General features: G+C 42.5%; 96 protein-coding genes, 2 tRNA genes and 3 pseudogenes. 9 read left to right on the top strand and 92 right to left on the bottom strand.

The window, feature by feature from the left end:
• Nucleotides 1-223 precede the first annotated feature (223 nt).
• The 25 genes from cas6 to ROSEINA2194_RS19095 form a co-directional block, all read right to left on the bottom strand.
• A complete protein-coding gene (gene cas6 / locus ROSEINA2194_RS19215) occupies nt 224-946 on the bottom strand; it encodes a CRISPR-associated endoribonuclease Cas6 (RefSeq protein ID WP_007890582.1) in 723 nt (240 codons plus the stop codon).
• Complete coding sequence (locus ROSEINA2194_RS19210) at nt 947-2,920, bottom strand: TIGR03986 family type III CRISPR-associated RAMP protein (RefSeq protein WP_007890581.1); 1,974 nt, start codon at nt 2,918-2,920, stop codon at nt 947-949.
• Nucleotides 2,917-3,267 (bottom strand): hypothetical protein, encoded by a 351-nt coding sequence (locus tag ROSEINA2194_RS19205; RefSeq protein WP_007890580.1) that lies wholly within the window; start codon nt 3,265-3,267, stop codon nt 2,917-2,919. Before ROSEINA2194_RS19205 ends, ROSEINA2194_RS19210 begins: the two co-directional genes overlap by 4 nt.
• Nucleotides 3,264-4,565, bottom strand: a complete 1,302-nt coding sequence (locus ROSEINA2194_RS19200) for an RAMP superfamily CRISPR-associated protein (RefSeq protein ID WP_007890579.1) — start codon at nt 4,563-4,565, stop codon at nt 3,264-3,266. Before ROSEINA2194_RS19200 ends, ROSEINA2194_RS19205 begins: the two co-directional genes overlap by 4 nt.
• Nucleotides 4,565-6,652, bottom strand: a complete 2,088-nt coding sequence (locus ROSEINA2194_RS19195; RefSeq protein ID WP_007890578.1) for an RAMP superfamily CRISPR-associated protein — start codon at nt 6,650-6,652, stop codon at nt 4,565-4,567. Before ROSEINA2194_RS19195 ends, ROSEINA2194_RS19200 begins: the two co-directional genes overlap by 1 nt.
• Entirely contained in the window at nt 6,642-8,153 is a 1,512-nt protein-coding gene (locus ROSEINA2194_RS19190; RefSeq protein ID WP_007890577.1) for a hypothetical protein, read from the bottom strand. Before ROSEINA2194_RS19190 ends, ROSEINA2194_RS19195 begins: the two co-directional genes overlap by 11 nt.
• Nucleotides 8,154-8,163: 10 nt before the next feature.
• Nucleotides 8,164-8,526: a hypothetical protein gene (locus ROSEINA2194_RS19185; protein ID WP_007890576.1), complete on the bottom strand. Its 363-nt coding sequence runs from the start codon at nt 8,524-8,526 to the stop codon at nt 8,164-8,166.
• Complete coding sequence (locus tag ROSEINA2194_RS19180) at nt 8,519-9,976, bottom strand: TM1812 family CRISPR-associated protein (protein WP_007890575.1); 1,458 nt, start codon at nt 9,974-9,976, stop codon at nt 8,519-8,521. Before ROSEINA2194_RS19180 ends, ROSEINA2194_RS19185 begins: the two co-directional genes overlap by 8 nt.
• Nucleotides 9,977-10,187: 211 nt before the next feature.
• Nucleotides 10,188-11,507, bottom strand: a complete 1,320-nt coding sequence (locus ROSEINA2194_RS19175) for a HAMP domain-containing sensor histidine kinase (protein ID WP_007890574.1) — start codon at nt 11,505-11,507, stop codon at nt 10,188-10,190.
• A gap of 51 nt (nt 11,508-11,558) precedes the next feature.
• On the bottom strand, nt 11,559-12,230 hold the full coding sequence (locus ROSEINA2194_RS19170; RefSeq protein WP_044929002.1) for a response regulator transcription factor: 672 nt from the start codon (nt 12,228-12,230) through the stop codon (nt 11,559-11,561).
• 130 nt (nt 12,231-12,360) lie between these two features.
• Complete coding sequence (locus ROSEINA2194_RS19165; protein ID WP_044928949.1) at nt 12,361-14,121, bottom strand: Na/Pi cotransporter family protein; 1,761 nt, start codon at nt 14,119-14,121, stop codon at nt 12,361-12,363.
• Between the two features lie 171 nt (nt 14,122-14,292).
• On the bottom strand, nt 14,293-14,949 hold the full coding sequence (gene phoU, locus ROSEINA2194_RS19160; RefSeq protein WP_007890571.1) for a phosphate signaling complex protein PhoU: 657 nt from the start codon (nt 14,947-14,949) through the stop codon (nt 14,293-14,295).
• 24 nt (nt 14,950-14,973) lie between these two features.
• Nucleotides 14,974-15,726: a phosphate ABC transporter ATP-binding protein PstB gene (gene pstB, locus ROSEINA2194_RS19155; RefSeq protein WP_007890570.1), complete on the bottom strand. Its 753-nt coding sequence runs from the start codon at nt 15,724-15,726 to the stop codon at nt 14,974-14,976.
• 89 nt (nt 15,727-15,815) lie between these two features.
• The gene (gene pstA, locus ROSEINA2194_RS19150) at nt 15,816-16,697 is read right to left on the bottom strand and encodes a phosphate ABC transporter permease PstA (RefSeq protein ID WP_007890569.1); all 882 of its coding nucleotides are present in this window, start codon (nt 16,695-16,697) and stop codon (nt 15,816-15,818) included.
• Nucleotides 16,698-16,704: 7 nt separating this feature from the next.
• Nucleotides 16,705-17,562 carry a phosphate ABC transporter permease subunit PstC gene (pstC, locus tag ROSEINA2194_RS19145; RefSeq protein WP_007890568.1) on the bottom strand — a complete coding sequence of 286 codons (858 nt, stop codon included), beginning with the start codon at nt 17,560-17,562 and terminating at the stop codon, nt 16,705-16,707.
• A gap of 194 nt (nt 17,563-17,756) precedes the next feature.
• Entirely contained in the window at nt 17,757-18,725 is a 969-nt protein-coding gene (locus tag ROSEINA2194_RS19140) for a substrate-binding domain-containing protein (protein WP_007890566.1), read from the bottom strand.
• Between the two features lie 102 nt (nt 18,726-18,827).
• The gene (locus ROSEINA2194_RS19135) at nt 18,828-20,114 is read right to left on the bottom strand and encodes an MFS transporter (protein ID WP_007890565.1); all 1,287 of its coding nucleotides are present in this window, start codon (nt 20,112-20,114) and stop codon (nt 18,828-18,830) included.
• Nucleotides 20,068-21,129, bottom strand: a complete 1,062-nt coding sequence (locus tag ROSEINA2194_RS19130; protein WP_007890564.1) for an alpha/beta hydrolase — start codon at nt 21,127-21,129, stop codon at nt 20,068-20,070. Before ROSEINA2194_RS19130 ends, ROSEINA2194_RS19135 begins: the two co-directional genes overlap by 47 nt.
• Before the next feature lie 17 nt (nt 21,130-21,146).
• The gene (locus ROSEINA2194_RS19125) at nt 21,147-21,935 is read right to left on the bottom strand and encodes a glycerophosphodiester phosphodiesterase (protein ID WP_007890563.1); all 789 of its coding nucleotides are present in this window, start codon (nt 21,933-21,935) and stop codon (nt 21,147-21,149) included.
• An 80-nt stretch (nt 21,936-22,015) separates the two neighbouring features.
• The gene (locus ROSEINA2194_RS19120) at nt 22,016-22,597 is read right to left on the bottom strand and encodes a GTP pyrophosphokinase (protein ID WP_227970512.1); all 582 of its coding nucleotides are present in this window, start codon (nt 22,595-22,597) and stop codon (nt 22,016-22,018) included.
• 122 nt (nt 22,598-22,719) lie between these two features.
• Complete coding sequence (locus ROSEINA2194_RS19115) at nt 22,720-25,116, bottom strand: glycoside hydrolase family 3 C-terminal domain-containing protein (protein ID WP_007890561.1); 2,397 nt, start codon at nt 25,114-25,116, stop codon at nt 22,720-22,722.
• Nucleotides 25,117-25,330: 214 nt separating this feature from the next.
• Nucleotides 25,331-26,575 (bottom strand): HipA domain-containing protein, encoded by a 1,245-nt coding sequence (locus ROSEINA2194_RS19110; RefSeq protein ID WP_007890560.1) that lies wholly within the window; start codon nt 26,573-26,575, stop codon nt 25,331-25,333.
• Between the two features lie 202 nt (nt 26,576-26,777).
• Complete coding sequence (locus ROSEINA2194_RS19105) at nt 26,778-27,965, bottom strand: amidohydrolase (RefSeq protein WP_007890559.1); 1,188 nt, start codon at nt 27,963-27,965, stop codon at nt 26,778-26,780.
• A 166-nt stretch (nt 27,966-28,131) separates the two neighbouring features.
• Nucleotides 28,132-29,094 (bottom strand): ABC transporter ATP-binding protein, encoded by a 963-nt coding sequence (locus ROSEINA2194_RS19100; protein ID WP_007890557.1) that lies wholly within the window; start codon nt 29,092-29,094, stop codon nt 28,132-28,134.
• Nucleotides 29,095-29,105: 11 nt separating this feature from the next.
• Nucleotides 29,106-30,056: an ABC transporter ATP-binding protein gene (locus ROSEINA2194_RS19095; RefSeq protein ID WP_227970511.1), complete on the bottom strand. Its 951-nt coding sequence runs from the start codon at nt 30,054-30,056 to the stop codon at nt 29,106-29,108.
• 38 nt (nt 30,057-30,094) lie between these two features.
• Between ROSEINA2194_RS19095 and ROSEINA2194_RS19090 the strand changes: the two genes are divergently transcribed.
• Entirely contained in the window at nt 30,095-30,613 is a 519-nt protein-coding gene (locus ROSEINA2194_RS19090; RefSeq protein ID WP_007890555.1) for an amidohydrolase family protein, read from the top strand.
• 7 nt (nt 30,614-30,620) lie between these two features.
• On the opposite strand, the pseudogene ptsP reads toward ROSEINA2194_RS19090, so the two are convergent.
• From ptsP to ROSEINA2194_RS19035, 11 genes and pseudogenes are all read right to left on the bottom strand, one after another.
• Nucleotides 30,621-32,239, bottom strand: a pseudogene (gene ptsP / locus ROSEINA2194_RS23725) (phosphoenolpyruvate--protein phosphotransferase).
• A gap of 75 nt (nt 32,240-32,314) precedes the next feature.
• Nucleotides 32,315-32,572, bottom strand: a complete 258-nt coding sequence (locus ROSEINA2194_RS19080) for an HPr family phosphocarrier protein (RefSeq protein ID WP_007890552.1) — start codon at nt 32,570-32,572, stop codon at nt 32,315-32,317.
• Nucleotides 32,569-34,503 carry a PTS fructose transporter subunit IIABC gene (locus ROSEINA2194_RS19075; protein ID WP_007890551.1) on the bottom strand — a complete coding sequence of 645 codons (1,935 nt, stop codon included), beginning with the start codon at nt 34,501-34,503 and terminating at the stop codon, nt 32,569-32,571. The genes ROSEINA2194_RS19080 and ROSEINA2194_RS19075 overlap by 4 nt, the downstream gene beginning before the upstream one ends.
• An 18-nt stretch (nt 34,504-34,521) precedes the next feature.
• Nucleotides 34,522-35,448 (bottom strand): 1-phosphofructokinase, encoded by a 927-nt coding sequence (gene pfkB / locus ROSEINA2194_RS19070; protein ID WP_007890550.1) that lies wholly within the window; start codon nt 35,446-35,448, stop codon nt 34,522-34,524.
• 19 nt (nt 35,449-35,467) lie between these two features.
• Complete coding sequence (locus ROSEINA2194_RS19065; protein WP_007890549.1) at nt 35,468-36,217, bottom strand: DeoR/GlpR family DNA-binding transcription regulator; 750 nt, start codon at nt 36,215-36,217, stop codon at nt 35,468-35,470.
• A gap of 246 nt (nt 36,218-36,463) precedes the next feature.
• Entirely contained in the window at nt 36,464-37,114 is a 651-nt protein-coding gene (locus tag ROSEINA2194_RS19060) for a histidine phosphatase family protein (protein ID WP_007890548.1), read from the bottom strand.
• On the bottom strand, nt 37,083-37,631 hold the full coding sequence (locus ROSEINA2194_RS19055; protein WP_007890547.1) for a GNAT family N-acetyltransferase: 549 nt from the start codon (nt 37,629-37,631) through the stop codon (nt 37,083-37,085). Before ROSEINA2194_RS19055 ends, ROSEINA2194_RS19060 begins: the two co-directional genes overlap by 32 nt.
• Nucleotides 37,632-37,992: 361 nt before the next feature.
• Nucleotides 37,993-38,544, bottom strand: a complete 552-nt coding sequence (locus ROSEINA2194_RS19050; protein ID WP_044928939.1) for an MATE family efflux transporter — start codon at nt 38,542-38,544, stop codon at nt 37,993-37,995.
• Nucleotides 38,545-38,549: 5 nt separating this feature from the next.
• Entirely contained in the window at nt 38,550-38,795 is a 246-nt protein-coding gene (locus ROSEINA2194_RS19045; RefSeq protein ID WP_007890545.1) for an MATE family efflux transporter, read from the bottom strand.
• 172 nt (nt 38,796-38,967) lie between these two features.
• Entirely contained in the window at nt 38,968-39,450 is a 483-nt protein-coding gene (locus tag ROSEINA2194_RS19040) for a hypothetical protein (RefSeq protein WP_007890544.1), read from the bottom strand.
• A 4-nt stretch (nt 39,451-39,454) separates the two neighbouring features.
• A complete protein-coding gene (locus tag ROSEINA2194_RS19035; protein ID WP_007890543.1) occupies nt 39,455-39,664 on the bottom strand; it encodes a helix-turn-helix transcriptional regulator in 210 nt (69 codons plus the stop codon).
• Between the two features lie 320 nt (nt 39,665-39,984).
• On the opposite strand from ROSEINA2194_RS19035, the gene ROSEINA2194_RS19030 reads away from it, so the two are divergent.
• Nucleotides 39,985-40,839, top strand: a complete 855-nt coding sequence (locus ROSEINA2194_RS19030; RefSeq protein ID WP_044928935.1) for a YitT family protein — start codon at nt 39,985-39,987, stop codon at nt 40,837-40,839.
• A gap of 34 nt (nt 40,840-40,873) precedes the next feature.
• Here the strand turns inward: ROSEINA2194_RS19030 and ROSEINA2194_RS19025 are convergent, their stop codons facing one another.
• The 16 genes and pseudogenes from ROSEINA2194_RS19025 to ROSEINA2194_RS18950 form a co-directional block, all read right to left on the bottom strand.
• Nucleotides 40,874-42,226, bottom strand: a complete 1,353-nt coding sequence (locus tag ROSEINA2194_RS19025) for an ATP-binding protein (protein ID WP_021922101.1) — start codon at nt 42,224-42,226, stop codon at nt 40,874-40,876.
• A 276-nt stretch (nt 42,227-42,502) separates the two neighbouring features.
• On the bottom strand, nt 42,503-43,075 hold the full coding sequence (locus tag ROSEINA2194_RS19020; RefSeq protein WP_007890540.1) for a cytidylate kinase-like family protein: 573 nt from the start codon (nt 43,073-43,075) through the stop codon (nt 42,503-42,505).
• A gap of 112 nt (nt 43,076-43,187) precedes the next feature.
• The gene (gene atpC, locus ROSEINA2194_RS19015) at nt 43,188-43,598 is read right to left on the bottom strand and encodes an ATP synthase F1 subunit epsilon (protein ID WP_007890539.1); all 411 of its coding nucleotides are present in this window, start codon (nt 43,596-43,598) and stop codon (nt 43,188-43,190) included.
• A 14-nt stretch (nt 43,599-43,612) separates the two neighbouring features.
• Nucleotides 43,613-45,004, bottom strand: coding sequence for a F0F1 ATP synthase subunit beta (gene atpD, locus ROSEINA2194_RS19010; RefSeq protein WP_007890538.1), 1,392 nt, complete (start codon nt 45,002-45,004; stop codon nt 43,613-43,615).
• A 119-nt stretch (nt 45,005-45,123) separates the two neighbouring features.
• Nucleotides 45,124-45,984, bottom strand: coding sequence for an ATP synthase F1 subunit gamma (gene atpG / locus ROSEINA2194_RS19005; RefSeq protein ID WP_007890537.1), 861 nt, complete (start codon nt 45,982-45,984; stop codon nt 45,124-45,126).
• Between the two features lie 19 nt (nt 45,985-46,003).
• Nucleotides 46,004-47,512, bottom strand: a complete 1,509-nt coding sequence (atpA, locus tag ROSEINA2194_RS19000) for a F0F1 ATP synthase subunit alpha (RefSeq protein ID WP_007890536.1) — start codon at nt 47,510-47,512, stop codon at nt 46,004-46,006.
• Nucleotides 47,509-48,075, bottom strand: a complete 567-nt coding sequence (atpH, locus tag ROSEINA2194_RS18995; protein WP_007890535.1) for an ATP synthase F1 subunit delta — start codon at nt 48,073-48,075, stop codon at nt 47,509-47,511. The genes atpA and atpH overlap by 4 nt, the downstream gene beginning before the upstream one ends.
• Nucleotides 48,063-48,578 (bottom strand): F0F1 ATP synthase subunit B, encoded by a 516-nt coding sequence (gene atpF / locus ROSEINA2194_RS18990; RefSeq protein ID WP_007890534.1) that lies wholly within the window; start codon nt 48,576-48,578, stop codon nt 48,063-48,065. The genes atpH and atpF overlap by 13 nt, the downstream gene beginning before the upstream one ends.
• A 53-nt stretch (nt 48,579-48,631) precedes the next feature.
• Nucleotides 48,632-48,886, bottom strand: coding sequence for an ATP synthase F0 subunit C (gene atpE, locus ROSEINA2194_RS18985; RefSeq protein WP_007890533.1), 255 nt, complete (start codon nt 48,884-48,886; stop codon nt 48,632-48,634).
• 16 nt (nt 48,887-48,902) lie between these two features.
• Nucleotides 48,903-49,622 (bottom strand): F0F1 ATP synthase subunit A, encoded by a 720-nt coding sequence (atpB, locus tag ROSEINA2194_RS18980; protein WP_007890532.1) that lies wholly within the window; start codon nt 49,620-49,622, stop codon nt 48,903-48,905.
• 43 nt (nt 49,623-49,665) lie between these two features.
• The gene (locus ROSEINA2194_RS18975; RefSeq protein WP_007890531.1) at nt 49,666-50,091 is read right to left on the bottom strand and encodes a hypothetical protein; all 426 of its coding nucleotides are present in this window, start codon (nt 50,089-50,091) and stop codon (nt 49,666-49,668) included.
• 1 nt (nt 50,092) lies between these two features.
• Nucleotides 50,093-50,326 (bottom strand): AtpZ/AtpI family protein, encoded by a 234-nt coding sequence (locus tag ROSEINA2194_RS18970; protein WP_007890530.1) that lies wholly within the window; start codon nt 50,324-50,326, stop codon nt 50,093-50,095.
• A gap of 41 nt (nt 50,327-50,367) precedes the next feature.
• A complete protein-coding gene (locus ROSEINA2194_RS18965) occupies nt 50,368-50,853 on the bottom strand; it encodes a deoxycytidylate deaminase (RefSeq protein ID WP_007890529.1) in 486 nt (161 codons plus the stop codon).
• 36 nt (nt 50,854-50,889) lie between these two features.
• Nucleotides 50,890-51,518 (bottom strand): annotated as a pseudogene (gene upp / locus ROSEINA2194_RS18960) (uracil phosphoribosyltransferase).
• Between the two features lie 5 nt (nt 51,519-51,523).
• Nucleotides 51,524-51,982, bottom strand: a complete 459-nt coding sequence (locus ROSEINA2194_RS18955; protein WP_021922112.1) for an arsenate reductase/protein-tyrosine-phosphatase family protein — start codon at nt 51,980-51,982, stop codon at nt 51,524-51,526.
• 40 nt (nt 51,983-52,022) lie between these two features.
• Nucleotides 52,023-53,075 carry an L-threonylcarbamoyladenylate synthase gene (locus tag ROSEINA2194_RS18950; protein WP_044928928.1) on the bottom strand — a complete coding sequence of 351 codons (1,053 nt, stop codon included), beginning with the start codon at nt 53,073-53,075 and terminating at the stop codon, nt 52,023-52,025.
• Nucleotides 53,076-53,285: 210 nt separating this feature from the next.
• On the opposite strand from ROSEINA2194_RS18950, the gene ROSEINA2194_RS18945 reads away from it, so the two are divergent.
• Together ROSEINA2194_RS18945 and fdxA are read left to right on the top strand one after the other, a co-directional pair.
• Nucleotides 53,286-54,323: an aldose epimerase family protein gene (locus tag ROSEINA2194_RS18945; protein WP_007890524.1), complete on the top strand. Its 1,038-nt coding sequence runs from the start codon at nt 53,286-53,288 to the stop codon at nt 54,321-54,323.
• 233 nt (nt 54,324-54,556) lie between these two features.
• A complete protein-coding gene (gene fdxA / locus ROSEINA2194_RS20755) occupies nt 54,557-54,727 on the top strand; it encodes a 4Fe-4S ferredoxin (RefSeq protein WP_021922115.1) in 171 nt (56 codons plus the stop codon).
• A 38-nt stretch (nt 54,728-54,765) separates the two neighbouring features.
• On the opposite strand, the gene ROSEINA2194_RS18940 is transcribed toward fdxA, so the two are convergent.
• The 16 genes and pseudogenes from ROSEINA2194_RS18940 to ROSEINA2194_RS18865 all read right to left on the bottom strand — a co-directional run bounded on the left by ROSEINA2194_RS18940 (nt 54,766) and on the right by ROSEINA2194_RS18865 (nt 69,971).
• Nucleotides 54,766-55,383 (bottom strand): MerR family transcriptional regulator, encoded by a 618-nt coding sequence (locus ROSEINA2194_RS18940; protein WP_007890523.1) that lies wholly within the window; start codon nt 55,381-55,383, stop codon nt 54,766-54,768.
• A 164-nt stretch (nt 55,384-55,547) separates the two neighbouring features.
• On the bottom strand, nt 55,548-56,885 hold the full coding sequence (dnaB, locus tag ROSEINA2194_RS18935) for a replicative DNA helicase (RefSeq protein WP_007890522.1): 1,338 nt from the start codon (nt 56,883-56,885) through the stop codon (nt 55,548-55,550).
• 10 nt (nt 56,886-56,895) lie between these two features.
• On the bottom strand, nt 56,896-57,342 hold the full coding sequence (gene rplI / locus ROSEINA2194_RS18930) for a 50S ribosomal protein L9 (RefSeq protein ID WP_007890521.1): 447 nt from the start codon (nt 57,340-57,342) through the stop codon (nt 56,896-56,898).
• Complete coding sequence (locus ROSEINA2194_RS18925) at nt 57,339-59,393, bottom strand: DHH family phosphoesterase (protein WP_007890520.1); 2,055 nt, start codon at nt 59,391-59,393, stop codon at nt 57,339-57,341. The genes rplI and ROSEINA2194_RS18925 overlap by 4 nt, the downstream gene beginning before the upstream one ends.
• 91 nt (nt 59,394-59,484) lie before the next feature.
• Entirely contained in the window at nt 59,485-60,192 is a 708-nt protein-coding gene (locus ROSEINA2194_RS18920) for a hypothetical protein (RefSeq protein ID WP_007890519.1), read from the bottom strand.
• A gap of 120 nt (nt 60,193-60,312) precedes the next feature.
• Nucleotides 60,313-61,686 carry an MATE family efflux transporter gene (locus ROSEINA2194_RS18915; RefSeq protein ID WP_044928925.1) on the bottom strand — a complete coding sequence of 458 codons (1,374 nt, stop codon included), beginning with the start codon at nt 61,684-61,686 and terminating at the stop codon, nt 60,313-60,315.
• Nucleotides 61,687-61,845: 159 nt separating this feature from the next.
• Nucleotides 61,846-62,110, bottom strand: a pseudogene (gene rpsR / locus ROSEINA2194_RS18910) (30S ribosomal protein S18).
• A 21-nt stretch (nt 62,111-62,131) separates the two neighbouring features.
• Complete coding sequence (locus ROSEINA2194_RS18905; protein WP_007890516.1) at nt 62,132-62,569, bottom strand: single-stranded DNA-binding protein; 438 nt, start codon at nt 62,567-62,569, stop codon at nt 62,132-62,134.
• A gap of 52 nt (nt 62,570-62,621) precedes the next feature.
• The gene (rpsF, locus tag ROSEINA2194_RS18900) at nt 62,622-62,912 is read right to left on the bottom strand and encodes a 30S ribosomal protein S6 (protein WP_007890515.1); all 291 of its coding nucleotides are present in this window, start codon (nt 62,910-62,912) and stop codon (nt 62,622-62,624) included.
• Nucleotides 62,913-63,014: 102 nt separating this feature from the next.
• Complete coding sequence (locus tag ROSEINA2194_RS18895; protein ID WP_021923643.1) at nt 63,015-63,206, bottom strand: DUF951 domain-containing protein; 192 nt, start codon at nt 63,204-63,206, stop codon at nt 63,015-63,017.
• A 121-nt stretch (nt 63,207-63,327) separates the two neighbouring features.
• Nucleotides 63,328-64,050 (bottom strand): NAD-dependent protein deacylase, encoded by a 723-nt coding sequence (locus ROSEINA2194_RS18890; protein ID WP_044928923.1) that lies wholly within the window; start codon nt 64,048-64,050, stop codon nt 63,328-63,330.
• Between the two features lie 166 nt (nt 64,051-64,216).
• Nucleotides 64,217-64,290: transfer RNA gene (locus ROSEINA2194_RS18885), tRNA-Met, on the bottom strand.
• A gap of 129 nt (nt 64,291-64,419) precedes the next feature.
• Complete coding sequence (locus tag ROSEINA2194_RS18880) at nt 64,420-64,944, bottom strand: spore maturation protein (RefSeq protein ID WP_007890512.1); 525 nt, start codon at nt 64,942-64,944, stop codon at nt 64,420-64,422.
• Nucleotides 64,945-65,041: 97 nt separating this feature from the next.
• Complete coding sequence (locus ROSEINA2194_RS18875; RefSeq protein WP_007890511.1) at nt 65,042-66,691, bottom strand: two-component system response regulator; 1,650 nt, start codon at nt 66,689-66,691, stop codon at nt 65,042-65,044.
• Between the two features lie 60 nt (nt 66,692-66,751).
• On the bottom strand, nt 66,752-67,405 hold the full coding sequence (locus tag ROSEINA2194_RS18870) for a hypothetical protein (protein WP_007890510.1): 654 nt from the start codon (nt 67,403-67,405) through the stop codon (nt 66,752-66,754).
• A 64-nt stretch (nt 67,406-67,469) separates the two neighbouring features.
• Nucleotides 67,470-69,971, bottom strand: coding sequence for a DUF5704 domain-containing protein (locus tag ROSEINA2194_RS18865; RefSeq protein WP_172727178.1), 2,502 nt, complete (start codon nt 69,969-69,971; stop codon nt 67,470-67,472).
• Between the two features lie 269 nt (nt 69,972-70,240).
• On the opposite strand from ROSEINA2194_RS18865, the gene ROSEINA2194_RS18860 reads away from it, so the two are divergent.
• Nucleotides 70,241-72,046 (top strand): DUF885 domain-containing protein, encoded by a 1,806-nt coding sequence (locus ROSEINA2194_RS18860; RefSeq protein WP_227970508.1) that lies wholly within the window; start codon nt 70,241-70,243, stop codon nt 72,044-72,046.
• Nucleotides 72,047-72,760: 714 nt separating this feature from the next.
• Here the strand turns inward: ROSEINA2194_RS18860 and ROSEINA2194_RS18855 are convergent.
• From ROSEINA2194_RS18855 to ROSEINA2194_RS18800, 12 genes are all read right to left on the bottom strand, one after another.
• A complete protein-coding gene (locus ROSEINA2194_RS18855; protein WP_007890506.1) occupies nt 72,761-73,315 on the bottom strand; it encodes a hypothetical protein in 555 nt (184 codons plus the stop codon).
• Entirely contained in the window at nt 73,312-74,493 is a 1,182-nt protein-coding gene (locus ROSEINA2194_RS18850; protein ID WP_007890505.1) for a M56 family metallopeptidase, read from the bottom strand. Before ROSEINA2194_RS18850 ends, ROSEINA2194_RS18855 begins: the two co-directional genes overlap by 4 nt.
• Nucleotides 74,494-74,495: 2 nt before the next feature.
• Complete coding sequence (locus tag ROSEINA2194_RS18845) at nt 74,496-74,861, bottom strand: BlaI/MecI/CopY family transcriptional regulator (RefSeq protein WP_007890504.1); 366 nt, start codon at nt 74,859-74,861, stop codon at nt 74,496-74,498.
• A gap of 161 nt (nt 74,862-75,022) precedes the next feature.
• A complete protein-coding gene (locus ROSEINA2194_RS18840; protein WP_007890503.1) occupies nt 75,023-76,270 on the bottom strand; it encodes a CapA family protein in 1,248 nt (415 codons plus the stop codon).
• Between the two features lie 9 nt (nt 76,271-76,279).
• A complete protein-coding gene (gene rsmI, locus ROSEINA2194_RS18835) occupies nt 76,280-77,122 on the bottom strand; it encodes a 16S rRNA (cytidine(1402)-2'-O)-methyltransferase (RefSeq protein ID WP_007890502.1) in 843 nt (280 codons plus the stop codon).
• A gap of 47 nt (nt 77,123-77,169) precedes the next feature.
• Complete coding sequence (locus tag ROSEINA2194_RS18830; protein WP_007890501.1) at nt 77,170-77,922, bottom strand: prolipoprotein diacylglyceryl transferase; 753 nt, start codon at nt 77,920-77,922, stop codon at nt 77,170-77,172.
• A gap of 307 nt (nt 77,923-78,229) precedes the next feature.
• A complete protein-coding gene (locus tag ROSEINA2194_RS18825) occupies nt 78,230-78,973 on the bottom strand; it encodes a tRNA1(Val) (adenine(37)-N6)-methyltransferase (protein WP_007890500.1) in 744 nt (247 codons plus the stop codon).
• Entirely contained in the window at nt 78,960-79,868 is a 909-nt protein-coding gene (locus ROSEINA2194_RS18820; RefSeq protein WP_007890499.1) for a PSP1 domain-containing protein, read from the bottom strand. The genes ROSEINA2194_RS18825 and ROSEINA2194_RS18820 overlap by 14 nt, the downstream gene beginning before the upstream one ends.
• Nucleotide 79,869: 1 nt before the next feature.
• Nucleotides 79,870-80,859 (bottom strand): DNA polymerase III subunit, encoded by a 990-nt coding sequence (locus ROSEINA2194_RS18815; RefSeq protein WP_007890498.1) that lies wholly within the window; start codon nt 80,857-80,859, stop codon nt 79,870-79,872.
• Between the two features lie 11 nt (nt 80,860-80,870).
• Nucleotides 80,871-81,311 carry a YaaR family protein gene (locus tag ROSEINA2194_RS18810; protein ID WP_007890497.1) on the bottom strand — a complete coding sequence of 147 codons (441 nt, stop codon included), beginning with the start codon at nt 81,309-81,311 and terminating at the stop codon, nt 80,871-80,873.
• 18 nt (nt 81,312-81,329) lie between these two features.
• Nucleotides 81,330-81,917 (bottom strand): nucleoside/nucleotide kinase family protein, encoded by a 588-nt coding sequence (locus tag ROSEINA2194_RS18805; RefSeq protein ID WP_044928992.1) that lies wholly within the window; start codon nt 81,915-81,917, stop codon nt 81,330-81,332.
• A 31-nt stretch (nt 81,918-81,948) separates the two neighbouring features.
• Complete coding sequence (locus ROSEINA2194_RS18800) at nt 81,949-83,406, bottom strand: aminotransferase class I/II-fold pyridoxal phosphate-dependent enzyme (protein ID WP_044928990.1); 1,458 nt, start codon at nt 83,404-83,406, stop codon at nt 81,949-81,951.
• 202 nt (nt 83,407-83,608) lie between these two features.
• On the opposite strand from ROSEINA2194_RS18800, the gene ROSEINA2194_RS20750 reads away from it, so the two are divergent.
• On the top strand, nt 83,609-84,889 hold the full coding sequence (locus tag ROSEINA2194_RS20750) for an NTP transferase domain-containing protein (protein ID WP_007890494.1): 1,281 nt from the start codon (nt 83,609-83,611) through the stop codon (nt 84,887-84,889).
• 713 nt (nt 84,890-85,602) lie between these two features.
• Here ROSEINA2194_RS20750 and ROSEINA2194_RS18785 read toward each other — a convergent pair.
• Both ROSEINA2194_RS18785 and ROSEINA2194_RS18780 read right to left on the bottom strand, forming a co-directional pair.
• The gene (locus tag ROSEINA2194_RS18785) at nt 85,603-86,232 is read right to left on the bottom strand and encodes a type IV toxin-antitoxin system AbiEi family antitoxin domain-containing protein (protein ID WP_007890492.1); all 630 of its coding nucleotides are present in this window, start codon (nt 86,230-86,232) and stop codon (nt 85,603-85,605) included.
• A gap of 3 nt (nt 86,233-86,235) precedes the next feature.
• Nucleotides 86,236-87,621 (bottom strand): D-alanyl-D-alanine carboxypeptidase family protein, encoded by a 1,386-nt coding sequence (locus ROSEINA2194_RS18780; RefSeq protein WP_007890491.1) that lies wholly within the window; start codon nt 87,619-87,621, stop codon nt 86,236-86,238.
• A gap of 241 nt (nt 87,622-87,862) precedes the next feature.
• Here ROSEINA2194_RS18780 and trmB point away from each other — a divergent pair, with 241 nt between their 5' ends.
• Nucleotides 87,863-88,501: a tRNA (guanosine(46)-N7)-methyltransferase TrmB gene (gene trmB / locus ROSEINA2194_RS18775; RefSeq protein WP_007890489.1), complete on the top strand. Its 639-nt coding sequence runs from the start codon at nt 87,863-87,865 to the stop codon at nt 88,499-88,501.
• Between the two features lie 51 nt (nt 88,502-88,552).
• On the opposite strand, the gene ROSEINA2194_RS18770 is transcribed toward trmB, so the two are convergent.
• The gene (locus ROSEINA2194_RS18770) at nt 88,553-88,999 is read right to left on the bottom strand and encodes an Hsp20/alpha crystallin family protein (protein WP_007890488.1); all 447 of its coding nucleotides are present in this window, start codon (nt 88,997-88,999) and stop codon (nt 88,553-88,555) included.
• A gap of 289 nt (nt 89,000-89,288) precedes the next feature.
• Nucleotides 89,289-89,361 (bottom strand) — tRNA-Lys (locus ROSEINA2194_RS18765).
• Between the two features lie 168 nt (nt 89,362-89,529).
• Here ROSEINA2194_RS18765 and pepT point away from each other — a divergent pair.
• Nucleotides 89,530-90,747, top strand: coding sequence for a peptidase T (pepT, locus tag ROSEINA2194_RS18760; protein WP_007890487.1), 1,218 nt, complete (start codon nt 89,530-89,532; stop codon nt 90,745-90,747).
• A 119-nt stretch (nt 90,748-90,866) separates the two neighbouring features.
• On the opposite strand, the gene ROSEINA2194_RS18755 is transcribed toward pepT, so the two are convergent.
• A complete protein-coding gene (locus ROSEINA2194_RS18755) occupies nt 90,867-92,132 on the bottom strand; it encodes a hypothetical protein (protein ID WP_172727177.1) in 1,266 nt (421 codons plus the stop codon).
• Between the two features lie 289 nt (nt 92,133-92,421).
• On the opposite strand from ROSEINA2194_RS18755, the gene ROSEINA2194_RS18750 reads away from it, so the two are divergent.
• Complete coding sequence (locus tag ROSEINA2194_RS18750) at nt 92,422-93,882, top strand: tetratricopeptide repeat-containing diguanylate cyclase (protein ID WP_049888009.1); 1,461 nt, start codon at nt 92,422-92,424, stop codon at nt 93,880-93,882.
• A gap of 36 nt (nt 93,883-93,918) precedes the next feature.
• Here ROSEINA2194_RS18750 and ROSEINA2194_RS18745 read toward each other — a convergent pair whose 3' ends face one another.
• The 7 genes from ROSEINA2194_RS18745 to ROSEINA2194_RS18715 form a co-directional block, all read right to left on the bottom strand.
• On the bottom strand, nt 93,919-95,028 hold the full coding sequence (locus ROSEINA2194_RS18745) for a M20/M25/M40 family metallo-hydrolase (protein ID WP_007890484.1): 1,110 nt from the start codon (nt 95,026-95,028) through the stop codon (nt 93,919-93,921).
• Nucleotides 95,029-95,227: 199 nt separating this feature from the next.
• On the bottom strand, nt 95,228-95,983 hold the full coding sequence (locus ROSEINA2194_RS18740) for an amino acid ABC transporter ATP-binding protein (protein ID WP_007890483.1): 756 nt from the start codon (nt 95,981-95,983) through the stop codon (nt 95,228-95,230).
• Between the two features lie 2 nt (nt 95,984-95,985).
• Nucleotides 95,986-96,729, bottom strand: coding sequence for an amino acid ABC transporter permease (locus ROSEINA2194_RS18735; protein WP_007890482.1), 744 nt, complete (start codon nt 96,727-96,729; stop codon nt 95,986-95,988).
• 52 nt (nt 96,730-96,781) lie between these two features.
• Nucleotides 96,782-97,213 carry a GNAT family N-acetyltransferase gene (locus tag ROSEINA2194_RS18730; protein ID WP_007890481.1) on the bottom strand — a complete coding sequence of 144 codons (432 nt, stop codon included), beginning with the start codon at nt 97,211-97,213 and terminating at the stop codon, nt 96,782-96,784.
• Between the two features lie 21 nt (nt 97,214-97,234).
• Nucleotides 97,235-98,293, bottom strand: a complete 1,059-nt coding sequence (locus ROSEINA2194_RS18725; protein ID WP_007890480.1) for a glutathione S-transferase C-terminal domain-containing protein — start codon at nt 98,291-98,293, stop codon at nt 97,235-97,237.
• 14 nt (nt 98,294-98,307) lie between these two features.
• A complete protein-coding gene (locus ROSEINA2194_RS18720) occupies nt 98,308-99,339 on the bottom strand; it encodes a glutathione S-transferase C-terminal domain-containing protein (protein ID WP_007890479.1) in 1,032 nt (343 codons plus the stop codon).
• 27 nt (nt 99,340-99,366) lie between these two features.
• Nucleotides 99,367-100,284 carry a transporter substrate-binding domain-containing protein gene (locus tag ROSEINA2194_RS18715; RefSeq protein WP_007890478.1) on the bottom strand — a complete coding sequence of 306 codons (918 nt, stop codon included), beginning with the start codon at nt 100,282-100,284 and terminating at the stop codon, nt 99,367-99,369.
• Between the last annotated feature and the right edge of the window lie 128 nt (nt 100,285-100,412).

Below are 100,412 nucleotides of genomic sequence, written 5' to 3'. Positions count from 1 at the left end.
AAAAAAGTCCGTCGACCTATTTTTGTGGTTTTTCTTGAAACCCCTTATAAACTCATCATTTCTGACGTTTTTCAGAATTTCTTTGTTTCTCGCGCAGACATCGACGGACTTTTTTACTTGATTTCTTCCATTTACAGTCCTTTTCAACAGTTTTTTCTTTGTTTTATCCTCTGGAATCCGCATAAATACGGCATTTGAGGTCGACGGACTTTTTAGAAATTTTTTACAAAAGTTCAAACATTCCGAACCCCTGTGCATTTTTTGCACCAAGTCCTGTCTGATACAGAAAATCCAGATATTTTCGCTGACCGGAAAGATCATACTTTCCAAACCATGCTGTAATATAACTTCCCTGATATTTTGTAACAAATTTTCTGCAATTTTCATTTTCTACTTTTGAAATCCGAATCGGCGAACACGGGGCTATTCCAAAGTATGCCTGATATTTCCGGTAAAAATTACTATTTACAGCGTCAAAAAATGCTTCTTCCTGAGGATTATAATAGTATGTATTATTCGTAAATTCATCTGTTGAATAGACTGTTAACGGCGATTTCATCTGAACGACTATATGGTTCTCCTCAATCGTATAATCATATATCTCCATATAAATGTCTCTGTAAGTAGTCTTACCAAATGCAATTCCATTTCGGTAAAAACTGTCTACCAATAAATTTATAAGCAATGGCTCCGGACTTCGGATCTCCAAGGAAACCTCTGTATCAAATATGAATTTCCGATCTGCCATTTTATAATGTCCCTGCAATTGACCAAACTGAAACATTTTATATTGGCGTTTTCCGCTTGTGTAGCCGGATTGATGCAAAAATTCTGCATAATCCGGCATAACAGAAAGTGCCCTGTAAATAATTGACTGCACAATGTGATTATAATTCATGGGAAGCACAAGCGGTTCTTCTAATTGTATATTTAAAACCAGCTGCATTTATTTGTTCCCCTTAAATTTTCCACTATTCTTTTTGTATGGATCATGATTACCATTGTATTTATTATAATTTCCCTTTTTATTCGTGTTTTCCTGTTTCTGATAATAAGGTAATGAAAAATCTTCATCAAGAATCGACGGAAGCTGCTGCTTAATTCTCATTGCATTTCTTCTATTAACCATTCTGCCAACATCATGATTATTCACAAACCACTCATACCCATTTTCTATAGGTTTATTCTTCAGATTTGCCGTTTTCGGATAACTGATCTCAACATCTATCGGTACTGTCTCAAGACCTGCAATTTTGTAAAATTCTTTCTTTGCATCTTTGCTAAAGCCAACCTCTTCATATCTGACTGCGTCATATGTATTTTCTTTCACTTTATAGAGTAATTCATCATCCTGACAAGTCACGCAGCGCTCCTGCACCTTATCTACCTTACAGGCAACACTTCCATAGCCCAGTGGTTTTGCGCCGCCAAGTTTTAAACCAAGCTGCTCTGATCCACTATTTAAGATCCAAAGTAATTGCTGCAGCTGTCGTTCTGATATTGCTTCAAAAAAGAGCTTTCCACTGAATGTAATGCCTTCTTTTACCGGGCGGATTGTTTTATTCAGCTTGTCCGGTTCTATCTTTTTATTCAGATCTACCTTTCTATGATGCCAGTAATATTTTCGCCCACGCAGATTTGCCTGTTTCAATTTTACGCTACCATTTACAACATAGTAATCATATGTCCAGAAATCCGCTCTATCCGGCTTATCAAGATAAAAATCAACATTTCCAAGTTTTGGTTCTCCGAGTGCCTCTAACGTTACTTTATCGGCAGCATAATATTTCTGTGCATCCAGCTTGTCCTTTGCGTACAAATCCGAAAAACGTATCTTCGAACTCATCGCTGTCGTATTATCGGCTCCAATATAACCAAACAGATCACATGCAGGACAATACTCTTTCACACACGGAGTAAATTTTCCTGCATAGGAAGATAATTTTTCATTTGACACTTCCTTTGTAAATACTGCCGGAGATAAATAAAAAACCTGTTTACTTGTATTGACCGGGCGTGAACAATTTACCGGGAAATAACCTTCTTCCTGTTTATTCAGAAACTTATTCAGATCATCCCGATATTCCACGTATGCCTTTTGATTTTTTTGATCTAATGCCGGCTGTGACAGATAAGATTCTATCACCGGGTCTATCTTACGTTTTATAATATCTTTTGTAAGTGAAATTGTTTCTTGTACTCTTTGATTTAGGTTATTCCTATTTTTATCCTTTTCATCCCCAAATGGATTACCAGGCTTATAGGCAAAAATATGGTAATGTGCTTTTTTTACACCCATTCCCCACTTGAGCAGATACCCTTTTTTCTCTCCATTCTGACTGTTGTCAAATGAATAGCTATCGATAACTGCAAATCCTCTTTGTGTTCTATCCGGCATTTTGAAATACACTGTTGTCCCATTTGCCTTTTTCTCAAAGCCTTTTGGGAAATATTCCTTGTTTTCTCTGCTTCCTATACGATAAGACTCTGCTGCACACAGTTCCATTGTTCCATCTTTTTTTCTGTGTATCAGCGCCGGTCTGAATTGTTCTGCGGTTCGCTTTACCGGATATTTTTCACCATTCAACACGCCCATACAGGAATCCGTAAGTGTCTCATACACATTTCTAACAACACCACGTATCTCACTTCCCGGAATAACCGGTTCATGATACATCCCTTCGTAATGCTTTGCCGGATCAAGTTCCTCATAAGAAAAGAAATCATACGACTTGTGTTCTGCCTTCTGATCGGATTCCCGAAATGCATGGTCAAAACTCGAATTTGGAATAAACAGTGGTGTTTTTGTCGTAACAGAATATTCGATCACGCCTGTATGTTTATCCGTGTCCGTATAAGCTTTTGCTTTATTTTGAGGAAATTTTATAAAATTATAAGGATTAACAAAACCATTCATCATCCCACCACCTCTCTCAAGCGATAATTATTTATGATAAGCTGATCGTCTTCGTTATATGTTAAATAATTAACAATTTCTACATAACAAGTTGACTCTCTTTTCGTCCGCACCTTCTCTACATAAACATCATCATAACTGGCAGTCTCATCGCTTATTATATTTTCAACCATACCCTTTCTTGTCCGAACCACTCTGTATTCTATATCCTGATCAAACAGATGAAGTTCCAACAGCTTCTCCTCTGATATAGCCTCTGTCAGTTCATCTCTGCAATATGGTTCAAAAATCATTTTATCGATATATGTTGCATACATTAAACCCTTTTCCGGTGCTTTTGTCAGATTCATGCCTTTTTCCCTCCGCTTACTCTCATGTTCTTCAAGCTTTCCTGAATCATCTGGTTTTCCAGTCCTTCCTGTCCGTCGATCAGAATTGCACCGTTGTTCTCAAACAAACCACGCCCGATCGCTGTCTGACCTCCTACTGCCAGAAATCCGTTCTGAAGATCTTTTAATGCCAAAAGCAGTATTCCAAGAATCCATTTTTCATCTTCTGGCATAACGCCTTTACGAATAGCAAGCCGAAGTACCAGTTCACCATCCACGTATGTTTTTTCTTTGTACAAAGCACCATCTTTTACCGCCGATTCAAAACGGCTTACTCCGGTACGCATCATGGTCAGTGATCTTGCACCCTTAATCTCCGCTTCACTGATGATAATATTGGATGCGCAGGCTTTTACACCGTCCACGTAACCAAATGAAATGTCTATAATTTTTTGAACATTATATGGAAGCTCTGTTCCGTTCTCTGCTAATCGTTCCAGAATTTCCTTGATACGGTGTCTGATCGCTCCTGCAAAACTGCTTCCCGGAATGACTGGTTTTCCATGATCCATAAGCTGCACAAAATCCGGTTCATTTTTCTTTGCTGCATATTGACGGATACTGATACCACCTTTCATTTTGAGCGGTACTTCAATATGAACCATCTTTGCTTTCTCTGACACTTTTGCAAGCCATACATCCAGTTCATTCTCTGTATTTTTGTCGGTTTCTCTGTCATACGCCTGACAATATTCCAGATAATTCTCACTTGTGTAAGTCTTACAATTCACAAATGTCAGTCTGCACTCTCCAAAACCTCGTGTTTTCTTACATCCAAGCCGTATCTCACCTTTCTGGATACCCCGAAAAATGGACGCTATTTCTGAATCCATTTTTTGTTCATCGTCCTGTTCCCTCACAGTGAGTTCCATAAAGAATTGTCCCTTTGCACCTGCCTCTATGATCTCTATCTCGTATTTACTTCCTGTAATAGCTGTTTTTCCATCATTTAATGCAACTCCATCTCTTACACTTGTAAACTCATACTTTCTAAAATTCAGATCTGAAACAAAAAGGGAACTCATTTTTCCGTCACCATGTGCACCGGTATATCCCATCAGGCATGACTCATGTTTCTCTTTTTGCAGATAGGCTCTCATTGCACCAGCCAGGGAACTTCCTGCAACAAATGGTCTTCCCGTACCATCTCTCAAGACATCGGAATCTGTCCATTCATCTTCTCCTGATGATACACTAAGTGGAGAAATCAGCTTAAGCTGTATATAGAATACTTTTCGCTTTATCATTCGATTTGTCATCACTGCTCCCCCTTTCCCATTTTGGTCAGATACTTTAATTCTGTGATACAGTTGCGGTAAGCCATTCTGTAACATTCATTTTCATTCCACCGAAGTTCGAATCCGACATCATATTTTTCTTCCAACTGCCTGCATATCTGCTCCGTCAATGTTTTCGGATTAACAGCCTTCACAATGCTCCTGCACAGCTCTCTTTTTTTCGTATCTTCAATACCCTCTATCTCTGCGATGAGATTCTCGTAATTTTTCTCTGCCTTAACCATGACTCTTAACTTGGACACTGCTGCATTTAAAACATCTGCATTTTTTGTTAGTGTTTTTCCTGATTCTGTGAGTTTAGTACGGATCCTGTCATTCATCTGACGTTCAAATTCCGCGTTTAATAACTGATTGATAATATCCGAAATCAATTCTTTCTGCTGATGCTCTCCACTGTGAAGTTCTGGTTTGTACACCACTACCTGCTTTTCTTCCGGTTTATCTACCTCGATTTCTCCGTAACCTTCTGCAACACGCTCTCCTATAAATGTATGCTCCAATTGTCCTGCGTCAAATCCTGTTTCTGAATAAAGAAGAACGACGCTTCCTTTTTCGATTCCCTGAATTATTGGCTTTCGCTGCTTCCATGTTACATTGTAACCGCCGATTGTTGTATATTGCAGGAATGGATTTCTGATCTCCAAGTCTGTAATGTCCAACATTTCTTCCAAATATTTCTTTAACGTATCTGTTCCTGCTTCCGCCATTCCATATTCGTTATAAAGAATTGTATCTGAAACAAACGTAAGCACTGCCTCTTTTATCCGTTTTTCCTTCTCCTCCACCTTTTGCACAGAATCTATCTGGAAATCAACTGCCCCAAATTCGCTGCTTCTTCCATACCCCATCCGGATATCACCCAGTTTTTTGACTGCCTCTAAAATACGTTCTGCATTCTGTCTGTTTGCATAGATATATCCACCAAATGTCTGCCCTGCACTGATACTGCATAGTTGATAGAAACTGGAGCCATCCTCTGCATTTCCGGTTGCATGACCGATTGACTTATCCTGTGGTCTTTGATGATGATAACTGATCTGTGTGTCTACCGCTGCAACACGATTTTTTTTATCCAGATAATCAATTCCAGCCGGCGCCATCTGCCGGTCTTGCACATCCGGACCGTAAAGCATATCTTCTAACATCAGCTCGCCTTTTTCATTGTATGGCTGATCTTTCTCCTTCTGTAACGAGATTCTTCCCGGAATGCATCGCTCTCCATCCATGCAGATATAGGCATTTGTCACAATGACATCTTCTTTTGACATCATCTCCTGATAACTGGCACTTCCAAGTGCTCCTGCGATCAATCCAAGAACTTTATTTCCTGCAATATAATCTTTTGTTTCTGCCTGATTTCCCTGTTCTGATTTACATATCACAGGCGATTTCAGATAAATTGTATAATGAAGCTGATTCTGCTCTTTCAATGCTTCTTTTTTGACAAAGACATGCTCTTTTTCAATATTCTCCCTACTGTCCAGTGCAATGAGTTCCATATTTACAAGTCCAAGTCCTCTGGTTCTCGATACTCCGATATGCTTCACAATCGAAACTGCATTTTCAAGCAGCTTCTGAAATTCTGGTTTTATCAGACTACATTCTGCTTCAAACACAATCCCCTTTTTTACCACCCGGATCGTACGAAGTGAATTTTTGTCTGCCACCCCTGTTTCATAATCAATAGCAGTCTGTGTACGCGTATATGTATACTGTTCTAACACATTCTGCTGGCTCACCAGTTCCGTTCCCTGAAATTTATTTAGATCTGAAACAATATTGTTATATCCCTCTATATAAGCATTTGAAAGACAAAATGCACTTTTTTGACTCCCGCTCTGTCCAAACATCTGCCCGAATTGTGTCTCTGTTACAAGACCTAATTCCTGCATTTCAAGCGCAGCTTCCCGTATACAGCCTTTTAATCTCTTAGCAGGAATATATGGCAATCCATATTCATCATAGACAACATCAAGATCTATGAGACTATTATGTGTCTCCCCCGAAGCTGTACATAAATCACTTAACAGTTTTATTTTAATTTTCATGCTCTTTTCCCTCTCCAATGTATAAATCCATCATTTCAAGTACATCGTACCAGACTGCATATTCCTCTTTTTCAAACTGCGTATATCCTCTGGATTTTAAGAACGTCACTGTCTCCTGCCTGCTATTTTCTCCCTTGGAAATTGCATTTCTCAAAAGTTTTGCTTTATTTCTTGGAAGGCTCTGAAATACTTCGGACCATTCTGTAAACTTTTCAACACTGAATTCTCTATTCCTGATATTAAGTTCTGCCCGATCTTCTCTTAGCGGCACATAATAAGGTCTTGCAAGAAAGAGCTGTCCATTCACTGCATAGTGTTTTTCCCGATAGGCTTCCAAATGCGCCGCACTGATATTGGTACAAAACTGAAAGTCAAAAAAGTTTCCTATTTTTCCTTTGCCGGTGTTTTCCTCCACTTTTCCTCGATGAGACTCCTCTTTTGCTCTTGTCTTGGCACTTACACAACAAGCTTCTGCCACCTTGTAAGCATCCGAGAATGGAAAATGACTGTTAAAAAATGCAATCCCTCCACATGCACTATAGTCTTTCTCATCCCCAATATGCTCTAAAAAATATCTGACTGCCGGTACTGCTAATTTTGCATTGCACACAAAGGTAATATCGTCCCCGGCAACAATAATTTCTCTGTATAATTTCTTACCGTCAGCCATCTTCACTTGCGGAGTTAATTCATCCATATACTTTGCCATCTTATCAAAATTATTGCGGAAAGTATCTGCGATTTCTTTGGAAATATTGCGCATTGCAGGAACCGCATTTTCATAACCATTTATTTTCTGCATGATATGTCTGATACTGTCTCCCATACTGTTTCCATCAATATGGCATACCGCCAGCGTTGAATTATCTCCCTTTTCTGTCACCATATTATCAAATACTTTTTCACTTTCCTGTTTTGGGAACGCATTTCGTTTTAATACTGCTTCTGTACAAAAATATTTTCCTTTTTCTACTTTTGTAATTGGATAACCGGTGATTGGATCTGCCTCCATAAATGGCATTGCTCCTATTGGCTGCGACGATGGCATATTTGCTTTTACACGTCTCATTTCTTTATTGATCGCTTCATAATCAAAATTATAGGAGTCTGTTTTTTCCACCACTGCAACTGCCAGATTCAGGGAATAAGTCTGCTCCATAATGTATTTTGCAAGAAAACGATTTACTTTTTCACATTCAGCTCCATTTCGGAATAATACATAGGCATTGCCACCACCAATAAACAGAACCTGCATCTGTATTTCTCTGTTTTCCAAAAATGCATGTTCATTATCATTTTCCCAGTCTGTCATGTAGTTTTCTTTCACTGCTTCCGCTATCTGTTTACTGACATAAGTATTCAGACCATCCATGATCACATTCGCAACGATTACAGATGCCCCGATAATCTCTTTTGCTGCATTGCTTTTAAAGATATAACTCTGTATCCCCCTGACATCATACATTGCCAGTACTGCCTTTTCCTGTAGTTCTGGTTTCATAAAGTCCTCCTCATTTGCTGAATTTTCTAAACTTTTTAAAATAAAAATAGGATTCTTTCCTGTTTCCGTTTTCCTTCACAACACGTTCACTGCACGCCGCTACTACTGTCACATCCTGTTCCAGTAAAGTGTTTATAATTTGAAATGCCAGCGTAAATTCCCCCTGACATAGCACTGCTTCCGGAGAATACCCCATTACTTTTTTTACTGTAGCATCACAAAGTCTTCTGATATCGTCTTCTGTTGCCTCCGCCGGAACATTCGGAAATGGTATGTCAACAATGGCTCCATATTTGTGAGCCTCTTTTTTCTGCTGTTCTCCCCAGTATTTTGAAGGGTGATTTGTTAAATTTATAAAAACCGGCTTATTCATATACCTTCCTTCCACACTCTATAAACATACGGATTGCCTGTCCTAACGTGTTCTGGTCAGCCCGCAGACTGCTGTCTGACATATGATTGAAATTATTCCGTTCGTTTTTTAATAATTTATATAACAGCAACATGTCCATAATGTTGTCGTATTTGTTACTGTCGATTTGTATGTTGCAGATTTCTCCAATCTTTTTTCTTTCTTTTCTTTCTTTATCCTTTTTCTCTGTAACTGTAACATCAATCTTATTTTCCGGGAACTCCTTCATATATCTTTGGTTTCTTCCCCATTTGAGCGGCTTTTTTATATTAGATTTCTTCGTTTTCTTATCCATAATCGCCGTCCAAATAAAACATTCAAAAGCAATCTGACTTATCACAAAATTATCATTTCTCTCGTAGTTTTTATGTGCACTATTCTTAATTGTATTTAAGGTACTCTCTGATGTTCCATATCGAATGATGCCTTTGCTTACCCATTCTTTCGGCATTTTGGACTCAATATAAGTAATCGCCTGTTGATAAAACTTCTTCTTATACAGCCATTCTATGATATCCAGACCTGTGCAGGAATCTTCAAGTAGTTTTCCATAGTCATCTTTTATCTGCGTCCAGAAAATATCAAGAAGATTATCATCACCATCTTTCTTTTCTTTCACATAATTTCGAAAAGCAGCCAGATTGCAGTCAAAACTTTCCATATCACACATCTGGATATTTTCAACAATGGTCTTCATCATGCCAATAGGTTCTAGTGCGACTTTTTCACCTGTACTCTTATAATAGTCTTCCAGCTGCTCCGCTCTGCCATATCTGGAAAATTCATTGATTCCTGAAACAAAATCAAATATTCTATAAGTCTGTGTCTGATCCTGTATCGGATTCGGTTCTTTACTATTTGCAATATATTTTATGGAATATATGCCACTTGGAACGATCTTATCGTTTTTCAAAAGCGAGATAATGGCATTTATCACAAGATTCAGATTACGGAATCCCCCCTGTGTATCAATCCATAATTTTGGATCTTCTGTTTTATTTTCTTTCCAGAATTTTCGAATTGCTTCTACAGCTTTAAAAATTGCTTCTATAAAATTGTCATCTGTCACGTCGATCAATAACACCTGATCTTGTGTTACCCCTTCCATTCTGGAGAGATAAAAATCTACGGCACTTTCATTTTTGTCCTGTTCCTGATATTGGAATCTGACTTTTTTCTGTGTCTCCGGAGTCGCAAAAATAATAATTTTGTCCAGATTTTTTTCCCGTTCCATAATCATCTTACTCACTGGCTCAAGCTGGCTGTAATACTCTATCTCTTTTCTGCTCTCTCCCATTGATCCAGCCTTTTCACTTAAACTCTCCCAACAGCACTTATTGGAAATTATTTCTTCATTATCCCTTCGGATTGGCAGTGTACTCATACCCAGAACCAATAAATTTTTTCCCATAATTTTTACCTTATCCCTTTCGTTTTTCCCAACAATGTTGTTTTCTTAAATTACACCCAATTATACTTTACTACTTTGCAATATGGCTTGCAAGCTTCTGCGAATATGTGATTATTTCTCCTCTAAAAGAGCAAAGAATTGTTTTTCGATTTCCTAATAAAGTCAAAAAAATAAGCCTCTGACACGAAGCCAGAAGCTCATCTTTCCTAATTTATTTTAAAAACACAACCTTAATCTCCGTACCGGCACCTTCTTCACTTTCCAGAGAAATCTGCGCCTCATGCTGCGCTACGATATGCTTTACGATGGCAAGCCCCAGTCCTGTGCCGCCGGTCGATTTTGAACGGCTCTTGTCCACGCGGTAGAAACGTTCAAAGACTCTCTTCTGCGCTTCTTTTGGGATACCGATCCCTGTGTCTTTCACGGTCAGCGTCGGGTGTCCATTCTCCGTGCCCGTCATGATCGTCACTTTTCCACCCTTTTTATTGTAACGCACCGCATTGCTGCACAGATTGTAGATCAGTTCGTCGATCAGGTTTCTGTTTCCCCTGATCTCAGCGGAATCTCCCTGTACTTCCACCGTCACCTCGTTCTTTTCCGCCGGGATCTCCATCATTGCCTGACAGTTTAACGCCATCTCATGGAGGTCTAACGTCTCAAACTCGATCTTTGTGTCGTCGCTGTCTAACTCGGAAAGCTTGATGATATCATTGATCAGATATTGCAGACGCTCCGCACTCTTATGGATTTCCGTAGCAAAATGAATGGTATCCTCCCCGCTTGTCATTCCACTTGCAATCAGTTCTGCATAACCGGAAATCGCGGTGAGCGGCGTCTTTAATTCGTGGGAAACATTTGCGGTAAATTCCTGACGCATCTGGGAATGTTTTAAGATGTCCACATGCTGCTTCTTGATGGTCGCAACAAATGGCTTCATCTCATCGTAAACATCATTTTCTTCCAGCAGCACAATATTGTCCGCCATCTTTTCAATCGGTGCCACAAGACGTTTGGTAAGCCGGTGTGCAAGAACTGTACATAATACAAATACGCAGAATCCCACAGACAACGTGAGATATACCATCTTGATGATCAGACTGTAGATGCTGTTACTGTCTTTTCCAATACGCAGAACTTTTCCGTCATCTGTTCTCATTGCATAATAAAAAGTATGTTTTGTGGACGTAGTCGATTTCCGCATTGCACGCCCCTCTCCGGCTGCCAATGCAGAAACGATCTCCGGACGTTCCCTGTGATTTTCCATCTTCGACTCGTCTTCCATGCTGTCATAGATGACGGTTCCATCCTCATTGATCAGCGTGATACGCAGCCCATCTTTATTCAGATTATAGTTGATCTCATCCGGCAGATCCTCCGGTTTCATCATGGAGATCACATGGGCATTTGCCTTTAAATCGTCAAAAATCTGTTTTTTCAATATATCATAGAAAAGTACCATGGCACAGATTGCCATGACTATGATTGCAATTGCTGAGATCAGCATAAATTTGCTGTTAATTTTCTTTTTCATTCTATCACCGTCTTACGTCTGTCCTGCCTTTTTCCTGCTCCTTAACGGACGTCACTCCACCATGTAACCGACATTGCGCACTGTCTTGATATGGCTTCCCGCCTCTCCAAGTTTCTGTCTCAGCGTCTTGATATGCATATCGACTGTCCGGCTCTCACCCTCATAGTCAAAGCCCCACACCTGGTTCATGATCTTATCCCTCGACAGCACGATTCCCTTGTTGATGACAAGGTATTTTAAAAGTTCAAATTCTTTGTAGGTGAGTTCACACAGTTTTCCATCCACGTAAACGGCGTGTTTATCATTATCCACCAGAATATTTTCGTAAGCAATCTGTGATTCTTCCTGCGCATTCGTGGTTCTGCGCAATAATGCCTTAACGCGGGAGATCAGCTCCATGACACCAAACGGCTTGGAAATGTAATCGTCCGCTCCGAGATCCAAACCTTTTACTTTGTCAAGTTCGGATGTCTTTGCAGTCACCATAATGATCGGGACTTTTGCTGTGTTTTTGTCTGTACGGATCTTTGTCAATATATCAAGTCCATCCTCATTCGGAAGCATGATATCTAACAAGATCAGAGCCGGGACTTTGCTCTCTAACCGCTTGAAAAGGTCTGCCCCACACTCAAATTCCTCTACCTGATATCCGCTGTTTTTTAGCGCATAGCGCTCGATCTCGCGGATATTCACATCATCTTCTACTATATAGATTGTTGCCATAGCCGTTTCCTCCCACTGTTCGCTTTGTAAATAAATTATAATACAGCCTGCTTTGTTTTTTCCATAAGTCTTTCCCGGATTCACGAAAAATTCGCAACACAAATATTGTGCTGCGAATTTCTTCCCAGATTTAATCTATCTCATATTTGTTTGCAAAATCATTTTCTAATTTTTCAAACTCTGCACTCTCTTTTTCATCCATCTGCTCTGTAAAACTGTGCTCCTCCAGACCGGTATCATTTAACTGCATCATATATACTGCGATATTGGAGCAGTGATCGGCCACACGCTCGTAGTTCATGGCAAGATCCGAAAGTACCAGTCCAAGTCCGATCGTGCATTTTCCCTTGCGCAGACGCTTCATATGATGTTTTTTTACCGTTTTATTCAGGCCGTCAATGACTTCCTCTAACGGTTCCACGGAACGCGCAAGTGGAATATCGGTATTGATAAACGCTCCGGTCGTTCTCTCTAAGATATCCCGCACGGCTTTGGAGTAAATGTTCATCTCCTCCTCCGCTTTCTTAGAAAACTTTGCATCCTCTTTTTGCATCTGCTGTACACATTCTACCACATTTACCGCATGATCGGAAATTCTCTCGAAATCCGTCAGACAGTGTAAAAGTGACGTCACCCGCAGACTGTCCGTATACGAAAGATCCCCACTGTTTAATTTCGTCAGATAGGCGCTGATTTTATCATCATACACATCTACGCGGTTTTCTTTTGCGATCACTTCCGCAAATTTCTGATCCGAAGGCTCTTTGATACATTCCATTGCCTCGATAAAACTGTTTTTTGTGATCTCTGCCATCTGGTTTACTAAAGTTTTACATTGCTCGATCGCAAATGCAGGACTGCTCACAAAACGCTCATCTAAAATGGCAAACACATCTTCTTTGGCAGATTTTTCCTCGTCAGATTCCGGGATTGTAAGGTAAGCCAGTTTTTCCAGCCCACGGATAAACGGAAATAATACTACAGTTGTAAAGACATTAAAAATACTGTGGATCAGCGCGATCCCTGCAACTCCTACCGTCTCCCCGACAAATTCAAAACGAAAGATTGCATTTCCAATATAAAATACTGTAAGGAATAATAAGGTTCCGATAATGTTGAAATATAAATGCACGAATGCGGTTCTCTTTGCGCCCCGGTTTGCACCGATTGCTGAGATCATCGCTGTGACACAGGTTCCGATATTCTGTCCTAAGATAATCGGAATAACCGAACCATAAGTAAATGCTCCTGTGACAGACAATGCCTGCAGGATACCAACAGAAGCCGAAGAACTCTGAATGACTGCGGTGAGTAGCGCTCCTGCTAACACGCCGAATACCGGATTGTTGAACATCGTCAGAATATCGGTAAATTCCGGCACATCCGCAAGCGGCTTTACTGCGTCGCTCATTGTCTCCATACCAAACATTAAGATTGCAAATCCAAGTAAGATTTCACCGATATCTTTCTTTTTGCTCTTGCCGGACATATACATAATAATACCGATCAGTGCAAGAACCGGTGAAAAAGAGGACGGTTTTAACATGCTGATCAGGAAATTGGAACTCTCGATCCCGGTCAGGCTCAAAAGCCATGAGGTAACTGTCGTTCCAATGTTTGCACCCATGATAATCCCGATCGCCTGCGACAGTTTCATGATGCCCGAATTAACAAAACCGACAACCATGACCGTCGTAGCTGAGGATGACTGGATCACAGCTGTCACGCCGGCTCCGAGCAATACCGCTTTAAACGGATTCGAGGTCAGGCTCTCTAAGATACGCTCCAATTTTCCGCCAGACATTTTTTCAAGACCGCCACCCATAACACTCATTCCGTACAGGAACATTGCCAGACCGCCGATCATTGTCAGAATTCCAAAAATATTCATCATTTTCTCCCTTACATAGACATATACTAGGTTATTGTTTACATTTTGATTCCATATTATAAACTACGTGTAAATCTTATGTCGGTTTTATGTAAAATCTATGTAAAATCGTAATCAGGAGTCTTTTAGCATACCTTTTTTATATCTGTAAGGGAAAAGTTTTCTTAAGTTTTATTCGTCCTCGTGTTTTCCGGTGATAGAATAGATCACCCATTCTGCGATGTTGGTTGCATGATCTCCGATCCGCTCAAAATATTTTGCAACCATCAGCATATCCGTTGCCATCTCACCATTTTTTACATTCTCATTGATTTTTTGGATGAGTTCTTTCCGGAAACTGTCAAAAAGATCGTCCACCACATCATCACGGTTGATTACCCAGCGTGCCAGTTCGAGATCTTTGTTGACAAAAGCATCCACGCTCTTGATGACCATATCGGTTGTCTCTTTTGCCATCTCTTTGATTACTTCCATATTAATGGCGCTTTTTTCATAATCGGAATCTGCCATTAAAATGGTCATCTCCGAAATATCCGCTGCATGATCCCCGATACGCTCCATGTCCGTGATCATTTTTAACGCTGCGGAAATTAATCTTAAGTCTTTTGCTACCGGCTGCTGTTGAAGCAGCAGTTTCATGCAGAGAGCTTCGATCGTTTTCTCCTGCTCATCTACTTCCACGTCAAATTTGATCGCCTGCTCTGCTTTTTCTACATCCTGCTTTACCAGTGCTGATATCCCCATCTCAATCGCCTGCTCGATCAGGCTTCCCATCTGGATTAATTCATTATTTAATTCTAATAACTGTCTGTCAAATCGGTTTCTCATGTCATTCTCTCCTTTTTATTTATGTCAACCAAAACGTCCTGTGATATAGTCCTCGGTACGTTTATCCTGTGGAATTGAGAATAATTTTTCTGTCTCGCCAGCCTCGATCACCTCTCCTAATAAGAAGAATACGGTTTTATCCGAAACACGCACAGCCTGCTGCATATTGTGTGTGACCATGACGATGGTGTACTGTTTTTTCAGTTCAATGACAAGATCCTCGATCTTGGATGTGGAGATCGGATCAAGTGCGGAAGTCGGTTCGTCCATTAGGATGACTTCCGGTTCCACTGCCAGTGCCCTTGCGATACATAATCTCTGCTGCTGTCCACCGGACATGCCGAGTGCGCTTTTTTTCAGACGGTCTTTCACTTCATCCCAGATTGCTGCATCACGCAGGGATTTTTCCACGATCTCATCTAATTTTGCTTTGGAGCGGATACCGTGGGTTCTCGGTCCATAAGCAATATTGTCGTAAATACTCATTGGGAACGGATTTGGCTTCTGGAATACCATGCCGACTCTTTTTCGTAAAAGATTGACATCCATCCCCTTATAGATATCCTCGCCATCTAACAGGACATTTCCTGTGATCTTACATCCTTCCACCAGGTCATTCATTCTGTTCAGACTTTTTAAAAAGGTGGATTTTCCACAGCCGGATGGTCCGATAAAAGCTGTGATCTCGTTTGCATGGATGCTCATATTGATATCTTTCAACGCATGAAAATCACCGTAATATAAATCAAGGTTTGAAATTTTAAATTTTTCACTCATATTGTTTCCTTTGCTTTATCTGTCTGTTCACAGACGTTTTATTTTATAATGATCCATATTCAGATTTTTATCTGAATGTTTTTTCGGATTTACTTTGTTGCAGCTTCCAGTTTCCTTGCGATCAGGGACGATAATCCGTTGATGAGAAGCACCACGATCAGAAGAACGACTGCTGTTGCGTATGCCTCATTTGTGTGAAGTCCCTCTCTTGACAGCGAATACATATGAATTGCAAGGGTTCGTCCGGAATCCATGACACCTGCTGCCTCCGCAACGGTTCCTGCCGTATAGATCAGTGCCGCTGTCTCTCCTACGATACGTCCGATCGCAAGGATGATACCGGACAAAATACCCGGAATCGCCGTTGGAAGTACGATTTTAAAAATGGTTCGGAGCTTTCCTGCGCCGAGTCCGAAGCTTCCCTCACGGTACATATCCGGCACACACAAAAGCGCTTCCTCCGTCGTTCTCATAATGACCGGGAGAACCATGATCGCAAGTGTTGCCGCGCCAGCTAACATGGAATATCCCCAATGCAACGCTGTCACGAAAAACAACATACCGAACAGTCCATAGATAATGGATGGGATACCGGTCAATGTCTCTGCTGTAATACGCACCAGCTCAACGAGTTTATTTCCTTTTTTTGCATATTCGACAAGATAAATTGCTGCTCCGATTCCAAACGGAACAGAAAAAAGCAGTGCGAGCAATACCATTGTGATGGTGTTGATGATCGCCGGCATCATTGACACGTTATCGGAATTGTAAGTCAGTGAAAACAGGCTTGGTCTTAAATATGGAACTCCGTGGATCAAAATATAGCCCACCAGATAAACAAGCACTGTCACGGTGATCACTGCAGAGGCTCCCACCAGAAGCAGTAAAATAAAAGATCCCGGATGTTTTTTATAAGATTTCAATCTGTCTTTCCACGACAGTTGATTGATCGGAGTGATATTTTTTTCCATACTGCCTCTACTCCTTTCCTCTACGTTTCAAAATAGAAAACGATATATTAATAATAAGAATAAACACAAACAAAACTACGCCTGTAGCAATTAATGCTTCCCTGTGAAGATCCGTGGCATATCCCATCTCGAGTACGATATTCGTTGTGAGTGTACGCACACCTTTGAAAATACTGTCCGGCACTCTCGCCTGATTGCCGACTACCATCATGACTGCCATTGTCTCACCGAGCGCACGTCCTACGCCGAGCACAACTGCTGCAAACACACCTGATTTTGCTGCCGGAACAACAACCGTAAAGACACTTCTCTCATGTGTGGCTCCCAGTGCGAGCGCTCCCTCATAATAGCTCTCCTCCACTGCTCGGATGGATGACTCGGACACGCTGATAATTGTAGGTAAGATCATGATTCCAAGTAACAGTGCTGCTGTTAAAATGCTCTGTCCATTGCCTTTGAAATGCTCCCTGACAAACGGAACCATAACAACCAGTCCGAAGAATCCATAAACAATAGAAGGGATTCCAGCCAGCAGATCAACGATCGGTTTTAATACCTTGTGTAATCTGTCCGGACAGAAACGTGCCATGAAGATAGACATCAGAATTCCGATTGGTACTCCGATGATCAAGGCTCCGCCTGTTACATAGATACTTCCCAGGATCATCGGGAAGATACCATATAAGCCGTTGCCGGGTTTCCATTTTGTTCCTCCGAGGAAGTTGGCAAATCCAATCTCTTTCATTGCCGGAACCCCATTTGCGAACAGGAACACGCAGATCAGTACAACTGCTACAATGGAAATAATGGCGGTAAACAGAAATACATATTTCATTACAATTTCTTTTAATTTATTGATATTCATATATTTATGTTCTCCAAAATCTGAGGAATGCCTGACAGTGCAGGCTTCATATCATTATGTAATGCTTTACAAATTGTAAATATCCTGATTTCCGAAAAAAGGCCGGAGGAGTTTTCCATCCGACCCTTCTGTCAGTAATTTTTTAATTTCTTATCTCTGATGTTTTTTTCATACCAGATATTTTCATTGATTACTTACTCTGCAAGTTCATCCCAGCTTGTAACATCTCCAACATAGACACCTTTTACCTGATCGGATGTAAGGTTTGCTGTCGGGTTGTCAAGATTTACGACCACTGCGATACCATCCATAGCGATTGTTGTTGCGGTAAGTCCCTGCTCTGTCTCAGAATCTTTTAATTCACGGGAAGCCATACCGATGTCACTTGTACCTGCTGCTGCGTCTGTCATACCTGTTGTGGAGTCACTCTCCTGAATCTCGATCTCTGCACCGGAGTTTACGGCTGTGTAAGCTTCTTTTAATTTTTCCATAACTGGTGTTACAGAAGAAGAACCGCTGACTGTCACTTTACCTGTTGCTCCGTTGGATTCGAATGCTGCCGCATCATCAGAACCGATATATCCGTTCTCTGTGATGACTGCCTGACCTTCTGCACTCATAATGTAGTTGATGAAATCCTGTGCGATGTCGCTTACTTCACCTTTTGTTGCAATGTTAAATGGTCTTGCAATCGTGTATGTACCATTTTTGATATTCTCTACTGTTGCTTCTGCTCCGTCAATGCTGACTGCTTTTACAGTGTCATCTAAAGAACCAAGGGAAACATAACCGATCGCATACTCATCACTTGCTACAGATGTAAGCATTACGGATGTGCTGTTTGTGATGATCGCTTCCTCTGTTGTGTTGTCCACTTTATTTCCGTCTGCGTCTTTTTCTTCGATTCCAAATAATTCGATGAATGCACCTCTTGTACCGGATCCATCCTCGCGGGATAATACATTGACATATTCACTTGCATCAAAGTCTGTTGTAGCTGCCGGTGCTTCCTCTGCTGTTGTGTCTGCTGCTGCATCTGTAGAAGCATCTGCTGTGGTATCTGCGGATGTACTGGTGTCTGCTGTATTATCAGAACCACATCCTGCGATCATGCTGACTGCTAACATTCCTGTTACGAATAAACTGATTACTTTCTTTTTCATTTTGATTTTCCTCCAAATCTTTATGGGATCTTGCGTTTCCCATCTTTGTTTTTTTGTCTCTGTCTCATTGACAATGACTACTTTAAAGTCAACGTGTAAAATCTAAATATCTCCCTTTGTAAAACGTCTGTAAAATGATGGTAAACCATTTTGATCCTCCTCTGTCCTGCGCTGCACCTGAAAGAAAACGAATCCGACCACAAACATGGCTGCGATCACTACCACTCCTGCTTTGGAAGTATCAAAAATCTGTGTGCTGATTCCCATTAACATAGTTCCCATAAAAGATGCACCCTTTCCGAATATATCAAAGATTCCGAAATACTCAGACGATTTTTCCTTTGGGATAATCTTTGCATAGTAGGAACGGGACAGCGCCTGGATTGCACCCTGAAATACCCCTACAAAAGTTGCCATCATCCAGAACTTCCATGCTGCGTCTAACTGCAGGGCGTAAACTGCGACTGCAAAATATGCAATGATGCAGACAGAAATTAGTTTTCCTGTCTCAAATTTCTGTGTCATTTTTCCGAAAAGAATCGCACATGGGAATGCCACAACCTGCGTCAGAAGCAATGCCAGCAGCAGATTAGCGTCACTGATCCCAACGTCTTTTCCGTAAGAAGTTGCCATCTCGATAATCGTGTATACACCATCTATATAGAAGAAAAATGCGAGCAGAAAGAGGGCAACTTTTTTGTTATCTTTCAATTCCGCCACGCTTCTTCCAAGTCTGGCAAAAGACTCCTTTACCATGGAGCCTTGATTTTCCACATAATATTTCTGTTCGTAATTTTTTAAGAGTGGGATTGTCACAAGTCCCCACCATGCTGCATTTAAGAAAAATGCGGCTGTCATGGCTGCCGGTGTGCTGATGCCAACTTTATCACCGCCTAACACCAGCAATAAACTAATGACAAATGGTACGCAGCTTCCGATATAGCCCCACGCATACCCATGGGACGATACCCCATCCATGCGTTCGTCGGTGGTTACATCTACCATCATGGAATCATAAAAAATCAGGCTGCCGGAAAATCCTACTTTTGCGATCACAAAAATAATCAAAAACATCAGCCACGTCTTCGGAATGGACAACGCTGCACATCCTAGAACACCGATCATCATGAAAAATGTAAATAACGGCTTTTTATGGTTTTTGTTGTCTGCGACTGCGCCGAGGATCGGTCCTAAAATTGCAACAATGATCGTAGAGATTGAGATCGCATAGCTGAGATATGCAGTAGAATCCGATGCGGAAACGCCCATATTCTGTGCCATGTTTTTAAAATAAATCGGAATGATCGTGGACACTAACAGCGTAAATGCAGAGTTTCCCACATCATACAGTACCCAGTATTTTTCGAGTTTCGTCAGTTTTTTTTTCATATTCGTTTTCCTCATTCATTCTTTCCTGTGCCGTATACACATGATTTAAAAATAAAAATATTTGTCTATAGTAACTGTCACGCACCGCCTCGCCTGCGTTAAAGATTTCATGTTTGGAATCCTTCATTCTTACCAGCTGTGCGGTCTTGGCTTTTTTAGCAAATTTTTCAATGCCACAATTGTCAACCATGTCGTCTTTTTCCGCTTCAAAGATTATAAGCGGAATTTTTATACTGTTAATGTTTTTTCTTTTCCGCAGCTTGCGGATTACTTTAAATCCTGCTTTTACCCAGGCATAGGTTCCACCGTAAGTCTGGTAATTGATATTCCGCAGGCGCATATTGTAGATATACATGTATCGTTCTCTGGAAACGCAGCTGCTTGTTTCAAAGGATGGTTTTTCTGAAAAACCACTCTGTCCGGCAGCATATTTCGTTCCCTTTCCGATCGCGCAGAAAAAATCTGCGGTAACTTTCGCAAGCCACTTCGGATACTTTCCAGTGTTCATCCCAAGCATCGGTGCTGACAGGATTGCTGCGTCAAAAGTCAGTGGGAACTCTTCGAGATACCGCACTCCAATGGCTCCACCCATGGAATGACAGAATAAGATTTTTCGTTTTTCTGTGAGTTCTACCACATTTTTCACAAAGCAATGCAGATCCTGCACATATTGCTCATAATCCTCGATATGAACTTTTTCGCCATCCACAACAATCCGGTCAGAATATCCGTGTCCCCTGTGTTCCGGGACGTAAACGGAATATCCGTTTTTCAGGAAATAATAGATGACTTCCTTATATTTCTCTGCAAATTCACAGAATCCGTGGCTGATGACAATAGCAGCTTTTGCCTGCGGAATCCGGTATGTGCGGTAATAAATTGCTGTGCTGTCATAGCTTTCTATGTAACCGTCTTTTTCATAGCTTCTCAGATATGGTTCCACATCACGTTTCATGGTTCGCTGATAATTCGCTTCTTCTGGTATCATGATGTTCTCTGCTCTTTTTTCTATCATAGGTATCTCTCACTGTCTCAACTCTGAAGGATTCTTTGAACCAGTTCAGGCTGCAGTTCTCCAAAACGGTATTCGTCCCTGATTTTCTTTGCTATATCCGGGTAGTTTGTGATCAGCGCATCCACGCCTGCCTCACACAGCATTCTCATATGTTTTTCTTCATTGATTGTCCATACATGAAGCAGTCTTTTCCGCTCTCTACAACGCTCTAAAAATCCCGGATAAAAAACGTTATATCCGGCCGGGTGAAGTGCGTCTGCCTTTACAACATCACATGCATAATCCACTGCATCAATGATTCCATCTTCATAGAGCATGCCCGTCTTAGCCTGCGGGTCTAACTCTTTGATTTTCCGGATCGTATAATGATTAAACGAAGAATAAATGACACGCTCCTTCATTCCAAGACGCTCTGTAAGCTCCAGTACCCGCTCTTCAATCCCCGGATAGAAAACAATTCCTGTTTTGATCTCCACATTAATGGTGAGATTTGTCGGTTTTATCAACCGATAAACCTGCTCAAGTGTTGGGATCTCTTCCTTTGTATATTCCAGATGCGTTTTGTTAAAATTAAATTTTTTCAGTTCTTCATAGGTATAATCTTTTACCCAGCCTTTTCCATTGCTCACACGATCGATCGTCTCATCATGGATGACAACGAGCTCACCGTCTTTTGTCATCTGCACGTCCAGTTCGATTCCATCTGCTCCCATCTCAACTGCTTTTTGGAATGCATCTAATGTATTTTCCGGGGCATAGCCGCTGGCTCCCCGGTGTGCCCATACCTTTGTCTTTTCCTGATCCATTTTTACTCCTCTTTTCTGATCTGCTTTGCTAATATCGTTTCATTTTATGTATGTCTGCCGTTTGGGATTACCGGATACTTTCACATTTTCTGTATCTTCTTACGAAGTTCCAGCATCTTCTTATCCACACCCGCAATGACGTCTGCGTACTGCTTTGTTGCCTTCTCTACCGCTTCTAACTGCCCGGCGTCCTTTTTGTAACACATCTGGGAATCTAATTCTGCCCAGTAGTCCATGGCGACTGAACGGATCTGTATCTCAACTCTCACTGCGGTTGTCTTATCCAGATAAGTTACCGGCACTTCCACGATCAGATGAAGGCTTTGATAGCCGCTTTTTTTCGGCTTCCTGATATAATTTTTTTCTTTGACAATGGTAAAGTCTTTCTGTCTGCGCACTGCGTCCGCAATCTGATAAATATCGTCCGCAAAATAACACACCACACGGACTCCGGCAATATCATTTAAAGTATTGACTGCTGTTTCGAAAGTGACTTCACGTTCCTTTCTTTCCAGCTTTTTCACAATGCTCTCGGCAGTTTTAATTCTGCTACACAAATTTCTGATTAATGGGCGTTCATTTTTCTTGGTCAGATCTGCATCAATCATGCGAAGTCTTGTTAACATCACATCAATTGCATACTGATACCGCGCCTGCACCATCGGCGCTTCCAATTTTACTTTTATCTTATTTGTTTCCATACATAAAAAAATAAGGCAGCTATGTAAAATCCATAGCCACCTTACGTGTGTTTTGTGTAAAATTTATTTTTTGTTCCTCTACATTAATCTCTCTTCACTGCCGCTTTGATCAGATGTGCCGTTCCTTTGATACGGTGTCCGTTCGCCATCTCCGTTAAGGCTCTCGCCATCTCCATTGTGACAAATCCACCCGTCATTTTTGCATATCCACGGATTGGCATGTTGTAGTTGAACAGAACATTCAGGTTCGGTTTTCCCTGCCACTCGCTGATCTTAAGAAGTAATTTCAATACTCCGTAGAACAGTTTGCCAAAGATACCTTTTCCGTAATAAAGCTGGCATACTGCATCGTTCATCTGGATCTCACCGCTCCAGCTTCCATCCGGGATTTCTCTTCCGTAAAGTTCTCTGTACTCGATGTCATCCACGTTCTCAATCTTACCGCTGAAATATTCCGGTAAAATCTCTTTGCTGTAACCACCGTCTGCCACAGTTCCGGCAATTTCCAAGCTGCCTTCTAATACCATTGTAACTGCATCCGTTCCTACCATGATCTGATAATTACCGGATTCTACTTCCCATGTATTGGTTCTTGTGTCATAGAAACGGAAGGTCTTGTCCTCAAATGCGATATGTACGGACTTTTCCTCTCCCGGAGCTAATGTCACTCTCGCAAAACCTTTTAACTCACGGACCGGACGGAAAATTGTCTCGGACTGTTTTCCGACATAAAGCTGCGCAATTTCTGTTCCTTCCACATCTCCGGTGTTTTTGATCGTGAAGGTCACACCGTCTTTGTCAACGGAGAAATTGCTGTATGCAAAAGTTGTATAACTCAATCCATAACCAAATGGGAAACGGACTTTTTTGCCGACCGTTGTATAATAACGATATCCCACATAGAGAGCCTCGCGGTACTCGCTGCTGCGCTCCTTGCTTGGATAGTAGTGGAATGCAGGAGTATCTTCATAGTGAAGTGGATAAGTCTCATTTAATTTTCCGGATGGGCATACCTTTCCGGTGAGGACATTCATCATTGCAGATGCGCCTGCCTGACCACCTAAATATCCGTGAACGATACCTTTTACATAGTCAAACCACGGCATCTCAATAGAAGATCCTGCTGAGAGAACAACAACCACATTGGTATTCACGGCTGTGATCGCATCGATCAGTTCATTCTGTGCCTGCGGCATATGCATATGGGTACGGTCAAGTCCCTCGGACTCGCTGATCTCATCCAATCCTGCAAAAACAAGAACAACGTCTGCATTCTTTGCTGCTTCCACTGCTGATTTTGCAAGTGCTGCATTCGGTTTGCGGTTGCGGATATATCCCTGTTCATAAGCGGTCATTACAAGTCCACTGTCCCCAATCACATCTAAGATGGATTCCGGCTGTCTGGTCGGATTTACAAGAGAAGAACCTGCACCCTGATAACGTGGAGTCTTTGCAAAATCACCGATCACTGCTACTTTTGTTCCCGGTTTTAATGGCAGGATGTTGTTACTGTTTTTCAGTAAAACAACACTTTCTTCGGCTGCTTTTCTTGCTAATGCATGGTGTCCTTCAACATCAAATTTTTTGCCTTTTCCATCAACTGTTGCCTGATGGGTTGCAAAAACAACATTTAACAGTTCATCCAGACGCTGATCTAATACTTCTTCCGGTAATGTGCCGTCTTTTACCGCACGGACAATATCACGCATGCCTGATTTTCCGGTCCCCGGCATCTCAAGGTGGCTTCCGTTCATAACGCCAAGTGCATGGTCGTTGCTTCCGCCCCAGTCGGATACGACATAGCCGTCAAATCCCCACTCATCGACTAAGATTTCCTGTAACATGTGACGATTCTCATTTGCATAGACACCGTTTACTTCATTATAAGAAGACATGATGGATTTGGATTTTCCCTCTTTGACTGCGATTTCAAATCCGGTGGTATAGATTTCCCGGAATGTACGCTCATCAACAACAGAGTCGCTTGCCATACGACGGAGTTCCTGGCTGTTTGCCGCAAAATGCTTTGGACATGCTGAGATTCCCTTGCTCTGGATACCTTTTACATAAGCGGCTGCCATTTTTCCTGCATGATACGGATCTTCGGAAAAATACTCAAAGTTACGTCCACAGAGCGGGCTTCTCTTAATGTTGAGTCCCGGTCCTAAGATGACATTGACATCCATGGTCACCGCTTCCTCTGCAAGTGCAGTACCGATCTCCTCCCCTAATTTTTCATCCCAGCTGTTTGCGATCGTAGCTGCGGTCGGGAAACAGGTTGCCGGAAGGCTGGCATTTAATCCAAGGTGGTCTCCTGCACCGGCCTGACGTCTTAACCCATGAGGTCCGTCGGACATTGCCATGGATGGGATTCCGTACTTCTCAAAATCTACAGTCTCCCATGTATTTTTACCGGACATCATCAGTGCTTTTTCTTCCAGAGACATCTGTTTTATGATTTCCCCATATTTTAAGCTCATTTTTCGTTCTCCTGTTCTTTTGGTGCTCACGGATTTTATTTGTTGTGTTATTGATACCAAAATGTATGTTATCTGGATCGCAACAATAAAAAATAAAACCCATGCTGCTATTATTTTTTGTTAGCATAATGGTAGCATGGATTTTATTTATAAAATGAAAAATGGCATAAATGGTTGTTTTTTTTACATAAACTGCAAAAGAGGAGATGCTTTACTACATCTCCCCTTTCTTATATCCACCAGAACCACTGTATGCTATATTTTCCTTCACATCGTTCTTATAGTCATCTATTGTATATACTGTTTGGTTTGCATGAATCACTTTTTCTAACATTTTTACTCTGTTTTTCAATGCCGCGCAAAGCGCATCACATCTTTTTTCATCAACAAAGAGCGATCCCCTCACTATTTCCCGGAATTCTTCCTCGATACCACTTAACTTTTCCATAGCAAGCCATTCAAAAGAACTCACAAGCTTTATCTGCTCTTCGTGTGTATTTTTAAACGGTTTGCACACCAATTTCGTTATATCTCCTATCATGGCTGTCGGCTTATCAAACCACATGGACGTTCCACTGTCAAAAATTGGGGCTGCACACATATATTTTAATGACTCTGCCTTACGGACTACCCCGAAATTATTCAAATGCCTGTCCTCATTTACAAGCAGATAGTCCAGAACGATCATCTGATCTAATGCCTTACGAATCTCCGGCACTCCGTTTTCCTCGCAGCAATTGATATAATGCTGATAGATTGAAATATGATTGGGCTTTCTGCTCGTCTGCATCAGATGCCATGCAGAAATAAGTTCTGTCTCCGGTGTGATAAAATCTTCACATACACTATATGGGTAATCATCCTCCACAAGAAGTGAATATTTTACATGTGGAATGTCCAGCCTGTCCATAATCCTGCTTGCGAGAACTTCATTATACGGTTCCTGCTGTGTGGCACCACTTCCCCCTTTTATCAGGCAACGTTTATCATCTATTATTTTCCATTTCTTCTTCAGCCATCCATCTGAAGTATTATCCGGTGACATTAAACTTACCGGATTACCAGATGCTGTCTGGTCAAACAAAATATTTCCCACATCATCTGAAAATGTATTCTCAAAAAAATTTACCTGTTCCCACGTTATGCCTGAATTCTTCGGGCACACCCAATACTGATCTGACAGACTTAATCCCAGACACTTTTCCAACAGCATCTGCGTGGAGGACATGTGTAATTTCGTCAATGCATTCTCAATCCCCATACGGCTGGCTGGAATCGCACGTCCTTTCCACCATGCATTAAGCGCGGCTCTGTCAATGATATTTTTTTTCACTGGAATTCCTACCGGTACACGTTCTTTCTCATACACTATACCAACAGTTGAAATTGCTCCTGAAGCTTCATCCAATTCTAAATCTGCTACTGGGAAATTCTTATGCATTAATGTATACTTCTTCATGTCAATCGCCCTCCTCTCTGCAAATTGCTATTACCATCCTATATCTGTAGAATCATTATTATCCCAAAATAAACTATTATGGTTTATTATAACAAAGGCATCTGTTGCTTTCAATCGGACTTTGTTCCAAATCAGGCTTGAACCTTAAAAGGGCTGGCGCATTCATGAACACGCCAGCCCTTTTAAGGTTCAAGACAGAGGATCACAGCGAATTATTTTTGTATACAATCTTTCCATCAATGATTGTATACAAAATTTTCGTATCTACTGCAAACGGACTTCCCTTTACCAGTACAAAGTCCGCATCCTTTCCTTCCTCAATGCTTCCCACCCGGTCCTGGACTTCGATATGCTTTGCCGCATTGATCGTGACAGCCTGTAATGCAGTAAATTCATCCAGTCCGCTTGCGATTGCTTTTCCGGCGCAAAGCGGAAGATATTGCTCCTCACTGACAGGAGAATCCGTGATAATACAAACGGAGCACCCTGCATCCGCCAGATCTGCCGGTGTGGAAAAGCTCTTATTTTTCAATTCATATTTGGTTGCATATCCAAAAGAAGGTCCGACCGCAAGCGAATACTCTTCTTTCGCAAGTTCGTCCGCGATCAGACTTCCATCTGTCACATGATCCAGCTTTAAATTCAGATCAAATTCCTTTGCAATACGGATTGCCGTGAAAATATCATCCGCACGGTGCACGTGGGCTTTCAGTGGAAGTTCTTTTCTTATGACCGGGAGCAGTGCTTCCAGTTTCGCATTATATTCCGGCATTTTGCTATAGTCCATATTATCCGGATATCCTGCCGCTTCCTGTCTTTTTTCATAAAGCTCTGCCTGACGCAAAACTTCCCGGAGTTTCGCAGCAATTGTCATCCGCGAATAGATTCCCCTGCTTTTATAACAGTTTTTCGGATTTTCGCCAAACGCAATTTTCATTGCCGATTTTTCTTTTACAATCATATCATCAATACGCTTCCCATACGTCTTAATGACACAAAATGTTCCACCGATTACATTTGAGCTTCCTGGTCCTGTTGACACGCAGGTTACGCCGCCTGCTCTTGCCAGCTCAAATGCTTTGTCCTGCGGATTGACCGCATCGAGTGCAGAGAGTTCCGGCGTGATGGCATCCCCGATTTCATTAAAATCATCTCCGGCATACTCCACCGCATATCCGTCCAGTCCCAGATGACAATGTGCGTCCACAAATCCCGGATACACGTCAATGCCGGATGCATCAATTATTTCCGCATCATTGATAACTGCGCCCTCTAACACCGGAGCAATTTTCTTTATCTTTCCATTTTCTATTAAAATATCAGCCGTAAATGCTTCTTTTTCCACGGCATTATGGATGTTTCCCTGCTTTATCAACAAATACTGATTCATTCTTTTTAAACCTCGTTCATAACTGTTTTATATTCAGTATGTCCGGGTTGGTTTAAATTATGAAATATGGATTGAAATTCTACCATCACTTTATATAATGTTCTTTTACTTTCGCTAAAAAACCTCTGTGCAGGCTCCATACCCACACAGAGGTTTTTCATTTCTGTCACACTTCGTGACATCTTACCCAGTGTCCGTCTCCGCTTTCCTTATACTCCGGTACTTCCGTCCGGCACTTGTCCGTTGCATACGGACATCTTGTATGAAAGACACAGCCGGATGGTGGATCCATTGGGGAAGGGATTTCTCCCTCCAACGCCACATGGCGCTTCCGCTCCCTCGGATTCATGTTTGGCACAGATGCCAAAAGACTTTTCGTGTAAGGATGCTTCGGATGATGGATCAATTCGTCCTTCGGCGCTTCCTCCACGATATGTCCAAGATACATAACAACAATGCGGTCTGAGATATAGCGCACAACATTGATGTCATGGGAAATAAAAATACTCGCGAGCTTTCTCTCCCGCTGTATTTTTTTCAACAGGTTGACAATCTGTGCCTGCACCGATACGTCCAACGCCGATACCGGTTCATCGCAGACGAGAAAGACCGGATTTAAGATCAACGCTCTGGCAATTCCGACACGCTGTCTCTGTCCGCCCGAAAATTCGTGCGGATACCTGTCGTAAACTTCTGACGACAATCCCACAAGTTCAAGCGTCTCCAATACCTTTTCCCGGCATCCCTGCTTCCTGCCCTGAATCTGCAGCACTTCTTCTAAAGATTTCCCGATGGTCTCCCTCGGATCAAGGGAACTGTACGGGTCCTGAAATACGATCTGCATTTTCTGCCTGTATTTTCTGAGTTTGCGCTCCGAATAACCGGTAATATCTTCACCGTCCAGATAAATTTTTCCATCGGTCGGTTCCGTCAACTTTAAAATCGTTCTTCCAAATGTACTTTTACCGCAGCCTGTCTCACCTACCAGTCCCACAGTCTCGCCCTCATAGACTGTCAGTGACACGTCATCCACTGCCTTTACGACCGCTTTTTTCTTTCCGACCACTCCCTTTACAGGGAAATATTTTTTGATATGCTCCGCTTTGATTACTGCTTTTCTCTCGTCCATATATAACTCCCTTATTCACCAAACCTTGGGAAATGACATCTCACACTGTGATTTTCACCTGTTTTCTGCAATTCCGGTTCTTCTTCCCTGCATTTGTCTGTCGCATACGGACATCTTGACGCAAAACGGCAGCCCTTTTTGATCTGTGTCAGAAGTGGAAGACTTCCTTTTATCATGAACAGTTCCTGCTCGGAGTCTGTTGTCATCTGTGGAATAGACTGGATCAGTCCGACCGTATACGGATGAAGCGGATGTTCAAAAATATCCGTGACACTCGCTTCCTCTACCATCTGTCCAAGATACATTACGATCACCCTGTCGCAGTTTTCTGCCACTACCGCCATATCATGTGTAATGAGGATAACACCCATATTTTCCTCTTCTTTTAACTGCTGGATGAGATCCATGATCTGAGCCTGCACCGTGACATCCAATGCCGTTGTCGGCTCATCCGCGATCAGAAGATCCGGTTTACAGCAGAGTGCTATCGCAATCATCACCCTTTGACGCATACCGCCGGACAGCTCATGTGGATACTGCCGCATACGCTTCTCCGGTTCTGAAATGCCGACTTTCATGAGCATTTCCACGGCTTTCTGCCAGGCTTCCTTTTTCTCCACATTCTGATGGATGCAGATTGCCTCCACCACCTGATTTCCAACCGTGTATACAGGATTTAAGGAGCTTAATGCATCCTGAAAAATCATTGCAATGCGGTTTCCTCTGATCTTATCCATTTCCTTATAGGGAATTTCCATCAGATTTTCCCCTTCAAACCGGACAGTTCCGGAGTAGGAAACCTCTTCTTTTTCATCGTAAAGCCGCATAATAGACTGGCTTGTCACACTTTTTCCACAGCCGGATTCTCCGACAATGCCAACCATCTCACCGCGGCAGACATAAAACGATACCCCATCTATGGCTCTGATCTTTTCTTTCTTCGGTCCAAAGACAGTCGACAAATTTTCTGATCTCCTCCGCGCCAAAAACACCTGACGCTGTGGGAAAAACGGTTCAGGAATATGCCGACTTCCTCGGCAAAGATGCTTTTGATACCTATTTTGACCTGCTTTTGGAAAACAATTTCACCTGCATGGCAAGTTACTTTTCCCTGTCGGAACAGGATATGCTCACCATCTACCAGAGTCCATACTCCATGATTGGATCTGACACGATCTGCTCTGAGAAAAGGGGGCCTGCACATCCGAGAGCCTACGGCAGCTTTATCAAGCCGATCGCCGACTTTGCACTGAAAAGACATCTTATCACAATAGAAGAAGCCATCCATAAACAGACCGGTCTTACCGCCTCCGTATGGAAGCTTCCGAATAAAGGTCTGATCAGGGATGGCTTTGATGCTGATTTTATTCTGTTTGATGAGACAAAACTGCGCGACTGTGCCGATTTTAAGGACGGTACACAGATCGCCGAAGGCATTGTCTCTGTTTATATCGGTGGGGAACTTGTCTATGACGGCAAAAACATCACAGAGGCAAGACCCGGAAAATGTCTTTTATAATTCAGGGCTACTCCTCCACTTTTGTGTTCCGGATTTCCTCTCTTACGCGTAAAATCATGGCTGGAGAGACAGATAACTCATCAAATCCCATCTTAAGGAAAGTGGAGGTCAGTGTCGTATCTGCACCCAGCTCGCCACAGATACCAACCCAGCAGCCATGCTTATGACCGTTATCTACAACCATCTGAAGCATTCTTAAGATTGCTTCATGATGGGAATCATAAAAGCTGTCAAGCTTTGGATTCTGACGGTCAATCGCAAGTGTGTACTGTGTCAGGTCATTTGTGCCAATGGAAAAGAAATCAACCTCCTCTGCCAGAAGATCCGAGATCATGACTGCTGCCGGTGTCTCGATCATAATTCCCAGTTCACAGTCCTTAAATGGGATTCCCTCTGCGGTCAGTTCTGCTTTCACCTCCGCTACGATCTCTTTGATACGTTTCACCTCTTTCACCGAAATGATCATTGGGAACATAATGGAGATCGTTCCGTAATAGCTTGCACGGTAAATTGCACGGAGCTGCGTCTTGAAAATTTCCGGTCGGTCAAGGCAGATTCGGATTGCACGGTATCCCATTGCCGGATTTTCTTCTTTCTCCATATGGAAATAGTCCACCTGCTTATCGGCTCCAATATCTAAGGTACGGATAATAACCTTTTTGCCTGCCATATTTTCTGCCACCGTCTTATAAGCGGCAAACTGCGCTTCCTCGGTCGGATAGTCCTCCGATTCCAGATAAAGGAACTCGCTTCGGAACAATCCGATTCCGCCCGCATCGTTGCTCAGTGCATTTGCCACATCCGCAACACCGCCGATATTGGCATAAAGATTAATTTTTTTGCCGTCTAAAGTAACATTTTCTTTTCCCTTTAATTCCAGTAAAAGACGCTTCTTATTTTCATCCTCGGCTTTTTTGCCTCGTATTTTTTCATAATCTCCTCATCCGGTTCAATGTAAAGCGTTCCGGTATAGCCGTCCACGATACCCATCTTTCCATTGACATCCTCGGAAAAATCAATGCCGATCAATGCCGGAATGTTCATGGTTCTCGCTAAAATCGCAGTGTGGGAGTTGGTAGAACCATGTCTGGTCACGAAGGAGAGTACTTTGGATTTATCGAGCTGGACTGTCTCACTTGGTGCAAGATCATCGGCAAGAAGAATCACCGGTTCCTCTCCTGTCACGGAACCGTTTTCCGCATTCTGTAAAATAGAGATCACACGGTTGGAAATATCTTTTACATCTGCTGCACGCTCTTTCATATAATCATCATCCATCGCTGCAAACATCTTTGAAAAATTATCTCCGGTCGAAGCCACTGCAAATTCTGCATTTACTTCCTGTGTGCGGATCATATTGGTGATAGATTCCACATAATCAAGATCATCTAGCATCATCTGATGCACTTCAAAAATTGCGGCATTCACTTCGCCAACTTCCTTGACCGCTTTCTTATAAAAGCCTTTTAACTGCTCTTTTGCAGTTTCCTTTGCATCTGTAAAACGAGTGATTTCTGCTTCCACATCTGTGATTTTCTCGCGTTTTACTTGATTTTCCTTCTTATTGTAAATAGAAAGACGTCCGATCGCAATTCCACCAAATACGCTTTTTCCTTCTAAAACCATTGTTTTACCTCCAAAAATATTTCTGCTGTAATGCACATATGGACTGCCGCAAAGCAGTCCACAGGCACGTATTTTTTATAAGTTTTCTTCTAAGAAAGCGGAAAGTTTATTCATCGCCTCTTCTTCGTTTTCGCCATCTGTCTTTAAGGTGATCTCCTGCCCACATTTGACTGCAAGACCCATCACTGCAAAAATACGTTTTGCATCTGCCTCTTTTCCATCTTTTTCGATGATTACTTTACATGGAAATGCGGCTGCTTCCTTTACAAATAACCCTGCCGGTCTTGCGTGGATTCCCTGTTCATCTTTGATTACATACTTAAATTCTTTCATTGTTTTTCTCTCCTCTTAAGCTGTTTTTTCTTTAATACACCGAGAAGCACACATCCGACTGCGGAACCGACTGCCAGTGCAACCAGATATAATAATGGATTTCCTACGGTAAGGAATACGAAGATTCCACCATGAGGCGCCATTAAGGTACAGTTAAATGCCATGGATAAGGCACCTGCTGCTGCAGAACCAACCGCACACGCCGGTAATACATGGAGTGGATCAGATGCTGCAAATGGGATTGCGCCCTCTGTGATGAAGGAAAGTCCCATGATGAAGTTGGTAGGACCTGCTTTTCTCTCATCTGCTGTAAATTTGTTTTTGAAAATTAAGGTTGCAAGCGCAATCGCGATTGGCGGAACCATACCGCCGACCATAACGGCTGCCATGATGTTATAGTTTCCGGCTGCAATGGAAGCTGTACCGAATACATAAGCTGCCTTGTTGACCGGGCCTCCCATATCAACAGACATCATACCGCCGAGTAATGCACCAAGTAATATTGCACTTGCGCCGTTTAATCCGTTCAATCCGTTGTTGATTAATGTATTTAATGCGCCGATTGGCGGTTCCACTACATATGTCATCAAAACACCTACAATAAAGATACCAAATAACGGATAGATCAATACCGGTTTTGTTCCCTCTAAACTGTCAGGAAGTTTGCTGCAGATCTTCTTTAATAATACTACAACATATCCTGCAAGGAATCCGGCTACCAATGCGCCGAGGAATCCACTTGTTCCGTTTGCTGCAATTGCACCGCCGACAAAACCAACGGCAAGTCCCGGTCTGTCTGCAATACTCATCGCAATAAATCCGGCAAGGATTGGGAGCATGAAGCCGAATGCCACGCCACCGATAGACTTAAACATCGCTGCCATCGGAGTGATCGTACCGAAGTTTGATCTCTGGTCTAATGGAAGTGAATTCAAATCTACAGAAAAACCATCGATCAGGAATGCAATTGCAATCAGGATACCACCGCCGACAACGAATGGAAGCATATGGGATACACCGTTCATCAGATGTTTGTAGATCTGATGTCCGAGACTGTCTTTTCCCTCTTCTTCGTCATCTGCTGCTTTTCCGCCTGCCTCGTAAATAGATGCATGGCCATTTGCCGCTTTTGTGAGAAGTTCCTCTGCTTTGCTGATTCCGTCTGCCACTTTACACTGGATCACCGGTTTTCCTGCGAAACGATCCATTGGAACCTGTGTGTCTGCTGCAACAATAATGCACTCTGCCTCTGCGATCTCTGCTTTTGTGAGCACATTCTTGGCACCGCCGGAACCTCTCGTCTCAACTTTGATCCGGTATCCAAGCTCTTTTGCCTTTTTCTCAAGTGCTTCTGCCGCCATATAAGTATGTGCGATACCGGTTGGGCAGCCGGTAACTGCGAGGATCAGTTTTCCATTGGAAACTGGTGCTTCTGCTTTCTTTTCCTCTTCTTTTTTCTCTTCCTCAGCGTCTTTTTCTGCTTCTGCTGCGTCGATCACGTGCAAAAATTCATCGACCGTCTTGGCATTGCGCAGGTTTGCTGTGAAATCCTCATCCATCAGTAACACTGATAATTTGCTCAGTACATCGAGATGTACGTTCTCTTTTGTGTTCGGTGCAGCGATCAAAAAGATCAGGTTTACTTTCTCACCGTCTAAGGAATCAAAGTCAACCCCTTCCGGTACAACCATAGCTGCAAGTCCCGGTCTTGATACCGAATCCGATTTGCAATGCGGAATCGCAATTCCTTCGCCGATTCCTGTGGTACTCTCCTCTTCTCTTGCGTAGACACCTTTACGGTAAACCTCTACATTATTGATCTTGCCGCTCTTTGCCATTAAATCGACCATGGCATCAAGAGCTTCTTTTTTGCCTGTTACTTTTCCATTCAGTTCAATACTTTCTGCTGCGAGTAAATCTCTGATTTTCATTTGAAAAACCCTCCCTTTCTATTGTTCCCCAATAAACAATTTCTTATTGCTATCAAGTAAAGCAATTACTTCTGCTTTTGTAGCCAGTTCCTCGGAAAATGCAGAGGCACTTCCGGTGCAGACACCCATCTGGAACGCTTTCTCGTAGCTTCCGTTCTCAAGGTATCCTGCGATAAATCCTGCCACCATGGAATCTCCTGCTCCCACGGAATTGACAACCTTTCCTTTTGGCGCTTCGGACTGGAAAATGCTTCCATCTTCTGCGACTAACACAGCTCCGTCACCCGCCATGGATACCAGAACGTTTCTTGCTCCCTTTTCCTGCATTTTCTTTGCATAGGTGATGACATCTGCCTTACTTTCAATCTTCACTCCGAAAATTTCGCCAAGCTCATGATTGTTTGGCTTGATCAGAAATGGATGATACTGTAACACATTCACCAGAAGATCTTTCGTTGCGTCTACCACAATTTTCAAGTCCTTGTTCTGTAAATGTCTCATAATATCCATATACATCGAACCTGGCATAACATCCGGAATGCTTCCTGCAAGCACGAGGATATCACCGTCTGACAGTGTATCGAGCTTTTCATAAAGCTTTTTAATATCTGCCTCCGCGATCGCCGGTCCCTGTCCGTTGATCTCCGTCTCTTCATTGGAACGAAGCTTTACATTAATTCTGGAAATTCCCTTTTCCACGCTGATAAAGTCGGCGCGGACTCCTTTTTCCTCTAACAGATCCTGTATTCTGTTTCCTGTGAATCCGGCCAAAAAGCCAAGTGCTGTATTCTCAAAGCCAAGATTCTTTAAAACCATGGAAACGTTGATTCCTTTTCCTCCCGGAAAAATAATCTCATCCGTTGTACGATTTACGATTCCGCAGGTAAAATTATCTACAGAAACGATGTAATCCAGCGATGGGTTAAAAGTTACGGTATAGATCATTTTTTCGACTCCTTTCTGTTTACTGCTTTACATCTATGACATTTTTACATTTTTTATAAGCTGGAAGGCTCAGTCCTGTCGTGATGACCGTTGCGCCTTCAAATGGTGCAAACGTCACGCTGGAGATCTGATTGAACTTGCTCTCGTCTGCCAGAACGAAACGTTCCTTGCAGTTTTCCATGGATTTCTTCTTCACCATCGCCTCTTTTAACTCCGGTGTGGAATAGCCTTTCTGAAGGCTGACACCATTTGTACCCCAGAATCCTTTGGTGAAATTGTATTTCTCCAGTGTCGTGACTGCCTCTTCTCCTACAATCGCCTCTGTGACTGCCTTGAACTCGCCACCTAAGAGATACACGGTAAATCCTCTCTCTGCCAGACGCTTCGCATGACTGATCGCATTTGTCACAAACACCGCCTGACGGCTTGTGATGTACTCGATCATCAGCTCTGTTGTCGTTCCGGCATCCAGATAAACAAAATCACCTGACGCGATCTGTTCTGCGGCATATTTTGCAATTTTGTTCTTTGCGTCACGATTCTTTTCTTTCCGGCTGATAACGTTGTCATCCTTTGTGCTGTACGCTACCGTTTTTAAGATCGCCCCACCGTGAACCTTCGTCAACTGACCGTTTGCATCCAGTGCATTCAGATCTCTTCGTATCGTAGATTCCGAAGCATCAAGTTCTGTCATCAACTGCTGGACTGTCACACTCCCCATACTTTCCAGTATGGATAATATCTTCGCAAATCTTTCCTCTGTCAGCATTTATATTTCCTCCAATTTCAGTCAACATCCTTCAAGTCCGTTCATCTTTATATCTGAATTATAAATTCACATTCCGTCACAGTCAATCATTTTCCATCAAAATCATTCACAAAAATGCTTATTTAAAATTGTGCAGAAGTTACAAGAGCGGCGTTTGACAGATATGTTACATAAAAAAACTGCTGTACAGAGAGACCTGCGTTTTTGCTTCTCTCTGTACAACAGTTTCTGCGTTTTTGTTGTGATTTATTTATTTTCTTTTTTAAACCGCGCGATCGCATCTATAATCTTAAAGCTTTCGATCATGACTACTTCCGCATTTCTTGTCTTAAATTTCCGAACCATCTCATCAAATGGAAGCCCTGCAATGTAACACCGCAGTGCCATAATGATCGCGCTGTGCGTCACGATCAGCACATCTCCGTTTTCCCGTTTCATAATATATTCCATAGCATCCAGCGTGCGTTTTACCACATCATTGTAACATTCACCGCCTCCCGGTGTGCGCACATAGCGGCGGTCTTTTCTCCACTCCTGATATTCCGGACTGTTTTCCCGCTCGATCACACGCCAGTTGGAACCTTCCCAGCTTCCGAGGTTCATCTCCACCAGTCCATCCAGCGGAATACAGGTCGCATGCAGCGCTTCCGCAGCGATACGTGCCGTCTCTGCCGCCCGAAGCTGCGGTGAATGATAGACATGTTTTACCGAAATATCTTCTTCCACCAGCTGGCACGCCAGTTCCTTCGCCTGCCGGATTCCATTTTCATTCAGTGGAATATCGGTTTTTCCCTGAATCTTCTTTTTTACATTCCACTCTGTTTCACCATGACGTACAAAATATAGTTTCATCGCTCGTCCTTTTCTATGATAAAAATAAGACCATCTGTATTTCATCCCGGTAGCTTCCGTCTTTCAGTTTAAATGCATGAGGTTCTCTTCCCCACTCGCGAAAACCTAATTTTTCATACAGACGGATTGCTGCCACATTGTCATCAAAAACACCCAGTTTCAACTGCTCAAGTTCTGTTTTTCTGGCGTTTTCGATCGCATATTCCATCAGCTGCCTTCCAAGTCCCATTCCGCAGTATTTTTGGAGGATAAAAATTCCGATTACCGCCTTATGCCGGAATTTGATGTGATTTCCCTCTTTTAAAACCATGACACAGCCAATCATCTGCTTTTTCCGAAACGCTCCGATCAAAAATTCTTCCCTGCGCTCTGCTATGTCTGATATCATCGCCTCTGCTGCTTCCGCTGTAAAATCTGTCTCCTCCGGGTATCTCGCCAGAAAGTAAGTCTCACGGTAAGTGATGTCACGCACCTCTGAAAAAGATTTTGCGTCCTGCCTCCCCGGACTGCGCAGTATTATGTTCTGTCCATTTATCACAATCTGTTTCTCTTCTATCTGCATATGCGGCTATCTCCTATGAGGATATTTTAACATATGGGATTCGACTAACAAAGATTTTTTTTCTTCCTGATAATGGTTTGATCTTAAATCTGAACAATCGCTTCATCTTTGTCATCAATCTTTAATTCCCCACGAACATTTTCCCATGTTTTTGCCATGCTATTTTTCCATCCTTATTTTCATAAAAATAATTTTGAACAATTCTTCTCCTCCTAATTATATGAATCATAAATCTATTTTTTCAATAACAAATTTGTTATTTTTTGTTTAAAATCTCCACTTCTTTAGAATGTGCTTTTACTGAAATAATGCCCTGATTTATGAGTTGCGAAATTAAAAACGAAATCAAAAAAACAGCTGATCATACAGCTGTTTTTTGATTTAACCACCGGTCGGAATGAAAACGCATTATAAAAATCACACTGCGGATCAGCCACATTGTGATCAATGACACATACGATGTAAAATTCACATCTCCTGCAGCCCGAAGTACATTCGGAAGCACATTCGACGTTGACCAGAGCATCGCCATCGGTACAAACGCAATTGCGAGCAGTATATAAATCTGACCTAACGTATTTTCCGGTGCCTGATATAATTTTAGTATGATCCGTAAAAACGGCAGCAATGCTGCCAGTGACACTAAAATGGACACCTCTCCAAGCCATACCATTTTCTTGCCATAGTAACGTGCCATCTTTTTATCTTTTGCTCCAATGCACTGTCCTATAATTGTAACCGACAAATTGGACACCGCGAGTCCCATGGAGTAAAACACCATCAAAGTAGAATTCGAAACTGCATTCGCCGCTACACTCTCCGTTCCAAGTTTTACAATAAACATCGACACGATAATTCCACCACCGTTAAAGCAAAGCTGCTCCATCGCAAATGGAAGGCTTGTGTTGATCACCGATTTTAATATCTCACGATCTGTCCGGCTGCTTTCTTCATCTTTTCCTCGTCTCCGTGCCCTTTATACTGTGCGATAATCACTGTTCCCGCGGAAGAAATCGCACTGTAGATTGCATAGATCATCATGTAAAGCGGCGATACCAGACTGACAGCCGACACCGATTCCTGGCTGGATGAACTGATCATCGCTGTTGTAAGCAATGCGATCACACTGATAAAAAACTGGTCAAAAATAAGCGGCACCAGCATTGCAAATATCTCCTGATAGGAAAAATATTCCCCTTTTTGTGCATGCTCTGTGATACTGAAAAGCAGGGCGAATGTATTCGCTTCTTACGCTCATACTATCGCCCTGCTTGTAAAATGTCATTGTATAAAATTGGGATATTTTGGATAATCTTTGCCGCTTATCATATGATTTCTATTCTTCTTTTCCAGTGTAATTGCGAAAATAATACATCTTACAGCATTTTCTTGTAATGCCGGCAATCACAATGGCTACAAGCATTGCAAGAAAAGCTTCAAAGCTGTATGGACTGACGATAATTGCTGCTGCAAGCGTCAGGATCATTGCGATCTGCATACCTGTCTTGCTGGAAATTGCCTCGATCTGCTCACTTCTCTCATCATGAAGTTCATTGTATAAACGTGCCAGTTTCTTCTCGTCTTTCAATGCTTTTAAATTCTTACCAATACCGAATACTGCATAAAACTCCATGACCAGAACAATGCCCAGAACAAAACCATGCATAAAATCTCCAGAATGTTCATTCAGACTATATGCATTGTCAATCATGCCGGAGGACATCATTCCGATCATCGCAATTCCAAGCGCTGCAATCGCTCCATAAAATTTGTTTTGTCCCACAATTTCATTTCTCATTTTTTCCATTTTCTTTTCCATAACCTTACTCCTCACTTTCCAGATCACTAAAATCAAATACTTCCTCGATTGTCAAATTAAAATAATGTGCTATCTTGTACGCTAATCCCAGCGACGCCGTATATTTCCCTACTTCTATAGATGTGATCGTCTGTCTGGTCGTTCCCACAATGTCCGCAAGTTCTCCTTGCGAAAGCTTATTCGCTTTTCGAAGTTCCTTAATTCTGTTTTTCAACGGCTTTCCTCTTTTCCTATCACTTTTTTCTTACTATCCCGCATTCACATCTTCTGCGCCTTAATTATTTCAAATTATTTTGCATAGCTTGCTTTGCATTTTTAGTATAGTTTACTTTGCATATAACGTCAAGTATATTTTGTGCAAAAAGTAAAGTTTACTTTGCTTTTTATAGTCGGAATTATGTAAACTTATCATTTTGCACTGATTTATTGTACTTTCATACGCAGTATGTTAGAATACAAAGCTGGATGTTTTATGCATCAACGCGCAATAAAGGATACCTTAATTTTATAAAATATCTGAGGAGAATATTGAAAATGTCTAAGAAGATAAACTACTCTGAATTGATCAAAGAAACGCTTATTTTAACGGTCGCTGTTGCGGTCATTGCCGCCGCTGTTTTCTTTTTTCTGGTGCCAAGCCATGCATCCGTCAGCAGTATTTCCGGTCTTGGAATCGTTCTTTCAAACTTTATTCCGATACCGCTGTCTGCGATCACAATGATTTTAAATGTACTGCTCTTAATCATCGGATTTTTCACCTGCGGAAAAGAATTTGGAATCAAAACAGTTTATACGAGTATTATGCTTCCGCTGTTTCTTGGACTTTTTGAATTTATTTTTCCTGAAAATACCTCAATGACCGGCAGCCAGGAGTTAGATGTGCTCTGTTATATTTTAGTCGTGAGCATCGGTCTCAGCATTTTATTCAACCGAAATGCCTCCTCCGGCGGATTAGACATTGTCGCAAAAATCATGAACAAATACCTGCATATGGAACTTGGAAAAGCGATGTCACTTTCCGGAATGTGCGTTGCGCTGTCAGCCGCGCTTGTCTATGATAAAAAGACTGTCGTTCTCAGTATTTTGGGAACTTATTTTAACGGAATCATTCTGGATCATTTTATTTTCAATCATAACATCAAGCGCCGTGTCTGCATTATCACAGAAAAAGAGGAGGAGCTCCGCCAGTTTATTTTAAATGATCTCCACAGCGGTGCGACCATTTACGAATCCATCGGTGCCTACAATATGCAGAAGCGGAATGAGATTATTACAATTGTAGATAAATCCGAATATCAAAAATTGATGAATTATATGAGCCATGAAGATCCTCTCGCTTTTATCACGGTGTATAATGTGTCGGATATGCGGTATCAGCCGAAACGGTGATTTTTACCTCAAAAAGAGTAGCAATGAAACACTGCTACTCTCCTAATCCATCTAAATCAATTTTATAGATCGTATTCGTAAGCTCTGTATTCTCCAGAAACATAATCATATAAATTGGCATATAAACTCTTTTTCCCTCAATTTCAATATTCCCTTCCGAAAGAATATAAGCTTCTTCTATCTTGTAATTTTCATTTTTCAGAACATTGTTTAATGCAGAGTGCCTTTTATAGTCCTTACCGGATTTAATTTCCAAAGGTACCACTTTTCCATCCAGTTCAATTACAAAATCAAGCTCTCCCTGCTGTTTGCTGTTAAAATAATATTCCTTATGCCTCTTTGCTAATAATTCCTGCGCAACAACATTTTCAAAGAGAGCTCCATTATTGATTGCTTTTTCCTTATTTAAAATAGCAAGTTTAACCTGATTGGAATAACAGCTTGTAAGCAGTCCAACATCTGAAAAAAACAGTTTAAACAGATTTCGGTTTTCACTAATGATCAGAGGCAATTTGGGTTCACTGATATTGTATACAGGAATTGCCACTCCTGCATCTTTTAACCAAAGAAAATCATTCTTTAACCGGTCATAACTCATGCCTTTTTCAATTGCATTTAATTGAAAACGCTTATTTTTCTGATCTAACTGTCCTGGCATTGCATCGTATATTTCCTGCAATTTCAGTTTATAATTTTTTTCATATTTTGAAAAATCTGTTTTATATAATCGTATAATTTTTTCATGCACTTTGGCGACTTTTGCCAGATCATTTGTTTCCAGATAAACAGCAACCGCTTCTGGCATTCCGCCAACAATCAGATATAAATAAAACAGATCCAGCATTTTGGAATGAATAAAATCATCCACCGGGTTTCTCTTTTTAAAATGATCTTCCAACATGAGAATTACATCATTTTTCAGTCCTGCTGCCCTGACAAACTCTTTAAAATCCAACGGATACATATCATAGATTTCAAGGTATCCAACCGGAGCTGATCTTAAATCATTTAATTCTACTCCCAGCAATGAACCACTCATAATATATCGAAATGTTCCATCCTCTACCAGAAATTTTATTCTTGTAACGATATCTTTAAATTCCTGAATTTCATCTAAAAAAATAATTGTCTTTCCCTGCTCCAATGGCTCCTTCGCCACTACACTCAAACGCATCAATAACTCTTTTGCATCTTTTGCCCCGGCAAACAAATTGACAAGTTCAGGCTGCTCTATAAAATTAAATTCTATATATGGATATCCGCTTTCTTTCAGACATTGCCTTATTAGATACGTTTTTCCGATCTGTCTTGCTCCTGTCAGCAAAAAGGCATCATTTCCATGTGTAATCCATTCATTTACAGTCACCTTAGCTTTCCTTTCAATCATGATTTCCTCCTGCCATTTCATAACTTATAATTTTTCCAACCCACTTTTATACATAATATTCAATTTTTCTAACCTTATTATACCTGTTTTTTCATTTTTTCCAACCTTATTCTACTCATTTTTTTCATTTTTCTAACTTTATGATATCTACTATTTGCAATGTTTATCTAATAAAATAGAAAAGCAGTTTCATGTGCTTCATTTCTACATGTAACTGCTTCTATTGATTCCCTTTTATTGATAAAACGTGCTTTTACAATTAATTTCTAATATTCATTATAATATATTTTCAAACCGAATATACTCCAGAATCATCTCCACCGCATACTCGATCCCAATTATACCGGTATTGATACAGAGATCGTACTCGTTTCCGTCGCCCCATTTGGTAGACGTGCACTGTTCCTGAAATGCAGCACGTTTCTCATCAACTTCCTGAATCGTTTTCAGGGCTTCTCTCTCCGATATCTGATCCCGTTTCTGTATTCTCTCACATCTGACCGCTCTGTCTGCATGCAGATAAACGGAAACGCAGTCCTTGTCATCTCTGTAAATATAATTCGCACATCTTCCGATAATGATGCAATTTTCCTGTTCTGTCAGCTCTTTTACAAAATCAATATAGCGGTCTCTCGGATTTGTCGCTCCATAGCTCATCGCAATACTGTAAAGAAAACTGTCGATTGGTTTTTCATTTAAAAAGTTGGCATTTTCATCATAGACGTTTCTCTTTTTTGCTTCTTCCACAAATCTTTTCTTGTCAAATATCTCCAGCTTTAGCTTCTCTGCCAAAGCCTCTGCCACTTCATGTCCGCCACTTCCACACTGTCTTGCAATTGTTATTTTCATAATGATCGCCCTGCCCTTTCCTTATGTTTTTATACTAAAACATTCTTTTGTCTTGTATTAAAAATTCCCCAGAAAGTATATAACACTCTCCGGGGAATTTCCAGCATTTCTTTTATTTTGCAATATCAAGACGAACCAGCGCCTTGCGAAGTGCAAACTCTGCACGCTTCACATCGATCGCCTCGGTCTTATTTGCGAGACGTTCTTCGGCACGCTTCATTGCTGCTTCAGCACGACCTTTATCGATCTCATCCGGCCATTCTGCAATCTCTGCAAGAAGGGTTACTTTATCTGGCAGAATCTCTGCAAAACCGGAATGCACTGCTGCGATCACATCATCTTCACCTGTCTTGTGAATCTTCACAACACCCGGTGCTAAAACGGTGGTCAGTGGAATGTGTTTCTTGTATACACCAATCTCACCAACAGCAGTTGTAAATTCGATCATGTCTCCCTCTCCTTTATAAAAGATTCGATCCGGAGTGATGATCTCTACGGTAAAAATCTTATTTTCCTCTGCCATAATAATCCTCCACCTTAAGCGTTCATACGAGCGCGTACTTCATCGATGCTTCCTGCATTTAAGAAGTAACTTTCTGGAACATCATCATGTTTTCCTTCCAGGATTTCTTTAAATCCACGAACTGTTTCTGCGATTGGAACATATTTTCCTTCCAGACCAGTAAACTGTCCTGCTACGAAGAATGGCTGGGATAAGAATCTCTGTACCTTTCTCGCACGGTTAACGACAAGTTTATCATCCTCTGATAACTCGTCCATACCAAGGATTGCGATAATATCCTGAAGTTCTTTGTATTTCTGTAAAATTTCCTGTACACCACGGGCAACTTCAAAGTGCTCCTGACCAATGATACGTGGATCAAGAATACGGGAAGTAGATGCCAGTGGATCTACGGCTGGGTAAATACCTAACTCTGCAATCGAACGTTCCAATACGGTTGTTGCATCCAGATGGGCAAATGTTGTTGCCGGAGCCGGGTCAGTTAAGTCGTCGGCCGGCACATAAACTGCCTGTACGGATGTGATGGAACCGTTCTTTGTAGATGTGATCCGCTCCTGGAGCGCACCCATCTCTGTCTGTAAAGTAGGCTGGTAACCTACGGCTGAAGGCATACGTCCTAACAGTGCGGAAACCTCGGAACCTGCCTGTGTGAAACGGAAAATGTTATCAATGAATAAAAGTACGTCTTTTCCACCCTTATCACGGAAGTACTCTGCCATGGTAAGACCGGTAAGTGCAACTCTCATACGTGCTCCTGGTGGCTCGTTCATCTGTCCGAACACCATGGTTGTCTTATCAATAACGCCTGATTCTTTCATTTCATAGTAAAGGTCATTTCCCTCACGTGTACGCTCTCCTACACCTGTGAATACAGAATATCCACCATGCTCGGTAGCGATATTGTGGATCAGCTCCTGGATCAATACGGTCTTACCTACACCGGCACCACCGAACAATCCGATTTTACCACCTTTCTGGTATGGGCAGAGAAGGTCAACGACCTTGATACCTGTCTCTAACATTTCCTGAGAAGTTGCCTGCTCTTCAAAGGCAGGTGCTTTTCTATGGATAGGCCATGTCTCGACACCCGTTGGTGGATCGATCTCGTCAATAGGATTTCCCAGAACATTGAACATACGTCCAAGCGTATTCTCACCTACAGGAACGCTGATCGGAGCACCTGTAGCGATCGCATCCATTCCACGTACGAGTCCGTCTGTAGATCCCATGGCGATACATCTGACAATATCATCACCCAGATGCTGTGAGACTTCTACTACCAGTTCTTTTCCATCTTTGGTAGGAACTTTGATAGCATCGTTGATCTCAGGCAGGTTGCCTTCTGTGAATTTGATATCCAGAACGGCACCAATAATCTGGGTAATTTTACCTATATTATTTGCCATGCTATAATTTCTCCTTGTTATTTTATTTTCTATTCCCTAATACGCAGATTGCGTGCTTATATATCTGCATTTGTGCAAGCACATGCAGATATATTTCACTTGATACTCAATCTGCTTATCTAGGAAATTGCTGACGCGCCTGCTATGATCTCAGTTAATTCCTGAGTGATAGCGCCCTGACGCGCTCTGTTATACTTCAGAGTCAAATCGCTGATCATTTCTTCTGCATTACTTGTTGCAGAATCCATCGCCTGCATTCTCGCTCCATTTTCACTGGCTACAGCTTCTACCAATGCTCCATAGAAAAGACTGGTGACATATTTTGGAATGATCATATCCAGTGCTTCTTCTGTGGTTGGCTCATAATTCATAAGAATATTCGAATCTGTATCCTCCGCTACGTCCCCTGCCTCAATCTCAACCGGAAGCAGTTTGATAAGCTTCGGCTCATGGCTGACGGTATTTTTAAAATGCGTGTAAGCAAGATAAATCTCGCCAATCTCACCGTCTGAGAATGACTGCAGGATCTTTTTACAAAGAGCTGCTGCATCCTCATAGGAAGGAGATTCGATCATCGCGGAATCCTCCAGTTCAATATGGTAACCACGGCGCTCTAATGCTTCACGTCCTTTATTACCAATTGCATAGATCAAAAGATCCTCTTTGTTCAAATCACTTCCTGTAATCAGCTTTACAATATTGGAGTTGTAGCCTCCGGCAAGTCCACGGTTAGACGTGATCACAACCACTGCCTTTTTCGTGGATTCCCCGGATTTTAAATATGGATGATTAATGTTTCCGGACTTTGCAAGCATGGAGCTGACAGTCTGATACATATAATTAAAATATGGATTCGTCTGTTCCGCTCTTCCCTTTGCTTTCTGTAACTTTACAGTCGAAACAAGTTTCATGGCTTTGGTGATCTGCTGCGTACTCTGTATGCTGCTTTTTCTTCTTTTAATGTCCTTCATTGAGGCCATAAGAAAAACCTCCCTCCGCCTACTTTAAAAAGTCCGCTTTGCATTCTTCGATTGCTTTTACAAGTTTTGCTTCTGTCTCATCACTGATGACTTTTTCAGTACGGATTGCCTCTGGCACTTCCGGATACTTCGTATCAACATACTCAAATAATGCTTTCTCAAAATCAAGGATCTTCTCAACCGGAATGTCGATCAGATACTTCTTGGTAGCTGCATAAATGATCATAACCTGTTTTTCAACCGGCATTGGCTGATACTGAGGCTGTTTTAAAATCTCACGGATTCTTTCACCCTGTGCAAGCTTCTCGGTAGTATCTGCATCCAGCTCGGAACCGAACTGTGCGAATGCTGCCAACTCACGATACTGTGCAAGTTCCACACGGATAGGTGCTGCGATCTTCTTCATCGCTTTGATCTGGGCAGAACCTCCAACTCGGGATACGGAAAGACCTGCGTTGATCGCTGGTCTGAAACCGGAGTTGAACATCTCTGTTTCCAGATAAATCTGACCATCTGTGATGGAAATTACATTTGTAGGAATGTATGCTGATACGTCACCGGCCTGTGTCTCGATAATTGGAAGTGCTGTTAAAGAACCTCCGCCTAATTTATCAGAAAGACGAGCTGCACGCTCTAACAGTCTGGAGTGTAAATAGAATACATCACCTGGATAAGCCTCACGTCCTGGTGGTCTCTTAAGAAGCAAGGAGAGTGTACGGTATGCAGCTGCATGCTTACTCAGATCATCGTAAACAATGAGAACATCCTGTCCTGCTTCCATCCATTCCTCACCAATCGCACATCCTGCGTATGGTGCAATATACTGTAATGGTGCTAATTCACTTGCAGTTGATGCTACAACTGTAGTGTAAGACATCGCACCAAATTCTTCTAATGTCTTAACAAGAGATGCAACGGTAGAAGCTTTCTGACCAATTGCAACGTAAATACATTTTACGTTCTGTCCCTTCTGGTTGATAATTGTATCGATTGCGATCGCTGTTTTACCGGTCTGTCTGTCACCGATGATCAGCTCACGCTGTCCACGTCCGATCGGAACCATGGAATCGATCGCCTTAATACCTGTCTGCAACGGTGTATCTACTGATTTTCTGGAAATAACACCGGATGCAACACGTTCGATCTGGCGGTATCTGTCTGTTTCAATAGGTCCTTTGCCATCAATTGGCTGTCCTAATGCATTGACTACACGTCCTAACATAGCGTCCCCGACTGGAACTTCAACAACTCGTCCGGTTGTCTTTACAGTATCACCCTCGTTGATATTCTTCTGGTTACCGAGCAATACGGCACCAACGTTATCTTCCTCAAGGTTTAATACCATTCCATATACTTCGCCAGGGAACTCTAAAAGTTCGCCCTGCATTGCATTATCAAGACCGTGAATACGTGCGATACCATCTGCCACCTGAATTACGGTACCAACGTCAGCTACTTCTAACTGCGCTGCATAACGTTTGATCTGTTCTTTAATAACGGAACTTATTTCTTCTGGTTTTAAATTCATGAAGCGCATTCACCTGCTTTCAACTGTATTTTGGATAACTCGCGTGTCAGATCATATAATTTGGTCCGAACACTGCTGTCAACGACTCTGTCGCCGATACGGATCACCATTCCGCCGATCAATTCGGAATCGACATCATAATGCATTTCAAATTTCACATACTTTGTTGTCTCTAATAACCGTTTTTCCACTGCTGCCTTCTGTGCATCGGATAACTCCATTGCGGAAGTCACATAAGCAGTTCCGATATTCTTGTATTCTTTTACTTCATCAATAAAGTAAGTAAATACACTGTCCACCTGTTCAAAGTGTCCTTTATCCACGATCATGCGGAGAAGTCCAACAAGTTCTTCGGAAACTTTTCCTGTAAAAATGTCTGTGATGATCTTGATTTTTTCTTCTTTTACGATTTTTGGATGACTCATTAATTTGAAGAGTTCTTTGTTTTCTTCAATGGCGGTCTGTGCCGCTTTGACTTCATCCAGGAACTCATCAAGCTGTTTTTTCTCCAAAGCTACCTCAAACAATGCGTCACCGTATGTTTTTGATACTAGCTTTGCCATGTTGATTCACCCATTTCTTTCAATGTCTCTTCTACCAGCGTATCCTGAACTGTAGCATCAATATTGGCAGCTACAACTTTTGCAGCCATCATAGATGCAACTGTGATCATTTCCTGTTTTACCTCATCCATTGCACGTTTCTTGGAAAGCTCTGCTTCCTCGTTCGCTCTCTGGATGATCCGAGCAGCCTCTTCCTTGGCTTCGTCCACAATTTTGGCTTCGTTTTTCAAAGCTTTCTGGCGGGCTTCGCTTAAAATCTGTTCTGCCTCTTTATCTATATTTTTCAGCTTCGCTTCGTACTCTGCTTTTAAAGCAGCGGCATCCTTCTTATCTGCAAGTGCGGTGTCGATATCTGTTGCGATCTTCTCCTGTCTGTCCTTAAGCATCTTACGGACCGGATTAAATAACAGATATGACAGGGCTAAAAACAGGAAGAAAATAGCGATTGCAAGAAGTACGGTATCATGCAGAAGCTGGAAATCCAGATTAAAAAGTCTTGTCATTTCCTCCAAGGTCTGGCCTCCTTTCCGTTTATTTTAGCTTTTCCCAAAACTTCTTATACTAATGGTTTTACGAAAAGTAATAACATAGCGATCAACAGACCATAAAGACCTGTTGTCTCTGCTACAGCCTGACCCAAAAGCATGGTTGACATAATATCGCCTTTTGCACCCGGATTTCTACCAACGGCTGCTGCTGCATGTCCTGCTGCGATACCCTGTCCAATACCAGGTCCGATACCTGCGATAACTGCTAAACCTGCTCCGATTGCTGAGCATGCTAAAATTAAATCCTGTCCTGTAATATTCATATTGAATTCTCCTTTTCTACTCTTGTTCGTAATTCTGGCTGATATAAGTCATTGTCAGCATACAGAATACATAGGTCTGAATTGCTCCTGAGAACAAATCAAAGTACACATGAAGGGCTGCCGGCCAGATAATCGCAATTTTGCTCAATAAGCCGTATACAAGCGCCATCATAACGGTTCCTGATAATACGTTTGCGAACAAACGTAATGACAGGGAAATCGGTACCGCAATCTCACTGATCACATTGATTGGGAACCAAATTGGCAGCCATGGTGGTAATGGCGAACACATGTCTACCCAGATCTGTTTCAACGGCAGATTTTTGAACTGCGTGATATGGATCAGGAAAAATGTAATAAGACCAAGTGCAAGTGTTGTACCATAGTCCGCTGTTGGTGGTCTGAGACCAAACAGACCGGAGATATTACTCATAAAAATGAAAATAAAGATTGTGCTGATATAATTCACAAACTTCGGACCAGCTACTTTACCCATCGTGCCCATAACTACACCATCCAACTTTTCAACGATGAGTTCAATGACATTCTGAAAGCCATCCGGTACTTCTGTCGCATGTTTGATCTTACGGTTTGCAATCACTGCAAAGATCAGGATCACAAGCATAACGATCAGAATGCATACATGGGATGTTGTAATCCACACAGTATGTCCAAACAGCTGATAGGAGAACAGTCCATGGATCATAAAGTCAATATCATCCGCTCCACCAGACATTAGGATTGCGTTACTCACGTTCTCACCTCCTCCTTTCTCGTTTTTAATTGTCGCTGCTTTCGGAAGGTGTCTCCACTCTTCCCTGCAGTTTTAAAACAAATTTATGTGTAAAGGGCTGAAGATAAGCAGATATCTTCAATCCCAGGACACCGATAAAAGCTGTAAACAAATTACCAAGATTAAACTTCATCATGACAAAAAAGACGATCACAACGATCACATACCGCAAAATCGACTTAGCAATGATCTTTGCCTGTGCATGCTCTCCGCCATAAATTTCAACGGCATCCCGAAGTACGATTGCCATGTTGACCGCTATTCCCACAGCCAATGCAATTCCGATCACCAGTCCCGTTGTGTACCGCAGCTTGTCCGTCACAAACCATACGCCTGCCAGTTCCACGACAATCCCATATACTATAATACCTAGAACAAGTTCTGGTAATGCATCGTTTAGTCTCTTTAACATCTTACTTCTTCCTGTCTTTTCTGCCTAATCCATAAATCTTTTTTGCCATCTTGTAAATATTGGTGAAACCCGCCAATGCCCCTATGGCAAAAAACGGGATCGTAATCCACAAAATATCATATTTCCTGCCGAGCCATATGCCGAACATCATGCAAAGTACAATGGGAACGATCATATTCAGCCCAAACTGTAAAATCAGTGTCAGTGACTGAAACACTTTTTTCTGATTCTTCATAAGTGATGTTCTCCTCTCTGCTGTTCTTCTATGGTCTGCGGTTAAAGTCTGATCGTAATCTCCCGGTTGGTATGTTCATACTTTTGCATCACGACTCCTGCAGCCTTTAACATACGCTTGGATGCCACAACAGACGGCGTTCCGTCATACTTGTCGCTGTCGTACACAATTCTCTTAATTCCCGCCTGAATAATTGCTTTTGCACATTCATTGCATGGGAATAATGAAACATAAATCGTCGAGCCTTCCAGACTTCCACCTCGATAATTTAAAATTGCATTCAGCTCACTGTGTGTGGTAAACAGGTATTTGTTCTCCAGCGGAGCACCTTCCCGTCCCCATGGGAATTCATCATCCGAACAGCCTGTTGGCAGTCCGTTGTATCCCATCGATAAAATCTTATGGTCTGCACTTACAATACACGCCCCTACCTGTGTGTTCGGGTCCTTGGAGCGCATGCCGGTAAGCATTGCCACACCCATAAAATATTCATCCCAGCTGATGTAATCTCTGCGTTTCTCACTCATATCTATTCCTCTCAGAAAAACGGGTATTTCTCTGGATTATTTTGTTCCGAAAATTCTGTCTCCGGCATCGCCAAGACCCGGAACAATATATCCATGCTCATTCAGATGATCATCCAGCGCACCGATATAAATATCTACGTCCGGATGTGCTTCCTGCATTTTCTTCACTCCTTCCGGAGCTGCGATGATAACCATAAGGTGGATATTTTTTACACCTTTGTCTTTCAACATCTGGATTGCTGCTGCGGAAGATCCACCTGTTGCAAGCATTGGGTCAACAACAAATACTTCACGGTTTGCGCAGTCATCCGGTAATTTGCAGTAGTACTCTACCGGCTCTAATGTTTCAGGGTCACGGTACAATCCGATATGTCCTACCTTTGCGGCTGGGATCATTGCAAGCATTCCGTCTACCATTCCAAGACCTGCACGTAAAATAGGTACGACTGCAAGTTTTTACCCTTTAATTCTTTTACAGTTGCATGGCAGATTGGTGTATCGATCTCAACATCTGTCAGCTTCAGATCTCTGGTTGCCTCATAGCACTCTAACATTGCAACCTCACTTACAAGTGTACGGAAATCCTTGGAACCTGTATCCGTTCTTCTCATAATTCCAATTTTGTGCTGGATTAATGGGTGATCCATTACTACTACTTTTGACATGTTTTTTATTCTCCTTCGTTTAAAAGTTTTACTAATTTTATGATTGATTTCCTCATGGTCTCATAACACAGCCCATAAGACTGCAGTGATCCGCCATAAGGATCTAAAATCTCTAATTCATCACCGACAAGTTCTGTCAGTACATATACATTTTCTTCTCTGGCACTTGGGTATTTTTCAAAAATCTTCTCTAACTGGCTGTGCTCCATCGTGAGTACGAGCGTATCATCTGTAAAATCTTCATCCTCAAGCTGCGTGGATGTGAAATTCTCCCAGTTAATTCCATTGCTGATCATCACTGCCTCTGCCTTCTGATTCAACGGCTCCGGGAAAAGTACAACTAAGCCTCTGCACTCTATTGTCACCGGGTGCTTTAATGTGTATTCACTTAAAATCCCTGCTGCCATGGGCGCACGGGATGTGCCGCTCTCTGCCACAAACAGGATTCGGTTATATTGTTTCATATAAATCATGCCTTTCTGATCTCTGCATCGGTCATCAAAACTACACATGTAATACTTGATGTCCCGCCGCCTTCAAAAGACGGTTCATGATTGCCTGTCCAATCCTTGGTGTTGCAAAACTCTCTGAATAGATTGCATCTACATTCCAGTCATCAAATTCCCTTAAAATCTTATAGAGATGCTGCGCGATCGCGTCTTCATCCGCCCGCGCTCCAATGCTCACAACAATATCTGCCTGATACTGATCTTTTGTCTCATCCGTTGCGATCACTCCGACTTTCAGACCATTTTTCTGCTTTTCGGCTACGAGTTCGTTAATCTTTTTCACAACGTTCTCTGCCTCGCCATCTACAAGCACAAGATCTGCTTTCGGTGCATAATGTTTGTATTTCATTCCAGGTGCTTTCGGCTTTGTGAGCGAATCCGAGGCTATAATTCCCGGATCGATCTTCACTTCCTCACCAAGAACCTCTTCTAACATTTCTTTCGTGATATAACCAGGGCGTAAGATCATCGGAGTATCTTCGGTCAGATCAATGATTGTTGACTCAATGCCGATTCCTACCGGTCCTCCGTCTAAGATCATCGGTATCTTGCCATCCAGATCAAGCTTCACATGGGAAGCCTCTGTCGGGCTTGGCTTGCCGGATGTATTTGCACTTGGTGCTGCAATCAGGCATCCGCTTTCCTCAATTAATTTTAATGCTACCGGGTGTTTTGGCATACGGATTGCTACGGTCTCCATACCGCCGGTCGTCTCATATGGTACTTTTTCATTCTTCCAGACGATCATCGTGAGCGGTCCTGGCCAGAATGCGTCTGCCAGCTTTTCTGCCTGAGCAGGAACTTCTTTTGCAATGGAAACAAGTTCCTCAAATTTGCAGATATGCACGATCAGGGGATTGTCTGATGGCCGTCCCTTTGCCGCATATATCTTTTTTGATGCTTCCGGATGCAGCGCATCTGCACCCAGACCATATACGGTCTCTGTTGGAAATGCTACCAGTTCTCCTTTTCGGATGAGTTCTGCCGCTTCTTTCATTTCATTTTCGTCTATCTGAAATGGATCTATTTTTACAACTTTAGTCTGCATGTTATTCCTCCGAATATTCATGCATTATTATCTCACAATTCCAAAAATTAGGCAACATACTTGCTATGTTTTTCTAAATGTGGCATAATAATTTTTATTAGGTAAAGAATATTCATGCAGCAGTTATTTTTAAATAATAACTGCTTCTTTTCCGATATTTTATGTATTGGCAGGAATATCAGCAATCTTTCTTACAGGAGGGAGATCGTTATGAAAATTACAAAATCTGAATTTGGAACTACCAAAAACGGTTCCACTATTAATTTATTTCATTTGGAAAATACAAGCGGCGCTTATGTTGAGATCATTGACTTTGGCTGCCGTCTGACAAAAATTGTCGTGCCGGACCGCAATGGTGATCCGGTAGATGTATGTCTTGGATTCTCAACAGCCGATCACTATGCAGACGATGATGCAAGTCTCGGTGCTGTAGTAGGCCGGGTTGCCAACCGCATCAAAGATGGCCACTTTTCTCTGAATGGAAAAGAATACCAGCTTGCCATCAACAACGGAACAAATCATCTGCACGGCGGTATCGTCGGTTACGCTTCTAAGATCTGGGAATCGAAGATCAAAGATGACAAATTAATTTTAACCATGAATTCAGCAGATGGGGAAGAGGGATATCCCGGTAATCTGACACTGACAGTCACTTATGGATGGTCCGAGGACAATGAGCTTTCGATTCTTTACGAAGCATCCACAGATGCGGATACACTGTTCAATGTGACAAATCACGGTTATTTTAACTTAAACGGTGAAGGTCATGGAGATATTATGTCGCATGAATTGTTTATTGATGCAGATGAGATCACGGAACTCGATGACTCCCAGGCTCCAACCGGAAAGTTTATCCCGGTAGATGGCACTCCATTTGACTTCCGCACCATGCACACAATCGGAAAAATGTACAACTCCGATTATGAGCAGTTTAAAAAATTCGGCACTTACGATCACAACTTTGTCATCAATGGAACCGGTCTCAGGGAGGCTGCCGTTCTCCAGTCCAAAGAGACGGGAATCCGCATGACCTGCTTTACGGACCAGCCGGGTCTGCAGCTTTATGTCGCAAACCAGCCAATGAAGCTTCCGGGAAAAGAGGGCGTTCCATACGCAGAGCACTCCAGTGTCTGCCTGGAAACACAGCATTTCCCTGATGCGATCAATCACGGAAATTTCCCAAGCATCGTGCTTCATCCCGGCGAGGATTTCCGTTCCAAGACGCTGTATCACTTCTCAACTTTTTAATTTTTGTTATTGAGCAATATTTATCATTTACGCTTTCATTATCGTGTATTTTAATGGCTTGTGCTAATTAAAATACACGATTTTTCATGTTATGGACTTGTAAACCGTGTCTGTTTGTATTAAAATGTGTGTTAAAGTTATTGGCGACGATAACCTTACATCATTTATGATGTGATGCGTATTCTTAATACGCAGAATAATGATTTTTATTTAATTATAAGGAGGGAATATCAATGGCATACGTAATTTCTGATTCATGCGTTAGCTGTGGAACTTGCGAACCAGAATGTCCAGTAGGCGCTATCAGCCAGGGAGACAGCCAGTTCGTTATCGATGCAGGTTCTTGCGTTAGCTGCGGAACTTGTGCAGGAGTTTGTCCTACAGGAGCTATCAGCGAAGAATAATCCGCAACAGGCTTTGCAAAAGTACATAAGAAAAACCGTCAGGCTTCTGACGGTTTTTTCTTTGTCCATTTTTTAATAATGGTGTTTTTTCTTTTTAAATTGCCGCGGATTGCCTCATCCAGCTGCCGGAAACGTTCCTCTTCCAGTTCCTCACGCTCCCGCATCAGATAATTCATCTCCTTGAGTACCTGTTCCCCCACATCTTCGCTGATCGTCCTGCTTAAATTTTCATTGTTTGCTGCGATCGCCTTGCCCACAATATCTGTCATGAGTTCTGTGAATTGCGCCATGCGGTCCGTATTGTCCAATATGCTCTGCTTTGCCTCTGCCAAAGCTAAGGTCTCCGGGTTTTTAAAATAAACCTGATGATTTTTTACGCCACCAGGCTTATCTGCCTCATTTCCGGTAAGTTCCGGAAGTCTCTGCTCCATATCACCATTATGTACGATCATTTTTATGGCTTTGAGCTGATAGCCCTTCTCTTTTAATTCTTTGATATATTGAAATTCTTTGATATTTTCCTGTGTATAGTAACGGTGTCCCATTTCGTTTCGCGGAATGTTTAACTCCAATTCATCTTCCCAGTAACGCAATACATGCGATTCCACATTTACCATGCTGGATGCATCTGAAATCATATACCGTACTTTTTCCATATTTTCCTCCCTTTAAGCTTACCATTATTATAAGCGTCGCAGGACAAGCCCTCAAGGAAAATCGGTCGCCTTTTTCAGACAAAAATCGGGGTGTTATACAAATTCCGACAGAAAAACAAAATCGTTTTTCTGCCGGAAACTGCACAACACCCCGACGGTACTGATTAATTTTTCTCCATATTGGCGAACTTGGTATACTGAGGTAACCATACCAGATTGACGGTTCCGATCGGACCATTTCTCTGTTTTGCAATGATGATCTCGGAAATACCTTTCATCTCCGAATCATGATTGTAGTAATCGTCCCTGTAAATAAACATAACCACGTCGGCATCCTGCTCGATCGCGCCGGACTCACGAAGATCCGACAGCATCGGTCTGTGATCCGGTCTCTGTTCAACAGCTCGTGATAACTGTGACAATGCGATCACCGGAACAGACAGTTCACGCGCCAGCGCCTTTAAGGAACGGGAAATATCTGAAATCTCCTGCTGACGGGAATCGCTCCCCTTGCCGGAACCGGACATTAACTGTAAGTAGTCGATAATGATAAGTTTTAAATCATGCTCTAATTTATATTTACGGCACTTGCTTCTCATCTCTGCAATGGAGATACCCGGCGTATCATCGATGATCAGCTTGGAATTACCGATCGTTCCTGCTCCCTCGATCAGTTTTTCCCAGTCGCTGTCCGAGAGGTTACCGGTACGCAGAGCCTGTGCATCCACTCTTGATTCCAGAGAGAACAGACGGTTTACCAGCTGTTCTTTCGACATCTCCAAAGAAAAAATTGCGGTACACATATCTTCATGGAATGCCACATACTGCGCAATATTCAATACAAACGCTGTTTTTCCCATAGACGGACGCGCCGCGATCAGGATCAGGTCGGAAGGCTGTAAACCGGCAGTCCGATAGTCAAGATCGATAAATCCGGTTGGAATACCTGTTACCGTTCCGGAAGTCTTTGCTGCATTTTCAATTTTCTCCAGCGCATTCATAACAACCTGACGGATTGGGACATAGTCCCCACCGCCACCTCTTGTGGAGAGCAGATCAAATACTTTCTTCTCCGTCATATCCATGACCGTATCAATACTTTCCTTACCGGCATAACACTCATTCTCAATCTCTTCATTCAATCGGATGAGTCTGCGCCGCATGGAATTGTCTTTTACAATTTTTGCATAATACTTAATATTTGCAGAAGTCGGAACCGCATCCAAAAGTTCTTTCACATAGGAAAGACTTGAGATTTCCTCCGGCACCTCTTTTTCTTTTAATTTATTCTGTAAGGTAATGAGGTCGACTGGAAGCCCTTTGCTGTAGAGTTCTATCATGGCATCAAATAAAATTCCATACTGTTTATGATAAAAATCATCACTCGTCAGCATCTCCATCGCCGTCAATATCGCATCTTTGTCCATGATCATGGAGCCAATGACAGACTGTTCTGCATCCAGACTGTTTGGCATGCTTCTCTTGATCAGAGTCTCCTCCATGAGATCCTCCCTATAATTCTACTACATGAACGGCAAGTTTTCCGGTTACTTTGGTGTGGAGTTTTACCGGAACTTCCACAACGCCAAAGCTTCTGATTGGCTCTGCAAGCTGCATTTTCTTCTTGTCGAGTTCTAATCCAAGCTGCTCTTTTGCCGCTGCTGAGATCTCTTTTGTGGAAACAGAACCAAAGGTTCTTCCGCCTTCACCGGCTTTCATCTTAACAGTTACTTTCTTATCTTTTAAATTTTCCGCCATTGCAAGCGCTGCCTCGTAATTCTCCTGTGCAACTTTATCTGCATGCTGATTCTGTAATTTCAGATCATTTAAATTTTTGGCATTTGCTTCCACGCCTAATTTTTTCGGAAAAATAGCGTTGCGTGCGTAACCGTCACTGACATTGACAACGTCTCCCTTTTTTCCTAATGCTTTTACATCCTGTAATAATATTACTTTCATTCCTGAATATCTCCTTCTTTTATCATCTCGTCAATGGTGTCCTGGATCATTCGCTTTGCCTCCTGGATCGTACAGTTCGTCAACTGCGCTCCCGCAACGTTTAAGTGACCACCGCCACCCACACGTTCCATAATGAGCTGGACATTGATCTCATCAATGGATCTTGAACTGATATAGATTTTTCCCTGATACTCCGTCAAAACGAAGGATGCCTTAATTCCCACAATATTTAATAATTCATTTGCCGCCTGTGCTCCTACAATTGTAGGGCTCTCAATATTGTCCGCCGGGCAGACAGAGATTGCAAATGCTCCCCGGTAGACCTCTGCATGACGGACCGCCTCAGCTCTCGCTTTATAAGCAGCCATATCATTTCGCAGCATTTTTCTGACACGCGTGACTTCCGCTCCGGCTCTTCTGAGATATGCCGCTGCCTCAAAAGTGCGCACGCCTGTTTTTGTCATAAAATTATTGGTATCAATGAGGATGCCTGCGTAAATACAGTCTGCCTCACTCGGTTCCAGCTTAATATTTTCCGAAAAGTACTGCAATACTTCCGCGATCATCTCGCATGCGCTCGACGCATATGGCTCGATATAGGAAAGTACCGGATTCTCAATGACTTCACTGTTCTGTCTGTGGTGATCGAATACACAGATCGTGTCGGTACGGTTTAACAGCTCCGGGCATTCTGTGTAGCTCGGACGGTTTGTGTCCACAACCATGACCAGTGTATTCTTATTTGTGATCAGAAGCGCCTCTTCATTCTTAATGAATAAATCTGCCGGGTAACCTTTTTCTTCCGTAAAACATTCTACCAGCGGTCGGAGGGATGTCGTGACTTCATTTAAAACGATCTGTGCCTTCTTGCCAAGCACACGGGCTGCGCAGTACACACCGATCGCAGCACCAAGAGAGTCCACGTCACTGATCGTATGTCCCATAATGACCACATGTTCACGGCTCTCGATGATCTCGCGGAGTGCATGGGCCTTTACTCTGGCTTTTACTCTGGTGTTACGCTCTACCTGTTTTGCCTTGCCTCCATAATAAGTGACTTCCTCGCCTTCTTTTACAACGACCTGATCGCCGCCACGTCCTAATGCAAGGTCAATTCCCATGCGGGCGTACTCGTAATTCTGTGTATAGCTGACACCTCCGGCACCGACTCCGATACTTAAGGTGATCGCCATCTCATTTCCGACTTTGATGCTCTTTACATCCTCGATCAGCTTGAACTTATCTGCTGAGAGCTGCTCTAAATACTTGTATTTGAATACAACAAAATATTTGTCTTTCTCAATCTTACGCACAAGGGCATCGATCTCAGTAAAATACTTATTGACCTTGCGGTCTACAAGTGCGATCAAAAGGGAACGCTTCACATCCTCGATACTGTCTAACGCTTCCTCGTAATTGTCAATATAGATCAGTCCCGCAACAAGCTTCTGCTCCTCGTTCTCTCTGATATAACGATTCAGTTCTGTCTCGTCAAACAGATATATGGCAGTCAGATACTCATCCGTGTCGTTGATCGCCACGATAGCACTGTCCCTTGTCACGGAATCAAAATAAATGCGCTTCATGGAAATACGGTAATTGCGGTCATCCAGCATTACATTTATGGATCCTACCGCTTCGGATTTCTGAAGGATATCCTTTGTCAGACTCGGAAATACTGTGGTCACTGACTTATGGTAATTTTTGTCCTTGCCTGTGATCTCTGTAAATTTTTCATTCATCCACAGAAATCTCGAATTATAATCCAGCAATGCATACGGAATCTCAAAATCATTCAAAAGCTGTTTCTGTACAGTTCCGTACTGTGTGGCAAAATTCACCAGCTCATTGATCAGAAGTGGTCTGTTCCGCCTGTTTGATATCAGTACAATGATAACGTATAAAACGATAAATCCTGAAAACTCTGCTCCCATCTGTATGTCCTGTGCATACATTGCAACATCCATCAAAATCAATACAATGGTGAGATACAAAGGCCAGTTCAAATATCTGCGAAGCTTTCCTTTTAATTTTATATTCGTTTTCTTCATATTCACACCCTTTAAAAATCCTGCAAAATAGTAACGATTTGTATTCCATTATATCATTGAAAGGGTATAATATAAAGCTTATTTTTCTGATTTAATTTCCCGATAAAGGTGTTTCACGTAAGGGCAGATAATTTCCCTTATCCATATCATCAATAAAATTGTCTGCGATCATCTTTTTTCCGCAAAAATTTTCGTCCATGTCTTCCATAAATTCCATGTTCTCATTCTGATAACCTATGCCATCCTGATAATGGAAAACCCGAAATCCAGTTCCCTCTTCCCCGCCGTATGCCGGAAAAATAAGATCATGCCATCCGTCAGTCATCGTATCGCTCACATACACTGGAGTACGGACATACGCAAAACTCTCCAGCACCTGATATCCCTGTTCACTCTGCTCAAGGATCACTGCCGGATCACCGCCGTCACATTCCGTATATTCACCAACCACCACAGCAAGGATTTCCTCGGTTCCATCTTCATTCAGATCGACCATATCATAATAATAGCGCGTCTCCGCACAAAATTCCTCCGGTATCTGATAATAAGCAATCAGGAAATCCGCAAGTTCCTGGTTCTTCTCCCTGTCGGCATAAATCGTCTCTGTATCTGCCTCAGAAACAGGGTACTGTGTACGTTCCTGTTCTTTCTCTTCCGTCTCTTCTGTCTGACTTTCCGTTTCCGCTGCCGTATCAGGAACTGTTTCTGCTTTATCTGTCTCCTCTTTTTTACCGCATCCACATAACCATAAAACTGCCAGCAATGGAAGTATGATATATTTTCTCAATTTCTTTTTCATATTGTGTAATCCTTTTGTCAGTCTCTTCCGTTTTCCTTAAACTTATGAAAAAAGCCTATCACATTATAACAAAAAAAGTCTTTAAAAAAACATTAATTTTTCTAAAGACTTTTGTATTATTTAAATCACGTGTTTTTCCATCCATTTGCCTGACAGGAAACGAATGGAGAAGATAATGCTTCGGATTCCCCAGTCTGCAAACATACCGATCCACACTGCGATCGGTCCAAATCCCTGAAAACGGATCAGATAAACCGCCAGTGCCACCCTGCAGAACCACATCGTGCACGTAGCTGTGATCATAGAAAACTTTACATCTCCCGCTGCTCTGAGTCCGTATGGAGGAATGAAAGACAGTGCCCAGAGGATCGGTTTTGCGATCGTGATCGCGATCAGCATCTGATAGCAGAGTTCCATGCTCTCAGCCTCCATGCCGGCAAGATGCATGATCAGACGGCTGATAAGGAATGTGACCGCACACGAAATAATCAGCACGATCTCTGCATATCCTGTTAATTTTATAATATAATATTTGGCTTCCTCTTTTCTTCCTGCGCCAAACGCCTGACCTGCCACGGTCATAAGTCCAATTCCCACAGCGATTGCTGCAATTCCATTGACATTTTCAAAAATTACCGTCATCGCCTGCGCCGCGATTGCCTGTGTTCCCAGGGTGGAAACCGTGGACTGGATTGCAAGTTTTCCAAACTGAAACATGCCATTTTCCACTCCGGCAGGAATACCGATCGCAAGGATCTTTCCGATCAGCGGAAAATCCGGCCGGATCGTGTGATATTGGTCCAGCACGATTTTCTGTTTTGGTTTTCTCAGGAAAAACAAAACGACAATGGCGCAGAATACTCTTGAAACAAGCGTTGATATCGCTGCTCCTGCCACTCCCATATCACACCCAAAAATAAGCACCGCATTTCCGATGATGTTCAGCACATTGGAAATGATTGATATCTGCATTGGGAATTTGGAGTTTCCTCCTGCACGGTAAAAGGCTCCTCCTGCATTAAACAGGGCAATAAACGGATAGGAAGATGCCGTGATCAGGAAATATATAATGGAATCCTCCATAACCGCAGGCTCCACAGCTCCAAAAATCAGGCGTAACAGCGGCCGGCAGAAGATCAGTCCGCCTGCCGTGATCGTTAAAGAAATCACGATCACGGTGAGGAAAATCTGCCTTGCCGCTTTGTTAGCGCCTCTCTCATCCCCTTTTCCCAGATAGTGGGAGCATATGATCGCCGCCCCGGTGGCAAGTGCTGCAAACACCTGGACCACAAGCGTATTGATAGAATCCACAAGTGAAACCGCTGACATTGCGACACTTCCCACATTGCTCACCATCATGGTGTCTGCCATTCCCATCAGGGAATTTAACATCTGTTCGACCATGATCGGGATGAGCAGCATCCATAATTCCTTTGTGGAAAACATGAGATTGTCCCAGTCGATTTTTGTGGCATCGTATAGTCTGTTCTTCATCTTTCTTTCCTTTTTATCCAAAATGATCCTGTACCGACACACAAAAAGACCAACTACCCGAGGATAATTGGTCTTTCCTATTTTTTTCGTGTCAAATGTTGTGTCAAACTTGTGTCAAATCACTTTTCCCGAACCCGGGAAGTCTTGATTTTCCTAAGCTTATTCGCAAACGTATGGCATAAGAGCTACGTGACGTGCTCTCTTGATTGCTACTGTAAGAGCTCTCTGGTGTTTTGCACAGTTACCTGTGATTCTACGAGGAAGGATTTTTTCCTCTCTCAGAGATGTATCTCTTTAATTTGTTTGTATCTTTGTAATCGATAACGTTATCTTTTCCACAGAAAACACAAACTTTTTTTCTTCTATGCATTGGACGTCTCTTCATTGGAGCGCCTTCTCTATCTGCTGCTTTATTGAAAGCCATGATTATTACCTCCTGTTAGGTTTAGTTAAATGGTAACTCTTCATCAATTCCATCTGGAATATTCATGAAGCCATCGCCTGCTGCACTGCTTGGTGATGGTCTGTCTGAAGGTGTGAACCCGGAATTGTCACCGGCTGCATTCTTGCTCTCTGCAAATTCACATTCTTCAACAACAACATCTGTTGTATATACTTTCTGACCGTCTTTGTTCGTATAACTTCCTGTCTGGATACGTCCGGTTACAACAACCTTTGTTCCTTTGCGAAGATACTTCTCTGCAAATTCACCAAGTTTACCGAATGCCACACATCCGATAAAGTCTGCGGTCTGATCTCCATCACGCTTGAATCTGCGGTCAACTGCCAGTGTATATCTTGCGATTGCTGTTGCCTGTTCACCCTGTGAGTAACGTACTTCAGGGTCTCTGGTCAATCGTCCCATAAGAATAACTTTATTCATATACGATTTCCTCTCTTCTATGACCAGCGGTTATTACACCTGCTGATTCTCTCTATGCCTCGTCTTTTCTAACGCATAAGAAACGAAGAACATTGTCCATAATACGAACATCCTGCTCAACAGCAGCTGGAACTGTTGCTTCAGCTTCGAACTGGATGAAGTAGTAATAACCTTCGCTCATCTTCTGAATGTCGTAAGCTAATTTTTTCTTACCCCAGTCTTCAACTTCTGTTACAGTACCGCCGGCACGTACGATATAATCTTTTGCCTTCTCTACTGTAGCTGTTCTCGCATCATCTTCGATCTTTGCACTGACAACGAGTGCTAACTCATATTTATTCATGCGAATTTTCCTCCTTTTGGTCTCTGGCCCATTCTTTCAGTGAATGAGCAAGGAATAATAATATATCACGAGCATCTACTATAGCACGGATTTCGCATGATTTCAAGCTTTTTTTCGAATTTCTTTTGTATTTTTTTCTACAAGCTTTCGTGCGATCATAATCTGATGTCCACAGCCGGTGCATTTTAACCGGAAGTCCGCTCCCACACGCAAAATCTCCCATTCACTGCTGCCGCACGGATGCTGTTTTTTTAATCTGACGATATCGCCTACCTCATATTCTAATTTTTCCATATCTGTTCCTACCCTCTGTCTGTATTGTTTATCCCGATTTTTCCTGATCATTTCATCTGCTGTGCATGCGGCCGGAACTTCCAGCCAGAACCGCGGAAGTTTCCCAATATTTCATGCTTGCCTATACCCTGACCTGTCCGAAAACCTCTCCCAGTCCTGCCTGGATCAGCAGATCGGCACGGCTGTCCATCGACGTCGTCGATTTATTGATGAGCACCAGCTTATTTCCACGGTAATAATCGATCAGTCCTGCTGCCGGGTAAACCGCCAGTGACGTACCGCCGATAATGAGCATGTCCGCATGACTGATATAGTAGACTGCATCCTCTAATGTCTGCTGGTTCAATCCTTCCTCATACAAAACAACATCCGGTTTGATCTGTCCGCCACAACTGTCACATACCGGCACGCCTTTGGAATTTAAGATGTACTCCGCATCAAATTCCTTTCCACATTTTCTGCAATAGTTTCTGTGAACGCTGCCGTGTAGTTCCAAAACATTTTTGCTTCCGGCCGCCTGATGCAGTCCGTCTATATTCTGGGTTACGACCGCTTTTAATTTTCCTGCTTTTTCCAGTTCTGCCAATTTGTAATGCGTCGTGTTCGGTTTTGCGGTGAGACAGAGCATTTTATCCCGGTAAAAACGATAGAACTCTTCCGTATGGTTTACATAAAAAGAATGACTCAGGATTGTTTCCGGTGGATAATCATACTTCTGATTGTAAAGTCCATCCACGCTCCGGAAATCCGGGATGCCGCTCTCGGTGGACACACCGGCTCCACCAAAAAATACGATATTATCGGATTCTTTTACCATTTGTAAAAATGTCTCAATACTGCTCATGCTGATCCCCTCTTTGCTTTGGTTTCTGCTAAACTTTCTGTATGAATGAATATCTTTAGTATAGCACATGGCTTTGTTTCTGCCATTCATTATTTTATTTTTTAACAAAGTTTTCTATGTAGATCGCACAAAAAAGACCGCCACACACGTGACAGCCTTTCAAGAGTTGCGGGAATAGGATTTGAACCTATGACCTTCGGGTTATGAGCCCGACGAGCTTCCAGACTGCTCCATCCCGCGATATTTTTCTGAATGAACGGTATATTTCCGTTCCATGCACAAATGAATTATAGTCTCATTCCGCATAATTGTCAAATTTGCCGCTGACATTTCCAGCATAAGCGGCTTTCTTAAGTTCCACAGACATTGTTACATATAGGAAACGATCACCACACTTGCGATCGTACCTGCCACTGTTGCCAGCAATGCACCCGCAAGCGTATAACGGGTTTTCTTTACTTTTACCGACATGAAATAAACTGACATTGTATAAAAAATGGTTTCTGTGCTGCTCATCATAACAGATGCCATTTTTCCAAGCGTGGAATCTGCACCGTACTCTTTGTATATATCGAGCAGCAGCCCGGTCGCCGCCGAGGAAGAAAACATTTTTACGATAGTAACCGGAAAAAGTTCAGCCGGAAATCCTATTTCTGCAGTTATCTGACCCAGCCCCTGCGCAATGCAGTCCAAAAGCCCCGATGCGCGCAGTACGCCAACTGCCACCATCAGTCCGATCAGTGTCGGCATGATTTTGATCACCGTCCAGAAGCCATCCTTTGCCCCTTCCACAAATTCCTCATACACCGGCTGTCTGTTTAAAAGTCCATATCCGACAATACAAAAAATCAGAAGTGGAATGGTTATTTCCGATAAAAAAAGGAGCAGTTTCATATCCTATTCCTATATCAGCTCTCTTCTCTCTAAATTCTATGCAAAAAAATAAAGAATATGCAGGAACGCACATTCTTTATTTTATGTAAACCCTTTTCTATCGGCTCTTTTGCAGAAGCTTCACATAGTCTTTTTTCGACATCGGCTTTGCAAAATAGTATCCCTGAATGTAATCACAACCGAGACGTTTCAACATTTTCACCTGTTTTTCTTCCTCGACACCCTCAGCAATAACAAGCATGTCCAGCGATTTTGCCATTTTGATCACAGCCTCAAGGATCTTCTCGCCCCGTTCCTCTGATGATCCCTTGGACAGGAAACGCATGTCAATCTTTAAAACATCAATATCAATATCTTTGAGAACGTTCAGGGAAGAATATCCGCTTCCAAAATCGTCCATTAATATCGTAAATCCTGCTTTGTGCAGATAATCTACTGCATTCTGTATCATACGGGCGTCATCCGAGAAAGCGCTCTCTGTCAGCTCCAGATTCAGGTATTTTGGCGGAATTTTGTATTTTTCGACCAGATTGACCAGCGACTCCAGAAAATCCGGATTATACAGATTCACTCTGGAAACATTCACGGAGATCACTTCGGAATCCCCTCTGTGAGCCAGATTATTCTTAATAAACCGGCACACCTGATCCCATACATAGTAATCAAGCCGGATAATAAATCCGTTACTTTCAAATACAGGGATAAAGTCCCCCGGTGAAACGATCGTACCGTCCGCCTTCTTCCAGCGCACCAGTGCCTCCGCTCCCGATGGCCTGCAGTGATCCAGTTCATATTTTGGCTGAAAATAAACGACAAATTCCCCGGTTTCAAGGGCATGCTCCATCTCATTGATAATATTCTGTTCCCTGATGATCTTTGCACGCAGTTCTTCCGTGTACCGCGCTTCATGGATCATGTACTGGCCTTTGCACTGCTTTGCTGCGAGCGTTGCACGGGCAATAATGTTCCGGACATCAAGGTTGTTATCCAGAATGTCGTAGATTCCCATTGCTGTTTCCAGATAGTAAGCCGCCTTATACTTTTTCAGTTCCCGTTTTATATATAGAATAAATCCATTGAGTTTTTTCTCGTCTTTTGGAAAACAGATGCCAAAAACATCCCCGTCAATCCTTCCGAATACACAGTTTTCCACGTCCTGCCAGTATGTTTCGATCAGACCGGAAATATAGACCAGAAGGCGGTCTCCCGCTTCTACTCCGTAAAAATTGTTGATCATTTTGAAACGTTCAATATCAAGACGTATAAATGTAAACTTTGTATCCTGATTATTTTCCAGATTTCTTTTTACACATTGACTGAACTTCTGTATCGTATACAATCCAGTCAGACCATCATGTTCCAGCGAATGTGCCATACTCCGTTTGATTGTGTTCAGCACACGGAAACGGATGATCTCCGGCTGGAAAACTTTTGGAATAAAATCCCACACGCCCAGTTCGAGACATCTTTTTTCCGTTTGATAATCATTCTCTGTCGTTGCTACGACAATTGGTATATTGCGGATGGATTCCCTCGTTCTGGCTTCTTCCATAAACGCAAAGCCATCCATACCCGGCATAACAATATCCAGAATCACCAGAACGATATCATCTTTTCTTTTCTCCAGAACCTCCAGACCGCTCCTGCCATCCTCTGCCTCGATAATGTTATATTTATCTTTTAAAATGTCAGCCAGTGTTTCCCGGTTCAGTCTGCTGTCGTCTACAATTAAAATGGTATTTTTCATATGTGACACCTCGTTTATGTACTAATTTCATTATACTCCAAGTAGTACGCTTTTTTTCAATTAGTTTGTAAGTTTTTGTGCAAATTTACAGAAAATTACAGCCGTAATGGTACTAATAACAGTCGCCAGTATTGCAGGACCTATGATTTCCGCCGGGTTCACGCTCCCATACTGGCTTCTGAAGGCGATAATATTGACCGGGATCAACTGCAGGGATGAGATATTCATGATCAGAAACGTACACATCTCTGCGTTGGCAGTGCCACGCGGCACCGGGGCTGGTTTTGTCCTGTGACCTTTTTTTCTTTTTGCCGCACCGTTCTGCACTTCCATCTCCTTTCGCCTGCTCTCCTCTAATTCTTCAAGGCTTTCCATTGCCTCCAGTCCGGCTGGCGTAGCCGCCCAGCCAAGTCCGAAAATATTTGCGATCATATTGGCTGCGATCTGCTCATTTGCAACGTGCCCCGGTGGAATCTGCGGAAAAAGAAATCTTAAAACAGGTTTTAACTTTCTTGACAATCCGGCGATCACTCCTCCTCTCTCTGCGATCCGCATCAGTCCCATCCAGAAGGACATCACTCCGGTCATCGTGATGCAGAGTGTCACTGCCTCTTTTGCAGAATCAAGCACAGCCCCGGTAACCGCCGGAATCGTCCCATGGAACGCAGAAAATATGACTCCGGATAAAATCATAAATGCCCATAAATAATTCATATATGCACAACTTCCTGCTTATTGTTTATAACAATCCTATGACAGGGACATTGAAAAAATATCTTTAATGTGTGCCGACACTTGTGTAATCCGTGTGCATATTTTTCTTCTGGTCGAACACAAACACCATGCCCTCCTGAAATGAAAAGACGTGTCCTTCCGAATCCACACGCACTGTCTGGTATCCTTCTGTTTTCCACATATCACAGTATCCATTGTTGACATTTTGCCTGTTTTCATAGTCGAGATGCGGTTTTCCTTCTTTGACCGTCTGAATGGAAAAATACACGATCAGATATCCATCCCGCAGAAATACAGGATCTTTTTGTCTGATCCTGCCTTTCTTTTGTGCAACATAATCAGCAAGATCCACTTCCGCATTGGCAATGTATACATCTGCAGGGATCTGATAACTTCCACGCCACGTCTGCATTCCTTCTGCCGTGATTGTCCGGTCTTCTGCCTTCAGGCTCACCGGAAGATAAAACTCCTGTAAATCGTCTTTCCGGTATAGTTTTACCTGCCGCAGCCTGCTGCCGTCCCGTTCCATATAATAATAGGTTGGAACAAGTTCAACAGAATCCTCTGCATGCCACATACTTCCGATCGTTCTCACAGAAAATTCCATGCGATACCCTAAACCCGGTGCATGAATGCTGCTGTCATACGGATGGCTCCCCTTGATAAGCGGCACCAGATACAGACTGTCTGGCTTCCTCTGTCTGATTCCGTTCAGATTATTCGTCCCACTGAAATAAACCATGTCTGTCCGAGCCGTCTTCCCTTCTTTCCAGAACACGCGCTCCCACCTTGGATAATCGATCACATTTGTCACACAAAAATCATACAGCCGTCCGATCACTGTCACTCTGACGCTTCCGGTTGCTATGTAGTTGTTTTTATCTGTGTTTGCATATTTCTGTTCTGCCACATTATTTTCCGCATTAATTGCTATTGAGCGGTAAGAAATATTATAATCGCCTTCAGGCACTGACACAGGGAGTAAAAATTCAGCGGACTCAGACAGAATGGTGATCCAGCTGTCTGCTGCAATCTGCCTGCCATCCGAAACGACCGGAAACGGAAATTTCACCTGTCTTGCCTTCACATATTTTCGATACTCTCTGGTTCCATAGCCCTTTTCATCAAGATGCGTTCCGGCTGTTCCAACAGACACGGTAAATGTGCGCCCTAAGATCAGACTTTTATATTTGGTCGGAATGATCTGCTGATTGAACCCGATGTCATCTGTCGACATTCCCACACAGACCACCGGAGTATGGACTGCGACCGGATTGATGTCAGGTACCATCGCATTATTTACAATTCCACCTGAAAAATAAGATGCATATTCTGCTGTACCAACGGATTCGTATATCTGATTCGCCGTTGCACCGGGAATCTGAATGTCATTTTTCTGCACTGACTGCTTTCGCTCATCGGATAATGTGACCGGCTCCGGTGTTTTCTCCTCGCAGGCAGCTCCATTCATCCATATTTCTCCATCTACAGAAAACACGTCATTTTTTACTATAATTTTACCTGTTTTATTATCTATGAGCGGCAAAATATCACTATCTGGAATTGCAGGTCTGGTCGTTCCGCCAGCGACCACACCGCCATCCACCGCAACGACTGTCTCCGGGAGTGTCATGGAATCTGTATTCTTTTGCACTGTGACATTCGGGTAGTACAGATTTTCCAGCCGCACGTTTCCATCCGGCAATGCTCCGTTCCGCACCTCTGCATTTTTCAGATAGCACAAATTGATCATGCGGATTTTCCAGTAGGAATACTCTCTTGGAACTTCCACACTTTTCGTGACGGTCACCTGTTCCCGATGCGTTCTTCCATCATTCCAGGTCAGTGTGTAAGTCACACTTGCTGTGACCGGAACCGCCCTCGTTCCGTAATGATGTTCATAAGTTGCCTGATAATAATATTTTTGCAGGCTTCCACCGATAGACACGCACTCCGATGACGGAATGGCACGGCTCACATTAAACTCATCCGATGAAATCCACAGGCGGTTGACGGAAGACAGATTGTCCATATTGATCCCAGAAGTCACTGTGACAACCTCCACGTTTTCATCGCCCTCCACCGGTGCTTCGATCATCCCCGGATTTGCCGGGAAATAAACACTTTTGTCGAAATGGCTTTTTAATCCCTCTTTATCCCTCCAGTTTCTTGCTCCTGCAATTCCGCTATATGTTGTGTACACCTCGCCGGACAATGCACCTCCTTCGCTCATGGAACCCTGCTTTACTCCATTTTGTGTGACCGTCATAATACCGTCCAGATAAACCGTGCCGCCATTCGTATATAATTCCTGTGCCCACTCTGGATACGCGCTGTTGATGCTCTGGAAAATCCGTTCCTTATGGATCACAAAATATCCATATAAATACTCTGGGTTATTTGGATCGACTTTATCCGGACAATATGTCTCTAATTTTACCCGGACGCTCTGGTTTCCGGCGATCGGACTGTTATATCTCTTGATCGTCCAGCCGAGTGTCGTGTAACGGATTCCGGTCACTGCCGCTTTATCGTGTGTGACCATCCACAGATTTCCTTCGGAATCAAACGCAATTCCTTCCCCTTTAAATGGTATTAAAGCGGCATAAATATTCATTTTTGAGCCAAAATACAGGTTTAGAAGAAAAATGATTAAAATAATACCAATGGGAAATCGTTTTTTATTATATTTTTGTTTTCTAATTGGGAACATCCTCTCTCTACATATTCAGAGAATCCTTTACATATGATGTGTTAATTAGATATAATAGAATTAGGCTTTTATTCTAGCATATGAAGTGAGGTAATGCAAGGTTGAACCAAAACAGATATTCTAAAATTTTTACAAAGAAAAAAGTCGCATCGTCCGCCGTGTGTGTGGTGCTCGCCGTTTCACTCTTTGCCGGTTGTGCGCACTTTGAATCAATTGAATACAGCCAGGAAATATCCGAAGAAAATCCCCAGACCGTTGAAGCCTTTGATCAGTTCATAAACGATATTTTTGAGACGGAAGTGACGGAAAATACGATCAATCTGCATTTTACCATCTCGGATCCCGAAAAATATGGCATCACCGATTACCCTGTCACTTTAGGCGATCTCTCGATCGATGCCATGGCAGACAGCAACGCAAGACTGGAAAATTACCTGTCGGGTTTAAACTCTTTTTCCTACACAGAACTTACCTTAAACCAGCAGCTCACTTATGATATATTGGAAAACTATTTCCAACTGCAGCTGGATATGGCTGACATGTATTTGTATGATGAACTGCTGCGCCCATCGACCGGTGTTCAGGCACAGCTTCCAATCCTGTACGAAGAATACTCCTTCAACAGCAAAAAAGATGTGGAAGATTACTTGAAACTCCTCGCTTTAACAGATGAATATTTTGACCAGATCATTTCTTTTGAAAAGGAAAAGGCAGATGCAGGACTTTTTATGTCCGATTTTGCATGCCAGAACATTATCGATCAGTGTAATGCTTTTATTGCGGATTCCGACAATCACTACCTGATTGAAACTTTTAATACAAGAATTGATAAGCTCACAGGTCTGACCCAGTCTGAAAAAGACCATTACAGACTGCAGAACGAAAAAATACTCCACGAACATATTTTTCCAGCCTACGAAAATCTCGCTGCTGCGCTGACAGACCTTTTAGGTTCCGGAACCAATGAAAACGGACTTTGCTATTTCCCGGAGGGAAAACAATATTATGAATATCTGCTTGCCTACAACACCGGCACTTCCGAAAGTGTCAAAACCCTGGAAAATATGATTTCCAATGAACGGGTAAAAGTATTGCAGGAATCCTCCGACCTTACTACTGAGAACCCGGAGCTTTGGGAGCTTGCCTCCGAAGCAACTCTGACACCAACGGATTCTGCAACCACATTAAATCATTTAAAAGAGGTTATGCTGGATGATTTCCCTGCTCCGCCGGAAACAAGTTATACCGTCAATTACATCGACGACTGCGTGGCAGATTATCTTGCTCCGGCATTTTACGTGATCGCACCGATCGACGATTACTCACATAACTCTATTTATATTAATGAAACAACGGATACTACCAATATTTCCTATTTTACAACGCTTGCACACGAAGGATTTCCGGGACATCTTTACCAGACGGTCATGACTTATGAATCCGGGATTGAGCCGGTGCGCTCGATTTTAAATTATTCCGGTTTCGTCGAGGGCTGGGCGACTTATGTGGAATTCCAGTCTTATCATTATGCAGGTCTGGATGACGATGTTGCCACCATTTTAGAGCTGAATCAGGATGCCACCTTAAGCCTCTATGCCTCCACCGATATCGGTATCCACTATGAAGGCTGGACTTTGGAGGACACGAAAAAGTTCTGGAATAATTACGGAATCACAAATGATGATGCGATTGAAAGTATTTTTGAGCTGATCGTGGAAGAACCGACACATTATTTAAAATATTATATTGGATTTTTAAAATTCGAGGAATTGAAGAAGGAGACTTCCCTGAAAAATATCAAGAATTACAATGACAAATCCTTCCATCAGGCGGTACTGTCCATTGGACCGGCTCCATTTGATATTGTGGATAAATATCTGCCAGCATACTATGAATATATTGAGTAACCGGAGTTTAACTAGTGTAGTGTCGCAGATTTTGTGGTGCTTTTATAGGCTGTGAGGGGCAGATATAGGCGCCCTCTCGCAAGTCGTGATTTTATAAGTTTATGAAAAGAAAAACGGTACAGACGAAATATGATGTTCCTGTTCGCCGGGCATTCCGATAAGCCTCTGAAGAGTCTTATCTCCATGGCTCACAAAGGAAATCATATTTGTCTGTACCGTTTTTCTTTTATTTACTTTACGATTGCCTTGTGAGAGGACACTTATACATGCCCAATCAACGTTATGAATCGCACCACAAAATCTGCAATTTACGTTATGGAACTCTGGCTATGGGCGGAATGCCTGACGGATTTCACAGACTTAAATCATTGCATGCTGCACAGTCTTGGATAAATAAAAAACAGAACTGATTTGTTTTCAGGATTTTGGGAGCGGCCGGTCCTTAGAAAGCAGACATTGCGATTTCAAAAGACAATGTAATTGGATTTTGAAATCACGATGGATGCTTTCTTAGTACCGCTGCCAGCGACAACAAGCGGAAGCGCTCCTGAAAACAAACAGTTCTATTTTTTATAGTTCTATACACTTTGTTGGCATGCAATTGACATAACCTGCGGAAATCCGTAACACCACCCACAAGCGGCAGTTCATAAGTTAAACTCCAGTTATTTATTCATAATCCTGCGGAATCCAGATTCCATCCTCGCTGTCAGGCTAGATCATTTTTACAAACCGCTCTGCGCCGTCCTCGATAAAAGTGATTTTTATATTGATACCTTCTTTCGAGCCGTCCTGCAACGCCTCCACTTGTACTTTGTTTTCGTTATCCAGCAGATTCAACAAATACTTTGCAGCCAATACCGGATCCTTTAGATTCTGATATAACATAGAACTGGAAAGCAGACTGTTCATAACCAATGCATCATACATGCCATTGACCGTGTAATCCATTGGCGTGCCATTAATTTGCGGATATGCCTCATCAAATTCCGTTCCTGATACAATATAATCCAGAAAACGGATATTCTCATCCGTCACTTTATAACTTCCATCTCTCTCCTCAAACGTAATATCTTCTTTCCACACCGTAACATGTGGATCAGATGTCCATGCATAGTACAAAATCTCTGCTGTGTTTTTTCCATCATAGGAGGTCGTGATCGTATACCCCTTCGAATTTTCATCCGACGTATCCCACATTGGCCACGGGCTTGACCATCCAAAGATGGTATCTCCTTCGTCGATCACAAGCAGCTGCTCCTTCATCATTTTTTTCTTGCTCCATCCATGCACAAACTGTCAATCGCCGCTCCGTCCCTGTCACAAAATGCATCCGCCCAGGTTTGCAAGAAACTTTGTTGTTGTGCCCGAATCGCATCGGACTGCTTTTTTAATAAGGCATTTAGTTCTGATTCCTGATCAGCCAAAGAATCCTTCTCTGTGTTTAACGTTTGGTCAGTCAGACTGCTTTCTGATAATTCGGTTGCAATATTTTCTTCCACATTATCGTTCTTTTTCGGATTGGTAAGAAAAAGTGCTCCTATTATCACACAGAAAAGCAATGCTGCTGCAATCAGCCAGAAGGTCGGCTTTTTAAAATTCAGGATTCCTTTTACTCTCTGTTTCACACCCACTTCTCCAAATGCTAACGGGCAGACGGTGATCATTTTTCCCGGCACATGGAACGAAAGCAGGACAAGTGAATACTCTTTTTTCTGCTCTGCGCTCCAGTCCTTTATCACACGCTCATCGCATGCCATCTCAATGTCCCGGCAAAACAAAATGTACGCCAGCCAGCAGAACGGATTGAACCAATATACTGCAAACAGCACATAACCAAGTGGTTTCCACAGATAATCCAGCCGTCTGATATGCGCTTTTTCATGCGCCACAACATTTTTTATCTGAACTTCTTTTAACGATGATGGCAGATAGATCCGAGGATTTAACACTCCAAAAATAAATGGTGTCTGGATTCTGTCACAAATATAGATATTTCCTTCTATGCGGACGGATTCTCTCACTTTCCTGCGAATATGTACATAACTGACTGCTGCATATACGAGCAAAACCGCTACACCGCATAGCCAGATAGATGCAATCAGGTTCATCGGGTTTTGCGCCGTCTCCTGCTCCGGAACTGTGATACCCTCAAAATAATATTTTGCAAGATACCGGTTTGCCGTGTTGTCTAAAGCCGGCATTTCTGCCAGAACCTGCGATGTTACCGCACCTGCTTCAATGCTTACAACCTGTGCGTTTGGTGCGAGGCTAAATGTCGTCTCTAATTGAAACGGGCACAGCAGCCGGATTCCAACCAGCGCCCACAAGATACAGTGAATCCACTTCGGCGATTTCCTCAGCAGACAGCGTGCCAGCACCACAACCACGATCAGCACACTGGCAGATATACTCATGTTCAACAATTTCAAAAAGAGTCCTGACATTTTCAGCCCTCCTTTCCAATAGCATCGATCATTTTCTTTATCTCGTCCACCTCTGATTTATTTAATTTTTTTCTCGTTGTGAACGCGGCAAGAAACGCCGGAAGGGAACCTCCAAAGTTTTCCTCCACAAATTTTTCACTCTGGGCAGCGTCGTATTCCTCTTTCGTCATCCGGGCGGAAACCATTCCTTTTTCGTTCTGAAAGATTCCCCGCTCGCACAACCTCTTTAAAACCGTGTAAGTGGTCGACTTTTTCCAACCAAGCTTCTGCTCACATAATTTCACCAGCTCACCGGACGGAAGCGGTTCATTGCTCCATATGATTTCCGCAAACTGCGATTCTATTACCCCTAATCTTAATTCCTCCATTGTTACCTCCTTGGTCTAATGCTTGTAGACTTGTTGTTTTTAGTCTACAGTCATTAGACCAATTTGTCAAGAAAAAAAATCCACAGATATGTGGAAATCAATTACTTTTTTCCTCATATCTGTGGATAAATAAATTTTTATAAATTTGTTTCCTTCCAAAATCACTCCCACAAATCGCCCCAGATATCCGTACACAATTTTGTACAATATTCTCTGGAAAAATTTGCGTCCTGTTCTATGATCGCATTTTTTCCTGCCATTTCATCTGTATAGTCTCTCAGAAAGTAAGTGGTAACTCCGCCATGCCCCTGTTCCACCTGTGTCACAAGTGCATTCACGCCATAATCTACAATAAATCCCTTGCCAGCCTCATCAAATCCAACTGTGATCTCTGCCATGCCTCCCACCATACGGTTTGCAATTCCATCACCGCTGCTGGATGTCCAGTTGACGAAATTTCCAAGAGAATAATAGACGAGCATTTGATGTCCGGTTGTCTCATCCTCTACCCATTCAATTGGTTCGATCACATGCGGATGCGTTCCGAGCACCAGATCAGCACCGCTTTCTGCAAAAATTTTTGTCCACTTTTTCTGCATGCTGTCCGGCTGCAGACTATATTCTGTTCCCCAATGCGGACACACAATAACAAAATCGGACTGTTCTTTCGCTGATGCAATATCTGCTTTTACTTTTTCTTCGTCCAGAAGATTTACTGCATACGGCATATCCGAAGGCAGTGCAATACCGTTCAGACCGTATGTATAATTTAATACCGCAATTTTTATGCCATTTTGCTCTAAAACGGTAATGGTATCCTGCGCATCCTGACTTTTATTAATTCCAAGAATTTTTATGTCAGGATATTTTTTCTCCCAGTTTGAAAGGCAATTAGTAATTCCTTTTTTCCCCTGATCCATGGCATGATTTGTTCCATGCAAAATGACATCAAATCCGGTATCTGCCAATGCATCCGCCACCTCGTAAGGTGCATTAAAACTTGGATAGCCAGATACCCCAAGCTCCTCTCCGCCAATGATAACTTCCTGATTGACAATCGCAATGTCCGCCGCCTGCACCTCGTCTTTCACATTGGCAAAAAGGATGGAAAAATCATAAGAGCCATCCTCTGCCTGACAGCTTTCTTCCACCGGAGTGTGAAGCAGAACATCCCCGACCATGGTAAGTGTCACGGTCGGACCTGAATACACATCTGAGATTTCCGGCTCCTTGGTTGTAATATCCACAGCCTGTTCTGTCTCTGCCTGAATGTTATCCACGCTTTCTGTATTTTCGACTTCGTTATCCACGGAAGCTTCCTCTACATGGTTGAAACTGTAGATCATTTCCTGCCTGTCACAACCGGATAGCGTGAACATAGCAAGCAATATCATTGGTATCTTTTTCATTTTCACCTCCTACGAAAGCAACGCCTGATACACATCCCTCTTACTGATCCCACGGTCTTTTGCCACAAGTTTCATTGCCTCTTTCCGTGCAATGCCCTGGCTCTCATATACCTGCATATGTTCCTCTAATGTCATGGATTCCCAGTTTTTCTTCTCTTCCTCGGCAATCTCCTCAAAACTCTTTCCCTGCAAAACAAGGACATACTCGCCGCGTGGTTCGTTTTGCTCATAATAGCTGAAACTGTCACCTAACGTTGTCTGCATTTTTTCCTCATATCGCTTTGTAAGCTCCCTGCAGATTGTAAGCTTTCTGTCACTTCCAAGAACGCTCTCCAGTTCCTCTAACGTTTTCACAAGATGGTGCGGTGCCTCATAGATAATGATGGTTCTTGTCTCATTTGCAAGCCCGTCTAAAACAAGCGCCCGCTCTTTCTTATCTCTCGGCAAAAATGCTTCAAACGCAAATCTTCTGGTCGGAAGCCCGGACATTGTAAGCGCGGTGATACATGCGGCTGCCCCCGGCAGAGAAGTTACCTCAATGCCTTCCTCGTAGCAGATACGTACCAGATCTTCCCCCGGATCAGAAATTCCCGGTGTTCCGGCGTCGGTGATAAGTGCAATATTCTTTCCCTCACGCAACTTGTCCACCAATTGGTATGCCTTATCAATTTTATTAAATTCATGGTAGCTTGTCATAGGTGTTTTTATCTCAAAATGATTCAGCAGTTTGATGGAATTTCTCGTATCCTCCGCTGCGATCAGATCAACCTCTTTTAACGTGCGAAGTACCCTGTACGTGATATCCTCAAGATTTCCAATCGGTGTCGCACATAAATATAACTTTCCTGCCATGCCGGCTCCTTTCCAATTATGCTATGCTTTTCATCCTGTACATGCGTTTATTTCTTCTCTGATATTTTCGGAATCACAAAGTACAGCACGATTCCGAGCGCCACGATTCCAAAAGAGATAATCTGTGATGTGGAAAAAATTCCTATACTTCCACGATAATCATTTCGTAAAAATTCGATCAAAAATCTTCCCACGCCATAGAGCACCAGATAGCCTGCTGCCACTCTGCCCGGCTTTGGATTCTTAGATGCATACCACAATAATACGCCACAGATTAGAAAATCACCTGCGGAAGAGATCAGCTGCGTCGGAATCAGGCTTACACCGTTTGGTGCAAAATTAGAATGTGTAAAGGTAATGCCATACCACGCATGTGTCTCTCTACCATAGCAGCATCCGGCACAGAAACAGCCGATACGGCCGAATCCCTGTGCCATGGAAACTGCTGGCATCACAAGATCAAAATAAGAAATAAAATTTTCTTTTTTGATACGGCAATAGACATAACTTGTCACAATTCCACCGATAATTCCACCATAAACGACGTATCCGTTTTTGAAATCCCATAAAATAGATGGATCTTCCATAATTGCCGGAAGCTCTACAATATAATAGAGCAGGCGGCAGCCAACCATTCCACCAATCAGCGCACATAAAAAAATACCGAAAATCGTATCCTCACTTAAGCCTCTCTTCTTTCCCCTGTAATTACATAGGAAAAGTGCCGAAGCAAATCCAATCGCAATCATCAATCCATACATATAAATCGTGATCGGTCCAAGTGTTATCTTATTAAACATATAATCCTCCTTGTTTTGCGAAGCAAAATGCGACTGCTCTTGCAGGAGCAGAGGATTTAGCCTCCTTGTTTACCAGACTTATAAACTGATAATTACGAAACTCTCATGCCGTAGATTTAATTGTGCTAAAATAACAAAAGCTTGAGAAGACACTGGGGAGCCGCCGGTTCTTGCATGGCAGACATAGCAACTTGCTATGGCTGGCATGTTAGTACCGCTGCGAGCGACACGTAGCGAAAGCGTGTCTTCGAAAATTTTGTTATTTTATCACAATCTTCACACGCCGTATTGAGTTTCGTATTACCAATCAATATCCATAAATGTCATAAATCTCATCCGTATACACACCCTGCTCCTTGTATACAATGAGCGGCTTTTCCACTGTCACACGGGATTTTCCCCCGCGCAATCCCTCGATCAACACCATATTCGGTTCCTTATCAATATAAGGATATACCAGGCGCATACGCTTCGGCTCTATCTTATATTCCACCATTTTACTCATGATCTCTGCCAGACGGAATGGGCGATGTACCATATAAAATCTGCCTCCCGGCATAAGCATTTTCGCGCTCTCCCGCAAAATATCGTTCAGCGTGCACAAAACCTCATGCCTTGCAATCGCTTTTGCTGTGGATGGCGAGTTTTCCCCATGAGTGCCGATCATGTACGGCGGGTTTGTTGTGATGACATGAAAAGAAGATGCTCCAAAAATATTTGAAGCATCCCTGATATCTCCTGTGACTACTTTGATCTTATCCTCGAGATGATTGTACGCGACACTGCGTCTTGCCATATCTGCGCTTTCTTCCTGAATCTCTAACGCTGTAAAATCTGCTGCGTCCGTCTTTGCTTCCATTAAAATCGGAATAATTCCGGTACCGGTTCCAAGATCCAGTACTTTTTCCCCTGCCTTTGCTTTCGCAAAACCGGATAATAGCACAGCATCCATGCCAAAACAGAAACGCGCCGGATTCTGGATGATTCCATATCCATTGCGTTGCAGCTCGTCCAAACGCTCTCCTTCATAAATCAGATTATTTTGTATCATCAATCTTTGACTTTCCTCCACGGTCTTCTAATGCAGCCAGCTCTTTCATTTCCTCGGCAGTAAGCTTCACATCTCTGCGTCGTTTTGGTTTGAATTTCAACTGATCTGCCTGATATTCCCGCAGTTCCTTCTCATCATTGACTTCCACTAAAACTTTTACAAGCTGGCGAAGTACATTTACAGAAGAAACTTCGCCCTTCAAACCATCATCCGTTGTGACATAATCACCAACGTTTGGCAGACGGCTGTTGAGATACTCGTATGTCTCTTCCTCATTTTTCAGACAGCACATCAGTCTGCCGCACACGCCGGAAATCTTGGTTGGATTCAGGGAAAGATTCTGCTCCTTCGCCATTTTGATTGATACCGGTGCAAACTCGGAAAGGAATGTGTGACAGCACAGTTCACGTCCACAGATTCCATATCCACCCATAATCTTTGTCTCATCGCGGACACCGATCTGACGCAGTTCGATCCTTGTGCGGAATACGGCTGCAAGATCTTTTACCAGCTCACGGAAATCAATTCTTCCGTCTGCGGTAAAATAGAACAGCAGCTTATTATTATCAAATGTGTATTCTGCTTCCACTAACTTCATATCCAGCTTATGTTTTGCAATCTTTTCCAGACAGATCTTAAACGCCTCTTTTTCCTTCTGGCGGTTCTTCTCTGCCTGCTTTTCATCCTGCTCAGTCGCAATGCGGATGACCGGTTTTAATGGCTGGACGACGCTCTCCTCGGACACTTCCCTCGGATCGGTCATGACAGTTCCCATCTCTACGCCTCTTGCAGTCTCTACAATTGCATGCATGCCTGCTTTTAACTGTAACTTTCCAGGTCCGAAATAATATATTTTACCTGCATTCCGGAAACGGATTCCTACTACTTTTACCATTCTAGTTCTCCTTAATTGTCAGCAGTAATAACTCAATCACCAGATCAAAGTTTACGTTTGCGTCCAGACGTATCTGGGCTTTGCGCAAAGCTTCCAAAATACTGTTGATTCCATTGTAAGAGCTTTTTTCTGCCTGTCGTTTTATGTCGTAGACCTCATCCTTGAAAATAAGGCCATTTACGTCACCTGTTGCTTTAAAATATAATACATCACGATACCAGATCATCATCAGATCAAAGTAATCGTTAATTTCTAATTTGTAATCTGCGATCTGCTTTACCGCAGCGGTCATCTCATAGAGATCAATATCATCGAGACGCTTGATCAGCTGCAATGCGCTTGCCTTCATCTCATTAAAATCATCAGAGGACGCAAGCTGGATTGCTTTTCCCACATTTCCCTGTGCAAATGCCACACACACATCCGCCTGATAGTCAGGGATCTGATACTTTTCCATCAGGAACTTTTTGATTTTCTCATCCGGCACAACTTTAATATTCAACGTCACGCATCTGGATAAGATCGTTGGCAGAAATGTGTCCGCATTCGTTGTCAAAAGCATGATGACCGCATATGCCGGCGGCTCCTCGATGGTTTTCAGCAGTGCATTCTGTGCCTGCTGGTTCATCTTCTCCGCCTCATCAATGATATATATCTTGTGACTGCTGCTGTATGGTTTCACATCAATATCATTATTTACCTGTGTACGGATATCATCCACAGAAATGGTATTTGGCTTGTCGTGGTTTACATAAATAATATCCGGTTGATTATGTCCTAGTGCCTGTCTGCAGGAATGGCACTCCATACATGCCTCTTTTCCATGCTTTTCACACTGCAAAGCCATTGCAAATGCTTCCGCCAGCATCATTTTTCCGGATTTGTCCGGTCCATTGATGATGTACGCATGGGATACTTTATCCATCCCGATCGCATTCTGTAAATGCTCTATAATCTGCTCATGTCCGATAATATCTTTAAATCCTGCCATATGCCGCTCCTTTAAGTCAATATATCCAACAACAATCCACGGATCTCACCTATCCTGCTCAGGATCGCAATGTGATCCTTCTCATCCTTCACAAGCTCCCTTGCCAGTTCATCCAGATTTGAATCGATCAGCCGGATCAGTCCATACACTCTGTGCCGTCCTTTGCGGTCTAAGAAGTTCTCTCTGGAAAACTTGTGTGAACGATACACCACCTCATTTAAAAAGTCTTTGATCAGTCCACGGTATTTTTTCATATCGCGGATATCCATATGCTGTGCAATACGGTTTCCCTGTGCCGTGATATCATTCATCAAAAGATCGACTTTTGCCTGAAGATCTGCATCGGTGATGGCACTCGCCAGAGTGAATTTGAATGTTCCATCTCCGGTTTCCGTTGTCACTGTATCAGGTACCTGTGTCACCTGTGCTATATTATTTACTTTAATATCCACCAATGCTCACCTTCTTTCCTACCTGTTTTCTAAAATTACTCTACGGATTTCTTCCTCTGTCTCATCGAGATCCTGATTGACAAATCTTCTTGTAATTCCGGCTTCGTTTAACTTTTCCTCTGAAAAATCTTTCGCATCTGCCAGAAATCTGCGGCAAAGTTCCTCATACTTCGGGCTTTCCTGCATACGCTCTCTGTTTAATGCCCGGCTTAGACGCTCGCCGTCTTCCACTTCTATATAAATCGGCACGACTTTCTCTTTTCCAAAGTAATCACGGATCTTTAAATAAGATTCCAGTGTTCCTATGATCAGATAATTCTGGTGTTCCAGATCGATCTGGTCATCATTCACGGTAAGATATTTCCAGATTCCATGGATGGTATCGTAAGCACGAAGCTCGATAATACGCCCTTCACGCTCCAATTCTTCCACTTTTTCCTCATCACAGAAAAAATATTCTACTCCATTTTTTTCCCCGGCACGCGCCGGTCTTGTCGTGTATGGAACAATGGTCTTTAACGCGAGACTTTCATCTCCCAATATCTTTTTAAACAGGGTATCTTTTCCCGTGGAACTTTTTCCCATGATACAATATATTTTACCCATTTTTCCTGCCTCATTTAGTATAATATAGTCTTTAAAAATATACAATCTTTAGAATTTTTTCCTGCACATCAGAACTACCTTCTATTCGCAGTCCAAGTGATAAGCATTCCTCAATATTATCTGCCAGACGCTTCGTGATAATCTCTCCCGGAACGATCATCGGAATTCCCGGCGGATACAGATAAATCGTGTCCGCAGACATATTTCCGACTGCTTCCTCTAACGTTACTTCTTTATAAGGAAGCTCCTCCGCCTGATAAATCTGCATTTCACGCGGATATTTCTGATATATTTTCTCAATAAAGGAATGATACATCCCATCATCTGGCAGATGATTCAAATTTTTGCTTCCTTTTGAAATGTCCTCCTGCATCTTTGCATCGATCTCATGCAGTGCGCCTGCCAGACGCTCCAATCCCTCGTCCTCGTCCATCAGACTTGTCATTCCCAGCACATAATAACCGGAAACCATCTCCATCTGTAAATGGTATTTTTTCAAAAGAATCTGATGCAGTTCATCCCCTGTCATCCCAGCTCTCTCGGCAAAAATGACCAGTTTGGAATCGTCCCAGTCAAATGCTTCCTCAATACTCAAATCTTCATTCTGCATGACATGCAGGTATTTTAAATCGGCTGTTTTCTCATAAAAAGCTGTCAGACGTTTTCTGTAATCTGCAAAAAGCTGCTGCCCATGTTCTGCAATCAGCCGGATACACGAATCCATTCCCGCCATAAAAATATAGGATGGTGAACTCGTCTCGTAAATGGACAGATACCGCTCCACCCGCTTCTCATCAATGAGATCAGACGCCAAATGCAGCAGCGCTGTCTGGGTAAACGACGGTAATGTCTTATGTAAACTCATAATCACTGCGTCCGCACCAAGTTTTACTGCATTTTCCGGGAAACCGCCTCCGAATCCAAAATGCGCTCCGTGTGCTTCATCCACGATAAGCGGAATCCCATGTTCATGGCACACCTCTGCAATCTTCGCCACGTCTGACACAATTCCCTCATACGTCGGGGAAGTGAGAATCACTGCCACTGCGTCAGGATTTTCATATAACGATTCCTGCACCTGCTCTACCGTGATCTGTCCCTGGATTCCATTTTTTGTGATGGAAGGATACAGATATTCTGCCTGTAATTCATTCATATATAATGCATGATATACCGCTTTGTGACAATTTCTTGCGACTAATACCTTGTCTCCACGCCTTGTGGCAGCACTGATGGCAGCCAGCAAGCCACAGGTACTTCCATTTACAAGAAAAAAGCACCGTTTTGAATGGTAAAGCTCTGCTCCGCGCACTTCGGCTTCCTTTATCATACCGGTCGCATGATGCAGATTGTCAAATCCGTCAATCTCCGTGATATCAATCTCATACGGATTGGGAAACGACAGACTTTTTCTTTTGTGTCCCGGCATATGGAACGGATAATAGTCCGACTGTGCATATTCCTCTAAATCATCTATCAAATACTTCATGTAAACCTGCTCCTGATGTTCGATATCCATATCAGTATATAATACCAGATACATACTGATATACCTTAGTATAACACACTTTCCCCACAGATTCAGCAATGACTTGCATTACCATCCACTCATTACTCTTAGAAAAAAAAGTATTTCCTATGCTATAGTATTTTAGATTGCGGATCAAACAATAACATTCCGGAGGTATAGTATGAAAAATGCGCTTGTGATCCTCTGTGGCGGAAACAGCACACGGATGGGAACCGATAAGGCTCTTCTTCCTTTTGGGGACACCTGTTTAATTGAATATCTTGTCAGAAAATTTCAGCCGTATTTTTCCAGGATTTATCTCTCGGTAAAAATAAAGGGGGATTACTCCCATCTGAAGCTTCCCGTAACTGAAATCCCGGATATCTATCCGAATCAGGGACCAATGTCCGGCATTTTTTCCGGCTTATCCATGATCGATGAGGAATGCGCATTTTTTATGTCTGTAGACACTCCGTTTCTGGAACCGAAAACAGGACTTGCCCTGCTCTCAGAGCTCGGTGACGCCGATATCTGCACGCTTGAGGGAAAGGCTTCCTATCTCGAAACTGCAACTGCTGCCTACTCCAAAAATTGCATTACAACCATCGGAAAATGTCTTCTGCTCCACCAGCTCACGTTCAACACGCTGCGGGAAAAGTGCAGCACCAGATACGTGACTGAGGCTGCGATCGCCGAGGCTGCACCGACACCGATCGATATCCAGTACTATAATCTGGACACCAGAGACAATTATTATCATGCGCTTCGTATTTTAAGCGGAATTGTACCGCCAGATTCTTCCCAGGCGCTGATCGAATATTTCAAAGACACCAGAGATTTATTTTTGCATACAACTCCGGTGATCTCCTTTGTGGCAAAACCGGGAACGATCATGACACCTCTCATTGAGCGGCTGCTTCCTTTATTAGAGCGTGAGGGGTTAAAAGTCGTTCACCTCATCAAAGAAGATTCCTCTGTCGTATTCAAAAACGTCTTTTTTGAGCCGACTCTGGAAAATCTCTCCTCGTCGCTCTCCGGTGCCGACCTTGTTCTGACGGAAAATTTTGGAGCAGATGCGCCGAATAAAATTGAAATCCTGCGGAAATACTGGTCGGAAACACCGTTATCTGACGAAAAAGATCTGATCGCTGTATTTGCTGATTTTCCATATCATGCAGAGACTTCCCTTCCGGTCTTTGATCTGAACAAACCAAAAATATTGTCACATTCCTCTGGGAATATCTGGGCAGACAATAAAACCAGAAATAAAGGCTGCCTGTGGGCAGCCTCTTATAAATATCGTTCCAGATCCGGCATCCAGTCTCCAAAGAACACCTCGTCTCTGCACATTGCATTCCAGACAGGACTTAAAAAAGCCATGATCCGATGCAATACTGTTTCCCAGGAAACATCCTCTGTTCCCTGCTTCCTTATATATTTTTCCCACCGTTTTTTCATATAGGTGTAGGTTTCATACGATGCCAGCATTTCAATCCTTTTTTCCTGTGGAATCACTTCCTCTTTTTCGCAGAAAAAAGAGAGTGTCTCGTAAATATGCCGTCCATCGACAGTTTCCTGCTTCAGCAGACGAAATGTTGTATCATATACCTCCATAGAAGGAATCAGTTCCAGATATTTGAGGATTGTAAAAAGTTGTTCTGCCAGATATGTTTCAACCGGAAAATGTTGATACGCTGCACATTTCTTCTCAAAAAATACAGACTGCAGCTCCTGTTTTTCCGGCTTTGCTGCATCATATACCAATGGACTGATACGGATGGTAAGCGGAACCTTCATTTCTTCCCATTTTCCAGTTATGTAAACCAGATAGTCCTGTTCCTCTTTTTCCACAGAATAATTCCAGCGGATATGATATTCCCGTTTCGCGCAGATCGCCTCTGCAAAATCAGTGATCCACTTTTCGTCCAATACCTGCTGTTCTTTCCCATCATCCTGCCCGTATACAAAATAAAGTGGCTTCTGCCACTCCTTTCGATAACTGTCGAGGTCAAAAGCCTCACGGTTTTTCAGCCATAACCGCTTTGCAAAATCGGTTTCCAGAATTTGGAACATCAGTGTTTCCTGCAAAAATCCTTCCAGCAGATCTGCAAATGGGATTTGATACTCTATGCTTTTTTCTTTTAACTTCTTCTTCGTAAGTAGGTTCTGTTCCATTTAAAGCCAGACTCCAATCATATTCTGAACTTTTTTCACAACTTTACGCTCTTTTGCATAATACATCAGTTTTGCAATATCCTTCTTCGGATCTTTTATGTAAGCCATCAGTCCTTCTTTGAATCTTTCCCGATCCATCTTGTCTTCGTATTTTAAGCATTCACAGATCAGTCTTTCCTTTTCAAAAATCCGGACTGTCACATTGGAAAGCTGTATTTCTGTCACTCCAAGCTCCAAAGTATCCGGCTCTGCATACATCGGAATGATCTTCGGATAATCCATTTTAAACCGTGATTTGGAAGTATTCTTATCCACCGCAAGCCGCCAGCCATATGGTTTGTTTTTGATATAGCCATACGCATATAACGCATTCTCCAGATTCAGCACGCAGTCCGAAAACAGCTTTGCCACAAGCTCCTCCTCTGTAAAATCACTGAGATGAACTGCATAATAACCGCTTTTTATGCGCAGAATGTCCCCCTTTTCCACAAAATCAAGGATCCTGCGATAATCGATCCCCAGCCCGGCAAGCTGGCTCTTTTTTACAATTCCGCCATTATCCAGAATAAACTTCTTTACTTTGTCTAACAGCAACTCTCTTTTTTCACTGACTGCATATGACTCCGACATGCTTTATCTCCATCTTCTGCGTCTTCTACGTTTTTTTCTGATTCTTCGTTTCTGATCTTTTCTGTCTCTACGAACGGCTCTGTTGTGTTTGATAATATAGTAATTATCGTAAAAACGTTTTAAGAAAAATAAAAGTACACCAAGCAAAATCACTGCAACAATGAGTAAAACCACAACAATCGGTTTCACCTGCACCGTGGAGACTGCTTCCTGTTCCTCCTCCTCGGTCGACTCATTGTCAAATGCGTAGCCTTCTACGACCACGCCGGTTGTCTTAATATCTGCTTTTCCTACATTTCTTCCCGCATAAGTATACGTGATGCTCCCTGCAATCTCCGGGTCGCTGTCATTATATTCCACGGAAGATGAGGTGTCTGAAAATTCTGCTGTTTTCGGCAGAACAATGACGGCCTCTTTATCAAGCTCCACAAATGGCGCAATATTGTCCAGATTACCATTATCCACCGTTGTCTCTGCGCTGTAATCCGTATCATTTTCCGCTACATTCAGCACCTGAAAATTGTCAAATGCATAATCAAATAAATTTACCGTATCAATAAACTGATTCGGTGACTGTGTGTCCATTACCACACAGATCAGTGTCATACCATCTTTTTCCGCGTAAGTCACAAGCGTGCTGTTTGCAGTCGCCGTGTATCCGGTCTTTCCGCCGACACAGTACGGATATAAATACTTACGGTTCGCATTGTGGTAGGTGCACAGCATATCGTGATGATTCCTTAACACCGTCTCCTCCGCATGCTTATTGGTTGGAGGGATTGTATACATCTTCGTTCCGATAATAATACGAAACGTTTCATTCTGATAAGCCGCCTGCGCGATCAACGCCATATCATGTGCGGTCGTGTAATGATTTTCATCCTGTAAGCCGTGCGGATTGGCAAAATGTGTGTTGGTACAGCCTAATTCTTTTGCTTTGGCATTCATCATGTCCACAAAATTTTCTACCGTGCCGCCCACATGTTCTGCGACAGCATAGGCACATTCATTTGCCGACTCTAACATGACACCATAAAGACACTGCTCTAAGGTCATCTGCTCGCCGTAATCTCTGGCAATTCCCGATCCTTCCGTGTTGTTGATCGCATCATCCGAAAAAGTGACCATGTCACTCAGATTACCATTTTCCAACGCCAGCAGCGTGGTCATGATCTTGGTGATACTCGCCGGGTAGTGTGCTTCATCACTATTTTTTTCATAAAGGATCGTGCCTGTGGACTCTTCCATCAAAATAACACCCGGTGAGAGTGTCTCCGGCGCATCCGGCCAGTAGTCTGCCGCCTTGACGTCCACTTTTCCAAGACAGACAGCAGATATAATCGTAAGGATCAGGCATGTCGCCTTTTTCCATCTATTTTTCAACATCATAAAAACTCCAATAATCTATCTATATCATATGAACATTATTAGTATAATCGTTGAAAAAAATACATGCAACAACTTTTCATGATTTTATCATCTGAATCTGCAAATGCACACTTGAAAATTGGTGTTTTCTTATTGTAGAATATAAACGATTGTTTCACGGTTTGCGCCTTTGCTGCGCGGATTGCTGAAAATATATTTCAGGGGAAAATTTATAGTTTACATAATATAGAGAGGTTGTTTTATGAGATTAAGAAATATTCCAGGCGCAGAGGAAGCTATTTTAAACAGTGAATACTGCATCAAAAATCCAGAGGAGCAGAAAGGACACTGGCAGGACTGTTTTGACAAAGTGCAGCCGCTTCATATCGAAATCGGGATGGGAAAAGGCCGTTTTATCATGGACATGGCTGCCTTGCACCCGGACATTAATTACATCGGTATTGAACGTTATTCAAGCGTGCTTTTACGTGCCTTACAGAAAATGGAGTTAAATCCGCTGCCAAATATTAAATTCATCTGTATGGATGCCGCCGATATTGCAGAAGTGTTTGCCAAAGACGAGGTAGACCGCATTTACTTAAACTTCTCCGATCCGTGGCCGAAGGACCGCCATGCGAAGAGACGTCTTACTTCGAGACAATTTTTTGCGCGTTATGACCAGATTTTGAAAAAAGATGGACACCTTGAATTTAAAACTGATAATCAGGATCTTTTCACCTTCTCTTTAGAGGAAGTGCCGGAAGCCGGATGGAAATTAGACGCTTCCACCAGAGATCTTCACCATGATGCCGTCTTAAATGAAGGCAATGTCATGACGGAATACGAAGAAAAATTTTCTTTCAAGGGAAATCCGATCTGTAAATTGATCGCATCGAGATAGAAAAAACGCCCGATACCAATGGTTTTACACCATTGATACCGGGCATTCTATTTATCCTTCAATTGCAATGTAACGTTTTTCCGGAACAGCTTTCTTCTGTTCTTTCGGAACGTCCAAGGTCAGGATACCGTTTTCGTATTTCGCATGGATATCTTCCTCTTTCATGTTCTCACCAACATAAAAGCTTCGGCTCATGCTGCCTGCATAACGTTCACGTCTGATGTATTTGTCATTCTTATCCTTCTCATCCTTATCGAGTCCCTTCTCGGCACTGATAGTCAGGTATCCATCATTCAACTCAAGATGAAGCTCATCTTTCTTGAATCCCGGAAGATCAATTGCTACTTCATAGCCATTATCTTTCTCCTTAACATCTGTCTTCATCATATTCTTTGCATGTTTGCCATACAATGTTTTATCAACATCCGGGAATGAAAAATTCATTAAATTGTCAAAATCATCAAATAAACTCTCTCCAAAAATACTAGGCATCAACATAAGTCATCTCTCCTTTTCTATCTGTCCACTTTTTTGTGGATATTCGTATGCTCATTAACCTTGTTTCTTTGGAACTAACAGATTAGGGAACTCGGGGAATCTTTCTTTCTCTTTTGTTCCCTCTTCCTTTGTTCTGACTACGTTATACACCTGTTCGTTAGCACTGTCAAGTGTTGAGTGCTAATTTTTTGTGAACTTTTTGTGATTTTCTTCAAAATTTTAAATTTGAATTCAAACATAAAAAAAGCACCGACCCCATAGCCTATGCTATAAAACCGATACTTCGTAATGCGCCACCAGGGGTTCGAACCCTGGACACCCTGATTAAGAGTCAGGTGCTCTGCCAGCTGAGCTAGTGGCGCATGTCTTTCAGCGACGAATGTTATTATATAATACTTTTTTTAGAAATGCAACTATTTTTTTATAAATTTATTTCGCATTTCACTATTTTATGGTATTTTATAACTATGTGTGTCCGGCTTGATTTTATATCAAAATAAATACGGCACCATTTTATAAGGAGGTTTCACATGCGTGTTGAAGAACGATTATTAAAATATGTCTCTTACTGGACAACTTCTGACGAGGAATGCCGACAGATTCCATCTTCGGAAAGACAGTTTGAGTTAGGAAAAGTGTTAGAACAGGAATTGCGCGATCTCGGTTTAGAGAAAGTCACTTTAACCGATCACTGCTATGTTTACGGACTGCTGCCGGCAACGAAAGGATATGCTGACAAGCCTGCTGTCGGTTTTATTTCCCATATGGACACTGCTCCTGATTTTTCCGGAAAAGATGTCAAACCACAGATCATTCCGGATTATGACGGCAATGATGTTCTTTTAAAAGGAAGCGGCACTTATCTGAAAGTATCCAATTTCCCTACACTTAAAACATTAAAAGGCCGCACACTGATCACTACAGATGGAACAACCCTGCTCGGCGCTGACGATAAAGCCGGAGTTGCCGAGATCATGACGGCAGTGGAACAGATCATCACAGAAAAAATACCTCACGGCGACATCTGGATCGGCTTCACACCGGACGAAGAAGTCGGAAGCGGTGCTGATTTATTTGACCTTGACTATTTTAAAGCCAAATTTGCCTACACCGTTGACGGCGACTACGAGGGCGAAGTTGCCTATGAAAACTTCAATGCGGCAAGTGCTTCTTTTGAGATCAAAGGCGTCAATGTCCACCCTGGAGAGGCAAAAGATATTATGATCAACGCTGCCCTTGCCGGCTGTGAGATTGCATCTCTTCTTCCTGAAAATGAGACTCCTGCCCATACCGAAGGCAGAGAGGGATTTTATCATCTGACTGATTTTAGCGGAGACATCGCCCACGCCAAAGTGAATTATATCGTGCGCGACCATGACAAAGCCACTTTTGAAAAACGTCTTGATACCCTGCGTGGCATTGAGAAAAAAATGAATGAAAAATATCACGCAGACACTGTAAAATTGAACATTCAGCATTCCTATAGCAATATGCTGGAAGTCATTGAAAAGAATGAATATGTCGTTGCAATTGCAAAAAAAGCAATCAAAAACGTTGGTCTGGAACCGGTCTCCCGCCCAGTCCGCGGTGGTACAGACGGTGCCAGATTAAGTTTTATGGGACTTCCTTGTCCGAACCTCGGAACCGGCGGCTATGGTTTCCACGGACCATTTGAACATATCAGTGTAGAAGGTATGGATACCGCTGTTTCGGTTATCAAAGAAATCGTAAAAATCACTGCCGAATAATGATCCGGAACGTTTTTCCTGTTACACAAAAAATCTGCCATACAAAAATTGCATTTGTATGACAGATTTTTTATTCTCTTAAATATTATTTTTTACTTTACACCGAAGTCTTTCTTCTATTATAAGTTTGCAATCAATGCTGCGATCTCATCCGGTGTCATAACCTTATTCGGATCTGACAGATCAGGCATTGCCGGCTCATCATCTACAACAGTTTCATCTTCCAATGGAATCTTCTCGACCGGAACATTATCATCCGAATCCGTCAAAGTATCTACCATTATATCATCATACTTGGATAAATCTTCCTCCGGAGAAGAAACTTCTTCTTTACCAATTGATGGTTCCTCCATATCAGATGGAACTTCCTCGATCGGTGTCTCCTCCATCACGGACGGTTCTTCTTCAATCGGTGTCTCCTTCATCACGGACGGTTCTTCTTCAATCGGTGTCTCCTTCATCACGGACGGTTCTTCTTCGATCGGTGTCTCCTCCATCACGGATGGTTCTTCTTCGATCGGTGTCTCCTCCATTGCAGACGGTTCTTCTTCAATCGGTGTCTCCTCCATCACGGATGGTTCTTCTTCAATCGGTGTTTCCTCCATATCAGATGGAACTTCTTCGATTGGTGTCTCTTCCATCACAGTTGCTTCTCCAGCAGCCGATGGGATCTCCTCAACTGCGGCTCCCTGAACCTGTGGTTCTTCTTTTTCAATTTTATTCTCTTCTGCCAAGATACGTTCCTCGGTAAAAAAGTTCTGTTTTGCAGACTCTGCTGCTATCTTTGCATCAGCTCCGATCGTATTCAATGTATTCTGCAAAACTTCCAGCTGCTGTAATATTTTATTCTGATTGTCTAAAATATTCTGTGCATATGCGCTGTCATTTTTATTAGTTTCCGGTGCCGGATGTGAAACATTGTCTGATAAAACAGCCTCTAACATCGAAATCTTTTCCATGATGTGGTCATTGGAATTCATCAGTGCATCTGCATTCTCTTTACTTCTTCCAATGGAAACCTTTGCTACTGCTTTCTGTGCGTGGATAATATCCTCCACATTTGCTTTCCGGGACTGGTTTCCTTTTTCAATGAGTTCATACAGATCATCAAATGTTTTCCTCAATAAAAGATAAGACGCTTTTTCTGATTTAAAAATACTGTCGTATTGTTCTTCCTTGCGTTCTGCGGCTGCGCTTATCTGCCTTGTCACAGCATCTATCACATAATATATCGCAGCTAAAAACAGAACGTTCACTGCTACAAGTGCCAGAACATTCTGTGGCATATTAATCATTATATACAGATCTGCCACAAACAGACATGCTGCAATCAGAATTGAAATCACCAGACTGAGCCTGTAATTCTTCTCTTTTTTCTTTTCCATAAGTGCTACCTCCACCTGCATCTCCTGTGATGCTTATATGAGAATTTTTCTTCTCGTTTATTACTACATGATACCATAAGATGCATGAGATATCTATATACGAAATAACTGAAAATCCAAGGTTGACGCATTTTTCGAATAGAATTATAATCAAAAAAAAATATCTGTTCTACAAGTGTACTGACACGTTCATTTTCAACTCGATGGTACAGAATGAATTTTCAATACATTTGTGCAATTGATCCGCACACTATTTTGGCAATACCAGGTCAGACCAGAGGATAATATTATGAATAATGAAGCAAAAAATCCCTTACAGAAAATGATAGATGACACTGTCGCTCTTTTAAACAAACGGAAATTAACAGATGCGATCCTGTCAGCACAGACCGTTTCAGACCTTGCAGAAGCAGAACACGACTATTATATTTACGCAACAGCACAGAATCTTATGGGTGTTTCCTATGTGGCTGCTGGAAATGAAATGTCGGCTGTTGACTGCTATCTGAGAGGACTTTCCTGCTGCCTGGAGCATCAGATCGACGCACTTTTTCCTTTATTTTATATCAATCTCGGAAGCCGTTATCAGGAAGCAAATGACCACAAAACGGCTATCGAATACTTTTTAAAGGCTGAGAATGCACTTTCAATGGAAGCCTGCAAGGCAGATCCCCGATATCACGGCTGGTGCCTTGTAAACAGCCTGAATCTGATGATCTCAAGCAACCACCAGATGAATTTTGAGCTTGGCGGAGAGTTTCTGGAACGCTGCGAATCCCTGCTCACCGAGGAAGATATGACAGACTCCATCGGCATTTCCCTGCTTATTATAAAGTGTCACCTGTACTGGTACACCGGACGCAGAGATTATGTGTTAGAGCATTTAGACAGCCTGATCGGACAACTGCACCTCATTGAGCCAAATGATTTCGTGCAGATCATCCGTGAACTGATCTTCCTGCTTAAGAATATGAACGATCACACACATTTCAAACAGGTTATTGACTATTTCAGACAATATGCCTCCGAGCAGAACACCCTGTATTATGAGCTTCTGCTCTGCGAATTTGAGATGGACTATTACCACAGTATTCATGATTATGCCGGTTATCAGGATTCCTGTATCCGGTATACAGAGCTTTTTATGAAGCAGAAACAGGAACGGTTAAAGGAACGTACAGAGGCTTTTACCCAGAAAATCCTGCTCCAGCAAAAGGAAACCGAACGCCGGGCTGCAGAACACCAGTCTAAGATTGATGCACTGACCGGACTTGGAAACCGCTTTCTTTTAGAAGAAAATCTTGCTGCCCACTTAGAGTATGCCATTGCCAGACAGGAAAAAATCTGTCTTGCAGTCATTGATATTGACCATTTTAAGACTCATAACGACTTATATGGACACATGCATGGCGACCATTGTCTGAGGCTCACTGCCTCGGTCTTGAAGTCCTGTGTTGGAAAAGCCGGAAGTGTTTACCGTTTTGGTGGAGATGAATTTCTTGTGCTGTTAAACATAACGGATTATGATTCTGTCAGAGATATTGCTGAAAATATTAAACAGCACTTTAATTTAGACGAATCCGAAGACATCACAGACAGCGGGCTTACCGTCACACTGTCCCAGGGCTATGCCATCTGCCGGACAGATGCCGACAGCAGAAAGGATATCCTGATTTCCAAAGCGGATAAAGCTTTGTATGCAGTAAAAAACAGTGGCAAAAACAATTATCTTATTTTTGAGGAGGACTAAGCTCCTCCTGCAAAAAAATAATGATTCTCTGCCACTTTATAATTCAATCAGAGTACGGATCAGTTCCGCTCCGTCATATAAGTCTTTTATTTTCGTATATTCATTTGTGGAATGTGCCTGATACATTCCACAGGATAACACAAGTCCTTCGATTCCATGTTTTGCAAAGCTGTTATTGTCACTTCCACCGAACGTTTCCGTCAATGTTCCCGGAAGTCTGGTCTTTTCGCATGCTTTCAGAAAATCTTTTACTGTCCTGCTTTCTACTGGTGTCTCATATGCCACAAGATGTACCTGATGTGTTACCTCTGCAGTGGCTCCTGCTTTGTCTGCTTCCTCTGCAAAAATTTTTTCCGTATTTTTTACATATTCTAAAGCTTTGCTGTGGTCATAGCTTCGGATTTCACCTGTCACCACACAGCTATCCGGCACAATATTTGTGGCAGTTCCACCGTTTATCGTTCCAATATTAAACGTTGTGTCCTCATCCACATGTCCCATGGACAGACGTGTCACTGCTTCTGCCGCCACTGCGATCGCATGGATTCCACGCTCCGGTTCAAATCCGGCGTGAGCCGCTTTTCCTTTTATCTCAGCTCTCACGGAAATGATAGACGGCGCACGTCTTGCAGCGGTTCCAACCGCCCCGGACAGATCAAGCACATACGCCTGTTTTGCGGTTACTTTCGAATAGTCAAAAACATCCGAACCTTTGACATATAATTCCTCACCAATTGTAAACAGAATTTCAATTTTTTTATGAGGTTTTCCACTGTCAAGAACAAGTTGTACACCATAGAGGATTTCCAGAATACCACTGATGTCGTCTGCACCAAGCACAGTATCCCCGGCAGAATGTATTGTTCCGTCTTTTTCCAGAACAGATTTTTTTCCGCTTCCCGGTTCTACAACATCCATATGTGCGCAAAAAATAACCGGATCTCCGTCTAATTCTCCGTCCAGAACGGCAAAAATATTTCCGGTGTCGCCACCGTAATGAGAACCTGCCTGATCTTCCTCCACAGAAAATCCCATGCTTTTTAGTCTGGCAAACAGCCAGTCTGCGCTCTTCCGCTCATGAAAACTGATGGAATCAAAGGATACCAGTTGTTTAAAATCTTCTATGATGTTCTGTTTCCATGCCATGATGAGGTACCTCTTTTCGATTTATTTAATCTGCATTTAATTTAGTTTGATTTGAATTTAATCTACTCCGCAGTGCACGCCAGAAAAATCTACAATTTAATCCGCAGTGCAGCCGGGCATTCGCCCTCTTCATAATATAAGGAATAAATTATTGCCTGCAAGCAGTCAAATTTATTCCTCACATTATGAACACTGCTCATTATATTACATATTCCGGTTCATTCAGCAGTTGCATTTTTCTCAGGAATTCTTTTGTCCGTTCATTCTGTGGATTGGTAAATACTTCCTTCGGCGTTCCATACTCCACGACATGACCGCCATCTAAAAATATCACTTTATTGGCAACATGCCTTACAAAGTTCATTTCGTGAGATACTAAGAGCATTGTGTGTCCTTCTGCCGCAACATTTTTGATCGTCTCAAGTACTTCACCGACAAGCTCCGGGTCTAAGGCTGAAGTCGGCTCGTCGAGCAGGAGTAATTCCGGTTTTAGAGCCAGTGCTCTGGCAATTGCAACACGCTGCTGCTGTCCTCCGGACAAATGTTTTGGATAATGATTTGCCCATGATGCCATTCCAACACGCTCTAATTCTTTTAAAGCAATTGCTTTTGCATCCGCTTTGCTCTTTTTCTGAACAACCATAAGTCCTTCCATAACATTTTCCAACGCTGTCTTTTTCTCAAACAGATAAAATCTCTGGAACACCATGCCCGTGCTCTTACGGAATTCCAGACTGTCTTTGTGTTTTTTGGAAAGATCGACCGTTTTTCCACCAAAAACAGCCTCCCCCTCCTCCGGGATCTCCAACTGGTTGATGCATCTTAATAAGGTTGATTTTCCTGTACCGGAAGGGCCGATAATTCCGACAACATCGCCTTTTTCAATTTTTAAATTAATATGGTCTAATACTTTATTCTCATGAAAACTTTTGGAAAGGTTTTTGATCTCTAACATTTTTATACCCCTCTCTCATCCTCGGATATCTCTACTTTTGCCACTTGATCCGGAATCTGCATTTTCTTCTCAATCAGCCTGATTCCCTGCTCGATCACAAATGTGATCACCCAGTAAATGATCGCAAGTGAAACATATACTTCAAAATAACGGTAAGTTCTTCCACCAATGATTTTTCCCTGTGCTGTCATCTCAACGACTGCACAGACAAACGCAAGGGACGTTCCCTTTATCAGTCCAATAAAGGAATTTCCAAGTCCCGGGAGCGCCACGCTTAGCATTTCCGGAAAAATGATTCTGCAAAACGTCTGGAAATATGTCATTCCGATCGCACTTGCAGCCTCGATCTGTCCGACATTGACAGATGCCAAAGCTCCCCGGAAAATCTCTGCGATATACGCTGATTCATTGATAGAAAGTGCGATGATCGCATACACAAAACCGGAGGTTGTCGAACTCTGATAATTCCATCCATTTTGCTGGTATATGTATTTTGTGATCATTGGGATTCCAAAGTATGCAATATACAACTGCACGATCACTGGTGTTCCCCGGATCAGCGAGATATACACTCCTGCGATCTGTTTTAACAAAGGAATATTTTTTGTTTTGATCAATGCCAGGAGCATTCCGATGATAAGTGCAATGATCATGGAACTGACTGCAAGGATCAGGGTTGTCGGAAGATATTTTAAAATCTCCGGAAGCTGGCTCAAGACCGCTTCAAAATCAAATAACTTTGCCATAGTTTTTCTCCGTTCGTTTTCTGTTTTTATCACTACAATTGTCTGTAGAAATTTACAGTGTTTTTGAAGTCATGATGCACACAAATTCTCCCTCACCGGAGCGTGTGGAAAAATCCGGTGTATATCCAAGCTTCTCATAAAAGCCAAGTGCCTTCTCGCGGGAATTGATCCGTATGTTTGTAACACCCCGCTCTTTCAAAAGCTGCTCCGCTGCCTTGATTCCAAGTGCCCCGTAATGTTTTCCCCTGTACTCTTCCAATGTGGCAACACGCTCGATATGACCGGCATTTTCTTCATCGATCCGTACCCGGCAGGTAGACACCGGAAATCCGTTTTCGTGAACCAGAATGTATTCACTGTCCTTTGTGTCATCCGCAAATTCGTATCTGGGTGGAATATCAAACCCGACACACATTGCCTGTATTCTGATATAATGCACTCCTGCTCTCTGCCATTCTTCTGTTGCATGCACTGCTTCCATCATCTTCCGCTCCTTGCTTCTCCCTTAGTTCCACGATTTATAAAAATCGTTTGGAATTTTTAATTTATTTGCCGGATCTTTGCTTAAATGCTCTCTTCCGGCCGGTGTCTTCCAGATCGCATCAAAATCAGTATCCGGAATCACGATATCGTAATAAGTAGACTCCCAGTAATCCGGGTCTGCCTTGCTAAGATCAACACTCGCTGCAAAATCTTTAAAATACGTGTTGTGGTAAAATGCCGGAATCTGATATAAATCCCTTGCATATCCCCATAAATTCTTGTAATCCACGAGACGCCTTTTACATGGACCAATGTTTCTGGAATAAGCGACATCGAATCTTGCCAGTGTCACATATAAACGGATATCACTGTCTGTCACGTAATCTCCAAACAGAAATCTCTGCTGTTCTAAACGTTCTTCCATTGCATCTAACCCTGCAAAAAATGTCTCATAAGCATCCGAAAAAGCCTGTAAGGATTGTGCGAACTGTGCTCTGTAAACAGCATTGTTAACATTTTCAAACAGCCACCAGTTTAACTTGTCAATCTCTTCTCTGAGTTCTTCCGGGTAAAGATCCGGTGCATCCGGCTTTTGGAATGGCTTAAAATCAACCTCCAGATAGTTGGTCAGCCTGTGATAATCGTTGTTCACTACCTTTTTCTCTTTGTAATCCACAAAAGAAGGGACTGTTGCACGGCCTGTGTACTCCGGGTCTGCATTGTAATAAAGCTCACTCAGAAACTGTGCTCCTGTTTCCGGGTTGATATGATCTGGCGAATTTACAAATTCCCAGCCCAAAGATTTTTCGTAAGCATCATCATCCCAGCCTACAATTTCCACTTTGATCGCATCCTGTAAACCAAGAAGTTCCCTTGTAATGGATGCGCGGTTTGACCAGTGGCATCCTTTTGCCCAGAATAAAATGTACCGGTCTTTCTCTACCGGATTTTCCCCAGGTTCGAATCCTTTTGTAAAATGATTTGGCTGTCTATGGAAATTGCCATATTTGTCTACTTCACTTACTGTCTCTGTCGGGCGGACTCTGATCTGCCTGCCGTTTACTTCTATATACTCTGCCATAATATGCCTCCTGCCTATCGCTTCCCAATTTTAAATTTGTTACCCGGATCACTGCTTAAATGTGCCCTGTCTGCAGGTGCTCCCCAGTATGCATCAAAATTGATCTCATCTAAAAATCTTGCATTAAATGTCTCCATAAGATGTCCCTCTTTTTTATTGGAAGGATTTGCAAAATCTTTAAAGTACGTGTTGTTCTTAAATGCTGGAATCTGGTAAAGATCTCTTGCATATCCCCACAGGTTTTTGTAATCAATGAGACGCTTTTTTGTGTGGCCAAGCTGGAATGCATAGCGGATATCAAGTCTTGCCAGCGTCACATAAAGTCTCACATCACTGTCTGTCACATAATCTCCAAATAAAAATCTCTGATGTCCGAGCCTTTCTTCCAGAATATCAAGTGCTGCATAAAATGCATTGTAAGCATCCCAGAATGCCTCTTTGGAGCGGGCAAATGCTGTTTTGTATACACCATTATTTACATTATGGAATAACCAGATATTTAACTTATCAATTTCTTCCCTGAGTTCTTCCGGATAAAGATCCGGTGCATTCTCTCCATGAAATTCCCTGAAGTTTACTTCAAAATAGTTGGTCAGTCTGTTGTAATCGTTGTTCACTACTTTTCCGGTCTGTACGTCGATCAGTGCTGGAACTGTCGTTCGTCCGGTATAATCATCATCTGCTTTATAATATGCCTCACTCAAAAACTGAATGTTTAAAACCGGATCTGTGTTGTTCTCGTCATATACAAATTCCCAGCCAAGATTTTTTTCATGAGGCGCATGTTCTACCATATTGACACTGATGGCATCCTCCAGCCCCAGAAGCTCCCTCACGATGGATGCACGGTTTGACCAGTGGCACAGCTTTGCCCAGACCAGACGATAACGTCCTTTTTCTACCGGATTTTCGCCCGGTCCGAATCCTGTTGTAAAATGATTTGGCTGTCTGTGAAAATATCCGTTCTCATCAACCTCTGAAACTGTCTCTACCGGACGGACTCTGATCTTTCTTCCATTTACTACTTCATAATCAAATTCTGCCATTTTTCTGCCTCCTGCTTTTCGTTCTTCTTAGTTGATCGGTGTTTCAAATTTATCTGCGGATGGAACCTGATCTGCCCCGAAATATTTCTGTGAAAGTTCTTCTAATGTGCCATCCTCCTGTAACTCTTTCAATACCTTATTAACATCCTCCCGAAGTGCTGCCCCCTCGTCATTTAACGGGAATAAGAAGTACGCATCTAGTGCTGTTGAAAACTTTGCTGTCTCATCAGCAGATAGTTCTGTTTTCTGTAATCCGTCAAAACCAAACTCTTCGATGTAGCTGTTGTAAATTGGAAGGTCATCTACCCTGAAATCGCTTGTTCCGTCCTGAATATGTTCAAATACAACCGAGAGATCTGCCTCTGTGTAAATAATCTCAATCTGTGATTCCGGATTTTCTTCATTCCATTTTTCAATGGCATTCGTGACATTCACTCCGGCACCTGCCTCAATCTTGTAACCTCTGTCAGCGGCATCCTGTAAAGAAGTGAGTGGTTCATCATCTGCTCTCTGAACAAATACATATTTGATCTCGTCATATGGGAAAGAATAGTAGTAACTTTCCGCTCTCTTCTCGTTGTAGCTGAAATTGTTGACAGCAATCTGATAATTACCAGCGGTAAGTCCTGAGAAAATCGCATCAAATTCTGCGGCCTGCAAATTCAGACTGTACTGTGGAAGCCGGTCAAATACTGCCTGTAATACTTCGATATCATATCCTGAATAACTTCCATCTTCCTCCACGGAAATGTAAGGCTTTGGCGAACCTCCGGTCACTGCATTGATCACGGTTACATCTCCACTGTTCTCTGTTTCTGCACTGACGTCTGCATTTGTGGATGCATTATTTGTATCTGCGCTATTTCCACCGCACGCTGTTACACTGATTGCTAATGCTCCTGTAAGAATTCCTGCTGTTAATTTTTTTACTAAACTCTGTTTCATAATGTTTTCTCCTCTTCATTTTTCTACTTTTTAGAAAATTGTGAAACTCCTCCTACTCTTCTTTCACGAGTTTCGCAATTATCTATTTCTACTTTTAAGCATCTTTCTCTCATACACTTTCATACGTT

Origin of the sequence: Roseburia inulinivorans DSM 16841 (assembly GCF_000174195.1) — a bacterium.
Classification (GTDB): Bacteria; Bacillota; Clostridia; order Lachnospirales; family Lachnospiraceae; genus Roseburia; species Roseburia inulinivorans.
This window is presented reverse-complemented; position numbering and strand designations above follow the sequence as displayed.

What these genes read in the sequence shown, in the direction of transcription:
- atpE (WP_007890533.1), bottom strand. Translation starts at nt 48,886, where the DNA reads ATGAATATTACAGGACAGGATTTAATTTTAGCATGCTCAGCAATCGGA.
- ROSEINA2194_RS18970 (WP_007890530.1), bottom strand. Translation starts at nt 50,326, where the DNA reads ATGAAGAATCAGAAAAAAGTGTTTCAGTCACTGACACTGATTTTACAG.
- ROSEINA2194_RS18785 (WP_007890492.1), bottom strand. Translation starts at nt 86,232, where the DNA reads ATGTCGGAGTCATATGCAGTCAGTGAAAAAAGAGAGTTGCTGTTAGAC.
- ROSEINA2194_RS19105 (WP_007890559.1), bottom strand. Translation starts at nt 27,965, where the DNA reads ATGAATCAGTATTTGTTGATAAAGCAGGGAAACATCCATAATGCCGTG.
- ROSEINA2194_RS18955 (WP_021922112.1), bottom strand. Translation starts at nt 51,982, where the DNA reads ATGAAACAATATAACCGAATCCTGTTTGTGGCAGAGAGCGGCACATCC.
- rpsF (WP_007890515.1), bottom strand. Translation starts at nt 62,912, where the DNA reads ATGAATAAATATGAGTTAGCACTCGTTGTCAGTGCAAAGATCGAAGAT.
- ROSEINA2194_RS19185 (WP_007890576.1), bottom strand. Translation starts at nt 8,526, where the DNA reads ATGAATAAGCCGGTTTTTATAAATTTAACAAATCACCCTTCAAAATAC.
- ROSEINA2194_RS18870 (WP_007890510.1), bottom strand. Translation starts at nt 67,405, where the DNA reads ATGAATTATTTATGGGCATTTATGATTTTATCCGGAGTCATATTTTCT.
- ROSEINA2194_RS19060 (WP_007890548.1), bottom strand. Translation starts at nt 37,114, where the DNA reads ATGAAATACAGATGGTCTTATTTTTATCATAGAAAAGGACGAGCGATG.
- ROSEINA2194_RS18890 (WP_044928923.1), bottom strand. Translation starts at nt 64,050, where the DNA reads ATGAGCAGTATTGAGACATTTTTACAAATGGTAAAAGAATCCGATAAT.
- ROSEINA2194_RS19040 (WP_007890544.1), bottom strand. Translation starts at nt 39,450, where the DNA reads ATGGAAAAGAAAATGGAAAAAATGAGAAATGAAATTGTGGGACAAAAC.
- ROSEINA2194_RS18940 (WP_007890523.1), bottom strand. Translation starts at nt 55,383, where the DNA reads ATGGAAAAAGTACGGTATATGATTTCAGATGCATCCAGCATGGTAAAT.
- ROSEINA2194_RS18720 (WP_007890479.1), bottom strand. Translation starts at nt 99,339, where the DNA reads ATGGCAGAATTTGATTATGAAGTAGTAAATGGAAGAAAGATCAGAGTC.
- ROSEINA2194_RS18750 (WP_049888009.1), top strand. Translation starts at nt 92,422, where the DNA reads ATGAATAATGAAGCAAAAAATCCCTTACAGAAAATGATAGATGACACT.
- ROSEINA2194_RS18755 (WP_172727177.1), bottom strand. Translation starts at nt 92,132, where the DNA reads ATGGAAAAGAAAAAAGAGAAGAATTACAGGCTCAGTCTGGTGATTTCA.
- atpB (WP_007890532.1), bottom strand. Translation starts at nt 49,622, where the DNA reads ATGTCTGGTGGAGCGGATGATATTGACTTTATGATCCATGGACTGTTC.
- ROSEINA2194_RS19065 (WP_007890549.1), bottom strand. Translation starts at nt 36,217, where the DNA reads ATGCTGACAGAGGAAAGATTTGCGAAGATATTATCCATACTGGAAAGT.
- ROSEINA2194_RS18825 (WP_007890500.1), bottom strand. Translation starts at nt 78,973, where the DNA reads ATGATACAAAATAATCTGATTTATGAAGGAGAGCGTTTGGACGAGCTG.
- ROSEINA2194_RS19075 (WP_007890551.1), bottom strand. Translation starts at nt 34,503, where the DNA reads ATGAAAATCAGAGATTTACTCGCAGCAGAAAGTATTGAACTGAATGGA.
- ROSEINA2194_RS18925 (WP_007890520.1), bottom strand. Translation starts at nt 59,393, where the DNA reads ATGAAGAAAACGAATATAAAATTAAAAGGAAAGCTTCGCAGATATTTG.
- trmB (WP_007890489.1), top strand. Translation starts at nt 87,863, where the DNA reads ATGAGATTAAGAAATATTCCAGGCGCAGAGGAAGCTATTTTAAACAGT.
- dnaB (WP_007890522.1), bottom strand. Translation starts at nt 56,885, where the DNA reads ATGGAGGAGACTCTGATCAAGAGAAGCATGCCAAACAGTCTGGATGCA.
- atpA (WP_007890536.1), bottom strand. Translation starts at nt 47,512, where the DNA reads ATGAATTTAAAACCAGAAGAAATAAGTTCCGTTATTAAAGAACAGATC.
- ROSEINA2194_RS19115 (WP_007890561.1), bottom strand. Translation starts at nt 25,116, where the DNA reads ATGAGCTTAAAATATGGGGAAATCATAAAACAGATGTCTCTGGAAGAA.
- ROSEINA2194_RS18740 (WP_007890483.1), bottom strand. Translation starts at nt 95,983, where the DNA reads ATGTTAGAGATCAAAAACCTTTCCAAAAGTTTTCATGAGAATAAAGTA.
- phoU (WP_007890571.1), bottom strand. Translation starts at nt 14,949, where the DNA reads ATGAGAAACCGATTTGACAGACAGTTATTAGAATTAAATAATGAATTA.
- rplI (WP_007890521.1), bottom strand. Translation starts at nt 57,342, where the DNA reads ATGAAAGTAATATTATTACAGGATGTAAAAGCATTAGGAAAAAAGGGA.
- ROSEINA2194_RS18725 (WP_007890480.1), bottom strand. Translation starts at nt 98,293, where the DNA reads ATGGCAGAGTATATAGAAGTAAACGGCAGGCAGATCAGAGTCCGCCCG.
- ROSEINA2194_RS19195 (WP_007890578.1), bottom strand. Translation starts at nt 6,652, where the DNA reads ATGAAAATTAAAATAAAACTGTTAAGTGATTTATGTACAGCTTCGGGG.
- ROSEINA2194_RS19125 (WP_007890563.1), bottom strand. Translation starts at nt 21,935, where the DNA reads ATGGATCAGGAAAAGACAAAGGTATGGGCACACCGGGGAGCCAGCGGC.
- ROSEINA2194_RS18950 (WP_044928928.1), bottom strand. Translation starts at nt 53,075, where the DNA reads ATGCAGACTAAAGTTGTAAAAATAGATCCATTTCAGATAGACGAAAAT.
- atpD (WP_007890538.1), bottom strand. Translation starts at nt 45,004, where the DNA reads ATGGCAAATAATATAGGTAAAATTACCCAGATTATTGGTGCCGTTCTG.
- ROSEINA2194_RS19210 (WP_007890581.1), bottom strand. Translation starts at nt 2,920, where the DNA reads ATGATGAATGGTTTTGTTAATCCTTATAATTTTATAAAATTTCCTCAA.
- ROSEINA2194_RS18945 (WP_007890524.1), top strand. Translation starts at nt 53,286, where the DNA reads ATGAAAATTACAAAATCTGAATTTGGAACTACCAAAAACGGTTCCACT.
- ROSEINA2194_RS19205 (WP_007890580.1), bottom strand. Translation starts at nt 3,267, where the DNA reads ATGAATCTGACAAAAGCACCGGAAAAGGGTTTAATGTATGCAACATAT.
- ROSEINA2194_RS18880 (WP_007890512.1), bottom strand. Translation starts at nt 64,944, where the DNA reads ATGAAACTGCTCCTTTTTTTATCGGAAATAACCATTCCACTTCTGATT.
- atpG (WP_007890537.1), bottom strand. Translation starts at nt 45,984, where the DNA reads ATGGCCTCAATGAAGGACATTAAAAGAAGAAAAAGCAGCATACAGAGT.
- ROSEINA2194_RS18975 (WP_007890531.1), bottom strand. Translation starts at nt 50,091, where the DNA reads ATGTTAAAGAGACTAAACGATGCATTACCAGAACTTGTTCTAGGTATT.
- ROSEINA2194_RS19170 (WP_044929002.1), bottom strand. Translation starts at nt 12,230, where the DNA reads ATGGCAACAATCTATATAGTAGAAGATGATGTGAATATCCGCGAGATC.
- atpF (WP_007890534.1), bottom strand. Translation starts at nt 48,578, where the DNA reads ATGACAAGACTTTTTAATCTGGATTTCCAGCTTCTGCATGATACCGTA.
- fdxA (WP_021922115.1), top strand. Translation starts at nt 54,557, where the DNA reads ATGGCATACGTAATTTCTGATTCATGCGTTAGCTGTGGAACTTGCGAA.
- ROSEINA2194_RS18850 (WP_007890505.1), bottom strand. Translation starts at nt 74,493, where the DNA reads ATGTCAGGACTCTTTTTGAAATTGTTGAACATGAGTATATCTGCCAGT.
- ROSEINA2194_RS18815 (WP_007890498.1), bottom strand. Translation starts at nt 80,859, where the DNA reads ATGGCAGGATTTAAAGATATTATCGGACATGAGCAGATTATAGAGCAT.
- ROSEINA2194_RS18895 (WP_021923643.1), bottom strand. Translation starts at nt 63,206, where the DNA reads ATGGAAAAATTAGAATATGAGGTAGGCGATATCGTCAGATTAAAAAAA.
- ROSEINA2194_RS20750 (WP_007890494.1), top strand. Translation starts at nt 83,609, where the DNA reads ATGAAAAATGCGCTTGTGATCCTCTGTGGCGGAAACAGCACACGGATG.
- ROSEINA2194_RS18840 (WP_007890503.1), bottom strand. Translation starts at nt 76,270, where the DNA reads ATGAAAAAGATACCAATGATATTGCTTGCTATGTTCACGCTATCCGGT.
- ROSEINA2194_RS18745 (WP_007890484.1), bottom strand. Translation starts at nt 95,028, where the DNA reads ATGGCATGGAAACAGAACATCATAGAAGATTTTAAACAACTGGTATCC.
- ROSEINA2194_RS18805 (WP_044928992.1), bottom strand. Translation starts at nt 81,917, where the DNA reads ATGGGTAAAATATATTGTATCATGGGAAAAAGTTCCACGGGAAAAGAT.
- ROSEINA2194_RS18905 (WP_007890516.1), bottom strand. Translation starts at nt 62,569, where the DNA reads ATGAATAAAGTTATTCTTATGGGACGATTGACCAGAGACCCTGAAGTA.
- cas6 (WP_007890582.1), bottom strand. Translation starts at nt 946, where the DNA reads ATGCAGCTGGTTTTAAATATACAATTAGAAGAACCGCTTGTGCTTCCC.
- ROSEINA2194_RS19020 (WP_007890540.1), bottom strand. Translation starts at nt 43,075, where the DNA reads ATGAAAATAACAATTGCAAGACAGTGTGGAAGTGGCGGACATGAAGTG.
- ROSEINA2194_RS19045 (WP_007890545.1), bottom strand. Translation starts at nt 38,795, where the DNA reads ATGCTGGTGCCGCTTATTTTTGACCAGTTTTTTATCAGTGTGATCGCA.
- ROSEINA2194_RS18875 (WP_007890511.1), bottom strand. Translation starts at nt 66,691, where the DNA reads ATGAAAAATACCATTTTAATTGTAGACGACAGCAGACTGAACCGGGAA.
- ROSEINA2194_RS18780 (WP_007890491.1), bottom strand. Translation starts at nt 87,621, where the DNA reads ATGATGTTGAAAAATAGATGGAAAAAGGCGACATGCCTGATCCTTACG.
- pstC (WP_007890568.1), bottom strand. Translation starts at nt 17,562, where the DNA reads ATGAATATCAATAAATTAAAAGAAATTGTAATGAAATATGTATTTCTG.
- ROSEINA2194_RS19120 (WP_227970512.1), bottom strand. Translation starts at nt 22,597, where the DNA reads ATGGTGCAGGCGCGGTATCAGTATGCAATTGATGTGATGTTAACAAGA.
- ROSEINA2194_RS18965 (WP_007890529.1), bottom strand. Translation starts at nt 50,853, where the DNA reads ATGAGTGAGAAACGCAGAGATTACATCAGCTGGGATGAATATTTTATG.
- ROSEINA2194_RS18820 (WP_007890499.1), bottom strand. Translation starts at nt 79,868, where the DNA reads ATGGTAAAAGTAGTAGGAATCCGTTTCCGGAATGCAGGTAAAATATAT.
- ROSEINA2194_RS18845 (WP_007890504.1), bottom strand. Translation starts at nt 74,861, where the DNA reads ATGGAGGAATTAAGATTAGGGGTAATAGAATCGCAGTTTGCGGAAATC.
- ROSEINA2194_RS18735 (WP_007890482.1), bottom strand. Translation starts at nt 96,729, where the DNA reads ATGGCAAAGTTATTTGATTTTGAAGCGGTCTTGAGCCAGCTTCCGGAG.
- atpC (WP_007890539.1), bottom strand. Translation starts at nt 43,598, where the DNA reads ATGGCAGAGGAAAATAAGATTTTTACCGTAGAGATCATCACTCCGGAT.
- pepT (WP_007890487.1), top strand. Translation starts at nt 89,530, where the DNA reads ATGCGTGTTGAAGAACGATTATTAAAATATGTCTCTTACTGGACAACT.
- pfkB (WP_007890550.1), bottom strand. Translation starts at nt 35,448, where the DNA reads ATGATCTATACCGTAACTTTTAACCCATCGCTGGATTACATCGTTTCT.
- ROSEINA2194_RS19165 (WP_044928949.1), bottom strand. Translation starts at nt 14,121, where the DNA reads ATGAATATTTTTGGAATTCTGACAATGATCGGCGGTCTGGCAATGTTC.
- ROSEINA2194_RS18715 (WP_007890478.1), bottom strand. Translation starts at nt 100,284, where the DNA reads ATGAAACAGAGTTTAGTAAAAAAATTAACAGCAGGAATTCTTACAGGA.
- ROSEINA2194_RS18830 (WP_007890501.1), bottom strand. Translation starts at nt 77,922, where the DNA reads ATGTTTAATAAGATAACACTTGGACCGATCACGATTTATATGTATGGA.
- ROSEINA2194_RS19025 (WP_021922101.1), bottom strand. Translation starts at nt 42,226, where the DNA reads ATGATTGAAAGGAAAGCTAAGGTGACTGTAAATGAATGGATTACACAT.
- pstA (WP_007890569.1), bottom strand. Translation starts at nt 16,697, where the DNA reads ATGGAAAAAAATATCACTCCGATCAATCAACTGTCGTGGAAAGACAGA.
- ROSEINA2194_RS19190 (WP_007890577.1), bottom strand. Translation starts at nt 8,153, where the DNA reads ATGAAACCAGAACTACAGGAAAAGGCAGTACTGGCAATGTATGATGTC.
- ROSEINA2194_RS19110 (WP_007890560.1), bottom strand. Translation starts at nt 26,575, where the DNA reads ATGAAGAAGTATACATTAATGCATAAGAATTTCCCAGTAGCAGATTTA.
- ROSEINA2194_RS19100 (WP_007890557.1), bottom strand. Translation starts at nt 29,094, where the DNA reads ATGGACGAGAGAAAAGCAGTAATCAAAGCGGAGCATATCAAAAAATAT.
- ROSEINA2194_RS18865 (WP_172727178.1), bottom strand. Translation starts at nt 69,971, where the DNA reads ATGGTCACACACGATAAAGCGGCAGTGACCGGAATCCGTTACACGACA.
- ROSEINA2194_RS19180 (WP_007890575.1), bottom strand. Translation starts at nt 9,976, where the DNA reads ATGGGAAAAAATTTATTGGTTCTGGGTATGAGTACACTGCCAATCCGA.
- ROSEINA2194_RS18770 (WP_007890488.1), bottom strand. Translation starts at nt 88,999, where the DNA reads ATGTTGATGCCTAGTATTTTTGGAGAGAGTTTATTTGATGATTTTGAC.
- ROSEINA2194_RS18915 (WP_044928925.1), bottom strand. Translation starts at nt 61,686, where the DNA reads ATGAAGAACAGACTATACGATGCCACAAAAATCGACTGGGACAATCTC.
- ROSEINA2194_RS19140 (WP_007890566.1), bottom strand. Translation starts at nt 18,725, where the DNA reads ATGAAAAAGAAAGTAATCAGTTTATTCGTAACAGGAATGTTAGCAGTC.
- ROSEINA2194_RS18920 (WP_007890519.1), bottom strand. Translation starts at nt 60,192, where the DNA reads ATGAAAAAGAAATTGAGAAAATATATCATACTTCCATTGCTGGCAGTT.
- atpH (WP_007890535.1), bottom strand. Translation starts at nt 48,075, where the DNA reads ATGGCAAAGCTAGTATCAAAAACATACGGTGACGCATTGTTTGAGGTA.
- ROSEINA2194_RS19175 (WP_007890574.1), bottom strand. Translation starts at nt 11,507, where the DNA reads ATGAAAAAGAAAATTAACAGCAAATTTATGCTGATCTCAGCAATTGCA.
- ROSEINA2194_RS19030 (WP_044928935.1), top strand. Translation starts at nt 39,985, where the DNA reads ATGTCTAAGAAGATAAACTACTCTGAATTGATCAAAGAAACGCTTATT.
- ROSEINA2194_RS18730 (WP_007890481.1), bottom strand. Translation starts at nt 97,213, where the DNA reads ATGATGGAAGCAGTGCATGCAACAGAAGAATGGCAGAGAGCAGGAGTG.
- rsmI (WP_007890502.1), bottom strand. Translation starts at nt 77,122, where the DNA reads ATGGCAGGAAAGTTATATTTATGTGCGACACCGATTGGAAATCTTGAG.
- ROSEINA2194_RS19080 (WP_007890552.1), bottom strand. Translation starts at nt 32,572, where the DNA reads ATGAAAGAATTTAAGTATGTAATCAAAGATGAACAGGGAATCCACGCA.
- ROSEINA2194_RS18855 (WP_007890506.1), bottom strand. Translation starts at nt 73,315, where the DNA reads ATGATGAAGGAGCAGCTGCTTGTGATCGACGAAGGAGATACCATCTTT.
- ROSEINA2194_RS19200 (WP_007890579.1), bottom strand. Translation starts at nt 4,565, where the DNA reads ATGACAAATCGAATGATAAAGCGAAAAGTATTCTATATACAGCTTAAG.
- ROSEINA2194_RS19055 (WP_007890547.1), bottom strand. Translation starts at nt 37,631, where the DNA reads ATGCAGATAGAAGAGAAACAGATTGTGATAAATGGACAGAACATAATA.
- ROSEINA2194_RS19130 (WP_007890564.1), bottom strand. Translation starts at nt 21,129, where the DNA reads ATGATAGAAAAAAGAGCAGAGAACATCATGATACCAGAAGAAGCGAAT.
- ROSEINA2194_RS18800 (WP_044928990.1), bottom strand. Translation starts at nt 83,406, where the DNA reads ATGAAGTATTTGATAGATGATTTAGAGGAATATGCACAGTCGGACTAT.
- ROSEINA2194_RS19135 (WP_007890565.1), bottom strand. Translation starts at nt 20,114, where the DNA reads ATGAAAAAAAAACTGACGAAACTCGAAAAATACTGGGTACTGTATGAT.
- pstB (WP_007890570.1), bottom strand. Translation starts at nt 15,726, where the DNA reads ATGAGTGAAAAATTTAAAATTTCAAACCTTGATTTATATTACGGTGAT.